The following is a 102,828-nucleotide window of genomic DNA, read 5'->3' as shown; positions in this document are numbered from 1 at the left end:
GTTAAGCACGCCGCCAGCGTTCGTCCTGAGCCAGGATCAAACTCTCCGTGAATGTTTTCCCGTAATCGGGACTACACATCACGAGAGCGGAACCATCGGAGGAATAGTCCGATGGTTCACAGCGTCCTCGCTGTGTTTTTTCAAAGGAACCTCGTCCCAGCTGATGCTGGAGACGGGGTATCAACTAAATCTGGCGTTGATTTTTGGCACGCTGTTGAGTTCTCAAGGAACGGTCGCTTCCTTTGTACTCACCCTCTCGGGCTTTCCTCCGGGCTTCCCTTCGGTGTTTCCGACTCTATCAGATCTTTTCCGATCCGATTTCCTCGGTGCTTTCCAGGTTCTCGCTTTCGCGTTTCCCTTTCCGGCGGTTCCGACTCTATCAGATCCTTTCGGCGTCTGATTCCCAGTCAGAGGGGGTTGTCTTCCCGGCCCGCTGGGCCGTTCCGACGTCTCAAACTCTAGCGGATCATCCCCGGCAGTTCCTAATCGGGCTGCCGGCTCCCTATTCGAATTGAATTCGGACGCGCCGAAACCAATCCCAGGGGGATGGTCGTACTGGTTGTTTGAGGTGCCGCTCCAGGCGGCGAGATGTTGCGGGAGAACCGTTACGGCTCCGTGCAACTCGAAGAACTCTACGGACTTGCCGGGGGCCGGTCAAGCCCCGCTGTCAAGATTTTTTTCGGCGGCCCGTCAGTCCAGGTCGGACAGCCGGCCCTCGGCGTCGGGCTGGGCGTGCTCCACGCGGCGCAGGAGCCGGGTGAGGACCTCTCCCAGTACGGAGCGCTCCCCGGAGGTGAGGTCCTGGAGGAGGTCCTCCTCGAAGACCGTCGCCATGCGCATCGCCTCGAGCCACTTCTCGCGGCCCTCGGTAGTCAGCTCCACGATGACACGGACGCGGTTGGACTCGTCGCGCTCGCGGGTGACCAGGCCCTCGGTGACCATCCGGTCGATCCGGTGGGTCATGGCGGCCGGGGTGAGCCCGAGCCGCTTGGCCAGCTCGCCGGGGCCCAGCCGGTACGGGGCGCCGGAGAGGACCAGGGCCTTCAGTACTTCCCACTCCGCGTTGCTGATGCCCAGCTCGGAGGTCTGGCGGCCGTACGCCACGTTCATCCGGCGGTTCAGCCGGGACAGTGCCGACACGATCGCCTCGACCTGGGGGTCGAGGTCCTGGAACTCGCGCTGGTAGGCGGCGATCTGTTCTTCGAGTGTCGGCTCCGGGACGCCGGCGGTGTCGGCCATGGCAAGGAGTATGGCACGGGGACTCTTTGCTTTGAAGTCCTTCGGCATGTACTCTTTAGCTTCGAACTTTAGCTTTGAAGTCTTCACTCCTAACTTGTGGAAGAGGTGAACGTGACCAGGGCGATGGGGGCGGCGATGCCCCGCATCCACGTGGGCAACGCGCTCAGCGCGTTCGGACTCGGCTTCACGGTCCCGTATCTGTACGTCTACGTGGCGCAGGTGCGAGGGCTGGGGGCCATGACGGCGGGACTCGTGCTCGCCGTCTTCGCCGTGGCGGCTCTGATCGCGCTGCCGTTCGCCGGGAGGGCGATCGTGCGGCGCGGTCCGCTGCCCGTCCTGCTCGCCGCTCTGGTCCTGTCCGCGCTCGGTGCCCTGGGACTGGGGCTGGCGGGCAGTGCGGCGTCCGTGCTGCTGACCGCCGCCGCGCTCGGCGCCGGGCAGGCCGTGATGCAGCCGGCGCTGGCCACGATGATCGTGGACTGCTCGACCACCGCCACCCGGTCGCGGGCGTTCGCCATGCAGTTCTTCCTGCAGAACCTCGGCCTCGGCGTGGGCGGTCTCATCGGCGGCCACCTGGTCGACGCGAGCCGGGCCTCCTCCTTCACGGTGCTGTTCACCATCGAGGCCACGATCTTCCTGCTCCTCGCCGTGCTGATGGCGACGGTGCGGATGCCTCGGTCCCCGCGCATCACCGACCTGCCCTCCGGCTCGGCCAAGGGCGGCTGGCGGCAGATGCTGGACAACCGGGCGATGGTGCAGTTGTGCCTGCTGGGCTTCGTGCTGTTCTTCGCCTGCTACGGCCAGTTCGAGTCGGGCCTGAGCGCGTACGGCGTGGAGGCGGCCGGGATATCCACGTCCACGCTGGGCACCGCGCTCGCCGCCAACACGATGATGATCGTCGTGGCGCAGTTCGCCGTGCTGAAGCTGGTGGAGCGGCGCCGCCGTTCGCGGGTGATCGCGGTGGTCGGCCTGATCTGGACCGTGGCCTGGCTGGCGGCGGGGTACGCCGGTCTCGGGCACGGCAGCCAGGAGATGGCGACGGCCGCGTTCGTCTCCACGTACGCGCTGTTCGGGCTGGGCGAGGCGATGCTGTCGCCGACCGTGGCCCCGCTGGTCGCCGATCTGGCTCCGGAGGGCATGGCCGGGCAGTACAACTCCGCTTTCGCGCTGGTCAAGCAGCTGGCGCTGGCGGTCGGTCCGGCGGTCGGCGGGCCGCTCGGAGCCTCGCTGCACGGTCCGTACATCGTGACGTTCGTGCTGTTCTCGGTGGCGATCAGCGTGCTGGCGCTACGGCTGGGCCGGCGGCTGACGCCCGCCCAGGACCACCCGTGGGCGGCCGCGGCGAAAAGCCGGGTCGTGGCGCGGGGCGGTACCCCGGCGGAGTCGGTCAGCGCGTAGGCGTGAAGCCTTGTACAAGGAGAAGGGCCGGGAGCACCTGATGTGCTCCCGGCCCTTCTTCATGTGCGGGGCCCGTTCCTCATGTACGGGGCCGGCTCTTCGGGAGCAGGAACTCGCACCAGACCGCCTTGCCGCCACCCGGTTTGCGGCGGGAGCCCCATGAGGAGGCGATGGTGGCGACGATGTCGATGCCGCGGCCGGACTCGTCGGCCGGGTCGGCGCGGCGGCGGCGCGGGAGGTGGTCGTCGCCGTCGGTGACCTCGATGATCAGGCGGCGGTCGGTGCGGCGCAGCCGCAGCCGCATGGGCGGGGTGCCGTGCTGGAGGGAGTTGGCGACCAGCTCGCTGGCGGCCAGGACGCCGAGGTCGTGCAGTTCGGTGGGGAAGCGCCAGCTCGTCAGGACGCCGGAGGCGAAGGCACGGGCGCGCGGGGCGGCCTCGACCCCGCCGAGGAGGTCCAGCGCGGCGTTGCGGAAGAGCTCGGCCGCGGGGCCGGTGCGGGCGGGGTGCTGGAGGACGAGGACGGCCACGTCGTCGTCGTGGTCGGCGGTGACGCCGGCCGAGCGGACCAGGCGGTCGCAGACGACCTGGGGGGTGCCGGTGGCTCCGGCGAGGGCGCGTTCCAGGGCGGCGATGCCCTCGTCGAGGTCCTGGTCGCGGCGTTCGACCAGACCGTCCGTATAGAGGACGGCCGTGGAGCCGGGGCCGAGGGGGACGGAGCCGGAGGAGTGGACCCAGCCGCCGGTGCCCAGCGGGGGGCCGGTGGGTTCGTCGGCGCGCAGCACCTCGCCGGTCTCGTCGCGGACGAGGATCGGCAGGTGTCCGGCGGAGGCGTAGAGCAGGCGGCCCTCGTTGGGGTCGTGGACGGCGTAGACGCAGGTGGCGATCTGGTTGGCGTCGATCTCCACGGCGAGGCCGTCGAGGAGCTGGAGGACCTCGTGCGGGGGGAGGTCGAGGCGGGCGTAGGCGCGGACGGCGGTGCGGAGCTGGCCCATGACGGCGGCGGCGCGCACGCCCCGGCCCATGACGTCGCCGATGACGAGGGCGGTGCGGCCGCCGCCGAGGGTGATGACGTCGTACCAGTCGCCGCCGACCGCGGCTTCGGTGCCGCCGGGCTGGTAGGTGGCGGCCACGCGCAGGTCGTCGGGCTCCTCCAGGTCCTGGGGGAGCAGGGAGCGCTGGAGGGTGACGGCGGTCTCCCGCTGGCTGCGCTCGCTGGCGCGCAGGCGTTCGGCGGCCTCGGCGTGGTCGGTGACGTCGGTGGCGAAGACGAGTACGCCCGCGTCGCGGTCGCCGTGTCCGGTGACCGGGGTGCAGGTGAACGTGTAGGAGCGGCCGTCGACGGCCTTGCGGGACTTCAGGGTGCGGGGTCTGCCGCTGCGCAGCACCTGGTCGAGGAGGGGGAGGAGGCCCAGCTCGGCGAGTTCCGGGAGGGTGTCGCGGGCCGGGCCGCCGGGCGGGCGGGGGCCGAAGGCGGCGGCGTAGGCGTCGTTGACGTGGGCGAGGCGGTGCTCGGGGCCGTGGACCAGGGCGACGAGGGCCGGCACGTGGTCGAGGACCTCGCGGGCGGGCAGTTCGTCGACCGCCGCGGCGGGGTTCCCGGCGCGGGCGGCGGGCACCGGGCTGTCGCCGCGCCGGTCCGTGGGGACCGTCTGCTCGGTCCGCGCTGCGGCGCGGCGCTGCGTTCCGGGGAGCCGGGCGCTCCAGCGCGTGAAGTTCACAGTGGGGAAAGCCTCGTGTGTGCTGAGGGCGGGCTGTTGCCCGTCCGAGGATGTGGAGCAGTCTGGCAGGTGCCCGTCCGCGGCGACATCCGTCAGACGGCCTGGCCGGCCGGGGAGTTCCCGGCTCCGGTCAGGACGACCCCTTCGGGGGGTCCTGGTGGGGCCGCGGGGGTTCTCCACCGGCCGCGAGTTCGAACTCGGCCCGTGGGTGTTCGAGTGAGCCGAGGGAGACGATCTCCCGTTTGAAGAGTCCGGCGAGGGTCCATTCGGCGAGCACGCGGGCCTTGCGGTTGAAGGTGGGCACGCGGCTGAGGTGGTAGGCGCGGTGCAGGAGCCAGGCGGGGCGGCCCTTGAGCCCGCGCCCGTACACCTGGGCGACGCCCTTGTGCAGGCCGAGGGAGGCGACGGAGCCGGGCGGCCGGTGGGCGTAGGTGCGCAGGGGTTCGCCGCGCAGGGTGCGCACGATGTTGTCGCCGAGGACCCTGGCCTGGTGCAGCGCGTGCTGGGCGTTGGGCGCGGTGGTGGCGCCGGGGCCGGTGGCGGTGGCGTCGGGTACGGCGGCGGCGTCGCCCGCGGCCCAGGCGTGCTCGGTGCCCTCGACAGCGAGCTGGGCGGTGCAGCGCAGCCTGCCGCGCGCGTCGAGGGGGAGATCGGTGGCGGCGAGCATCGGGTGGGGTTTGACCCCGGCGGTCCACACGACGGTGCGGGTGGGGAAGCGGCGGCCGTCGCTGAGGACGGCGACGCGGTCGGCGCAGGATTCGAGGCGGGTGTTCAGCAGCACCTGGATGTTGCGGCGGCGGAGCTGGGTGACGGTGTGGCGGCCCAGTTCGGGGCCGACCTCGGGCAGGACGCGGCCGGTGGCCTCCACCAGGACCCACTTCATGTCCTCGGGGCGGAGGTTGGGGTAGTAGCGGGCGGCGTAGCGGGCCATGTCCTCCAGCTCGCCGAGGGCCTCGACGCCGGCGTAGCCGCCGCCGACGAAGACGAAGGTGAGGGCGGCGTCGCGCAGGGCGGGGTCGCGGGTGGAGGAGGCGATGTCCATCTGTTCGATGACGTGGTTGCGCAGCCCGATGGCCTCCTCGACGGTCTTGAAGCCGATGCCGTGCTCGGCGAGGCCGGGCACGGGCAGGGTGCGGGAGACGGAGCCGGGGGCGAGGACGAGCTGGTCGTAGCCGATGAGTTCGGCGGCGCGGCCCTGCTGCTCGGTGGCGAGGGTGGTCACGGCGGCGGTGCGCACCGCGTGGTCGACCGCGGTGACCTCGCCGATGACGACGCGGCAGTCGGGCAGGACCCGGCGCAGGGGGACGACGACGTGGCGCGGGGAGATCGAGCCGGCGGCCGCCTCGGGGAGGAACGGCTGGTAGGTCATGTACGGGTCGGGGCTGACCAGGGTGATCTCGATGTCACCGCGTCTGATCCGCCGCCTCAGTTTCCGCTGGAGACGCAGGGCGGTGTACATGCCGACGTGGCCCCCGCCGACGACCAGAATGCGCGCGCGTTCCTTCACCCTCCCATGACGCACCCGGCGCTGGTGTTTGTCCACAGCCTCGGCGATTTGTGTGACCGGTGGCCGCCTGCGCGAGAGCGCGGAATCCGGACATAAATGGCTCGTACTCCGATCGAGGGGCGCACTGTGCGGAACCTACCCCTTCTGAATTGACTCCCGCTCAACTATGTTCGTGTGTCGACGGGGTGCGGGAGGGTCGTCGAGGGGGTCGCCGGGTGCGGTCCGCTCAGGGACCGGCGCCAGTTTTCCGCGCGCTTCGCAATCAGTGGCGGGGAGAGTCTCCGGGGGGAGACGTCATTACCGGGGGAACACATGCATGTTCAGGACACGCACTGGTCGGCGGCGGCTCTCGCGTCGGGCGGCGGACGGCCGGGCGGCTCCCGCTCGGCACCGCTGCGGGTGGACGCGCAGCGCAATCTGGAGCACGTGCTGAGGGCCGCGCGTGAGGTGTTCGGCGAGCTGGGGTACGGCGCGCCGATGGAGGACGTGGCGCGGCGGGCGCGGGTCGGGGTCGGCACGGTGTACCGGCGTTTCCCCAGCAAGGACGTGCTGGTGCGGCGGATCGCCGAGGAGGAGACCGCGCGGCTGACCGAGCAGGCGCGGGCCGCGCTCGGGCAGGAGGACGAGCCGTGGTCGGCGCTGTCCCGCTTCCTGCGCACCTCGGTGGCGTCCGGCGCGGGCCGGCTGCTGCCGCCGCAGGTGCTGCGGGTGGGGGTGGCGGAGGAGGGCTCCGGCGCCGAGGAGGCGCGGGTGCCGCAGCAGCGGTCCCAGGCCGCCCCCGGGGAGCTGCGGCTGGTGGAGGGGGACCGCGCGGGCGGCGATCCGGGTACGGCGGCGCTGCTGGAGGTGGTCGGGCAGCTCGTGGAGCGGGCCCGCGCCGCCGGTGAGCTGCGGGCCGACGTGTCCGTCTCCGACGTCCTGCTGGTGATCGCGACGGCGGCGCCCTCGCTGCCGGACGCGGCGCAGCAGGCGGCCGCCTCCGCCCGGCTGCTGGACATCCTGCTGGAGGGGCTGCGGTCCCGGCCCGCGTAGCGCGGGCGCGGTTCCCGGCACGCTGAACGCCGTTACGGGGCCCGCTTGTTCGGATCTGTCGTGGGTGGACGGTGAAACTTCCGCCCGGATGAGTGACGGGTCCGGAGAGCGGGCCGGCGGCGAAACCGGCTATGGCACGCTGAGCCCGTAAAGGATTGGGCTGTGCCGGTGTCGGGGGCTTCACGCGATGGGCGTTGACGGGTGGGACGGCGCGCGCGCCGACGGTGGTGACGCGGAGGCCGGCGGACTGACCTCACCGCAGGTGCCCAGCCAGGGCGGCCGGGCCGTCTCCGGCGGCGGGGACCGGGCGCAGGCGAGCCTGCCGGCCCAGCGTGAGGGCAGTGTGCTGCCGCCGCCGCGCGACGCGCCCCCGGCCGACGGCGAGATGATCGAACGGATGCGCGCCGGGGACGACTCGGCGTACGAGGAGCTGTACCGGCGGCACGCGGACGCGGTGCGGCGCTACGCGCGTACCTGCTGCCGGGACGGCCACACCGCCGACGATCTCACCGCCGAGGTGTTCGCCCGCGTGCTCCAGGCGGTGCGCGGCGGTTCGGGCCCCGAGTACGCGGTGCGCGCCTATCTGCTGACCTCGGTGCGCCGGGTCGCCGCGCACTGGACGCAGTCCGCGAAGCGCGAGCAACTCGTGGACGATTTCGCGGTGTTCGCCCAGCAGGCGGCCAGGGCGGCCGAGGTGGCCGACGACACCGGGCCGCTGGGTGCCTTCGGCGCCGACATGGGGGCCGACGTGCGTGCGATGCACGAGGCCGAACAGACCCTGGCCATGCGGGCGTTCCGTTCGCTGCCCGAGCGCTGGCAGGCGGTGCTGTGGCACACCGAGGTGGAGGACGAGTCACCGAGCGAGGTGGCCGTGCTGTTCGGGCTGGACGCCAACGGCACCCGGGTGCTGGCCAGTCGGGCCCGTGAGGGGCTGAAGCAGGCGTACCTCCAGGCGCATGTCAGCGCGACCCTGGTGAACGACGAGGAGTGCGCGCGCTACGCCGACCAGCTCGGTGGCTACGCGCGTCGCAAGCTGCGCGTCCGGGCGGAGCGCGGGCTGCGCAAGCACCTGGAGGAGTGCGCCAAGTGCCGGCTGGCGGCCGCGCAGATCGAGGAGGTGGCCGGCGGGATTCCGGCCGTCGTCCCGATCGCGGTCATCGGCTGGTTCGGCGCCGCCGGGTACGCCAAGGCGCTCGGGGTCGTCGCCGGTGGCGCGGGCGTGGGCGCGGCGGGTGCGGCCGCCGCCGCGACCGGGTCCGGGGGTGGCGCGGCGGGCGGCGGCGCGGCCTCGGAGGGGCTGGGCGCGCCGGTGAAGGCGGGGATCGCCACGGGGGTGGTGGCGGTGGCCGCGGCCGTCGTGGCGCTCGCGCTGGTGAACGACAGCCGGCCGGCGAAGGAGATCGCCGAGCCGTCGCCGTCCGCGCCGGTGGTGCGGCAGACGCCGCCCGCGCCCCCGCCGCCCGAGAAGAAGGAGCCCGCGCCGAAGCCCCCCGCGCCTCCCGCCCCCGCGCACAGCGTCCCGCCCGCCGAGAAGCCGGCACCGGAGCCGAAGCCCACGCCCGAGCCCACCCCGCCGCCGAAGCCGAAGCCCGAGCCGACGCCGAGCCCGACGCCCCCCAAGCCCAGGCCGACCCCCACCCCCACTCCGACGCCGACTCCCACCCCCACGCCTCCGCCGCCCCCGCCGAAGGCGTACGAGCTGAGCGAGCTGAGCTACGACCTCACCGGCGACGGCTCCGAGCCCGAGGTGCGGCTCGGCGGCAGCAGCTGGGTGTGGCAGCGGTACGGCATGTCGATCGGCGGGGAGCGCTATTCCCCCGGGGTCACGGTGCGCGGCGACTCCTCGGTGACCGTCGACCTCAACCGCGCGTGCGCCGCCTATGACGCGGTGGTCGGGGTGGACGACATGACGCTGGGCCTCGGCAGGGTCGCCTTCGCGGTGTACGCGGACGGCGTCCGCCTGTGGCGGTCCGGCACGGTCTCCGGCGGCGACCCGGCGGTACCGGTCCATGTGGACCTGACCGGGCGGAAGACGGTACGGCTGGTGGTGGAGCCCCAGGACACGGTCTTCGGCCAGGCCACCCTGGCGGACTGGGCCAGGTCCCGCTTCAGCTGCGGCTAGCTCGGCCGGGCTCCCGCGCGCAGCGCGCTCCGCTGGGGGGCGATGCCGGCCGGGACGGCGCGGGCGCGGGCCGGGGTGCCGGTCCAGCAGGTGCCGCGACGGGCCAGGAGACGGCCGAGCCAGAGTTCCAGGGAGACGAGGTCGGCCAGGCCGTCCAGCGGGAGGGGTTCGCCGGCGGCGGCCTCACGGACCGCCTTGCGCACCACGCGGGCCTCGACCAGACCGGCGTCCGCGAGCAGCGGGGTGTCGAAGAGGTCCACCAGGGAGTCGGCGGCCAGGCGCAGGCCGGTCCGGGCCGCGGCGGCCGAGGAGGCGTGGGACGGGGTGCCCCAGCCGGGCGGGAGGTCGGTGACCCCGGCGCCCTCCAGCACCCGGCGCAGTACGGCGGAGCGGGCTCCGGGTTTGACGCGCAGCGCCTCGGGGAGGTCGCGGCAGGCGCGCACGACCTGGTTGTCGAGGAACGGGGCGTGCAGCCGCTGGGAGCGGACCTCGGCGGCCTGTTCGAGGACGCGGAGATCGGCGGCGTGCCGGGCGAGGACGGTACGGGCGCGGAACTCGCCGGGTCTCTGTCCGGGGCCGCCGGCCGCGCGGTCGGCGCCGGTCTGAAGGAGAACCGATACTTCGGCCAGTGCTTCCCCGGTGAGCCACCTAGCGGCCGGACCGGGTCTCGCCCAGGTCAGTGCGGCGAGCGAGGCGCCCACCGGGCCACCGGGTTCGTCGAAGCGGCGCCGCATCAGCCGCTCGGCCAGCGCCTCCAGGCCGGTGCGGTACGGGGTGCGGGACAGCTTCCGGGCGGCGCCGTACACCCGCGCGGGGACCAGGACCGAGCCGTCGGCGCGGGTCAGGGCGGCGACCGGGCGCACCAGGTGGCGGCGCTGACGGTCCAGCAGCAGGTCGGCCAGGCGGGCGGGGTGGGCGTCCAGCACCTGGCGGGCGCCGTGGCCGGTGAAATGGTCCGCGCTGCCCGCCGCGAGCCGGGCCCGGTGCCGGGCGGCGGTGACCAGGGAGGGGCCGGGCTCGTCGGTGAGGGGCCCGTCGAGGTCGGCGTACGGGAGGGTGTCCTCGGCGCCGGTGACCACCACGTGGTGCAGGCGCGGGTTGGCCGCGAGGGCGCCCGCGCGCTCCACCTCGGCCTCGCGGCCGCTGACGGCCAGGTCGTTGAAGGTGACGGCGAGCAGCCGCTCGCCCGCGCCGGTGCCGTGCCCGAGGAGGGTGCCGGGTCTGCCCGGCAGCCCGGCGGCGAGCAGCGCCAGGGTGCCGGAGGCGGGCCCGCCGGAGAGGTCGGCGCCGATGCCGGGCACCGGCATGCCGCGCGCCGCGCGCCGTTCGGCCGGGCCCATCCCGGGCACCGGGCCGGGGTCCAGTCCGGGGACGTGCCGGGGGGCGGCGAGCCGGACCCGTACCGCTTCCACCAGGGCGTCCCGTACGGCGTCCACCGCGCGGTCGGGGTCGGCGGGGGGCGCGGCGACGGCGAGGGAGGCGACCGGTTCGTACCCGGCGATCTCGCGCGCCCCGGCGCGCAGCACCAGCGCGTGTCCCGGCGCGACGCGGCGTACGCCCTCGTACGGGGTGGTGTCGCGCAGGGCGGCCGGCACCTCGGGGGCGGCGAGGAGGGCGGCGAGGTGGCCGAAGTCGAGGTTGGCCTCGGTGAGGTCGGCGAGCGGCAGGGCGGCGGTGGCGTAGGCGGTGCCGCCCTCCCAGGGGGCGTGGAAGACCGGGCGGGCTCCGGCGAGGTCGCCGCAGACGGTGATGCGGCGCCCGGCCTGGACGACGGCGGTGTAGCTGCCCGGCCACGCGGTCAGATGGCGCAGGGCGCCGCCGCGGGCGGTGAACAGGCCGCGCCGCAGCTCCTCGTCGGAGGCGCCGCAGATGCCGAGGACGGCGATGCGGTTCTGCGGGTCGGCGTGCACCACACGGACCTCGTCGGGGCGCCAGTCCCCCACCGCCCACAGCGGATCGGGGTCGCCCCACAGGAGCTGGGAGCCGACGGGCCGCAGGGTCTCGCCCTCGTACCCGGTGGCACCCGCGGTGCCGTCGCCCAGGGCGCGCGCGGCGGTGCTGCTCCAACCCACCAACCACCGCATCGACGCCTCCACAGGCTGTGGACCACCAGAGCACCGCACGAACCGGACCCATGCTGCCATGAAGAACGCGCCGGGGAAGGGTGGTGACGCCGCCTTCGATCGAGGGAAAGCCGGCGGACGGCCGCCGGAAATCAGCGGGAAACACGGCGGGCCCCGGATGGCGCGGTGCGCGGCGGGCGGAAGTGAACCGCGCTCACGGCCGCGGGAGATGGGGGACGCGAGCGGCGCGAATGCGCCCCGGTTCACTCCCCCGGAACCTCTTTCGCGCCCTCAAGTGCCGTGGTGGGAACGGGAATGACGGCTGTGGAACGGCAGCTGTTTTCGGCCAAATCGGCGACAGGGCAAGGGATTTGAGTACGCTCCGTACAGGCCCTGCGGAGCGCACGGCGGTCCGGCGAGCGCGCGCGGCCCGGGAGGCGGGCGTCGCCTCCCGGACCGGTCCGCCGCCCGCGGGGATGTAGGCGGCGGCGTCCCCCAGCCCACTGGACTCAAGTACAGCGGGCCGACCCACGCAGCCATGGAACCGCTCCCCCGGTGGCCGGAGTAGAGCGCACGGACAGGCGCACGGCCACACGCGCGGGGGCACGCCGCGACAGTCCGTGCACGGTGCGTACAGGGCCGTACTCCCGTACGGACCGCAATCACGCCATCCGGAACAATGCCCCTTAACGCTTGGGATGCGGCGAACTACGCTGTGTTTACGAATGCCGCGCGGTTATGCCAGCGGGGCAGCCGTCTGTGTCGAGGGGTGGCTCATGTCCAGGGAGCAACGCGGGCCGAACGAGAAACTCGGCGCCGTTCTCGCCCTCGCGGGAATCAGCAACGCGGGCCTGGCGCGCCGCGTCAACGACCTGGGCGCGCAGCGGGGTCTGACACTCCGGTACGACAAGACCTCGGTCGCGCGCTGGGTGTCGAAGGGGATGGTGCCGCAGGGTGCGGCCCCGCATCTGATCGCGGCGGCGATCGGGCAGAAGCTCGGCCGGCCGGTGCCGCTGCACGAGATCGGCCTCGCCGACGCCGACCCCGCTCCCGAGGTGGGGCTCGCCTTCCCCCGGGACGTGGGGCAGGCGGTGCGCTCGGCGACCGACCTGTACCGCCTCGACCTGGCCGGACGCCGTGCCGGGTCCGGCGGCATCTGGCAGTCGCTGGCGGGGTCGTTCGCCGTGAGCGCCTACGCGACGCCCGCTTCCCGGTGGCTGATAACCCCCGCCGACAGCTCGGTCGAGCGGGAGGCGCCCTCCGACGCGGGCGCCGCCGCACCGATCAGAGTCGGCCACAGCGATGTGCAGAAGCTCCGGGAGGCCGCCGAGGACGCCCGGCGCTGGGACTCCAAGTACGGCGGCGGCGACTGGCGTTCGTCCATGGTGCCGGAGTGCCTGCGGGTGGAGGCGGCCCCGCTGCTGCTCGGCTCCTACTCCGACGAGGTGGGCCGCGCCCTGTTCGGCGCGGGCGCGGAACTGACCCGGCTCGCGGGCTGGATGGCCTTCGACACCGGCCAGCAGGAGGCGGCCCAGCGGTACTACATCCAGGCGCTCCGGCTGGCCCGAGCGGCGGCCGACGTACCGCTCGGCGGCTATGTGCTCGCCTCCATGTCCCTCCAGGCGACCTACCGGGGCTTCGGTGACGAGGGCGTCGACCTCGCCCAGGCCGCCCTGGAGCGCAACCGCGGACTGGCCACCGCGCGCACCATGAGCTTCTTCCGGCTGGTCGAGGCGAGAGCCCACGCGCGGGCGGGCGACGCGCACGCGGCCGGTGCCGCCCTGAAGTCCTCCGAGGGCTGGCTGGAGCGGTCCCGCGAGGGCGACAGCGACCCGTCCTGGCTGGGCTTCTACGGCTACGACCGCTTCGCCGCCGACGCCGCCGAGTGCTACCGCGACCTGAAGGCGCCCCGCCAGGTGCGCCGCTTCACCGAGCAGGCGCTGTCCCAGCCGACGGAGGAGTTCGTGCGCTCGCACGGTCTGCGGCTGGTGGTCTCGGCGGTGGCCGAGCTGGAGTCGGGCAACCTGGACGCGGCCTGCGAGCAGGGCGTACGGGCGGTGGAGGTGGCCGGCCGCATCTCCTCCGCGCGCACCACCGAGTACGTCAAGGACCTCCTGCACCGGCTGGAGCCGTACGGGGACGAGCCCCGGGTGGTGGAGCTGCGCGAGCGGGCCCGCCCGCTGCTGATGGCACCGGCCTAGGCAGGCCCGGGCACGGCCCGCAGCGCACAAAGGCCGCCGTGGCGCGGTTTGAAGGCGTTGTCAGTGGCGCAGTGCACTATCGAGGCCGGGAGGTGGTGCAGGTGCGGGCGGACGCGTACGACTGCGACGTGCTGGTGGTCGGTGGCGGCATCGTCGGGCTGTCGACGGCCTACGCCCTCACGCGCGCGGCCCCGGGCACGCGGGTCACCGTGCTGGAGAAGGAGCCCGGCCCGGCCCGCCACCAGACCGGCCGCAACAGCGGGGTGGTGCACAGCGGGATCTACTACCGCCCGGGCTCGCTCAAGGCGCGGTACGCGGTGCGCGGCGCCGCCGAGATGATCAAGTTCTGCGCGGAGTACGGCATCGACCACTCCGTCACCGGCAAGCTGATCGTCGCCACCGACCGGGCCGAGCTGCCCCGGCTGCACGCCCTGGTCCAGCGCGGCCGGGAGAACGGCATCCCGGTCCGCGAGCTCGGCGCCGCCCAGATCGCCGAGTACGAGCCGGAGGTGCGCGGCCTGGCCGCGATCCACGTCGGCACGACCGGCGTCTGCGACTTCACGGCCGTCGCCCGGCAGCTGGCCCGCGCCTCGGGCGCCGAGATCCGGTACGGCTCGCGGGTCGTCCGGGTGGACCGGCGCCCGGAGCGGGGCGTGGCGGTGCTGACCTCCGCCGGGCAGGTGCTCCGCGCCCGCGTGCTGGTGAACTGCGCGGGCCTGTACTGCGACGAGCTGGCCCGCCTCACGGGGGACGAGCCGGGCGTGCGGATCGTGCCGTTCCGGGGTGAGTACTACGAGCTGGCGCGGCCGGAGCTGGTGCGCGGCCTGGTGTATCCGGTGCCCGATCCGGCGTTCCCGTTCCTCGGCGTCCATCTGACCAAGGGGCTCGACGGAGGCGTGCACGTGGGCCCCAACGCGGTGCCGGCGCTGGCCCGTGAGGGGTACGGCTGGGGCGTGGTCCGGCCCCGCGAGGTTGCGGGCACCGCCGGCTGGCCCGGCACCTGGGCGCTGGCCCGGCGCCACTGGAAGTACGGCGCGGGCGAGCTGTACCGGTCGGTGTCCAAGGGCGCCTTCCTGGACGCGGTGCGCCGGCTGGTGCCCGGTGTGGAGGAGCGGGACCTGGTGCGGGCGCCCGCCGGGGTGCGCGCGCAGGCGGTGACGCGGGACGGCACGCTGGTCGACGACTTCCTCATCCGCGAGGGCCCCCGCGCGGTGCACGTGCTGAACGCCCCGTCCCCGGCGGCCACCGCGTCCCTGCCCGTCGGCCGGGAGGTGAGCCGCCGCACACTTCGGCTGCTGAGGGCGCTGTGAGGGCCGCGCACCCGGCGGGGGCGGCAGCGGTGGCCCTAAAATCGGACCCACTGTGTCTGACTCCGTGAACACCCCCGAAGCCATCCGGCCCGCCGACGCCGGTCCGCGCAGCGCGCGGCCCGCGGAGCCCGGACCGTCCGCCCGGACCTCCCGGAGCAAGGGCGAGCCCCGGTTCCCCGACGGCCCGCAGCCCGACCCCGCCGGTTCGCACTTCGAGCGGCGCATCCGCAGCTTCCAGCCCCGGCGCAGCCGCGTCACCACCGGCCAGGCCGAGGCGCTGGCCCGGCTGTGGCCGCGGTGGGGGCTGGACATCGACGGGCAGCGGCGCATCGACCTCACGGAGCTGTTCGGCAACGCGAACCCGGTCGTGCTGGAGATCGGCTTCGGCATGGGCGAGGCCACCGCGCAGATGGCCGCGGCCGCCCCGGACACCAACATCCTCGCCGTCGACGTGCACACCCCCGGCCAGGGCAATCTGCTGAACCTCGCCGAACAGGGCGGCCTCACCAACGTCCGGGTCGGCAACGGCGACGCGATCATCCTGCTGCGGGAGATGCTCACCCCCGACTCGCTCGACGGGCTCCGCGTCTACTTCCCCGACCCCTGGCCGAAGAAGCGGCACCACAAGCGGCGGCTGATCCAGCCCGAGTTCCTCACCCTGGCCGCGACCCGGCTGGCGCCCGGCGCGACCGTGCACTGCGCGACGGACTGGGAGCCGTACGCCGAGCAGATGCTGGAGGTGCTCGACGCGCACCCCGGCTTCGAGAACACGTGCGCCGGGGGCGGCTACGCCCCGCGCCCCGCGTTCCGGCCGCTGACCCGCTTCGAGGGCCAGGGCCTCGACAAGGGCCACGTGGTGAACGACCTGCTCTTCCGCCGCGTACCGCACGAGAACCCGTAGACCGGCGGGCCGGGAAGCCCGAGGCCGTCCGGCCCCGTCACCGTTAGGGTCGATGCTGTGGCCATCAGTTCTCCGTCGTACCCGCCCCACCCCGACGGCCGCCGTCCGGCCTGGTGGCGGCGGGAGTGGGTACGGCACGGGGCGCTCACCGCGCTGCTGGCGCTGTCCGGGCTGGTGATCCTGGCGCTGGTGCGCCGGCAGACCGGCACGGAGGGCTTCCTCGTCGGGCTGGGGCTGGCCGTGGTGCCCGTGCCCTGGCTGATCGCCGCGTTCCGCTGGCTGGACCGGGTGCGGCCCGGGCCCTGGCGGAACACCGTGTTCGCGTTCGCGTGGGGTGCCTGCGCGGCGGCGCTGATCGCCATCGTCGCCAACAGCTTCGCCACCCACTGGATCGCCACCGCGACCGCGGACCCGTCCGGCGCGGACACGCTCGGCGCGACGGTGATAGCGCCGGTGGTGGAGGAGTCCGCTAAGGCGGCCGCCGTCCTGCTGGTCTTCGTCTTCCGGCGGCGGGACTTCACCGGGCTGGTCGGCGGCGCGGCGATAGCCGGGGTGACCGCGACCGGCTTCGCGTTCACCGAGAACATCCTCTATCTGGGCAACGCCTTCGGCACCGACCGGTCCATCGGCACCTCGGGCCTGGTCTCCGTGACCGCCGCGACCTTCTTCGTGCGCGCGGTGATGTCGCCGTTCGCCCACCCGTTGTTCACCGTGCTCACCGGCATCGGCTTCGGGCTCGCCGCGCTCCCCGTCCGGCGCCGGCCACTGGTGCGGGTGCTGTTCCCGGTGGGCGGCCTGCTGCTCGCCATGAGCCTGCACGCCCTGTGGAACGGCTCGGCCGCCTTCGGCCAGTTCGGCTTCCTCGCCGTCTACGGCGGCTTCATGGCCCCCGCGTTCGCGCTGCTGACCTGGCTGCTGATCCGGTCGCGGCAGCGCGAGCTGCGCATCACCCGCGAGGAACTGCCCGTGTACGTGTGGGCCGGCTGGCTCGGCCCCGCCGAACCCTTCGCCCTCGGCTCGGTGCGCGCCCGTCGGCTGGCCCGCGACCACGCCCGCCGCTTCCTCGGCGGCCGCCCGGCCGCCCGCGCGGTGGTCCGCTACGAGAGCGACGCCACCGAACTGGCCCTGCTGCGCCACCGCGCCCGCGCCGGGCGCGTCGGCACCGAGTTCGCCGCCCGGGAGCGGGAACTGCTGGCCGCGCTCTGGCAGCGCCGTGCCTGCTCGCGTCCCGCCCTGGAGTACGCGGCCCGCGTGACGGCGCCGCCGCCCGCCCCGGTCCCGTACTGGCAGCGGTACGGGCACCCGGCACCCCCGTACGCCGGGTACAACCCGTACCGCTCATAGGGACGGCGTCAGGCGGAGGCCTCCGTCAGGCGGTCCAGCTCGGCCGCGGTGAGCGTCAGCCCGGCGACGTCGGTCAGGGCGGGCAGCTGCTCGACCGTGCGGGCCGAGGCGATGGGGGCGGCGACGGTGGACTGAGCGCCGAGCCAGGCGAGGGCGACCGTGGCCACGGCGGTGTCGTGGGCGGCGGCGACCTCGTCCAGGGCCGTCAGCACCTTCCGGCCGCGCTCGGTGCCGAGGTGCCCCGCGGCCGACCCGGCGCGGGCGCTGTCGACGGTCGTGCCGGGCCGGTACTTGCCGGTGAGGAAGCCTGAGGCGAGGGCGAAGTACGGCACGGCCGACAGACCCTCGCGGGCGGCGACGTCCTGCAGCGGGCCCTCGTAGGTGTCGCGGGAGACCAGGTTGTAGTGGGGCTGGAGGGCGACGTACCGGGCCAGACCCGCGCGGTCGGAGAAGTCCAGGGACTCCTGGAGCCGTTCGGCGCTGATGTTGGAGGCGCCGATGTAGCGGACCTTGCCCGCCCGCACCAGCTCGTCCAGCGCGCCGATGATCTCCTCGACCGGCACGTCGGGCTGGTCGAAGTGGGTGTAGTAGAGGTCGATGTGGTCGGTGCCGAGGCGGCGCAGGGAGGCGTCGGCGGCGGCCTTGATGTTGGCGGCGCTCAGGCCCTTGTAGTCGGGGTGCTCGCTGACCTTGGTGGCGATGACGACCTGGTCGCGGTTGCCCCGCGCCCGCACCCACTCACCGATGATCGTCTCCGACTCGCCGCCCTTGTTGCCCTCGGCCCAGGCCGAGTAGTAGTCGGCGGTGTCGACGAAGTTGCCGCCCGCGGCGACGTAGGCGTCCAGGACGGCGAAGGACGTGTCCCGGTCGGCCGTCCAGCCGAAGACGTTGCCGCCGAGGGCGAGGGGGGAGACCTCGAGGGAGGAGGAGCCGAGCTTGCGCAGAGAAGCAGTCATGTCTCTTCTCAACGATCACTCGGGCCCCGTCCATTCCGCATCGGGGTCATCCGCTCAGGGAGTGAGCCCCTTGCCGCGCAGCCAGGCGCCGGGGTCGATGCCGGTGGGCTGGCCGCCGGGGTGGATCTCCAGGTGGAGGTGGGGCCCGGTCACGTTGCCGGTGGCGCCGACGCGGCCGATGACCTCGCCGGTGGACACCTTCTGCCCGGCGCTGACGCTGATCGAGGACTGGTGGCAGAACCAGACCTCGGTGCCGTCGTCGAGGGTGAGGATCGTGCGGTAGCCGTACGCCCCGGCCCAGCCGGCCTCGGTGATCGTGCCGCTGTGGACGGCCTTGATCAGCGTGCCGGTGGGAGCGGCGAAGTCCAGCCCGGTGTGGTAGCCGGAGGACCACATCGATCCGGCCTGCCCGAAGGTGGAGGTGATCGTGTACGAGGAGGTCGGCAGCGCGTACTGCTTGGCCAGCGTGGCCAGGCGGGCCGCCTCGGCCTTCTTCTCGGCGTCGGCCTCCGCCTTCTCCTTGGCCTCGGCGGCCTTCTCGGCGGCGTCCGCCGCGGCCTTGGCGGCGGCGTCGGCGGCCTGCTGGTCGGCCTTGGCGACGGCTGCGGCGGTGGCCCGGCTGTCGGCCTTGCTCTGCTGTCGCTCGGCCTGGGCCATGATCCGGCTGCGCAGCGCCTCGCCCGCGTCGGAGGAGTCGTCACTCGCGGCGGGGGCCGTGGCCGTGGCGACGCCGGCCAGGGAGGCGGCGGGCGCGTCCGTGTGATGGCCGTCGATCAGGGAGCCGACGGAGGGCAGGTCGGGCATCGCGATGGACACGGGAGGCTTGCCGGTGTTGGCGCTGGCCATGCCGCCCGCGCCGACGGCGGCTATGACGCCGACGCCGAGGACGGTGGAACTGCGGGCGAGGCCGCCGCCTCCGCGCTGCTTGGCCACCCGGTGGCGGCCACGAACGGGAGGCAGGGACTCCTCGGTGGGATTCCACTCCTCCCACGTGCCGTCCTGCGCGCGGGGGGCGCCGTAGGCAAAGGGCTCACTCGCGTCCGGCGCGAACGGGGCTTGTGGGGCAGGCCGGTTGGACGCCACGCGGGCGCACTCCTTTCCCTCCTCCGCCTACCGGGTTAGCTGACGGGTTCGGAGAAGGAAGGTCTCCTACGCGCGTAAACCCGGCGTGCTCCTGAGGCGGTGCACTGCGGATCGGGCGCGATTCACCCCAAAGTGGTGGGTCCCCGGTTCCCTCGCGGGATTCGGCGTGTGCGCACGGCGCCGTCTCTGCTGACGGCTGTAACGACCGCGCTGCGTTATCGAACGTTAATAGACTCGCACACCGGATTCCAAGCCCGTTCAGCTTGATCCTTTGACGTTCTGACGAGGTGCATACCGGTCAGGAAAGGAGCGAACAGGGCGAGTTGACCGCGCTTCAGGAGTCACAGGAGTTTTGCTGGTGACCTGGAACAACACGGGTCCCGGAAAACACTCAGGGCCGGAGTTCGATTTCTCGAATTCCGGCCCTGAGCCTTCAGTAGCGGGGACAGGATTTGAACCTGCGACCTCTGGGTTATGAGCCCAGCGAGCTACCGAGCTGCTCCACCCCGCGTCGTTGTGTCTCAAGCATACGTCATCCGCGGGGTCCCGCGCACACACGCCGCCGTGACGTGGGCCTCAGTGCGGAAGGTGACCGTTCGGCCGCTGTGCGAGAGGGGCGTACTCCGGCAGCGTCACCACCTCCACGCCCCCGTCCGCGAGCACCCCGGCGCCGTTCGCCGCGCGGACGAAGGTGTCCGGCTCCCGCCAGGCCGTGACCACCCGCCGCACCCCGGCCCGCAGGATCAGCCCGGCGCAGGGCGTGGGGCGGGAGGCGCGGTGCGCGCAGGGCTCCAGGCTGCTGTAGACGGTGGCGCCGGGCAGGCGCGGGTCGGCGGGGTCCAGCTTGGCGAGGGCCGCCTCCTCGGCGTGGACGACCGGGTCGCCGCCCTCGCGGGAGTGGCCGCGCGCCAGCTCGGTGCCGTCCGCCGCGACGACGACCGCGCCGACGCTGAAGGCGGTGTCCGAGGGCGGGCAGAGCGCGGCCAGCTCACACGCGGTGCGCAGCCAGTGCCGGTCGGCGGCCACGGGCAGCGGGCCGGCACCGGGGGCGGTGGGCTCGTAACGCATCAGGACGACGTCCTCGATCCGCCGGCTCCCGGTCAGCCGCAGCCGGCCGCCCTGGTACGCGCCGGGCCCGAACAGCCGGGGGGCCGCCGGGTCGCCGACGAAGAGCGGGGCGAGGACCAGCTGGAGTTCGTCGGCCAGCCCCTGCTGGAGAAGCTGGGTGTGCACGGTGCCGCCGCCCTCGACCATCAGCCGCCGCACCCCGCGCACGTCGTGCAGATGCGTCAGCAGCGCCCGCCAGTCGAGACCGGTGCCGAGCGGGACCACGTCGGCGGTGTCCCCGAGCAGGGCCGAGGCCCGCTTCGCCCCCTCGTCCGTCGTGTAGAGCACCTTCTCCCCGCCGGTGTGCCAGAAGTTGGCGGCCGGATCGAGGTCACCGGAGCCGCTGACGGTCACCTTCAGCGGATACTCCGCCTTCCCCTCCGCCACGCGCGCCGCCCGCCGCGCGGCCGAGTTGACCAGGAGCCGGGGGTTGTCGGCCCGGATCGTCCCGGCGCCCACCAGGATCGCGTCCACCGACGCCCGCACCTCGTCGACCCGGTCGAAGTCGGCGGGGCTGGACAGCAGCAGCCGCTCGGGGCCGGTGTCGTCCAGGTAGCCGTCGAGGGAGACGGCGGCGGACAGCAGGACGTGGGGGTGGGGCATCGGCGGGCTCTCTCCGGGCTCTGGGCTCTGCGGGCGTGCACCCCTTTGTACTCCGTGGCGGTGCGCACACCGCCCAGCCGGGGATGAGTAGCCGTACTCATCCCCGGCGCGCGCCCCCGGCCCACTGTGGAGGCCGACACGACCGCACCGATCCTGGGGAAGCCCGATGCAGCTCACCGTCCGTCCTCGCCGCCTCATATCGCTCGCCACCGGCAACCGGGTCGCACGGGCCTATCTCGCCGTGTTCGCCGCCTCCGTCGCGGTCATGCTCGCCTTCCCCGGGAGCGGTCTCGCCATGGGCCCCATGGTGCTCACGGCGCCCTTCTCCCTCTTCACCGTCGCCCTGCCGTTCGGCCCGGGCACCGAGGGCGGCTGGGCCGAGGTGGCGGCCACCGGCTTCTGGATCGCCTGGCTCCTGCTGTGCGCCCTGGTGAACGCCGCCGTGCTCGGCGCGCTCGCCACGAGACCGGCGGCGCGGGAGGGGGAGGTGACGCACCCGGACCGGGGGCGGGCCCTGCTGGCGCCCGCGGTGGACAACTGGCTCTCGCGCGGTTACCTCGCCGTGGCCGCCGCGGCGGTGGGGTCCTTCCTGTACGCGGTGTACCTGTCGCCGGACCCCGGCTTCGCCGCGATCTGGCCGCTCATCACCACGGCACCGCTCAGCGTCGTGGCCCTCGCGGCGGCCGGCCCCCTGGAGAACGTCTCCCCCGACTGGCTCAGCTCGGCGGTCTTCACCCTCGGCACCACCCTGGCCGCCCTCTTCAACGCCGTGCTGCTCGGCCGGCTCGCGCGGGGCCTGAAGAGGTGAACTCCCTGGCCAGGGCGCGCTGAAGTAGCCGCGACACGCGGACGCCCCCAGCTCAATACCTCTCTGAGCCGGGGGCGTTCTCGTAGGCCCTGTGGGACTCGAACCCACAACCAATGGATTAAAAGTCCACTGCTCTGCCAATTGAGCTAAGGGCCCTGGCGGTGTTGCCTGTCCGAGCATAGCTGGAGGTGGCCGTGTCTCCGATCGGGTATCGGGGACACGGCCGCGTCGGTCAGTCGCGGAGGAACCAGTGGCGGGCGGAGGCGAGCCACCAGGTGGCGGCGAAGCCGAGGACGACGAGGACGGCGACCGGGGCGTAGTTGAAGGTCTCCCAGGTGACCGGGGCGACCTGGGGGAGCATGAAGAGGACCGTGATCAGGGCGACCCAGCCGACCGAGACCACGCCGACCGGGAGCGACCAGCGGCCCAGGTGCCACGGCCCCCGCTCGAAGGCGGCGCCCTTGCGGACGCGCAGCAGGGTCGGGATGACGTAGGCGATGTAGAGGCCGATCACCGCGATGGACGTGACGGCCGCGTACGCCGTGGTGTTGATGAGGTACGGCAGGCCAAGGGCGAGCGCGCCGAGGGCGGCCAGCCAGACCGCCGCGACCGGGGTCCGGGTGCGCGGGCTGACCGTGTGCCAGACGCGAGAGAACGGGAGCGCGCCGTCGCGCGAGAAGGCGTAGATCATGCGGCTGTTGGCCGTCACGGAGGCCATGCCGCAGAAGAGCTGGGCGCCGATCACCACCAGCAGGAGCAGCTTGCCGGTCGTGGCGCCGAGCGCGTCCAGGAGGATCTGCGCCGGGGGCGCCCCGGTGGGCGAGTTCAGCGCGCCGTCGTAGGACTGGATGGCGAAGGTGAAGCCGAGCAGCAGGACGAAGCCGGCGATCCAGGAGGTCCAGATGGAGCGGACGATCCCCTTCGGACCGGCCGTCGAGGCGTCGTGGGTCTCCTCGGTCATGTGGGCGGAGGCGTCGTAGCCGGTGAAGGTGTACTGCGCCATCAGCAGGCCGAGCAGGACGACGTAGAAGCCGCTGCCCCAGCCGGTCTCGTTGACGAAGTGGGTGAACACGAAGGACGCCGACCGGTGGTGGTCGGGCAGGAGGGCGAGCGCGCCAACGATGACCGCGACACCGCCCACGTGCCACCACACGCTCACGCTGTTCAGCAGGCCGACGATGCGCACGCCGAAGGTGTTCAGCAGGCCGTGCAGCAGCAGGATCGCCGCGAAGAGCAGGACCGTGCGGCCCGGCGTCACCACGAAGCCGAACTGGAGGTTCAGCCAGGCCCCGAGGAAGGAGGCGGCACCGAAGTCGATGCCCGCCGTCACCGCCACCTGGCCGAGCACGTTGAACCACCCCGTGAACCACGCCCAGGCAGCGGCCGAGCGCGGGGGCGCGAGCCGGTGGGCCCAGAAGTACAGGCCGGCCGAGGTCGGGTAGGCGGAACAGATCTCGGCCATCGACAGGCCGACGAACAGCGTCATCAGGCCGACGGCCACCCAGCCCCAGGTGATCACGGCGGGGCCGCCGGTGACCATGCCGAAGAGGTACAGCGTGAGGCAGCCGGACAGCACCGAGATGATCGTGAAGGAGACGGCGTAGTTGGAGAACGCCGACATCCGGCGGGCCAGGACCTGGGTGTAGCCGAGCTGGGCGAGCCGCTCCTCGTCGGACAGGGCCGACTCGGTGCTCGCTTTCGTGTCGTCTGTCATGCCCCCAGCAATTCCCTGGGCGCAGAGGTGACATGCGCCACCCGGCGGCCGGAAACCGCCGGGAAACGCGAAGGGCCCGTACGGACGGTTCCGTACGGGCCCTTCGGCGGCTCACTGTGCGTCAGCCGTCATGCTGTCAGCCGTTGCGCTTCCAGCGGGGCTTGTCCTCGCGGCGGCCGAAGGAGGAGCCGCCGGTGCCGCGGTGGTCGTCACGGCGGCCCTGGGGACGCTCGTGGCCGCCGGAGCGGAAGCCCGGACGGTCGTCGCGGCGCTCGCGGTTGAACGGACGGTCACTGCCCCGGTGGCCACCGCGCTCGTCGCGGCGGAAGCCGCCACGGTCGTCACGGCGCTCGAAGCCACGGCCACCGCGGTCGTCACGGCGCTCGAAGCCCCGCTCGCCGCGGTCACGGTCGAAAGAACGGCCGCCACGGTCGTCACGGCGCTCGAAGGAGCGGCCACCACGGTCGTCACGACGCTCGAAGCCACGACCGCCACGGTCGTCACGACGCTCGCCACGGTCACGGTCGAAGCCACGGCCACCACGGTCGTCGCGACGCTCGAAGCCACGGCCACCACGGTCGTCACGACGCTCGCCACGGTCACGGTCGAAGCCACGGCCACCACGGTCGTCACGGCGCTCGAAGCCACGACCGCCACGGTCGTCACGACGCTCGCCACGGTCACGGTCGAAGCCACGGCCGCCACGGCCACCACGGTCGTCGCGCTCGGTCTCGCGCGCCGCCGGACGCGCCGCCTCGGCGGTCGCCTCGGCAACGGCCTGCTCGGCGGAGGCCTGGGCCTCGGCCACGGCGGCCTCGGGGTCCTCGCCGCGGTCGCGGGCGACCCGGGCCACGAGGCGGTCGGCCTCGTCGCGCAGCTCGGAGGCGCGGCGCTGGGCACGCTCCAGCTCCTTGGTGAGCTGGGCGACCTCGCGCTCGGCCTGCTGCGCGGCGTTGCCCGCGGACTCGGCCTGGACCTCGGTCATCGAGCGGGCGCCGGTGATCTCGGCGACCTCGGCGTCGAAGGCGTCGCCGCCCTGGATGATGTGACGCCCGGCGTCGACACCGGCGTCCTCCATCAGGCGGAAGATCTGGCGGCGCTGGTGCGGCAGCGACAGGGAGACGACCGTGCCGGTGCGGCCCGCGCGGGCGGTACGGCCGGCGCGGTGCAGGTAGTCCTTGTGGTCGCCGGCCGGGTCCACGTTCAGGACCAGGTCGATGCCGTCGACGTGGATGCCGCGCGCGGCGACGTCGGTGGCGACCAGGACGTTGACGTAACCGTCCTTGAAGTCGGCCAGGGTGCGGGTACGGGCGCCCTGGGTCATGCCGCCGTGCAGGGCGTCGGCCTTCACACCGGACTCGCGGAGCTGCTCGGCGACGCGGTCGGCGCCGAGCTGGGTGCGCACGAAGATGATCGTGCGGCCCTTGCGGGAGGCGATCGCGGCGGTGACCGGCGCCTTGTCCTTGGGCTTCACGATGAGGATGTGGTGCGACATCGTCGTGACGTTGCCCTGGGCGCTGTCGACCTCGTGCGTGACCGGGTCGTTCAGGTAGCGCTTGACCAGCGTGGAGATCTCGTTCTCCATGGTGGCGGAGAACAGCATGCGCTGGCCGCCGGCCGGGACCTGGTCGAGCAGCTCGGTGACCTCGGGCAGGAAGCCCAGGTCGGACATCTGGTCGGCCTCGTCGAGGACGGCGATCTCGACGTCCTCCAGCGAGCAGGCGCCGCGGTTGATGATGTCGCGCAGACGGCCCGGGGTGGCGACGAGGACGTCGACGCCGCGCTCCAGGGCGTAGATCTGGTTGCCCATCGAGGTGCCGCCGCAGACGACCTTCATCTTCAGGCCGAGGACGTCGCCGTAGGGCTGGAGGGCGTCGGCGACCTGCATCGCCAGCTCGCGGGTCGGCGTCAGGATGACGGCGCGCGGACGCTTCTTCTCGGTGCGGCCGCCGGCCAGCGTGGCCAGGGTGGGCAGACCGAAGGAGAGGGTCTTGCCGGAGCCGGTGCGGCCGCGGCCGAGGATGTCCTTGCGGGCCAGGGCGTCCGGGATGGTCGCGGCCTGGATCGGGAAGGGGGTGGTGACACCGTTCTGGGCCAGCTTGCGCACGATGCCCTCGGGGAGACCGAGGTCAGCGAAGGTGATCTCGGGGGTGGTGTCGGTGGTGTCGTCGGCCTCGACGACAGCGGTGACCTCGTTCGCCTCGTCCACGAGGACGGTCATGTCCTCGGGGTTCTCGGGCGCGACGAACTGGTCAGGACTGGAAACGGACATGCGAATGCGAAACCTTCCGGAGTCTCTCGGCACGCGCCCGTCAACTCCGTGATTCGCACAACACAACCGCCTCAATGCGGTCCGTCACGGCAAAGGAGAGTACGCGCCACACGGCGCGCTCTGCGATGGCGCCGGGCAAATGGGATCAAACGATCTACCACCATACGCACCCCCCACCCCCCAAGGCAAACCCGCTCGTCAGCCCCGGTGCGCTGCCTCTCGGGACTCACACCGCCACCCCGACCTGAGGCACCGGCACACGCGTGGCGAGCTGCGGACCGGGCTCCTCGTGGGCCGACGACGACGGCTCGGCCGACGGCGGCTCGCTGACCGGCGGGGGCGGGGTGGAGGCGGGCGGCTCGGGCGGCGCGGAGGACACCGGAGGCGGCGTCGGCTCCCCGGTCGGCGGCGGTTCGCCGGGGCGCACGGTCCGCCCCGGCTTCGACGGCGCCGCCGAACCCTCGCGCGTCGCGCGGTCGTCCGCCGAGGCGGAGGCCGGTTCCCCGTGCCGCTTCTTCTTCCCGCCGTGCCCGTGCTTGCCGTCCCCCTCCTCCTCGCCGCCCGCCTCGGCCACGCCGCCGCCGGACACCGGCCCGCCCCCGGGCGCCCCGCCCTCGCGCCGGTCCGCGGAGTGCGGGGTGCGTGCGGGACCCGCGTCGTCGCCGACGTGCACACAGCCGGAGACGGCGGCCGCGGCCAGCACCGCGACGGCCAGACGGACGGGTACGTACAAGCGGCGCACGACGGCCACCTCCGGCAGCGGGGAACGTAACGCACTGCCCAACTCCCGCCGCCCGCAAGAGGACACGCCGCTGTTCAAGTACGCCGAAGCACACCGGACCGCGCGTACACCCCCCACGCCGGGCCCGGGTCCCCGACAATGACCGTGTGCTGCAGATGACACGCGACAGGTTCGAAGAGCTGGTGAGCGAGGCCCTGGACCGGATCCCGCCGGAGCTGACGCGGGTCATGGACAACGTGGCCGTCTTCGTGGAGGACGAGCCCTCCGCCGACGACCCCGAACTGCTGGGCCTGTACGAGGGCACCCCGCTCACCGAGCGCGGCGAGTGGTACGCCGGGGTCCTCCCCGACCGCATCAGCATCTACATGGGCCCCACCCTGCGCTACTGCGAGAGCGCCGAGGACGTCGTCCACGAGGTGGCCGTCACGGTCGTCCACGAGGTGGCCCACCACTTCGGCATCGAGGACGACCGACTGCACGAACTGGGCTGGGGCTGAGCCGGCGCCCCGCATGTTCCGGCGATCGCACGGGCATACGGCCCCAATGCCAGAAGTCCCCGCCGCTCCCGTCCCGGACCCGCCCCGCGACCGGAAGCGGTGGTGGCCGCCGCGCGGGACGTGGGGCGGGCGCGCGCTGAGGGCGGCCGGGCTGACGGGGGTCGTGCTGGTCGGGGCGTGGCTGGGTCTGCTGATCGTCGGCGACGTCCGGACACCGGTCGGGCCGATGGACACCACGATGGCCCTGCGGCCCTCCCTCAGCGGCGGCACCAAGGTCGACGTCTCCCCGCTCGGCGCGCTGACGCTGGACAGCCATGTCGCGCCCGTCCGGCTGGACGTCGACGTGGACCGGCTCGACCCGGCGCGCGCCCAGGCGCTGGTCGACCACCCCGAGCGGCTGTCCGGGCTCCAGGACGAGATCGCCCGGGACGTCGAGCGCGGCACGCTCGACCTCGCGATGCGCTCCTGCGTCGCCGTCGTCACCGGCGCGACCGCGCTCGGCCTCGTCGTCTACCGCCGCCCGCGCCGCGCCCTGGCGGCCGGCGGCCTCGCGCTCGCGCTGCTCGCGGCCTCCGGGGTGTCGGCCTACGTCACCTGGAACCCGAAGTCGGTGCTGGAGCCGAGGTTCTCCGGGCTGCTCTCCTCGGCACCGTCCGTCGTGGGCAACGCCCGCAGCATCGTCACGGACTTCGACGTCTACCAGCAGGAGCTGGCCCGCCTGGTCACCAACGTGACCAAGCTGTACGACGTGGCCTCCACGCTCCCCGCCTACCAGCCCGACCCGTCCACGATCCGGGTCCTGCACGTGTCGGACATCCACCTCAACCCGGCCGCCTGGAAGATCATCGGCTCGCTCGTGGAGCAGTACAAGGTCGATGTCATCGTCGACTCCGGCGACACCATGGACCACGGGACGTCCGCCGAGAACGGCTTCCTCGATCCGGTGGGGGACCTGGGCGTGCCCTACGTGTGGGTCCGGGGCAACCACGACTCGCGTGCCACCCAGCGCTACCTGGAGGGCATCAGGAACGCGCACGTGCTGGACGAGGGACGGGCCGAGACGATCGCCGGGGTGCGCTTCGCGGGCATCGGCGACCCCCAGTTCACCCCCGACCGTTCCCAGGCGACCGGCGGCGACGCGGCGGAGCGGCTCGCCGGCGCCCGGCTCGCCTCGGCGCTGCGGGACCAGAAGGCGAAGGGCACCCCGGTGGACATCGCGGTGGCGCACGAGCCGGTGGCCGCCACCGGGACCGACGGCACGGTGCCGCTCGCGCTGTGCGGGCATCTGCACACCCAGGGGACCAAGCTCCTTCCGCTGGGCACCCGGCTGCGCCGCGAGGGCTCGACCGGCGGCAGCGGACTGCGCGCGGTGGAGGGCCGGTACCCGGCGCCGATCGAGGCGTCGGTGCTGTACCTGGACCGGGACACCCGGCATCTGCAGGCGTGGGACGAGATCCGGCTGGGCGGCCTCGGCCGGACCACCGCGGAGGTCAGCCGGCATCTGGTGGAGCGCTGAGACCCGCGCGCCCGGGGGGCGCCCCGGCGGCGAAGGGTTTTGCCCATACCGCTCACGATCCCCTATGCTTCACTCGTCCCCGACGCGCTGCGAAGCGCCCAGGCGGGCCGATAGCCCTCATCGTCTAGCGGCCTAGGACGCCGCCCTTTCAAGGCGGTAGCACGGGTTCGAATCCCGTTGGGGGCACCACAACAGACTTGTCACGAAGGCCCGCCCTGGATCAGGGCGGGCCTTCGTGTTTTCCCGCGTTCTCCCGCCGAAAGCGCGGTACGGAGCACCGTCCCTGCTCTGATACGCTTCTCGAGCGACGTCAGCCCAACAGATGCGCACCTCAGCACCGGTGAGAATCACGTTGGGACGACCCGCAACCTTGTGCGACACTGTCGTACAGCGCCTGGTCCTGTGGAGCAGTTTGGAGTGCTCGCCACCCTGTCAAGGTGGAGGCCGCGGGTTCAAATCCCGTCAGGACCGCTGAGGTTTCACGCGAAACCTCGTGGCTGGGTAGCTCAGTTGGTACGAGCGATCGCCTGAAAAGCGATAGGTCGCCGGTTCGACCCCGGCCCCAGCCACAAAAGCCCGATCCGGGCCGAACCCCCTCCAGTCTCTGGAGGGGGTTCTCGCGTTGGGTGGTCCGGGGAGCGCGGTTGCAGGCGATCCGCGTGGCACTAGAGTGAAAAGCATCCATTTCGTGGGGAAATCACCCAAGGGGGCGTTTCATGCCCGCCACGAACAGAAAGCGGACGGCTGCCCTGTGTTCGGTCTTCATGGCCGCCGGCATCGTCGTCGCTCCGATCGGATTCCAGCAGGCCGCCTCGGCGGCTCCCGCCACGGCTCACGTCAGCAAGACGACCACGGCACCCGCCTCCCCGAGGGACTACCAGAAGGGGTTCAAGGACGGGTTCAGGTCCGGTTACCGCGACGGCCGTCACTGCCATCACCGCGACAACGACCGTGACCACCACTCCGGGAAGACCGCTTCGCTGAAGGACCCGAAGCGCGACTACCAGCAGGGATTCAAGAACGGCTACAAGTCGGGCTTCCGGCTCGGCCGGAACTCCTGCTGACGCCCGGAGTCCCGCGCGTCAATTCGTTCGCGCACCGTTTCCCCGAGGTGAGATCCTGGATCGCGTATGTCTACGCATCCCGCCCCCGCTTTGGGGTCTCTCGCCTCCCGTCTGACCGAGCTGTCGCTGCGTGACGCGCACCGGCTCGGGCGCAGGCTCGAAGGCGCACGCAAGATCCGCAAGCCGGAGGCGCGTGCCGCCGTGCTGTCCGAGCTGGAGGGCGAGGTCGACAAGGCCGCCGTCCGCATGACCGAGCGCCGGTCGAGGGTGCCTTCGGTCACCTACCCCGAGCAGCTTCCGGTCAGCCAGAAGAAGGACGAGATCGCGGCCGCCATCCGCGATCATCAGGTCGTCATCGTGGCCGGTGAGACAGGCTCCGGCAAGACCACCCAGATCCCCAAGATCTGTGTGGAGCTGGGCCGGGGCCTGCGCGGGATGATCGGGCACACCCAGCCCCGCCGGATCGCCGCCCGGACCGTCGCGGAGCGCGTCGCCGACGAGCTGAAGACCCCGCTCGGCGAGACCGTCGGCTGGAAGGTCCGCTTCACCGACCAGGTGAACCCGGACGCCACCTTCATCAAGCTGATGACCGACGGCATCCTGCTCGCGGAGATCCAGAACGACCGCGAGCTGCGTGCCTACGACACGATCATCATCGACGAGGCCCACGAGCGGTCCCTCAACATCGACTTCCTGCTCGGCTACCTCGCCCAGCTGCTGCCGAAGCGGCCGGACCTGAAGGTCGTCATCACCTCGGCGACCATCGACCCGGAGCGCTTCTCCCGGCACTTCGGCGACGCCCCGATCATCGAGGTCAGCGGGCGCACCTACCCGGTGGAGGTGCGCTACCGGCCGCTGCTGGAGGAGGAGTCCTCCGACGCCGACCGGGACCAGATCACCGCGATCACCGACGCCGTCGACGAACTGATGGCCGAGGGCCCCGGCGACATTCTCGTCTTCCTCTCCGGCGAGCGGGAGATCAGGGACACCGCGGACGCGCTGGAGAAGCGGAAGTACCGCTCGACCGAGGTGCTGCCGCTGTACGCGCGCCTCTCCCACGCCGAGCAGCACCGGGTCTTCCAGCAGCACACCGGGCGCCGGATCGTGCTGGCGACCAACGTCGCCGAGACCTCGCTGACCGTGCCCGGCATCAAGTACGTCATCGACCCCGGCTTCGCCCGGATCAGCCGCTACAGCCACCGCACCAAGGTCCAGCGGCTGCCCATCGAGCCGGTCTCGCAGGCCAGCGCCAACCAGCGCAAGGGCCGCTGCGGCCGTACCTCCGACGGCATCTGCGTCCGGCTGTACAGCGAGGACGACTTCCTGGCCCGGCCGGAGTTCACCGACGCCGAGATCCTGCGCACCAACCTCGCCTCCGTCATCCTCCAGATGACCGCGGCCGGCCTGGGCGACATCGAGAAGTTCCCCTTCATCGACCCGCCGGACCACCGCAACATCCGCGACGGCGTCCAGCTCCTCCAGGAGCTGCACGCGTTCGACCCCGCGCAGAAGGACCCCAGGAAGCGGATCACCGACACCGGCCGCAAGCTCGCCCAGCTCCCGGTCGACCCGCGCCTGGCGCGGATGGTGCTGGAGGCCGCGAAGAACGGCTGCGTCCGCGAGGTCATGGTCATCGCCGCCGCCCTGTCCATCCAGGACCCGCGCGAGCGCCCCGCCGACAAGCAGGCGCAGGCCGACCAGCAGCACGCCCGGTTCAAGGACGAGACCAGCGACTTCCTCGCCTACCTCAATCTCTGGCGCTACCTGCGCGAGCAGCAGAAGGAGCGCGGCTCCTCCTCGTTCCGCCGGATGTGCAAGCAGGAGTACCTGAACTTCCTGCGGGTGCGCGAGTGGCAGGACATCTACCTCCAGCTGCGCACGGTCGCCAAGCAGATGGACATCCACCTCAACGAGGAGGACGCCCCCGGCGACCGTGTCCATGTCTCCCTCCTCGCCGGCCTGCTCTCCCACGTCGGCATGAAGGACGTGAAGGACGGCAGCAAGAACGAGTACCTGGGCGCCCGCAACGCCAAGTTCGCGGTGTTCCCCGGCTCCTCGCTGTTCCGGAAGCAGCCGAAGTTCCTGATGTCCGCCGAGCTGGTGGAGACCTCCCGGCTCTGGGCCCGCGTCAACGCCAGGATCGAGCCCGAGTGGGTCGAACCGCTCGCGGGGCATTTGCTGAAGCGCACATACAGCGAGCCGCACTGGGAGAAGGACCAGGCGGCCGTGATGGCGTACGAGAAGGTGACGCTGTACGGCGTCCCGATCGTCGCCCAGCGCAAGGTGAACTACGGGCGCATCGACCCCGAGGTCTCCCGCGAGCTGTTCATCCGCAACGCCCTGGTCGAGGGCGACTGGCGCACCCACCACAAGTTCTTCGCCGACAACCGCAGACTCCTCAGCGAGGTCGAGGAGCTGGAGCACCGGGCGCGGCGCCGGGACATCGTCGTGGACGACGAGACGCTGTTCGACTTCTACGACCAGCGCGTGCCCGAACACGTCGTCTCCGGCGCCCACTTCGACTCCTGGTGGAAGCACAAGCGGCACGAGCAGCCCGACCACCTCGACTTCGAGCGGGAGATGCTCGTCCGGGAGTCCGCCCAGGCGGTCTCCAAGGCCGACTACCCCGACACCTGGCGCCAGGGCGAGCTGAAGTTCCGGGTGACCTACCAGTTCGAGCCCGGCTCGGACGCCGACGGCGTGACCGTGCACATCCCGCTGCAGGTGCTCAACCAGGTGACCGACGAGGGCTTCGACTGGCAGATCCCCGGCCTGCGCCAGGACGTCGTCACCGAGCTGATCCGCTCCCTGCCCAAGCCGGTCCGCCGCAACTACGTCCCGGCGCCGAACTACGCCGGGAAGTTCCTGGAGCGGGCCGTCCCCCTGCAGGAGCCGCTGACGACCACCATGGCGCGCGAGCTGAAGCGCATGGTGGGCGTGCCCTTCGACGCCGCGGACTTCGACTGGTCCAAGGTCCCGGACCATCTGAAGGTCACCTTCCGGATCGTGGACGAGCGGCGCCGCAAGCTGGCCGAGGACAAGGACCTGGAGGCACTCAAGCTCCAGCTGCGCCCGAAGGCCCGCAAGGCCATCTCGCAGGCCGCCGCGGCCACCGCCTCCCGTGAGGGCGGGCCCTCGCTGGAGCGCTCGGGCCTGACCGACTGGACGATCGGCACCCTCAGCCGGGTCTTCGAGACCCGGCGGGCCGGGCAGCCGGTGAAGGCGTACCCGGCGCTGGTGGACGACGGCGACACCGTCTCGGTGCGCCTCTTCGACACCGAGGAGGAGCAGGCCGAGGCGATGTGGAAGGGCGTACGCCGGCTGATTCTGCGCAACATCCCGGTGAACCCGGCGAAGTTCGCCTCCGACAAGCTCACCAACGCCCAGAAGCTCGCCCTCTCCGCCAACCCGCACGGTTCGGTGCAGGCGCTGTTCGACGACTGCGCGATGGCGGCGGCCGACAAGCTGATCGCGGACTTCGGCGGCCCGGTGTGGGACGAGACGTCGTACCGGAAGCTCTACGACAAGGTGCGGGCCGAGATCGTGGACACCACCGTGCGCGCGGTGGGCCAGGTGCAGCAGGTGCTGGCCGCCTGGCAGGCGTGCGAGCGGCGGCTGAAGTCGACCGGCAGCCCGACCCTGCTGGCCAACCTGGCGGACGTACGGCAGCAGTTGGACGCGCTGGTGAAGCCCGGCTTCGTGACCTCGGCGGGCCTCGCGCGGCTGCCGCATCTGATGCGCTATCTGGTGGCGGCGGACCGGCGCCTGCAGCAGATGCCGACGAACGTCCAGCGGGACACCACCCGCATGCAGAAGGTGCACGAGATGCGGGACGAGTACGCCTGGCTGCTGGAGCAGCTCCCGCAGGGGCGCCCGGTGCCCCGCGCGGTGCTGGACATCCGCTGGATGATCGAGGAGCTGCGGGTCAGCTATTTCGCCCACGCCCTGGGCACCGCGTACCCGGTCTCCGACAAGCGGATCGTGAAGGCCATCGACGCGGCCGTACCGTAGCGGACCGGCTGCGCTGGGTGAGTTCGACCTGCACCCCCGGACTCCTGTACAGTCCTTCTCGCAGCGCAACGCGGAAGCGGAGCGCGGCACCAGATGGTCCTGTGGAGCAGTTTGGAGTGCTCGCCACCCTGTCAAGGTGGAGGCCGCGGGTTCAAATCCCGTCAGGACCGCAGTGAAGGAAGGGCCCCCGGAATCCGGGGGCCCTTCCTTCGTTCCCGGGCCGCCCGCCGGCGCCCTTGACGGGGTCACGCCCCGCCGGTACCCAGAAGACAGGCCCCGCTCCCCCTGTGCGGCCTGCGGAGGTGGCGTATGGCGGCATCGGTCCGGCACGAGACACGGGCGCTCCTGAGGGCGCACCTGGCGGCCGCTTCGTCCTACCGCCACCGCACCCGCCACTGCGCCGTCTGCCACCGCCTGCTGCTCCTGGCCATGGACGCCGGCCCAACACCCGTTCGTACGGCGGACGATGGGACGAGCGAGCGCCAATAGCCCACCCGTGGGCGGGACGACAAGCACTCGGTCGTGTGACGGGAGTCACGGCATGAGTTTTTGAAACCCGGGTTCTTACCCCTGACCTACAACAGGTCAATTTAATATGTGCAATTGCACTCGCCCCCAAGCCGCTCCACGGGGCTCGTCAGCGGCGCGCGGGACCGGTGGGCGAGGCGGCGCGCGGGGCTTGCCGCGACCCTCCCCAGACTCCGACAAGGCCGCCCACAGAGGGGCTCCCGGACGCGCGCGAGCGCACAAAAAAGATCGCGCTGGACCCGGCGGAGTCCAGCGCGATCGATGACGCACCCGGTGCCACGTGATTCGGACCGCGTCCGGCGTGGGCATGGGGCCTGTTGGGGCAGGCCCGGCGTCGTGTGGAGCTAGGGTTCGGGCGTTCCGGCCGGTTGGGGGGCCGGTCGTTCTGCCCGGTTATGCGGTTGTTCAGGCCTCGCTGCGCTGCTGCGGGATGCCCGCCAGCAGTGCGCGGACCTCCGCCTCGCGGTAGCGGCGATGCCCGCCGAGCGTGCGGATCGACGTGAGCTTGCCGGCCTTCGCCCACCGCGTGACCGTCTTGGGGTCGACACGGAACATGGTGGCGACCTCAGCCGGGGTCAGCAGCGGCTCGGCATCAGGGGTGCGAGCGGTCATGAGCGGCCTCCTCGGGAGAACCGAACCTTCTCGGTTCTTTCCTCTAAATTCTGCACCTTGACCCGCGTTGCCCGAAATGGCGGACGCGAGTCGAGTCGGTTATAGGACGAACGGCTTGTCCTCGGCACTACAACTACACCATCTGTCCAGCCGCGTCGGCCAAACCGATGGAATTGCCCTCCCAGGTGTTCATCCACGACGGAAGCCGATGGACCATGCCATAGCGGACAGTCACGCCGACGTGACGATCAGTCACATGGCGATCGGGAGTCGCAAGTCCTCCCAAGACGTGCAATGCGGAGAATCCGCCCATAGTTGAGCACAGATGGGCAGACGGAGTCCTCCCCGGACTCCTTGTCCTATTTTGGCATGAGGAGCGGCAAGAGACGCAAGGGCCGCGTACGTGCCTTCCATCACCCAATGAGGCAAAGGCCCGGTTCGAGGCCAACGCCCCGCCAAACGGTCCAAGTTCCGTAGACCGTACGCTGTTCGAAGTCATTTCGACCGTGACGTGCGTCACTTCGGCCGGGCTCAGTTCGCCGAGCGCAGGTCCCGTACGGACCGCCAGCGGGCCGCCAGCCGCGCGTAGGCCCTGCTCGCGGCGCTCTCGTCACCCCGGCGCAGCGCGTCGACGCCCTCGGCCACGTCCGCCGCCGAGCGGTCCTCCTCCAGCGTCCCGGCCGGCACCGCGTGCACCAGGCCGCCGTAGTCCAGCTCGACCACCGAACGCGGGTGGAACTCCTCCAGCCAGCGGCCGAGGTCCATCAGGCCGTCGATCATCGGGCTCTCCCCTACGGCGTCCCTCAGGGTGCGCAGCGACCGCGCCACCCGGCGCCTGGCCTGCACCATCGGCGTCCGGTAGCGCAGCATCGGCGGGATCTCCCCGCTGCGCGGCTCGAACCGGCGCTCCTCGTCGGCGACCAGCACGAACCAGGCCAGCGGGACCTGCCAGGTGGCGCCGCGGATCCAGGGTCGGGCCTCGGGATTGCCCGCGAGCCAGCGCTCGTAGTCCTGCGCGGCCTGGTCGCGCACCAGGGGCGGCAGCGCCGCGTCCAGCACCGGCGGGGGCAGGTCCTCGCCCAGTCCGGCCAGCGCCTGCCAGCCGCGCAGCCGGGTCCGCCAGGGGCAGACGCAGACCACGCCGTCCCGCTCCAGCACGAACGCGTCGGCGCTCTCGTGGACCGGCACCGGCACCGGCGGGGTGGGCAGCAGGTCGGCCAGCGAACGGCGCAGCTCGTCCTGGTAGGTGGGGCGGTCCGGGCGGCGGGCGTAGCGCGTCCAGTGGTCGCGCTCGGGCTCCGGGAAGGCGGCCAGCGGCTCGTACACGCGCAGGTAGGCGGCATAGGGGACGACCACGGAGGACACCTTGGGCACGCCTGCTCCCTCCCCATCCCGATCGCCTCGAAACCACGGCAAATCGTGCCACGGCCGCTACCGGACCTCGCACCTGCGGGTGATCCTCGGCGGGTGCCGGTCACGGGCCCTGCGCAGGCTCTACTCTCAGCCGTGCGGCCCAACCGCCGCGTGGCGGCACACCGCCGCCGTCCCCGCCGCCAAAAGTGTGGGGGAACCCCAGGGGCTCCGGCCCCGCCCGCCGCTTCTTACACAGGAGTCACCACAGTGACCGAGGTAACCGGCGTCACCGCAGATGTCCTGCACACCCTGTTCCGCTCGGACCAGGGCGGCCACGAGCAGGTCGTGCTCTGCCAGGACCGCGCCACCGGCCTGAAGGCCGTCATCGCCATCCACTCCACCGCGCTGGGCCCCGCGCTCGGCGGCACGCGCTTCCACCCGTACGCGAGCGAGGCCGCGGCCGTGGCCGACGCCCTCCAGCTCGCGCGCGGCATGTCGTACAAGAACGCCATGGCCGGGCTGGACCACGGCGGCGGCAAGGCCGTGATCATCGGCGACCCGGCGCGGGACCGCACCGAGGAGCTGCTGCTCGCCTACGGGCGCATGGTCGCCTCGCTGGGCGGCCGCTACGTCACCGCGTGCGACGTGGGCACCTACGTGGCCGACATGGACGTGGTGGCCCGCGAGTGCCGCTGGACCACCGGCCGCTCGCCCGAGCAGGGGGGCGCGGGCGACTCCTCCGTGCTCACCGCGTTCGGCGTCTACCAGGGCATGCGCGCCTCGGCCCAGCATCTGTGGGGCGACCCCTCGCTGCGCGACCGCGTGATCGGCATCGCGGGCGTCGGCAAGGTCGGCCGGCACCTGGTCGGGCACCTCCTGGCCGAGGGGGCCGAGGTCGTGGTGACCGACGTCCGCCCTCAGGCCGTGGACGCGATCACCGAGGCCCACCCGGGCGTGCGCCGGGTCGCCGACACCGACACCCTCGTCCGGCTGGAGGGGCTCGACATCTACGCCCCCTGCGCGCTGGGCGGGGCGCTGGACGATCACACGGTGCCGGTCCTCACCGCCTCGGTGGTGTGCGGCGCGGCCAACAACCAGCTCGCCCACCCCGGTGTCGAGAAGGACCTCCAGGACCGGGGCATCCTCTACGCGCCGGACTACGTGGTGAACGCGGGCGGGGTGATCCAGGTCGCCGACGAGCTGCACGGCTTCGACTTCGAGCGGTGCCGGGCCAAGGCGGCGAAGATCTTCGACACCACGTTGGCGATCTTCGCACGTGCGAAGGCCGACGGGGTTCCGCCCGCCGCGGCGGCCGACCGGATCGCCGAGCAGCGGATGGCCGAGGCCCGCGCGGCACGATGACCGACACGCCGGGCACGACACCGACCCGGCGATCTTGCCCGCCCCGCGTCCGGGTGGGCGCCCGAGGCCCCCGGCGGTACCCGCCGGGGGCAACTTGGAGAGAACTGTCACTTCCGTCGGCGGGTCGTACCCCGATAAGTGGTTAAAATCGCCATTGACCAGCGAGGACAGGGCTCCTCGTGGGTCCTGTGCACACGCGCGTGCTGCGGGCGACGTACCGTATGGGCGCGGGCTCAGGTACCGTGGAAGCCCTACGGACCGGCCTCTCTGCGGGGAGTCCGTTTCGGATCATGAACGCGTGTCAGACTCTGGGGCCGTTGAGCCCCGTCACCGAGGGGGTCGAGCCATGGGGCGCGGCCGGGCCAAGGCCAAGCAGACGAAGGTCGCCCGCCAGCTGAAGTACAACAGCGGTGGGACTGATCTGTCGCGTCTGGCCAGTGAACTGGGCGCATCGACTTCGAGCCAGCCGCCGAACAGCGAGCCGTTCGAGGACGATGAGGACGACGAGGAAGACCTCTACTCCCGTTACGCCGACCTCTATGAGGACGACGACGAGGACGAGGACGACGGTCCCTCACAGCACCGTCGCGGCGCTTGACCTTGCACTGAGCACCTTGCACTGAGCAATGGAAGACCGGTCGGTGGCACTGCCACCGACCGGCTTCTGTGCTGTCCGGATCCGGGCCGGCGGCTGCCGCCGGCCGGACCCCTCAGGCCGCGTAGTCGCCGACGAGCCCGGCGGCGCTCTCCTGCTCGCCGCGCTCGGCGACCGTGCCCGCCACCCAGGACTCGACGCCCCGGTCGGCCAGCGTGGTCAGCGCCGCCTCGGCGGACTCCGCCGGGACGACGGCCATCATGCCGACGCCCATGTTCAGCGTCTTCTCCAGCTCCAGCCGCGCCACGTCGCCGCTCCGGCCGACCAGGTCGAAGATCGCACCCGGCGTCCAGGTGGAGCGGTCCACGGTGGCGTACAGCCCGTCCGGGATCACCCGGGCCAGGTTGGCCGCCAGGCCGCCGCCCGTGATGTGCGAGAAGGCGTGCACCTCGGTGGTGCGGGTCAGCGCCAGGCAGTCCAGCGAGTAGATCTTGGTGGGCTCCAGCAGCTCCTCGCCGAGCGTACGGCCCAGCTCCGCGACCTCGCTCTCCAGCGCCAGCCCGGCCCGCTCCAGCAGGACGTGGCGGACCAGGGAGTACCCGTTGGAGTGAAGCCCGGAGGACGCCATGGCGATCACCACGTCACCGGAGCGGATGCGGTCGGGGCCGAGCAGCCGGTCGGCCTCCACCACGCCGGTGCCGGCGCCGGCCACGTCGAAGTCGTCCGGGCCGAGCAGGCCCGGGTGCTCGGCGGTCTCGCCGCCCACCAGGGCGCACCCGGCGAGCACGCAGCCCTCCGCGATGCCCTTGACGATCGCGGCGACCCGCTCGGGGTGGACCTTGCCGACACAGATGTAGTCGGTCATGAACAGCGGCTCGGCGCCGCACACCACGATGTCGTCCATGACCATGGCGACCAGGTCGTGCCCGATGGTGTCGTACACGCCGAGGCGGCGGGCGATGTCGACCTTGGTGCCGACGCCGTCCGTGGCGGAGGCGAGCAGCGGGCGCTCGTAGCGCTTGAGGGCCGAGGCGTCGAACAGGCCGGCGAAGCCGCCGATGCCGCCGAGCACCTCGGGGCGCCGGGTCTTCCTCACCCACTCCTTCATCAGCTCGACCGCGCGGTCGCCCGCCTCGATGTCGACGCCCGCGCTCGCGTAGCTGGCACCCGTGGTCTCAGAGGACATGAGTTAAGAGAACTTTCCTGTCGTACGGCTCGGACGGCGCAGCTCAGGGACGCCGGATGGCGTCGGCCGCGGCGGTGGCGGCGGTCCCGGCCGCCAGCTCGGTCTCCAGCAGCTGCTTGCCGAGCAGTTCGGGGTCGGGCAGGTCCATCGGGTACTCACCGTCGAAGCAGGCGCGGCACAGGTCCGGCTTGGCGATGGTGGTCGCCTCGATCATGCCGTCGATGGAGATGTACGCGAGCGAGTCCGCGCCCAGGCTGGTGCCGATCTCCTCGATCGACATGCCGTTGGCGATCAGCTCGGCCCGGGTGGCGAAGTCGATGCCGAAGAAGCAGGGCCACTTCACCGGGGGCGAGGAGATCCGGATGTGGACCTCGGCGGCGCCCGCCTCGCGCAGCATGCGGACCAGGGCCCGCTGGGTGTTGCCGCGCACGATGGAGTCGTCCACGACGACCAGCCGCTTGCCCTTGATGACTTCCTTGAGCGGATTCAGCTTCAGCCGGATGCCGAGCTGGCGGATCGTCTGCGAGGGCTGGATGAAGGTCCGGCCGACGTAGGCGTTCTTCACCAGGCCGTTGCCGAAGGGGATGCCGGACGCCTCGGCGTAACCGATCGCGGCCGGGGTCCCGGACTCCGGGGTCGCTATGACCAGATCGGCCTCGGCGGGCGCCTCCTTGGCGAGGCGGCGGCCCATCTCGACGCGCGACAGGTACACGTTCCGGCCGGCGATGTCGGTGTCCGGGCGGGCCAGGTACACGTACTCGAAGACACAGCCCTTGGGCTTCGCTTCCGCGAACCGGGAACTGCGCAGGCCGTTCTCGTCGATGGCGACGAACTCGCCCGGCTCGATCTCGCGGACGTAGGAGGCGCCGCAGATGTCGAGGGCGGCGGACTCGGAGGCCACCACCCAGCCGCGCTCCAGCCGGCCGAGCACCAGCGGGCGGATGCCCTGCGGGTCACGGGCGGCGTAGAGGGTGTGTTCGTCCATGAAGACGAGGCTGAAGGCGCCCTTGACCTCGGGGAGCACCGCGTGGGCGGCCTCCTCGATGGTCAGCGGCTTGCCGTCCTCGTCGACCTGCGCGGCGAGCAGTGCCGTCAGCAGGTCGGTGTCGTTGGTGGCCGCGACCCGGGTGGAGCGGCCGTTGGTGTCCTTGGGCAGTTCGGCGACCATCTCCGCGAGCTGCGCGGTGTTGACCAGGTTGCCGTTGTGGCCGAGCGCGATCGAACCGTGCGCGGTGGCGCGGAACGTCGGCTGGGCGTTCTCCCACACGGAGGCGCCGGTGGTCGAGTAGCGGGCGTGTCCGACCGCGATGTGACCCTGGAGCGAACCGAGCGAGGTTTCGTCGAAGACCTGGGAGACCAGGCCCATGTCCTTGAAGACGAGGATCTGGGAGCCGTTGCTGACCGCGATTCCCGCGGATTCCTGACCCCGGTGCTGGAGGGCGTAGAGCCCGAAGTACGTGAGCTTTGCGACCTCTTCGCCGGGCGCCCAGACACCGAAGACGCCGCAAGCGTCCTGGGGGCCTTTTTCGCCGGGAAGCAGATCGTGATTGAGTCGACCGTCACCACGTGGCACGCCTCCGAGTGTAGGCGAGGCGGACCGCTGGACCGAATTGGGGATATGTGGCCCTCACCGAACCCCGGCTCGCGATCACCTTGGTTGATTCTGCGTTTACGCAGGTCAGCGAGGTGCGTGTGGAGAGGGTCGAGGCCGGGGCGGCTCAGGCGAGGGCTGGTGGGGCCTGTGGGGCCCGGTCCTGAGTGAGGTGTCGCACATCATCCGGACGCGCCCGGCGCGAGCTGGACCCGTCCTCCCTCACCCGTGGTGAGGGTGAGCGCCCCGTCGTCGGCACGCGCCGTGAGCGCGCCGGAGCGCAGGGCGCGGGTGAGGGCGCGCTCGAAGGTCATCCGGGGTTCGTCGCACGCCATCCGGGTCGTGCGCAGGGTGCCGAAGTCGATCCGGTCGCCGTCGATGGTGGTGGGCGCGGAGAAGGTGTTGCAGCCGAGGTTGCCGGTGGCGCGGCCCTCGTCGTCGATGCGGATGCGGGCGGCCGCGGGGGCACGGTGCGTGGTGGTGCCCTCGGTGACGCTGTCCACCCGCCAGTCGGTGCCGGTCAGGCGCGGGGGCGGGGCGACCGAGGCGCTGCCGGGGTCGGAGGTGTCGTTTCCGCAGGCCACCGCGAGCGGTACGAGCGCGGCGGCCACCATCAGTGTCATGCGCTGCGTGTGCCGGTCCATGCCGGTTCGACGGGCGGGGCACGGCCGGGGTTCCGTGCTATCCGCGCAGCGGCAGCAGCCCGGAGAGGTCGGCGCGCTCGCCGCTGGCGCTCACCTCGGCCCGAGCGACGGCGTCTTCCCAGGTCAGGCGGCCGGTGGCGAGGCGGACCCAGGTGAGCGGGCCGGTCTCGACGACGTTCGGGGGTGTCCCCCGGGTGTGCTTGAGCCCCTCGACGCACTGCACCACCGCGTACGGCGGCACCCGCACCTCGGTGGAGCCGCCGGGCGCCTTGAGGGCGAGGGCGTCGGCGAGCAGCCGGGTCGCCGCGGCCAGCGCGTGCCGGTCCAGCGGCACCTTCAGTCCGGGCACCGCGCCGGACAGGTCGTCGGCGGCGAGGACCAGCTCGACGGCGAGGGTGACCAGGTACTCGTTCAGCGGCAGCACCCCGGCGCCGGTGTCCACCAGCGGACTGCCGGCGTGGTCGCCCAGCAGGGCGCGCAGATCCGCCTCGGCGGCGGCGAGGTCGAGCGGTACGGGCGTGAAGGCGGCCGCCTTGCGCAGCGGCCACTCCGCGAGCGGCAGCGTCTGCTGGAACTGCGCCGGCCGCTCCGCCGCCTGCCGTACGGCGACGACGGCCGCGGCGACCCGCTCGGCCAGCTCCCGCATGGTCATCCCTTCCCGCCGCGTGGGCAGGGCGAGCTGACCGGGGTCGAGCCCCTCCACCGCCTCCCGCACCGCGCCGAGCTGCGTGAGCACGGCACCACGGGTGCGCAGGGGGTCGTACTTGCGGGCGCGCTTCTTGGCCGGGGGCATGGGGCGACCCTATGCCGGAACGGCCCCCGCCCGGGTGGGGCGGGAGCCGTTCGCGGTCGTCAGGCCAGCAGCGCCGGGATGGTGTTCTCGTGCGCCTCGCGCAGCTCGGCCAGGGGGAGCCCGAACTCGCCCTGGATCTCGACGGAGTCACCGTCCACGACACCGATGCGGGTGGCCGGCAGGCCCCGCGCGCCGCACATGTCGGTGAAGCGCAGTTCCTCCGAGCGCGGCACGGCGACGAGCGCGCGGCCCGCCGACTCCGAGAGCAGGAAGGTGAACGCGTCCAGACCGTCCGGGACGATCAGCCGCGCGCCCTTCTCCCCCAGCAGCGCCGACTCGACCACGGCCTGGATCAGGCCGCCGTCGGACAGGTCGTGCGCGGAGTCGACCATGCCGTCGCGGGAGGCGGAGATCAGGATGTCGGCGAGCAGCCGCTCCCGCTCCAGGTCGACCTTCGGGGGCAGCCCGCCGAGGTGGTCGTGGACGACCTGGGACCAGGCCGAACCGCCGAACTCCTCAGAGGTGTCGCCGAGCAGGTAGAGGAGCTGGCCCTCCTCCTGGAAGGCGACCGGGGTACGCCGGGCCACGTCGTCGATGACGCCGAGCACCGCGACGACCGGGGTCGGGTGGATGGCGGCCTCGCCGGTCTGGTTGTACAGGGAGACGTTGCCGCCGGTCACCGGGGTGCCGAGCTGGAGGCAGCCGTCCGCGAGACCGCGCACGGCCTCCGCGAACTGCCACATCACGGCCGGGTCCTCGGGCGAACCGAAGTTCAGGCAGTCGGAGACCGCAAGGGGCTTGGCGCCGGTCGTCGCCACGTTCCGGTACGCCTCGGCCAGCGCGAGCTGGGCGCCGGTGTACGGGTCGAGCTTGGCGTAGCGGCCGTTGCCGTCGGTGGCGATGGCGACGCCGAGGCCGGTCTCCTCGTCCACGCGGATCATGCCGGAGTCCTCCGGCTGGGCGAGGACGGTGTTGCCCTGCACGAAGTGGTCGTACTGCGAGGTGATCCACTTCTTCGACGCCTGGTTGGGCGACGCGACCAGCTTCAGGACCTGCTCACGCAGTTCCTCGGGCGTGGCCGGGCGGGGCAGCTTGTTCGCGTCGTCGGCCTGGAGGGCGTCCTGCCAGTCGGGGCGGGCGTAGGGGCGCTCGTAGACCGGGCCGTCGTGGGCGACGGTGCGCGGGTCGACGTCGACGATCTTCTCTCCGTGCCAGAAGATCTCCAGCCGGTCGCCGTCGGTGACCTCACCGATGACGGTGGCGATGACGTCCCACTTCTCGCAGATCTCCAGGAAGCGGTCGACCTTCTCGGGCTCGACCACCGCGCACATGCGTTCCTGCGACTCGCTCATGAGGATCTCCTCGGGCGAGAGCGTGGAGTCGCGCAGCGGAACGTCGTCCAGGGTGACGCGCATGCCGCCGGAGCCGTTGGAGGCCAGCTCGCTGGTCGCGCAGGAGAGCCCGGCGGCGCCGAGGTCCTGGATGCCGACGACGAGCTTCTCCTGGAACGCCTCCAGGGTGCACTCGATGAGGAGCTTCTCCTGGAAGGGGTCGCCGACCTGGACGGCAGGGCGCTTCGACGGCTTGGCGTCGTCGAAGGTCTCCGAGGCGAGGATCGAGGCGCCGCCGATGCCGTCGCCGCCGGTCCGGGCCCCGTAGAGGATGACCTTGTTGCCGGCGCCGGACGCCTTGGCGAGGTGGATGTCCTCGTGCTTCATGACGCCGATGGCACCGGCGTTGACCAGCGGGTTGCCCTGGTAGCAGGCGTCGAAGACGACCTCGCCGCCGATGTTGGGCAGGCCCAGGCAGTTGCCGTAGCCGCCGATGCCGGCGACGACGCCGGGCAGGACGCGCTTGGTGTCGGGGTGGTCGGCCGCGCCGAAGCGCAGCGGGTCCACGACCGCGACCGGGCGGGCGCCCATGGCGATGATGTCGCGGACGATGCCGCCGACGCCCGTGGCCGCGCCCTGGTAGGGCTCGACGTAGGAGGGGTGGTTGTGCGACTCGACCTTGAAGGTGACCGCGTAGCCCTGGCCGACGTCCACCACACCGGCGTTCTCGCCGATGCCGACGAGCATGGCGTCCGACTGGGGCGCCTTCTCGCCGAACTGGCGCAGGTGGACCTTGGAGGACTTGTACGAGCAGTGCTCGGACCACATGACCGAGTACATGGCGAGCTCGGCGCCGGTCGGGCGGCGGCCGAGGATCTCGACCACGCGCTCGTACTCGTCCTTCTTCAGACCGAGTTCGGCCCAGGGCAGCTCGACGTCAGGGGTGGCGGCCGCGTTGTCGACCGTGTCCAGAGGCGTCCGGCTCATGCGTTGACCAGCTTCTTGAGGATCGAGGTGAAGAACGGGAGGCCGTCGGTGCGGCCCGTGCCGATCAGCGGCTCGACGGCGTGCTCGGGGTGCGGCATGAGGCCGACGACGTTCCCGGCCTCGTTGGTGATGCCGGCGATGTCGTTGAGCGAGCCGTTGGGGTTCATGTCCAGGTAGCGGAAGACGACCCGGCCCTCCGCCTCCAGCTTGTCGAGCGTGTACGCGTCGGCGACGTACCGGCCGTCCATGTTCTTGAGCGGGATGTGGATCTCCTGGCCCTGGCGGTAGTCGCCGGTCCAGGCCGTCCCCGCGTTCTCCACCCGCAGCTTCTGGTCGCGGCAGATGAAGTGGAGGTGGTCGTTGCCGAGCATGCCGCCGGGCAGCAGGTGCGCCTCGGTGAGGACCTGGAAGCCGTTGCAGATACCGAGGACCGGAAGGCCGGCCTTCGCCTGCTCGATGACGGTCTCCATCACCGGCGAGAAGCGGGAGATCGCTCCGGCGCGCAGATAGTCGCCGTAGGAGAAACCGCCGGGCAGCACAACGGCGTCGACCTGCTTCAGGTCCTTGTCCTTGTGCCACAGGGCGACGGGTTCGGCGCCGGCGAGGGTGATGGCGCGCCGGGTGTCACGGTCGTCCAGGCTTCCCGGAAAGGTGACGACGCCAATACGAGCGGTCACTCGGCGGCCCCCGCTACTTCCTCCGCCTTCACGGTGAAGTCCTCGATCACCGTGTTGGCGAGGAAGGATTCCGCCAGATCACGGATGCGGGCGAGCGCGGCCTCGTCGACCGGTCCCTCTACTTCCAGCTCGAATCGCTTTCCCTGGCGGACGTCCGAGATCCCCGTGAAACCCAGGCGCGGCAGCGCACGCTGGACCGCCTGGCCCTGGGGGTCGAGGATCTCCGGCTTGAGCATGACGTCGACTACGACGCGTGCCACTGGCACTCCCGGTGTGTGGTGCTGAGCAGGTTCCTTCAGACTACCCGTACAAAATTTCTACGCGGGTAGAGTTGGAGGTTTCTACGTGACCCGCATCACGATCGGGTGTCGAACACCGGCCCCGGTGAAAATTTCTGGGAAAGTTCTGCGGGCCGCTGGTGATGCCTATTGAACCCGGACACGCGGAGGTATTCAGTAGGGCTTCCCAATTCATTGGCGCGCACTGTACAAATGAATTGGCAATAGCCGATACTCGGCACGTCATTGCCGGTCGAGACCGGTGGGCCGACGTGCCGCACGAAGGGACCGATATCCGTGGCGCAAAAGGTCGTGGTCACGCTCTTCGACGACATCGACGGCTCGGAAGCGGCGGAAACGATCGCCTTCGGACTCGACGGCAAGTCGTACGAGATCGACCTCAACGAAACCAACGCCAAGAAACTGCGCAAGGCGCTCGCGCCCTACGTGGAGGCCGGCCGCAAGCGCGCCCGGTCCGGCAAGGCGTACAAGCAGACCGAGGTCGCCCCCGACCCGGCCGCGATCCGTGCCTGGGCCCAGGCGAACAAGATGGACGTGCCCGCGCGCGGCCGCATCCCCAAGAAGGTCTACGAGGCGTTCAGCGCCGCCCGCTGAGCCCGCGGAGGACGACCCTCAGGGCCCCGGACGCCGGGCCCTGAGACTCGTTCACCCGGCCTCGGGGGGAACCGACTTGCGCGACCCCCCTGTTGATCGGCTAATGTCTGGGACACGCCGAGGGGCGAGGCCGAAAGGCCGAAACCCACGGACCGTGCGGGTGTAGTTCAGTAGTAGAACACCCCCCTTCCAGGGGGGAGGCGCAGTGTGCGATTCCTGTCACCCGCTCTGGCACCGGTCATGACCATCCTTTTGGATCAGGTAGGCTGGTGCTCGCACCGATCGGTGGGAGCCGGTCGGGAGCAGTGCGGACGTAGCTCAGTTGGTAGAGCGCAACCTTGCCAAGGTTGAGGTCGCGAGTTCGAGCCTCGTCGTCCGCTCAGAGAAAAGGCCCCCGGTCTTCGGACCGGGGCCTTTTTCGTGCCCGGCTCCCGCTGACATTTGTCATGCGAGGTGATGACACCGCGCACTGCCCACGCGCCCCGACCGCCGGGACGCTGGAGCCATGGACAGCACACCGCACACCCCTGTGATCGAGGTCACCGATCTGCGGCGGGTCTACGGCGACGGGTTCGAGGCCGTGCGCGGCATCACCTTCTCCGTGGCCCGCGCCGAGATCTTCGCCCTGCTCGGCACCAACGGCGCCGGCAAGACCTCCACCGTCGAACTCCTGGAGGGTCTCGCGGCGCCCGCCGGGGGCCGGGTGAGGGTCCTCGGCCACGATCCCCACGCCGAGCGGGCCGCCGTGCGTCCGCGCACCGGCGTGATGCTCCAGGAGGGCGGCTTCCCCTCCGGTCTCACCGTCGCCGAGACCGTCCGGATGTGGGCGGGCTGCACCAGCGGCGCCCGGTCCGGGGCGGAGGCGCTGGAGCGCGTCGGGCTCGCCGGGCGGAGCGGCGTACGGATCAAGCAGCTGTCCGGCGGCGAGCGGCGGCGCCTCGACCTCGCGCTCGCCCTGCTCGGCGACCCCGAGGTGCTGTTTCTGGACGAGCCGACCACCGGACTGGACGCCGAAGGCCGCCGGGACACCTGGGAGTTGGTGCGCGCGCTGCGCGACGCCGGGACCACGGTGCTGCTCACCACGCACTATCTGGAGGAGGCCGAGGACCTGGCCGACCGGCTGGCGATCCTGCACGAGGGCCGCATCGCCGCCTCCGGCACCCCGGCCGAGGTGACCGCGGACCGTCCGGCGAGCATCTCCTTCCGGCTGCCCGAGGGGTACTTCCCCGGCGACCTGCCTCCGCTGGCCGAACTCGGCGTATCCGCACACGAGTTCAGCGGACACAAGGTCCGGCTCAGCACTCACGGGCTCCAGCGGGCGGCCACCGGGGTGCTGGCGTGGGCGGAGCGGGCCGGGATCGAACTGCACGGTCTGGACATGCGGTCGGCGTCCCTGGAGGAGGCGTTCCTCAAAATCGCCGGAGAGCGGAAGGTGGCGGCATGAGCGCGGGAACTCATCCGGCGGGCACGGGAAGCGGAGCGGCGCGGCGGCTGCGGGCGCTGGCCCGCGCCGAACTCACCCTGCTCCAGCGGAACAAGGCGGTGGTGTTCACGGCGCTGCTCGTGCCGCTCACGCTGCCCTTCAGCGCACGGCAGGCCGTCGACCGAATGGAGCTGGAGAAACTCGGCCTGAGCGTGGGCACGGTCATGCTCCCGGCGGCCGTCGGCTTCACCTTCCTCTTCGCCGTCTACGCCTCCCTGGTCAACGCCTACGTCGCCCGCCGCGAGGAACTCGTCCTCAAGCGGCTGCGCACCGGCGAGCTGTCCGACCCGGAGATCCTCACCGGCACCGCGCTGCCCGCCCTGGGGCTCGGCCTCGCCCAGGCGCTGCTGCTCTGCGCGGCCTGCACGGCCCTGCTGGACCTCGGTGCGCCGAGGGCACCGCACCTGGCGCTGCTCGGGCTGCTCGCCGGGCTGGTCACCAGCGCCGCCCTGGCCGCGCTCACCGCGTCCTTCACCCGCAGCGCCGAGAGCGCCCAGGTGACCGCGCTGCCGCTGGTCTTCGCCTCCATGCTCGGCTCGGGCATCATGTTCCCGACCGAGGCCATGCCCGACCGGCTCGCCTCGGTCGTCGAACTGCTCCCGCTGTCCCCGGCCGTACGCCTGGTCCGCGGCGGCTGGACCGGACACCTGAGCGCGTACGAGGCGCTGGGCGCCACGGCGACCGCGCTGGCCTGGGTGGTCGTGGCGGTGTTCGCCGCGGGGCGCTGGTTCCGCTGGGAACCGCGCCGCTGAGATGGGGGGAGCCGGAGTGCTGGGGCGGATGCGGGAGCTGCGGGAGCGGCACTGGGGGGAGCGGAGCAAGGCGGAGCGGGTCGAGCTGACGACCGTCGCCATGTGGCACCTGATGCCGTGGACCCTGTCGTCGAGCTGGCTGCTGCTGCCCCTGGTCACAGGGCTGCGGCACCGGCCGGCGCCGCTCGCGCTCGGCGCGCTGCTGATCCTGGTCAACGTGCTGCAGTGCGCGGCGGCCAACCGGCTCGTCCGTCCCGTCCTCGACCGCTACCTCGGCCGGGCTCCTCTGTCCGGCCGGGCGTCGTGGGGGCCCTGGGCCCTGCTCGTCCTCGCCCTGGCGCTCGTCGTGGCGCTGGCCTCGGTGGACGGCGCGGAGGGCGTGACGCTGCGGCTCGCCGTCGGAGCGGTGCTGATGCCGTTCGGGCTGACGTACGCACTGCTGGTGCCGGTCCGGGTCTATCTGCGCCGGACCGGCGCGCTCACCGTCGCCCTGCTGACGACGCTGGCGCTGACCGGGCTCGACGAGCTCGTGTCCCTGCCGGGCACCGCTTTCACGATCACGTTCGGCGTGCTGCTCGCCCTGGGCGGCGGGCGCAGCGCCGCCTGGACCCTGTCCGTGCTCTGGGAGGCCGAGCGGGCGCGGGAGGCGGAGGCGCGGCTCGCCGTCGCGGAGGAACGCCTGCGGTTCGGGCGGGACCTGCACGACGTACTGGGCCGGAACCTGTCGGTGATCTCCCTGAAGAGCGAGCTGGCCGTCCAGCTCGCCCGGCGCGGCCGGCCGGAGGCGGTGGAGCAGATGGTCGAGGTGCAGCGCATCGCCCAGGAGTCGCAGCGCGAGGTGCGCGAGGTCGTGCGCGGCTACCGCGAGGCCGACCTCGCCGCCGAACTCGCCGGCGCCAAGGGCGTGCTGGGGGCGGCCGGGATCGTGTGCGAGGTGACCGCGGAGGACCCGGTGCTGCCGCTGCCGGTGCGGTCCGTGCTGGCATGGGTGGTGCGCGAGGCGGCCACCAACGTGCTGCGGCACGGGGACGCGCGGCGGTGCGCGGTGGAACTGGTGACACGGAAGGGGCATGTGGTGCTGACGGTGGAGAACGACGGCGCGGGCCGTCCGGACGGGAGCGGCGGCTCCGGTCTCGCCGGGCTGCGGGAGCGGCTGGCCGCCGTCGAGGGCACGCTGACTGCGGGCCCGGCCGGCGAGGAGCGCTTCCGGCTCCAGGCACGGGTGCCGATGGAAGGGGTGCCGGCGTGAACGGGCCGATCCGGCTGCTGCTCGCCGACGACGAGCATCTGATCCGGGGCGCGCTGGCCGCGCTGCTCTCGCTGGAGGACGACCTGCTGGTCGTCGCGGAGGCGGCGACCGGACCCGAGGCGCTGGCGATGGCGCGGGCCCACACGCCCGACGTCGCGGTGCTGGATCTCCAGATGCCGGGCGCCGACGGTGTGAGCGTGGCCACATCGCTGCGGAGCGAACTGCCCGGCTGCCGGGTGCTGATCGTGACCGGGCACGGGCGGCCCGGGCATCTGAAGCGGGCACTGGCCGCGGGGGTGCGCGGCTTCGTCCCGAAGACGGTCAGCGCCGAGCGGCTGGCCCGGATCATCCGGACCGTGCACGCCGGAAACCGCTACGTCGACCCCGAGTTGGCGGCCGACGCGATCTCCGCCGGTGACTCCCCGCTGACCGCACGGGAGGCCGAGGTGCTGGAACTGGCGGCCGACGGGGCGCCGGTCGCGGAGATCGCCGAGCGGGCCGCGCTGTCGCCGGGGACGGTGCGGAACTACCTCTCCTCGGCCGTCACCAAGCTGGGCGCGGAGAACCGGCACACCGCGGTGCGTCTCGCGCGCGACCGGGGTTGGGTATAGTTGGCTCCGCGCCACGGCGCACTGCGGACGTAGCTCAGTTGGTAGAGCGCAACCTTGCCAAGGTTGAGGTCGCGAGTTCGAGCCTCGTCGTCCGCTCCATGAAGAAGCCCCCCGGTTCTCACCGGGGGGCTTTTCTCGTCCTAGCTCCAGCGGGTGCCGGTCAGGCGCTCGTACGCCTCGATGTACTTGGCGCGGGTCGCCTCCACCACCTGCCCGGGCAGCGCGGGCGGGGGCTGCTCGCTCTTGCGGTCCCAGCCGGACTCGGGGCCGGTCAGCCAGTCCCGCACGAACTGCTTGTCGTACGACGGCTGGGCGTGGCCCGGCTCCCAGGTCTCGGCCGGCCAGAAGCGGGACGAGTCCGGGGTGAGCACCTCGTCGGCGAGGACCAGGGTGCCGCCGTCGAAGCCGAACTCGAACTTGGTGTCCGCCAGCACGATCCCCCGGTCGCGGGCGATGTCACGGGCGCGGGCGTACACCGCGAGGGTGGCCTGGCGGAGCTGGGCGGCGGTCTCGGCGCCGACCTGGCGGGCCACCTCCTCGTAGGACACGTTCTCGTCGTGCTCGCCGACCTCGGCCTTGGTGGCCGGGGTGAAGATCGGGCCGGGCAGCTCCGAGCCGTCGACCAGGCCCTCGGGGAGGGCGAGCCCGCAGACCGTGCGGGACTCCCGGTACTCGGCGAGACCCGAGCCGGTCAGATAGCCGCGGGCCACGCACTCCACCGGAACCATGTCCAGCGACTTGCAGACCAGGGTGCGGCCCGCCCAGTCGGCCGGGGCGCCCTCGGGCACCTCGGTGCTGATCACGTGGTTCGGCGCCAGGTCGCGGAGCCGGTCGAACCACCACAGGGACAGCTGGGTGAGCACCCGGCCCTTGTCGGGGATCTCGGTGGGCAGCACCCAGTCGTACGCGGAGATGCGGTCGCTGGCGACCATCACGAGGTCGCCCGCCTCGTCGCGGTACAGCTCGCGCACCTTGCCGGTGTGCAGGTGCACCAGACCCGGAACCTGGATCGGCTCGGGCTTTTCTACGAATCCGGACACGGTTCCTCCCCGTGGTTCTGTCCAACTGCCTCGATTCTCCCGTATGCCGGGGACGGGGCTGGTGGCAGGGTCAGTCCCGCTTGCAGATACGGTCCAGCAGATTGGCGGTGGCGCGCTGGACACGGGCGTCCAGGTGACCGGGCCGGTCCAGCGCGGGTGACCAGGCGAAGGTGCCCGAGGCGAAGACCCAGGCGCCGGACGGGGCGCGGTACAGGGACGTCTCCTGGTGGCGCCGGACGCCGTCGCCGTCGGTGTACGGGGAGTGCGCGAGCAGCACCCGCTCCTCGTGCTCGGGCAGGGCGGTGCGCGGGAAGTACCGGTCGGCCTCGCCGGCTACCAGGCCCTCGATCTCGTCGCCCTCGCGGGCACCGGTGGCGTCCCAGAGCCAGTGCCCGGCGTTGCGGACGATCAGCGGATGCGGCTCGGGCACCCGGCCCGCGTACTGGATGCCGATCAGCTGCTGCTCGGGGCGGTCGATCTCCCGCCACAGCACCGGCTTCCCGGGGCCCTTGCGCTTGCGGCAGGTCAGCAGCCGGTCCGGGACCCCGGACGCGGAGGGCGACAACTCCACCTGCCAATACATGGTGTTGGCCGACAGGAAGACCAGCGAGGTGCCCCGGTCGCGGGCCCCCTCCACCGCCCGGCGCATCGGCACCGACCAGTACTCGTCGTGGCCGGGGAAGACCAGGCCCCGGTACCGGGTGGGATCGACGCGGCCCGCGTGCAGGTCGCGGGCGTCGGCGTAGGCGAGGTCGTAGCCGTAGCGCTCGGCCCAGCGGATGAAGTCGTAGGCGTGGCCGACGTGCAGGGGCAGGCCCGCGCCGGCGTACGGGCGGTCGAAGGAGACGGTGGTGGCGGCGTCGGCCTCGCCGAGGAGGGAGCCCTTCTCGTCCCAGGCGTGGTAGAGGCTGGCGCCCGTACGGCCGTCCTCCGGGTACAGGTTGTACGCCTGCCAGGTGATGTCGGGGAGCAGCAGGAGGAGGTCCGCGGGCTCGTCGTCGCGGACCGTGAACGGCACGTGGGAGCGGTAGCCGTCGGCGGTGGTGAGCACGGCGACGTACGCGCCGACCCGCCACTCGGCGGGCACCTGCAGGCGCCAGGACAGCCACCAGTGGTGGCAGGAGACCGTACGGTCCGCGGCCAGCGGCGCGGACTGGACGATGCCGGAGAGCCGGGGGCTGGTGGTGATCTTGGCGGCGCCGTGACCGGCGTAGTGGCCGATCCGGTAGATGTCGACGCTGAACTCCTGCGGCGGGTCGACCGTGATGTGGAAGTCGATCGCCTCGCCGGGCGCGACCGCGCCGGTGGACGCGAACCCCTTGATCTGCCGGCCCACGTCGTCGGCCGAGCGCGGGCCGGGACCGGCCGAGCGCGGGGCCGGGACGCGCGGTGCGCCGGGCCGGCCGGGCCGGGCGGTGGCCGGCTGCGTGGTGTCGACGTACCAGGGGACCACCTGGCCGGTGTCGTCGAAGTACGTCTCACTGCCGCGCAGCCAGGGCACCGGGCCCTGGCCGAAGGGATCGGTGACGGCGTGCGCGAGCGCTCCCGACTCCCAGCGACGGATGTGATCCGAGGTCATGGACGCCCCCTCCCTCGTGCCCCCGTTGTTCTTGTTGCGTTGTCTGTGGTGCCAGGACCGGACCCGGTGCCGTCGCGTGCCTCGGGTGTGCTCGGTGCGCCGGATCGCTCGGCCGTGCGGGCGTGTGTCGTATGCCCGTGCCATGTGCGTGTCGGTCCCAGCACATCACATAACGCACGACTCCGGTCACTGTTCGTTGCGAATTGGCCTGAAGTGGAAGACCCTGCTCCGTAACGCCGGGGCACCGGTGGGACGCCTGGTGTCCGGTGCCCTCAGTGGGGTCTCTCCTCAGACCAGCCGGACCGGCTTCTCGGGCCGTATCCCGGCCTCGGCCAGCCAGACGCGCAACGGGCCCGGATCGCCCTCCTCGATCAGGCTGAGCACCCTCGGCGCGAGGTCGACGGCGCGCTCGCCGTCCAGCAGCAGGGTGGGGCCGTCCAGCCAGTCCAGGCCGGGGGCGGCGCCGGCGGTGTCGACGGCGGCACAGCAGATCATCGCCGTGACGTGCGCGGCGAGCAGTTCCCGTCCCGTGCGCGGCGGCTGGAGCGGGAACAGCGGCAGGTCGCCGTCCTCCCACAGCGCGCTGTCCGGGCCCTGCGCCCGCGCGCCCTGCGGGGCGGCGTTCTCCTCACGGGCCAGGGCGGCGCCGAGCCCGGCGGCGAGCAGCGCGCTGCGCTCGGTCGCGGGATCGTCGGGGTCCGCCTCGGTGCCGTCCTCCACGCCGTCCAGCGGTACGGCGGGTGCCGGGACCGTTAGGGCACCGCCGCCGGAGGGCTCGGTCAGGTGGTCCAGGACGCGGGCCAGGGTGGGCCCGCCCGGGTCGGGGGTGGCGGGGTCCAGGCTGGGGCTGACGCCCAGGGAGTCCAGGACCCGGTGCAGCCGGGCCGCCTCCGCCCGCCAGGTGCGGTCCACGACCTCCTCGGGGTACGCCTGCCAGTCCACCGGCGCCCAGCCGGGTCCGGGCTCGGCGGGGCCGCCGTGGAAGAGGCGGGCGGTGAGCAGGGACACCGCCTCGTCCACCGCGCCGGGCTCCTCCAGCAGGTCGCACGCGGGGCGCTCGCCGAGGCGCGCGGCGAAGCCGTCCGCCAGCCGGTCGCGCCGGGACAGTTCGGTCAGCGCGGCCGCCACGCCCACGTCCAGCCGGGAGGGCCAGCGGCCCATCCGCCAGGCGGGCAGGGCCACCTTGGTCAGCAGCCGGTCCCAGCCGGCGTACGCCAGCCCCACCTGCTCCTGGGCCGCGATCCGGGGGCCGTAGTCCACCGACTGGGCGCGCTCGGCGGCGGCCGTGGCGACCCCGCGCTCCATCAGCGCGGCGTGCTCGCGGCAGCCGCGCAGCAGCAGCCGGGCCACCCTGCCGAGCACCGCGTACACGCCCCGGGTCAGCGGGCCGCGGCCCGGCGCGTCGGCGACGGCCACCGCGGCGTCGAGACCGCGCACGAAGCGGCGGGCGGCGGCTATGTCCGGCTCCGCCGACGGGCCGGTGCCGGCGACGACCGGGGCGAGCACCGCGCGCAGCTCGGCGACCCGCATCCACCACAGGAACGGCGACCCGATGACCAGGACCGGCGCCGGGACGGCGATCCGCCTCTCGGGGCGGGCGCCGGGCACCACCGGTCCGTCGTGGGAGCGCGTGACGGGCGGGGCGTGCGCCGGGTGGGTGCGGTCCTCCAGCCAGCTGTCGCAGTCCGGGGTGAGCGCTATCGCCGAGGGCGCGGGTACGTCGAGCCGGTCGGCCAGGTCGCGCACCATCCGGTACAGATCGGGGGCGGACCGCTCGGACACCGGGACCGTGGGGCTCGCGGCGGGGCGCGCGCGGGCCACGACCAAGGCGATGCCGGCCGCCGCCAGCAGGACCAGCACGGCGAGGGCGCCCACCGCCCAGCGGGCCGCGTCCCACCCCGGGCCGGTGAACTGGCCGGTGGCACCCCCGGTCAGCAGGATCACCTCGGCGGCCGCGGGCAGCAGCGCCACGGCCAGCGCCCGGCTGCGCACGCGCAGCACCGCCAGCGCGCGCGACCGCGCGGCCCTGACGCCCAGCTCTCCACCGGTTCCGGTCATGCGCGACGCTCACCCCCACCCTGCCGATCGCGTGCTGTCCTGGCGGTGCCCACTCCCCCACTGTGGCACCCGTCACTGACATCGCAATGCCGGTGGGCCAAGTGCCGGACCGCTTGCGCCGCACCATAGTTGGGGCCCCGGCCCCCGTCAGCCGGATAGCGCATCGCTCACTCGATGGAATGGCCTTGGTCAGAGGTGGGTGACAGACGGCAAAGGCCAGGCCCCGGATTTCGGGGTCCGGGGCCTGGGGTGGATCAGGGGTGGATCAGCGGTGTCCGGCAGCGTCCCGCGGCCGGACCGGAAGGGTCACACGGCGCCGGCCGTGGCCCCCTCGGCCGCCTTCGCGGCGATGTCCGTGCGGTGGTGGGAGCCGTCGAGCCCGATGCGGGCCACCGCGCGGTACGCACGCTCGCGGGCCTCGGCCAGGTCCTCACCGGTGGCCGTGACGGACAGCACGCGGCCGCCCGCGCTGACGACCGCCTCGCCGTCCCGGCGGGTCCCGGCGTGCAGGACGTAGGCGTGCGGGGCGTCCTGCCCGGCCACCTCGTCCAGGCCGGTGATCGCGTCGCCGGTGCGGGGCGTGCCGGGGTAGTTGTGCGAGGCGACGACCACGGTGACGGCCGCGTCCTCGCTCCAGCGCAGCGGCTCCAGGTCGGCGAGGGTGCCGTTGGCGGAGGCGAGCAGCAGCGAGGCCAGCGGCGTCTTCAGCCGGGCCAGCACGACCTGGGTCTCGGGGTCGCCGAAGCGGGCGTTGAACTCGATGACCCGCACACCGCGCGAGGTCATGGCGAGCCCGGCGTACAGCAGGCCGGAGAAGGGGGTGCCGCGCCTGCGCAGCTCGTCCACGGTCGGCTGGAGCACGGTGCGCAGCACGTCGTCGACCAGCTCGGGGTCGGCCCAGGGCAGCGGGGAGTAGGCGCCCATGCCGCCGGTGTTGGGGCCCTCGTCGCCGTCCAGCGCGCGCTTGAAGTCCTGGGCGGGCTGGAGGGGGACGACGGTCTCGCCGTCGGTGACGGCGAAGAGGGAGACCTCGGGGCCGTCGAGGAACTCCTCGATCACGACCCGCTCGCACGCGGCCGCGTGCGCCTTGGCCTCCGCCTCGTCGGAGGTGACGACGACACCCTTGCCGGCGGCGAGACCGTCGTCCTTGACGACGTACGGCGCCCCGAACGCGGCGAGGGCCTCGGCGACCTCCTCGGCGGTGGTGCAGACGTACGAGCGCGCGGTGGGCACCCCGGCCGCGGCCATGACGTCCTTGGCGAACGCCTTGGACCCCTCCAGCACGGCGGCCTCGCGGGACGGGCCGAACACCGGGAAGCCCGCCTCCCGCACGGCATCGGCCACACCGGCGACCAGCGGGGCCTCCGGGCCGATGACCACGAGGTCGGCCTCCAGCTCCCCGGCGAGCGCGGCGACCGCCTTGCCGTCGAGGGCGTCGACCTGGTGCGGCCGGGCCACCTCCGCGATGCCCGCGTTGCCGGGGGCGCAGTGCAGAGCGGTGACGTCGGGGTCGAGGGACAGGGAGCGGCACAGGGCGTGTTCGCGGGCGCCGCCGCCGATGACGAGGACCTTCACGGGAGCCAGCCTATCGGCTGGGTCACCGAAGACCGGGGGGTGGGGAAGTTGGAGGTTCCTACGAGGGGCGGCTTCGCGCTCCGGTGGCCCTGTGTGCCCCTGTGGCCTCAGCGGTCGTGGGAGAACTCCTCCACCACCGTGGCGCCCAGCTCGCGGACGATCAGGTCGCGGCCGGAGAGGGCGGACTCGTCGAGATCGGGGTCGTCGTCCGCGGGGATGTCGTCCTCGGGGGAGACGGGGGGCGGCTCGGGGGCCGGAGGTCTGGGCGCGGGGGCCGCCTGGGCCTGGGACTGCGCGCCGCCCTGGGCAGGGGCGCTCGGCCGGGCGGCCGCGGGGGACGGGGCGGGGGCGGCCGGGGCGCCGTAGCCCCCGGTGCCCGCCTGGGCGCCGCCGCCTCCGAAGCCCGGGGTGCCGCCGGAGGGCGGGGGCGCGGAGCCGCCCGAGGGGTCGATGACCGCCTCGATCCTCCACTGCACGTTGAACTGCTCCGCCAGTGCCTGGCGCAGCACGTCCTCGCTGCCGCTGGCGGAGAAGTTGTCACGGGCGCCCGCGCTGGCGAAGCCCAGCTGGAGGGTGGTGCCGTCGAAGCCGGTCACCTGGGCGTTCTGGCTGAGCAGAATCCAGGTGAAGCGGCGGCGGTTCTTGACGGCCTCCAGGATGTTCGGCCAGAGCATGCGGGGGTCGAGCCCGCCGGAGGGGGCGGGCGCGGAGGGCGCCGCCGGTGCGGGGGCGGAGGACTGGGCCTGGCCGGGGCCGCCGTGAGTCTGGGCCTGCTGGGGCTGCGGGGTCTGCGGGCTCTGCTGCTGCGGCTGGCCCTGGCCGGCCGGGGTGGCGGTGGGCCACGCGCCGGAGCGGCGGCCGCCACCGGCGGAAGCGGCGGTGGGCCACGCGCCGGGGGCGGAGGCGGGGGCGGCTTCGGGAGCCGGGGCGGGGGCGGGGGGCTGCGCGGCGGGCGCGGGGGCCTGCGCGGCGGGCGCGGGGGCCTGCGCGGCCGGAGCCGGCGGCTGAGCAACCGGGGCGGGGGCCGGGGCCGGGCTCGGCGCGGCGGGACCTGCGGGACCTGCGGGAGCACCGCCCCCCCGCACGGCCGCGCGGGCGGCGGCGGGACCGCCGCCGGGAGGCACGGCGGACCCGTCCCCCATGGTGGGCGCGGGTGCGGCGGCGGGGGCCGCGCCGGGGTGGGCCTCGGGGCCGGGCACGTACTGCATGGCCGGAGCGGCGGCACCCGCGGAGAAGTTCACGCCGCGCTCGATGCGGTCGAGGCGGGCCATGACGGAGCGCTCGTCGCCGTACGCGGCGGGCAGCATCACGCGCGCGCAGATGAGTTCGAGCTGGAGGCGGGGCGAGTTGGCGCCGCGCATCTCGGTGAGGCCCTGGTTGACGAGGTCGGCGGCGCGGCTCAGCTCGGCGGCGCCGAAGATCTCGGCCTGGGCCTGCATGCGCTCGATGACGTCGGCGGGGGCGTCGATGAGCCCCTTCTCGGCGGCGTCGGGCACGGCGGCGAGGATGACCAGGTCACGCAGCCGCTCCAGCAGGTCGGCGACGAAGCGGCGGGGGTCGTTGCCGCCCTCGATGACATGGTCGACGACCTCGAAGGCGGCGGCGCCGTCACCGGTGGCGAAGGCCTCGACCACGGAGTCGAGGAGGGAGCCGTCGGTGTAGCCGAGGAGGGAGGTGGCCATGGGGTAGGTCACACCGTCGGTGCCGGCGCCGGCGAGGAGCTGGTCCATGACGGACATGGAGTCACGCACGGAGCCCTGGCCCGCGCGGACGACCAGCGGCAGGACGCCCTCGGCGACCGGGATGGCCTCCTTCTGGCACACCTCGCCCAGGTACTCCCGCAGGGTGCCGGGCGGCACGAGCCGGAAGGGGTAGTGGTGCGTGCGCGACCGGATGGTCCCGATGACCTTCTCGGGCTCGGTGGTGGCGAAGATGAACTTGAGGTGCTCCGGCGGCTCCTCGACGACCTTCAGCAGCGCGTTGAAGCCGGCCGACGTGACCATGTGGGCCTCGTCGATGATGTAGATCTTGTACCGGCTGGAGGCAGGCCCGAAGAACGCCTTCTCGCGCAGCTCACGGGCGTCGTCCACGCCACCGTGGGAGGCGGCGTCGATCTCGATGACGTCGATCGAGCCCGGCCCGTTGCGCGCGAGGTCGCGGCAGGACTGGCACTCGCCGCAGGGGGTCGGCGTGGGGCCCTGCTCGCAGTTGAGACAGCGGGCCAGGATGCGGGCACTGGTCGTCTTGCCACAGCCGCGCGGACCGCTGAACAGGTACGCGTGATTGACCCGGTTGTTCCGCAGCGCCTGCTGCAGCGGGTCGGTTACGTGCTCCTGCCCGATGACCTCGGCAAAGGTCTCCGGGCGATAGCGGCGGTACAAGGCGAGAGACGACACGCATACGAGGTTATAGGCGCCCACGGACAACACGTCGCGGCGCTCGCTCCGGCCCAGGTCAGAGGGTTGTGCGACTTTCCGGTGCCCGTACGCCCGACCGGGTCACCCGCACCGGCCGCGATCCGCCCGCTCCCGGGAACGCAAGGGCCCCCCACGCACCCGCCAGAGCCGACCTACCCTTGCTGCCTTCCGGCCCTGGGGGAGTTCAGTCAGATAGCGCCGCGTGAGGGGCTGCGCAAAGAGTACCTGATCCGGGGGCGGACGGACGAGTTCGCGAGCACTCCTTCCGGTCATGTAATGTCTCCCTCGGAGGATTCGCCTAGAGGCCTAGGGCGCACGCTTGGAAAGCGTGTTGGGGGCAACCCCTCACGAGTTCGAATCTCGTATCCTCCGCCAGTGCCTCACCGGGCACGATGTCGAAGGGCCCCGCTGCAAGCAGCGGGGCCCTTCGACATGCGTGGTCTCAGTTTTGGTCTCAGTTGGTGCGAGTGCCCGTAGCGGCAGCGCTTACGCCGGGCCACTCACATCTGAAAGGCGGCGCGCAGCTCGTCGTCCCGCAGGAGGTCCAGGACACTCGGCTCCTCGGCCACGAAGACCCGGGGCGCTTCCTCGGACACAGCCTTGTGCAGCGCCGCGTAACAGACGTCGGCAAACGGCTGGGTGCGCATGCGGTAGATCTTGCGGCGCATGTTCCTGACATCGCCAAGAGCCCGGGCCTGGGCCCAGCCCCGCAGATCGTCGGCCAGGTTCAGCCAGGCTTCGGCACGGACCCGTGGACGCTTCCCCTCGTTCAGGCCGCAGACCTTGATGGTCCACTCGCCCTTCGGCGAGCCCTCGACCGGCCGGTAGACGCCGCTGGCGAGCCCAAGGTCCAGGTGTTCGAAGGGGTTCTCACGGGTCGGGTCAATGAGGAGGGAGCCGACGAGGCCGTCACCCCGGTGCTTGTTGCCCTTGAAGCGTGTGTTGCAGGTGGAGCAGGCCAGCAGGAGGTTCGGCCAGTAGAAGGTCCGCAGGGCGCATCGAGATTTGGGAACGAAGTGGTCCACCGTGTCGGCCAGGTGATTGCCGCAGTACATGCAGCAGTCCACACCGGGCGCCATGTCTTCCAACGCCTCGCGCATCGGCCGGTACACATCCCGTCGCACGGTCTTGCGCTCCCACATCCGCTCGGCGTGCTCACCACGCTCGGGCACTGGGGTGCCAGCCATCTCCTGGGTCAGGGCCAGCAGGGAAGCTTCCAGTCCGATAGGGAGCCGCGGTCGTACGATCCTGATCACGAGCCGCCGGTCTCCCGCCTCCTGGCTCGCAGGCTGGAGTCCTCGACGTAGGTCGCCTGGGAGCTGGCCAGGGTCCGGCGCAAAGTGCGGAACCGTCGCACCGTCTCCGGATCGGCGTCGCCCGACGCGACCTCATACTCCAGGTCGGCGAGCTCTTCGCGCAGTTCCTCGGCGCGACGGGAGAACGGGGACTGGAGACCGAAGAAATCCGAGAGCACCGCGTCGTCGCCAGTCCCGTAGACAATCGTGCCGTACTCCTTCTCGTCCACGACCTCTGGCGGGGCCTGCTCGTCGGGGCCCGGCAGTCGGACGAGGCCACCAGGGTCCGCTGCCTGGCAGATGTAGGGGCTGTGAGTGGTCACGATGAACTGGACTGCGGGGAAGTGGGCCTTGAACCACTCGCCGATGCGCTGCTGCCAGGAGACGTGGAGGTGCGCGTCCACCTCGTCGATGAGGACGACGCCCGGGTACGGCAGGTAGGGTCGACCGCCGTCGTCCCGGCGCAGTGCCAGCCCTCCGTAGGCGGCGTGCATCTGCCGTACGACGTCGAGGACCAGCGCCGTGACGGTGCGCAGGCCGTCGCTCATCCGCCACTGGGCGATGAGTGGCCCCACACCGTCGGTCCGCCGCAGCCACAGGCCGCGCGAGGTGACCTCCTCGACGCGGAAGTCGCCCGGCAGCAGATCGTCGTTGAGGAGCGCAAGCACCGATTCCAGCAGCTCCTCGGCGCCAGCTTCGCCTTCCAGTCGGCGCGTGTGGACGGAGACCAGCCAGACCACCGACTCGGTGAGGGCCGACTGCTCCTCGAAGAGGGTGCGCAGGGCCTCGGCACGGTCCGGATTCTGCCGGTCGCGCTCGAAGAGGCCGGTGCCGCTGAGGCGGCGGAAGGGACCGTAGGCGGCGTGGAACCAGCCCGGTGGCGGGGAGAAGTCCCACAAATGGTTGGCCATCTTGGCGCCTGGGTCGGCGAGGAACCGGACTCGGGTCGGGGGTGCATCCTTCGCGCTGAGCGGCTCACGGCCCGGCTCCCACACCATCGTGACCGTACGCGGATCGGGCGGAGAGGGGGCCCCAAGGTCGACATCCCGGTCCGCGCGTAGGGACAGCTCCAGCCTTCCCAGAAACCGCCCATAGGTGAGGTAGTCCTCGACCTCGCCGTCCAGCCTGCTGGCCCGCTCCGGGCCAGCCAGGGCGAGGGCGATCGACCTCAGCAAGGTCGTCTTTCCCGAGCCGTTGCGCCCGGCGAGGACGGTCCAGCCGGCATAGCTTCCGTCCGGACGCGTGAAATCGAGGTCGCAGGCCCGAGCGCCATGGAAACCACGCACGCTGTCGAGCCGGAGCCTCGTCACATACACCCGAGCGTCCTTCCTGGTCTTCGCTGGCCCTTCCTCGACGGGCCGGGCCTACTTGGCCCGACGCAACTTACCGCCCAATGTACGGACGCGCACTGAGAGTGACTCGCCGGAGCCCATGGCCAGTTCCGAACGGTCATCATCCGCGCGCGGGCAAAAGCCCCGGACGGGCGTACGTCAACTGGTGTAATGGGTTGGGCTGGCGGGCTGTTTCGGGGCGCGGGGCAGGCACAGAGCACGTGAGAGCCGCGAGGGTACTGGGAGGGACCGTGAGCGCTTCTGGCGCGCAGGGAAATAGCGACAATGTCGAGCAGGCTCTGCGCGATGCCGGATGGAGGGTGTGCGCCCCGCACGAGCGCGACCTGACCTCTGATCCGACGGCAGTCCGGACGGCACACCCGGAGCTCGAAGGTCTGCGGGTCTACCTCCTGCATGTCGACCGGGACCTCAGCGGCCTCGTCGTGGCGGGGATCAACGCGGACGACCCCCACGAAATGCTCGCGGAGGCCGACCGGCTCGCCGCCCCGATCGCCGCGCAGCACCAGCGGCGCACCTGGCAGGAGCGCCCCCTCCCATTCCGCTACGGAACCAACGGCCACGCCTGGTCCTTCCTCAACGCCCTCGACGCCGAACACCTCGACGGCACGCCCGCCGCCGACGCTCCCCAGGGCGGGGCCCGCAGCCGCTACGTCTTCGCACCGGCCCAGCCAGCCACCCTCGCCCGCTGGAAGCGCAATGCCGTGCACCACCCTGAGACGCCCTCCCTGCGGGCCCGGCTGCGCAGGCTGCCCGGCGTCCACCTGGATCCGCAGCGGCAGCTGTACGACGCTCAGCGCCGGGCCATCGAGGGCCTGGAGAATTCCCTCGCCGCCGACCGTCCGCGGGCCCTCATCCAGATGGCGACCGGGGCCGGCAAGACGTACACCGTCGTCCAGGCGAGCCATCGGCTACTCAAGCACGCGGGCGCGCATCGCGTGCTGTTCCTCGTGGATCGCTACAACCTGGGTGAGCAGGCGTTCCTGGAGTACCGCAGCTTCCAGCCAGCGGCATCGAAGAAGCCGCTGCACGAGGACTTCCCCCTCAAACACCTGTCGGGCGGAACATCGGGCCTGGCGGACTCCGACAAGATCGTGATCACTACGGTCCAGCGGCTGTGGTGCATGCTGACCGGACAGACGCCACCCGCACCCGACAGCGAGGAGGCGCGAAGCTTCGAGGGTGCTGGGACGGCTGGGCTCGGCAAGCGACCACCCAAAGTTCGCTACTCAGCTGCGCTTCCACCCGACTACTTCGACTTCATCGTCATCGACGAGTGCCACCGCTCGATCTACGGCTCCTGGCGGCCCGTGCTTGAGTACTTCGACGCGCACATCGTGGGCCTGACCGCGACCCCGATCGGACCGACGTTCGCCTTCTTCGAGAACAACCTGGTCAGCCAGTACACGTACGAGGAAGCGGTCGCCGACGAGGTCAACGTCGACTACGACGTCTACCGGATCTCAACCCGGGTCACGCGGGACGGCTCGAAGATCCCAGCCATGACCGAGGCCCAGGCACCAGATGGCACCATCGAGAAGATCAACACCGTCCTGGCTCATGTGGACCGCGTCACGCGTGAGCAGCACTGGTACCAGCAGGACGAGGACGACGAATACACAGCGGCCGAACTCAACGACCGAGTCGAGTCCACCGGCCAGATCCGGGCTGTCGTCGAGACCTTCAGGGACCGACTGTTCACAGAGATCTTCCCGCCCGACATCGATACCGAGACCGGTGAGATCGTGCACCAGCGGAGCGTTGTCCCGAAGACCCTGATCTTCGCGGCGACGAATCGCCACGCGGACGCCATTGTCGCGGAGGTCCGCAAGGCGTGGAACGCGGGCGACAAGTTCTGCCTGAAGATCAACAGTGAGACCACGCAGCCCGTCAAGGTGATCAAAGAATTCCGAAATGCTCCAGAGACCCGGATCGCCGTCACCGTCGACATGATCGCCACTGGCACCGACATCCCCGCCCTGGAGTGCCTGGTCTTCATGCGAGACGTGCGGACCTGGTCGTACTTCGAGCAGATGAAGGGCCGGGGCGCCCGGATCATCAAGCCGGAGGACCTGCGCAGAGTCACCGAGGACGCCCTGTGCAAGGACCGGTTCGTGATCGTCGACACCGTGGGCGTGACCGAGCACGCCATGGTCGACGCACGACCACTCGTACAGGATGACCTGCAGGAGCTGCCCAGCCTGGAGCGCCTGCTCCAGGCGTGTGCGCAAGGGGTTCCGCTGACCATCGGCGATGCCTCCACCCTGGCCGGCCGCCTGAGTCGGCTCGGGCAGCGGCTCGACGAGCAGCAGCTGGCCCGGATAGAGGGCTGTGCGGGCGGCCACAGGCTGACCGAGCTGGTGACAGACCTGGTCCATGCCAGCGATCCGGACCGTCTGGCAAAGGAGCGGGCCAGGGCTGCTGGCGAGAAGGAGATGGTGGAGAACGAGGCGCCGTCAGTGGAAGGGAACGCCCCCACGGCCGCCGACGAGGCGGTCGTCAACGCTGCGCTGGCCGCGGCTCTACGACCGTTCGTCGAACATGAGGCGCTGCGTGAGGCGCTCATCGAAGCGGCACGACGCCGCTGGATCAAGATCGACCACCTCAGTCAGGACGGCGGCGTGATCGCCGAAGGTGTGACGGACGTCATGCGAGCCGAACGGACCGTGAAGGACTGGCGCCAGTACATGGCAGACCAGCAGGACCGGTTCGCCGCCCTGCGCATCGCCTTCAAGGAACGGCGGTCGCTGAGCGAGGTCGAGGCGCGGATCGACGGGCTTCTCAGCAGGGTCAGTCCGCCGCACCAGCGATGGACCGGACAGCAGCTTTGGAAGGCGTACGTCGACCTCGGCATCGCACGGGGGAAACGGCGGCGGAACGCCGGGCTGCCCGAGCTGCTCTCGTTGCTCCGGTATGAGCTGGGACTCGACGGGAACGACTTCCGGCCATACCGGGATACCGTGGACCTTCGCTTCCAGGAGTGGCTCGCGCGTCAGGAGACGGCGGGAGTGGCATTCACGGAAGAGCAGCGCGGCTGGCTGAAGCGCATCGCGAACGTGGTCGCCACCTCTGCAACTGTCTCCGTGGACGCGCTGGAGCAACATGCGCTGTGCCGGGCTGCAGGCGGCTGGAGCAGGTTCAGAGCGGTGTTCGCGGAAGCAACGCGGACACCGGACGAGCTGATCAATGAACTGGATCGGGAACTGGGTGCGTGAGTGTGGAGAGCGGTGAGGGGGGCGCGGGGGCGCCGAACAACACGGAGGAGGAGAAGCTCCCGGAAGGGTGGGCCTGGGCGGCCGTCAGCGAGGTTCTAGTCGGTTCAGACACAGGGAAATCGTTCAAGTGCGACCCCCGACCTGCCGCTCCAGAAGAGTGGGGCATCATCAAGGTCAGCGCCATGACCTGGGGCGAATTCCGGTCCGCCGAGAACAAAGCTCTACTCGACAACACCCTGGTCAACCGGAACTACGAGATCCAGTCGGGCGACATCTTGGTGAGCCGCGCGAACACCGTTGAGCATGTTGGCGCTCCGGTACTCGTCGGGGACGTACGGCCCCGTCTGCTCCTCAGCGATAAAAGCCTCCGGTTCACGCCCGGGTCGCCAGTCGACCGGAACTGGTTCGTGTACTGGCTCAGATCTCCAGCCGTACGCAAAGCGATCGCCGCGAAGGCATCCGGGACCTCGGACTCCATGAGGAATATCTCCCAATCGGACCTCAAGGCGATCGTTCTCCCTATTCCTCCCGCTGCCGAACAGCGTCGCATCGCCGACGCCCTGGACGAGCGACTCGCACGGCTGGACGAGATGGCCCAGCTCATCGCCCGCGCCCGAGCCCACGCCACTACTCTCCGCAAGCAGATCCTTCTCAACGTCATCCCGGAACCAGCTAATTGGCCTGAGGACTGGCGGGCCACGACAGCAGACCAAGCTGGCGCAATCGACCTCGGAAGAGCGCGCCACCCCGACTGGCATGACGGTCCCAAGATGCGCCCTTACCTGCGTGTAGCCAACGTCTTCGAGGACCGCATCGACACCACGACCCTCATGGAGATGGACTTCTCAGAAGGATTCGGTAAGTACCGACTCCTACCAGGAGATATCCTCCTCAACGAAGGACAGAGCCCTCACCTCGTCGGGCGTCCGGCGATGTACAAGGGCATCCCCGAGGGCGTGGCATTCACGAACAGCCTGCTCCGCTTCCGCGCCGATGACAACGTGCTTCCCGGCTGGGCGCTCCTCGTCTTCCGCCGTCATCTGCATGCCGGCCGATTCATGCGGGAGGTGCGCATCACGACCAACATCGCGCATCTGAGTACGTCACGGCTGAAGGCTGTGGAATTCCCGGTGCCCACGCTCGACGAGCAGCGGAGGCTCGTCGCTGAGACCAAAAATCGGTTGGCCCGTGTCGACGCACTGGACCTGCTCCTAGACAGGGCGGAAGCCCACACCGCCGCCCTCCGCCGCGCCCTTCTTGTCGAAGCCTTCGCGGGCCGCCTCGTCCCCCAAGACCCCGATGACGAGCCGGCCGAGGACCTCCTCAAGCGCATTCGGGTCGAGCGCGAGGCCGCAGAGGCAGAGCGGAAGGCGGCCCATCGGGCCGCCGCGCAAGCCAAGCGGAAGAGCCGGAGCTCAGCCAAACAGCCCGCGTCCACGGTTGCACCGCCACCGGCCCCCACCTCCAAGCCCCCCCTCCCCGAGGGCGAACAGTCCACCCTCCCAATGGAGTTCACCGAGTGAAGCCGGAAGCACGTCGTCTCGTCGATCGTCTCTGGAACTACTGCAATGTTCTGCGCGACGACGGCGTATCGAGCCTCGAATACCTGGAGCAGCTCAGCTTCCTGGTGTTCCTCAAGATGGCCGCCGAGAAGGAGGAGGCCAACAAGGACCTCCCCGCATCGCAGCGTCGCCACGTGCTCCCCGACACCGACGAGTGGGAAGGACGTGGCTGGACGCATCTGCTCGATCTCTCCGGCGAGGAACTGGAAGAGACGTACACCCAGCTCCTCACAGACCTCGGCAAGCAGGACGAGGGGGGGAATAGCGCTCTTGGCCTGATCTTCCACCGCGCCCGTAACCGAATCCAGAACGCGACTAACCTCCGCCGCCTCATCGTCGACCTGATCGACAAGGAGCCCTGGCTGGGGTCCAGCAAGGACATCAAGGGCGACGCTTACGAGGCGTTGATCGCCCGTAGTGCGGAAGACACGAAAGCCGGCGCGGGGCAGTACTTCACCCCACGGGTGCTCATCGAGTCCATCGTGCGGTGCATGCGGCCAAACCCGGAGGACACCATCACCGACCCGGCCTGCGGAACCGGTGGCTTCCTGCTTGCCGCGCACGACTACATCGTGAACATGTACGGCGACGAGATGTCCGTCGATGAGTCCGCCCGATTCGACGAGGGCGCGATCTGGGGCACCGAGCTAGTGCCGGCGACCGCACGCCTTGCCGCGATGAACCTGCTCCTTCACGGCATCGGCAGGCCCGATGGCAAGCCCTTGATCCATGTGGAGGACGCGCTGGCCAAACCACCAGCCAAGAAGGCTTCGAAGGTGCTGGCCAATCCGCCCTTCGGCAAGAAGTCCTCGATCGTGATCACCAACGTCGACGGCACGGTGAGCCGCGAGGACATGTCGTACCACCGTCAGGACTTCTGGGAGACCACGACCAACAAGCAGTTCAACTTCGTCCAGCACATCGCGAGCCTGCTCACCGACAACGGCACCGCTGCGGTGATCCTCCCCGACAACGTCCTCTTCGAGGGCGGCCGAGGCGCGACTATCCGCCGTGAGCTACTCAAGCGGTTCAACCTGCACACCATGCTGCGTCTGCCCGCCGGCATTTTCTACGCGGGCAGCGTCAAGGCCAACGTCCTCTTCTTCGACGCCGCCCCGCCCCGTCGCAGTGATGACGAGCCCCCGCACACACAGCAGCTGTGGGTGTACGACCTCAGGACGGGCAACCGCTTCACGCTGAAGCAGAACCCGCTGCTCCCCAAACATCTGGAGGACTTCGAAAAGCGGGTCTTCGGAGTCGGCGAATGCGAGGAGGCCGCCGAGGCGATCGCCCGCCGGAAGCCCGCGGGCCGCCTGCAGGTCTTCGGCGGTGCCGAGCTCGCCGCCACGAAGGACGTCAATCTCGACATCGGCCTGATCGAACCAGACGATAGGGACGCGGCGGAGGCGAAGTCCCTTGCGGAGCTTACCCTCGCACTGTCCGCTGACCTACGCGGTGCGTTGCTCGAACTTGAGCAGCTCGCGGCAGACTTGGACGTAGATCTGTCGCCGCCGGCGTGACGGCCGCGGAGACGAGCCCTGTCCAAGACGATCAGGGCTGGTCTGCTCGCTTTCTCGCTACCACTCGTCGGTGTCGCCGTACTTCCCCGGGTTACGAGCACGGTCCACAGCTTGTGCGCAAGCCTCGGCGAAGGCCACCTCGACGGCCGTCTTGTCCATGCCACGTACCTGAGCCTCGACCTCCTGTCCCGTGCCGGGTCGTCGAGCCGTGCGCCAGGCCGAGGCGCGGTCGGTGTAGCGGTCGGTCTCGAAGTCCCAGGCCGGCATCGACCATTGCTCGGGAAGTCCGGTCGCAATGCGTTCGCCGCCGGGGAGGAACAGAGCGCGAGCGTGGAAGACCACGGCCCGCTCCGGCATGCGGTCGTAAAGGGCGCTCGCGCCGCCAGGGGCCTGGTGTTCCCAGCGCCAGCGGTCCCATGCCTCGACCTCGGCGGGGTGGTCGGGCCAGTCGTCGCTCCACCGTGCGACGACCTCTTCGGCGTGCTCGCAGTGCAGGAAGGGCACGCGCCGCTCTCCGAGGCGGGCCACGTGGACCACCAGCTCGGCGGGGACGGGGCTCTGGCCGACCTCCGGCGCAGCGCTTCCCGCAGCCTGCTCCGTGCCCCACAGAAGGCCGCCAACCTTGGCCGCGGTGTCCTTGAGGACGCGGCTGGTCAGGTGCTGGTAGCGGCGGCGCATCCGGGCGGACTTACCGGGTTCCCAGCCCATGATGGAGTCGACGACCGCATCGGAGACGCCCAGGATCAACAGGACCGTCGCCGCGGTGTGGCGAGCGTCGTGAAGGCGGGCGTCGCGGACGCCGGCGGCCTTCAGCAGCTCCTTCCACTTGTGGTAGTCCGTGTTCGGGTTCAGGGGCTCGCCAATCGGTGAGGTAAACACGTACCCCTTCTCCGTCCACAGGTCGCGGGCCCGAACTCGCTCGCGGGCCTGCACCTCGCGGTGCTGCCGGAGGAGCTGTAGCAGCTCGTCCGGGACACCGATGGGGCGCTGGCCGGCGCGGGACTTGGCGTTCTTCGTCTCGCGGCGGGTGTTGATCTTCTGGGGGCAGAAGCCAGGCTTGCGTCCGCAGCGGTCTCCGCAGCCGTGCTTGTAGCGGGGCCGCAGACGACCACGGCGTACGCGGATGACACCGAGCTCGAAGTCGACGTCGTCCCACTGCATGCCGAGAACCTCCCCCTGCCGCAGGCCCAGGGCGAGCGCGATGACCCAACGAGCGGTGTTGCGGTGCTTAGCGGCCTCGGCGAGCAGGTGCTGGACCTCCTCGACCGTGTACGGCTCGACCTCCTCCTCTTCGACCTTGGGGGCCTTGGCGATGGAGGCCGGGTTCGAGGTGAGGTGCTGGCGGCGCACGGCCTCGTTCAGGGCCGTGCGGATCGTGCGGTGGGCCTGGTGGGCGGTGCCGGCGGCGCTGCCGTTGTCCTGCATCTTCTTGTAGAAGCCCTCCAGGTGCTCAGGGTCGAGCTTCTCCAGACGGTGGGCGCCGAGGCCGGGGATGAGGTGGTGGTAGACCGCCACCCGGTAGCCGTCGATCGTGTTCTCCGTGACGTGCACAGCGGCGATGTTCTCGACCCAGTGGGTGAGCCATGTCTTCACGGTCCATGACTGGCCGACCTTGCGAACGGCGCCCTTGTCGCGCTGCTGTTCCAGCTCGCGCACGACCTTGGTGACCTCGGCGCGAGTCTTGCGGCTGACGTGGCGCCGATCCGGAGTGCCGTCGTCCTTGACGCCGACGGTGACGCGGCCGTGCCAGCGGCCGTCCTTGCCGAGGTAGATGGACGAGGCACCGTTGGGCTGGCGGGACTTCGGTACGGAGGCTCGAGTCACGCGGCGGCCTCGAAGTCGGTCGCCGACAGACGGCGGGCCAGGAAATCGTTCACGGCCTCTGCCGGGATGCGGCGCAAGCTGCCGATCTTGACGGAAGTGATTTCGCCGGAGGAGACGTACTCGTACAGCTTGGTACGGCCGATGCCGATCCGGCGGGCAGCCTCGGTGACGGTCAGGGCGACCAGGGTCGTGTCGCCGGTAAGGCGGCGCTCGGCCATCAGGCTGCGCAGGGCGTCTTCGGGGATGTCCAGAAGCTGGGCTATCTGGGAAATGGGCAGGCTGGGCTGCGGCATGGGAGTACTCCTCCCACCGGCATCGCGGCGTCGCGGGAGCGGCAACTCCCGTCGGCCTGGCCGGTGGCGTCGTTCAGGGATGGATGGGTTGGTGGGCGGTGGAGGCCGCCGTGCGTGAGGTTTCTCGGCGTTCGTAGCGCCGTGGACGAGGCAGCAGCTGGCTATTCGCCAGCGGGGGGCTGCCCCTGGTTTCGCAGGTGCGCCCGGGACGGGTGCAGGTTTCTCTGCAGGGCACGTTCTTCGAGCCGGAGGAGCTCGTCGACCTGCCCTCTCTGCTCGGGCCCCTTGTCCCCGTAGGCGTCGAGTTCCCTCTGGAGCTCGCCCAGTTGCATCTGGTTCTGGTCGATCGCAGCTCGCAGTTGGCGGTACTCCCGCGTCATCTGGACGTACTCGCGGGCGAGCTGGCGGATACGGGGTGTGGCCAGCTCACCTGGCGGTCCGGTCAGGTCCTGCATGGTGATGTCGAAGACCTTGCAGAAGCCGAGCGCCTCGTCGAGGTTGACCCTGCGACGGGGTTTGCCGCTCTCGATGCGCCAGATCGCTGACTGGTTGATCGGATGGCCGGCAGCGGCCATCTCTTCGGCCAGCTTCACGGTGCTCCAACCGCGGACCTCGCGCTCCAGCTTGATGCGTGCGGCGACGTGGTCCTCCGGCACCGGCCGACCAGGGCCGGAGCGCTCCGCGCCTTCCTCACCGCTCATGCGCACCTCCCTTCACACGACAACCGGGTCCATTGGGGCCAGCGTCCACAACTAAACCTCGTTGCGGAATGAAATGCAAGGCGTTGCGTTGCCGAAATTCTCGGCTATGGTCGTAGTCCGCCGTACAGCGGTGGACGGATCCGCACACGAGCGGCCCCGGTGCTACGAACACCGGGGCCGAAGTAGAGGCTCCACCGCACAACCATCCATCCCTGAACGATCGAAACCGGAGGCCGGGGTTGCCGCCCCGTAATGGCCTGCCGCGTGAGGAACTCTATGCCTCAGGGTACGACCCTGCCGACCCAGACGCCATCCCGCTTCGACGATGACCCCACGTCGATGGAGCCGCCCTACAGCGTGGAAGCCGAGTGCGCGGTGCTCGGCGCCTGCATGCTCTACAGCGACGTAATCGACACCGTCCGACCGGTCCTGGGCGATGACGCCTTCTACCGGCCTGCGCACGAAACGATCTGGCGTGCGCTGCTCGCTCTGCACCGAGAGGGCAGGCCGACCGACCCGATCGTCCTGACCGAACTGCTCACGGGCCAGGGGGACCTGAAACGTGTCGGCGGCGCCGTCTACCTGCACGAGCTCGCTCGCATGCTCTACGACGCCGGCAGCGCGGAATACCACGCAGAGATCGTCCGCAAGAAGGCCGACCTACGCCGTCTGCTCGCCTCCGCCGTACGCGCCGTACAACGGGCCCAGGAGCCGGGCGCCGACCCCGAGGCGATACGCAGCGAGATCGAAGCGGAAGTACGCGCCGAACGCGAGCGCGCGCTCGCCTCGGGACAGGGGCGGTTGTCCCGCTTCGCCACTGACGGGTGGTCGTTCGTCAAAGAGAGCGGCGCAGACGCCGAGCCCCTGTGGGGCACCCGCGAGAAGACGGTCTGGGCCCCCGGCGAGAGCCTGATGATCGTCGGCGCCCCTGGTGTCGGCAAGACCACCCTGGCCCACCAGGTGATCTTCGCCCGCCTCGGCTTGCAGGAGACCGTCCTGGAGATGCCCGTCGCCCCCAGCAGGCGCGTGCTCTACCTGGCGATGGACCGTCCCAAGCAGATCGCCAAGGCCATGGCCCGCCGCGTCTTCCCCACCGACGAAAAGATCCTGCGCGAGCGGCTCGTGGTCTGGGAAGGTCCGCTGCCTGCCACGCTCGACAAGGAACCCGACCTCCTGGCCGACCTCGCCGCCGCCCACCAGGCCGACACCATCGTGATCGACAGCCTCAAGGACGCGGTCAGCACGATGGTCGACGACAGCCTCGCGGTCGCCTTCCACAACGCCCGCATGCGCGCCCTGCGCAACGGTGTGGAGATCCTGGAGCTGCACCACCAGCGCAAGGCCACCGCCGACGCGCCGCGCGGGCAGCGCCCCAGCCTGGACCAGGTCTACGGCTCCACCTGGATCACCGCCGGCGCGGGCAGCGTCCTGTTCGTCACCGGCCGGGCAGGCGACCCCGCGGTCACCCTGCACCACCTCAAGACCCCCACCGGTGAAGTCGGCCCTCTGGACGTCACACACGACCATGTGCGCGGCACCACGACCGTCGACCCCACCAAGGACCCCGCTGTCCTGCTGCACAACGCCCCCAACGGGCTGACCGCACGCGACCTGGCGACCGTCCTCATCGGCGGGGGCGACCCCGAACGTGCCGACATCGAGAAGGCGCGACGCCACCTCGGCCGCCTCGTCGACAGCGGTCTGGCCACCAAGGCCGACGGCATCGCAGGAGGGGCCGGAGGCGGCCAGCAGGCCCGCTACTACGCCTCCGCCCGCTACCTCACCGCCGTCGGCTGAACCCTCCACCAGCCCCCCGGCGAAGCGTTCACGCGACCGTACACGCGGACCCTGCGCCCGCACACAGCCATGAACCGCTCACAGCGCACACGCTCACCGCAAAACCGCAGGTAGAGCGATCACACGAGCGTCCACGCCGTACACGCACCCAAGCGATCACGCGCGGGCCCCCTTTTAGAAGGGGGCCCGCGTGTACGCCCCCTCCGTGAACGCCGTGATCGCCTCTCCATCCTCCCTCGGAGTAGCCCCATACATGCCGCCCGCGATAACCGGCACGCTCGCCACCGCTTGGCTCCCCTCCCTCAACAGTCCGCTCCTGCCCGTGGCCGTCTTGGCCATCGCCGCCGGCGGGCTGCTTGCGGGCCTGATCACCCGACGTAGGCAACACCGCCCCCACGATCGAAAGCCCCTCATCTCGGCCGCAGTCGTCACCGCTGCCGTGGCAGCGCTCGTGTGCACCGCCTACAGCGCGGACACCAGCTGGCGGTTCGCCGCCCACTACCTCGACATGCGCAACACCGCCGAACGCACCGCGATGTTCGCCGCCGCCGAACTCGCCCTGTTCTCGATGGCGCTGATGGCCCGCCAAAACCTGCACGGGCCGAAGCAAGAGGCCGGCCTGCCCGGAGTCCTGGTCTGGGTGCTCACCGCCATGCAGACCATCCCCGCCTACGCCGAGTCCGGCCCGGTCGGCGGCACCATGCGGGCCTTCACCGGCCCGGTGATGGCGGCCGTGCTGTGGCATCTGGCCATGGGCATCGAACTGCGCCAGCGCGCCCCCGAAGCCGCATCCCGCGGACTCGCCGCCGTCCTCACACGGCAAGCCCGCGAACGGCTGCTCGCCCGTCTGGGAATCGTCGAGCAGGACCGGGAAGCCGCCCAGATCATCCACGACCGGGCCATGCACCGGGCCGTCGCCCTGGCCGCCCGCCTTGCCGAGATGACACCCGAGCAGCGCACCGGGCGGGCAGGCAGGCGCACTGTGCGCCGCCTGTCCAAAGCCCTCGCTCGCTCGGGCATCGACGCCGACCCGCGCCGCAACGAGCAGCTGCTACGTCAGCTCGCCACCCGCCGCCAAGCAGCCGCCCTGGCCACCGTCGACATGCCCGGGCGCTGGACGACGCCCGCCGAGCAGCCCACCAGCCCGCCCGCAGCACCGTGCGATCACTCCCGGGCGAACGCCGACGGGCGGGCGGAAGGCGACGGGCGGGAGGAAGACCGACCCCGCCCGCACCCATCGGATCCGGGCGACGAGGAACCCCACCCGGGCGCCCGCCCCCGCCCGGAAACAACAGCCAGCCCGCAGGAGGCAGCTCCGCCGTCCTCGGGCAGCGGCTCACCTACCCCACCGGCCAAAAGCTCTACGCCGAATCCGAAGCGCTCGGGCCGCAAGCCCCGCGCCTCCGACGAGATCCTTCGCGACTACGCCCACCGTCTCCATGACGAGCACGGCCGCCTGTCCCGTGACTTCCTGGAACAGGTCGTACGCGAGAACGGATACAGCGTCGCCAGCGACCACGCCGGCGAGATCGTCCGCGCGGTCAAGGCCGAACTGAGCGCCGTCCGCGAAGGCTGACGACCGCCTCGCCCACCCTCCTGCCCCTCACGGAGACCTCGATCGTGACGCACGACCCCCACCGCACCGATCACAACCCCGACGTACTGCTGACTCAGGCCAAGACGCCTAAGCTGCTGGGACGTCTGCGGCGTGCGCTCGGATGGGCGGCCCCTGGCGGAGCCAGTAGTACCCCGAGTCCGACTCAAGGCCGGTCTTCGGGGATCTCCGCCCCAGGGGTGGCGGAGACGGCCCAGCGCCAGGGGGCGCCGGACCAGGAGGCCGGGACCGAGGGCGGCCCCGACTCGGACGAGCTTCACGCCGTCCAGCAGCAGATCCTCCACCCCGCACATGCCGCCGAGCCGACGGCCAGCGAGCGAGCGGTGCAGAGCATCCAGCCAACGATCCGCCGTTTCACCGGCACCAAGCGGACCGTACGCGTCGGCCCGCTGCGCTTCACCGGCGACGAGCACGCCGACCTCCAAGAGACTGCCGCCGAGCACGGCTACAAGGGGGAATCCGGCTTCGCCGCGGACATCGTCCTCGCCTTCGTATCCGGTCGGTTCACCGCGAACCTGCCGCTGTCCGAGGACCGTCGCCGCACCCACATGTTCCGTGCCCAGGTGCTGCGTGAGCTCAACCGCATCGGCGTCAACGTCAACCAGATCGCCCGCGCCCTCAACAACGATGTCACCCCGCCCGGCATCCGCCACCGCCTCGACGAGCTGCACCGCCTGCTGGAGCTGATCGCCGAGGCCCTGCGCGAACCGGCAGACTTCAGGAAGGACCAGGCCGCGTGATCGCCGCCATCAAACAGGCCGGGTCCAACACCCGCGGTCTGCTCGCCTACCTCTACGGCCCCGGCCAGCACGACGAGCACAACGACCCGCACATCGTCGCCGCCTTCGCCATGCTCGGCATGCCCGACCCAGGCCGCGACCAAGACGCCACCCTCACCCAGCTCGCCAACCACCTCGACGAACCCGTTCATCTCCGAAACAGCGAGTTCGGAAGGAAGATCACCGACCACGTCTGGCACTGCCCCGTCCGCACCGCACCCGAGGACCGTCACCTCTCCGACGCCGAATGGGCCGACATCGCCCAACGCATCGTCGAAGCCGCCGGTATCGCCCCGCCCGGAGACGACCTGGCCTGCCGCTGGATCGCCGTACGCCACGCAGACGACCACATCCACATCCTCGCCACCACCGTCCGCGAAGACGGCCGCCGCCCCAAGCTCCACGACAGCGGCATCCGCGTCGGCGACGCCTGCCGCCAGATCGAGAAGGACTACGGCCTGCGCCAGCTGAAGAAGGGCGACCGCACCGCCGAACGCAGGCCCACCCAGGCCGAGATGCACAAGGCCGAACGCCTCGGCTGGGAGCAGACCAGCCGCGCATGGCTCCAGGACCGCATACGCGCAGCCATCCCCCACGCCAGCAGCGCCGAAGAACTCCTCGCCTACCTCCAGGCCGACGGCATCGCGGTCAAACCCCGTCGCGGACCGTCCGGCGACCTCCTCGGCTACGCCGTCGGCCGCCCCGGCGACCTCAACAAGGACGGCGAACAGATCTTCCACCCCGGCGGAAAGATCGCGCCCGACCTCACCCTCCCCAAACTCAAGGCCCGCCTCGAAACCACCGCGCCAGAGGAACACCCCACCGCCCGCCGCAACCGCCCCACCACCCCCTGGCACCAGGCCACCGACGCCCTCGACACCCTTCCCGCCGGCATGGCCGACGACACCCACGTCCAGGCCCGCATCACCGCACTCGGTGAACTCATCGAAGCCACCGCCCAGAAAGCCCCGGCCTACCTCCAGGCAGAACTACGAGCGGCCTCAAAGGCATTCGCCCGCGCCCAGCGCTCCCAGATCCGCGCCGAGAACCAGGCCGCCCACACCCTGCGCAAAGCCGCCCGCGACGTCGCCCACACCGCCACCGGCCCCGACGGCAGCGCCCTGGCTGCCCTGCTCTCCGCCTTCGTCTGGGCCACCACCGTCGCCGCCCGCTGGCACGAGGCGAAGGGCCACGCCCACCAGGTCGAAGCCGCCCGCCAGACCCTCCACCACCTGAAGACCGCAGCCGATGACGCCCTCGCGCCCGTCGTCGACAGCCTCGCCGCCCGTCAGCCGAGCGACCAGGCGCGCCGGACCGTCGCCCACGACGTCCGTACCGCCATCCCCGACCACGCCGACCGCATCCTGACCGACCCCGCCTGGCCGACCCTCGCCACCGTCCTGGCTGATGCCGAGGCCGGCGGTCACAAACCCCACCAGCTGCTCAAAGAGGCCGCCGCCCAGCGCGAACTGACCACCGCCCACCAACCCGCCCGTGTACTGATCACCCGTATTCAGCACACCAGCCGCAATCCTGCTCCCAACCCCCGAGCCGAAGCCGCCCGGCTACGCACCACCACTCGGGCACATGCAGCTGGCCTCGGGACGCACGCGACACAGCCAGCCGCGCCTCCTGTAACGGCGAATCCGATCAACCGTCCACGGATGTAAGGAGACTGGCCCCCTCGCCGAGTCAGCGAGGGGGAGCTGGGGCCACACGCTCAACGGCGGCCGTCGGTGCCTCTGCCGCTCGTGGGCGTTTGTGAAGATCGAGGCCGTTGCCTCCCGCTTGCCTTAATCTCCCGCCGTCACGTCGCTGGAAGTATGGGCTGGTGAGCGATGACGTGTTGGGATACTGGGTGCCGGATCGTCCCGAGGAACTGGCCACGATCTTCGCCAAGGCGGACTTCCCTTGGTGGGTCGCCGGTGGATACGCGATCGAGCTGGCGGTAGGTCGTGAACTACGCCCGCACGGTGATCTCGATGTCATGGTCCTCCGGCGCGACCAGGCCCGCGTACGTGATCTCCTGGCCGACTGGGACCTGTACGTGGCAGACCCGCCCGGCCAGGGGAAGCTGCGACCGTGGATTCCTGGAGAGGCCCTTCAACCGCCGCTCCACGACATCTGGTGCCGCCGGACGCCGGAAACCCCCTGGTCGGTGCAGCTCATGCTGGACGAGGTAGAAGGCACCCAGTGGGTCTCGCGGCGCGCCCCGGAGGTCCGACGCCCGATCGACATGCTCGGGCGGACGAACGAGACGGGTGTCCCGTATCTCGCGCCCGAGGTACAGCTCTTCTACAAGGCGAAGGCGACCAGGGACAAAGACGAGACCGACTTCGAGGCGGCGCTGCCGATCCTGGAAGAGGCGCAGCGCGTCTGGCTGGCGAACGCCATCAAGGCGATCGCGCCGGACCACCCCTGGCTCCGGCGACTCCGGCCGGTCAGCCGAACGTGAGCAGCGGGACGTCATAGAGGTCGGGGTTCCGGGGGCGGGTCATGGTGGGCGACGTGACCTCCACGATCAGGAGTTCGCTGAGGAGCTGGACCTTGGCGCTGAGGAGGTGGCTCGTCGTGCCGTCGGCCGACTGGGCCTTCAGGCCAGCGGAGACGTGGATATGCGGGAGTATCTCGCCGTTGGCCGGGTCGTGGGCGAGGGTTCCGGCGCCGAACGCCTCGACGTTGGTGACGGACGTCTTCGCCCAGACCGGTGCGTCCAGGTCCGCGAGCTTCTCACAGGCGCCCACGATCTCGTCCTCTACGAAGGCGCCGATGAACAAGGGGACGTAGCCCTGGCATACGCCGTTGTCCCGGCAGAAGATGGCCAGCGCCTCGAAGAAGTCCTCCCCGTGGTCGAAAGTGACCCCGAAGGTACGACCGACGTCAGCTCGTGAGCACGCATGTTGGGGTGTGTCCTGACGAGAGGGCCATGAGTGCGCGTCCTCCATTCACCACGGTGGCGGCGACAGTGAGCCGCTGGTCGCTCTCCCCCATCGGCGTACCTCCTCCTCGATGGCATACGCGACCTGCGGCCATGGAGCTCGTAAGTCATCGACGAGTGACCAGTAGCCGTGTGCCGCACGAACCAACGCGCTGACCCCGAGGCGTACCGCCTCAGGGTCAATCATTCCTATGACCCTCCGGGTAACACTCCCGGCCCCGCGCGGTGCGGGGGTGATCCCGCTGCCCAGGAGGAGCGTGGCCGTGCGGATGGAGTCCAGCGTGGTGGGCGGTGCCGCACCGGCGAAGTCTCCGTAGACCAGATCGCGCCAGCGCTGCTGGGTGCGTGCCCAGGCGAGACGTTCCAGTCCGGTTCCCAGATCGACGGCCATGTGGGTCGGGTCATTGGCATTCCACAGCAGGACGATGTCGCCGAGATCGAGCCCGAGGTGGCGGAAGTGCAGTGTGATGCCCGCGACCTCGCGCCGGCGCCAGGGTGTCAAGGTCCCGTGGATGCTCAGGTGGCGGGCGTGGAAGCCGAGTTGGGAGAGGACGGAGAACCAGCCGTCGAGAATCGCGCCGTACTCGTCGAGCCCTCCGACCGGTTGGACGCGGGAGATGTTGACAAAGGAAGTCAGGAAGCCGTCGCAGAGGTCACCGGAGGTATCGCGTTCACCGGTGAAGCGGACGACGGGCTGGGGAAGGAAGCCCCTTCGGTACGTCTGGGGTCTTCCGTCCTTGAGGAGCGGGTCGAGGGCCTGGATCGCCGAGATGGTCAGCTCCGTGTCGCGCCCCCAGCGGAGCGGGAGACAGTCATCGCGTGCAGCGCCGACGTGGGCGAAGGCGGTCTCCACGCTGCGGAGGAACTCCCTCCACGAGGGTGGCCGGCGCGGCGGGCGGTAGGGGGTGTCTCGCCGCTCATGCCGGATGGCGACGTGGGGGCCGTCGATGGTGAACTCCCACTGAGGGTGGGATAACGCCTCACGGAGTACGGAGGGTATCCGCGAGGCCAGCGCGTCTCCGGTCGTACGAGCTGTGCCGGTCAGCACGACCGCGACGCCATCGCCAGGAAGTGCCGGGCGGGGTCGAAGCGGTGTTGGCCGATCTCCTGGACCTGCCGGTGGTCGAGGTTCTCCGCCTGCTCGATGGCGAGTGCGAGCCGCTGGGCCGCGGTCTCGTCGTCCTCGTCCGGGTCGGCCACGGTGATGGCGCCCGTCTGCTCGCAGAGGGCCGCCTCGGCACAGGTGCCCGTACGCCAGGTGAGCGCGGCCATGGGAGTGCCGGCGCGGAGGGCTTCGCCGAAGACGGCGGCGCCGGCTTCCACGTACGTCCGTGCGTACGTGTAGACGAAGACAGACGCCTCGGCGATGGCGGCGGTCTTGGCGGGGCCGCCGAGCTCGCCGGCCCACTTCACGTGGTTGGCGGTGAGGAGGCGCTCGTGGCGACGGACGTACGTCTCGTCGAAGACGGGGCCGACGATCTGGATACGCCGACCGAGGATCTGCGCTGCGCGGGCGGCGATGTGTGGCGCCTTGTCCTCGTCGATCCGGCCGAGCCAGACGAGGTCACGTCCGGCGGCCGCCGGCGGTTCCTCCTCATCGAGGCCGAGGTGTACGGCCAGCTCGGGGATCGGCCGGTGGTCCGCGTACCGCTCGATCATCTCGGGCGAGTAGCAGTACAGCCGGGAGTGTCTGCCGTCGAAGGTGGTGGGGGTGTGCTGGAAGGCCGGGGAGTGCTGGAAGGTGGCGACGTCGCAGTCCAGCGCGTTCCAGGTGCGGGTCCAGGCGGGCAGCGAGGGGTACTCGTGCCCGACGATCAGGAGGTCGTACTTGGTGTCGCGGACGTCGCGCTCGGCGAGCGATCCGGGGGTGATGTCCTCCAGGCGGACCGGCTTGCGGACCCAGTCGTTCTCCAGGTCCGTGAGCCAGCCCGGCCCGAGGAGGTGTACGTCGGCGCCTGCGGCCCGGGCGCCTACGGCGACCGCCCACAGCCATCGTTCGATCCCGCCGTAGCCGGCGGGCGGAAAGGCGTAGCTACCAGGGAAATCGCAGACGCCGACGAGCACGCTATGCCTCCGGTGTTCCGTCCGCCTTGATCCGGCGGAAGCCGAGGTACGGGAAGAGGGATTCGGGCAGGACGAGCGAGCCGTCCTCCTGCTGGCACTGTTCGAGGAGCGCGGCCAGCGTGCGTCCGACGGGCAGGCCGGAGCCGTTGAGGGTGGCGACGAGCTTGGGCTTGCCGTCCTCGCCTCGGGTCCGGATGTTGGCGCGGCGGGCCTGGAAGGTGCCGAAGTTGGAGACCGAGGAGATCTCCCGGTACGTGTTCTGGCTCGGGATCCAGACCTCGATGTCGTACGTGAGCTGGGCGGAGAAGCCGGTGTCACCGGCGGGCAGCTTGATGACCCGGTAGGCGAGGCCGAGTTCCTTCAGGCATGCCTCGGCGTGACCGACCATCGTCTCCAGCTCGGCGTCCGCCGTCTCCGGGTCGACGATCTTGACCATCTCGACCTTGGCGAACTGGTGCTGGCGGATCAGACCGCGGGTGTCCCGGCCGTAGGAGCCGGCCTCGGAGCGGAAGCACGGGGTGTGGGCGGTCATGGCCAGCGGCAGCTCTGCCGGCGGGATGATCTCGTCGGCGTAGAGGTTGGTCAGCGGGACCTCAGCCGTCGGGATCAGGAAGAGCTCGCGGTCGGCGACGCCGGTCTTGAACAGGTCCTCCTCGAACTTCGGGAGCTGGCCGGTACCGGTCATCGTCTTGCGGGTGACCAGGTAGGGGACCGCGTACTCGGTGTACCCATGTCGGCGGGTGTGGATGTCGAGGAAGAGCGTGGCCAGCGCCCGCTCCAGGGCGGCGCCGGCGCCTCGGGAGACCGCGAAGCGTGGCCCCGACAGCTTCGTCGCCCTGCCGAAGTCGAGGATGCCGGTGGCCTCGCCGAGGTCGACGTGGTCCTTCGGCTCGAAGGTGAACGCGGGGGGCGTACCGACGCGCCGTACCTCGATGGCGAACTCCTCGGAGTCGCCGTCCGGGGCGGAGTCGTCCGGCAGGTTCGGGATGCTCAGGAGCAGGTCACGGAGCTGGGCCTCGATCACCTCCTGCCCAGCCTCGATGTCGCGGATCTGGTCCTTCAGCTCGCGGGCGCGCTCCTTCAGCTTGCCGATGTCCCCGCCCTGCTTCGCGGTCTGCTGGACCTCGCTCGCCACCCGCTTGGACTCCGCCCGCAGCTCGTCGGCAGAGCGGATGTTCTGGTTGCGCCGGGACTGAAGGGACTCCAGCTCGGGCAGGTCCAGGGAGTAGCCGCGACGAGCGAGCCGACGAACAGCTTCGGCACCCATTTCGATCAGGGCGCGGGCGTCATGCATGAGGAAGATCCTTTTTATCCAGCGAATGGGATGGGGATACCGAATTGACGGTAGCAACCGCCGCCCCCTCGCTGATCCGGAATATGGCCGTGCCACCGGCGCCGCTGATCTTTTCGCACATGCCCGAATCAAGATCATCCAGGAGGGTGGTGATCAGAACGGGCAGCTCATCGTCGGGAATGGCGATCGGTTCGACGTACGGGGCCTCGGGAAGGAACAGCGGCATGGGCTCGCCCTCGGCGCGCTCGCGGTACCAGAGGAGGACGGAGACCATCAGGCCGTGGCCGACGAGCACCCTGGGACCGGGGTGCTCACAGGCGGAGAGCAACCCGGTGAGCATCCGCCGGATGCCCTCGCGCTGGGACTCGGACGCGTCGGGCGGACGCTCGTCGGCTCCGTGAGCGTCGAGCCAGACGGCATAGTCGAGGAAAGGGCCGCCCTCGAATTGCCCGTAGTCGAGTTCGTTGAGCCGCGCGTCGACGACGAGCCCGGCGGACGGAACGCCCATCAACAGCGAGGTGGTCTGCAGGGCCTGGGGGAATTCACTGGTCAGCCAGGTGGCCACGGAGTGCAGGGGGAGCGTGGTCCAGGCGTGACTCAGGGACTGCCGGCCTTCCTCGGCGAGGTGGATGCCCTTCTCCGGGTCGCCGTTGACGAGGTAGCGCTTGCTGTAGTTCGTCTGGCCGTGGCGAAGGATGTACGTCGTCATCGGTCCCGCCCCGTCCCGAACGTCGCCGTCCCGACTGCCATCAGAGAGGACAACACCGCCGCGATCTTCGGCCTCGTGGGGTCGCCGATCTCCGTGTAGTAGAGAAGCCCGTCGAGCGCGAGCGCCCTGCACCAGGGCGTGATCTCCGGTACGGGGATTCGGGAGATCCGGGCGGCCGTGGCGAGCCGATCGGCCATCCCTTGTTCGAGGTCGTAGTAGACGCTCCAGAAGGCCCAGTCGAAGACCGCGTCACCCTCCACAGGGTGGGGATCGATCAAATGAGGGCGCTGATCCACGTCAAAGATCACGTTCTCCGTGTACAGGTCGGCATGCAGGACCGTCGTCCGGATGGGGACTTCGCGCAGGCCGGCGAGCTCGTGGCATACCTGCCTCGCGATTCCTCCGTGGGAGCCGAGGTCGAGGACGCGCATCCGTCGGTGGACGCGCGGTAGGACGACCTCGTGAAGGAAGTCATCCAGGCTGGGCACGCCCGGTCCGGGCGTACGCCGCCCGAGCGTGTGAAGCCTGTGGATCGCGGCGGCCACCGCCTGCGTCTCGCGTACGGGACGGACATCGCCCCCGGGCTGCCCGCCGACAAGCTCAAGGGCAGCCACCGACAGGTCATCCCCGGCGTGGACAACGTTCGCGGTCGGGCCGTCGGCCCACACCCGCAAGGCGGCCGTCTCGTGGCGGTAGCGGGTGGGCTCCACCCACGCCTTCAGCACCAAGCGGCTCCGATCAGGGGCCACGGCGAGCGCGACCGCCGAAGCGTGTCCCGCGTCGTGGTAGCTCCTCAGCGAAAGGTTCCACCGCCTGGCCGCCTCGGCCAGGCGGCCTGGGGCAGTGTCCAGCCACTCCTCGACCGAAGGGCCGTAGTGCGCGAGCAACCGCTCCCGACACCCCGACGGCACATCTCCGAGCGTGCGCCCGGCCATCAGCTCAGCACGATCCCGTCGGAGACCAACTCGTCCGTGAGGGCGGGGAATCCCTCCAGGGTCTCAGCGACGAGGGCCTGGACCTTGTCGGTCTCGACGTCCGGAGAGGAGAGCCGGATCAGGATGCGCCATGGCTGGTCGAGACGCTTGCCGGTGGTACTGACCAGGTGGACCTCGGCGTGGCCGTCAGTGGCCTCGTGCAGCCGCTGGGCCAGGCGCTGGGCGGCGATGTTGTAGAGCTTGCCGACGTGGTAGACGGGGTTCTTGCCATTGGCGCCCTCCAGGTTCATCGGCCGCAGGGGCGTGATGAGCCCGTTGACGCGGTTGCCGCGACCGACGACGCCCTCGTCTCCGGACTCGATCGAGCTGCCGGTGTACGTGAGGTACAGCTCGTCCTTCTCCGGGACGTCGCGGGCGTTGAGCCGGAAGCGGGCGTCGGCGCCGGGAAGCCTGAGGCCGGCGAGCCGGTAACACTCGGCGAGGACGCTCTCGGCGTTCCGGACGTACTCGGCGCGGCTGCCGACGTGGCACGACTTCTGCGGCACGCACAGGACGACATCGGCCTGGTCACCGTCCCAGTAGCCCATGAGCTTGACGTCCGAGCCGCACCAGGCGTGGGAGAGCGTGAACTCGCTCTCACCGGAGAAGTGGTTCACCAGTTCGCGGACGAACGACTCGAAGGTGTTCTCTGGAGCCCATCCGGTCCCGAGCGAGGTGTCGTTCGACAGCCGGACCCGCCGCTCGCGCAGGTCGTCAATGGAGCGGGGGTTGAACCAGCGGGTGCGGTCCGGGACCTCGTCGCCGGTGAGGACGGCGCCGGGGCTGGAATTGCTGGTGATGTTGAACGTGATGTCGAGATGGTCCGAGACCTCGCGAAGCCTCTCGGCGAAGAATGCGCGGACCTCGGCCTCGACGATCTCCTCGACGGGGATCTTCTCGCCCCCGCACATGGGCGCGGCCCGCCCGTTGACCAGGACGCGGACCGGGGCCGTGATCCGGCCGGCTCCGTATCGGACCTCGCTGGCTCCGCCGAGGAGGGCGAGCTTGTCGAAGTTGTGGTGCAGCACGGCGCCGAAATGCTGGACGGTGTAGTGGCTGTACGCGCGGGACAGCCGCTCGGCGAGGTGATCGGCCAGGGTGTCCGGGTGGCCGAGGCCCTTGCGCTCCACGATGGTCGTCGCGTCCGGCGTGGCCGAGCCGGTGTCGATGACGAGGTGGCTGTGGTTGATGGTCGTGCTCGTACGAGGCATCACGAACTCCCGTTCACCGGGGGACAGGACAGGGACGAGCGCTACTGAGACTTGCGGAGATGGCAACTATCCGGGCCCTACGAGTCCCATTCGAGGGCTCTGACAGGACATCAAAAGGACTTCCAAAGGGCGTTGTTGACTTCTCGTGGATGATTTTGCGCCGCGATGGGGACACCACGTGTCACTCTCAGACGAGAGTTCGTCCCGGAGGAGATTCATGTCCCGTCCCGCAGGCAACACCCGACTCAAGTCCGCTCGCCTGGCTGCCGGATACAACTCGCAACAGGCCCTGGCCGACGCCATCACCAAGGCAGCACCCAAGTTGGGCATCAGGGGGCTCGCTGTCGGCGTCCGCCAGATCCGGCGTTGGGAGTCCGCCACACCGCCCTGGCCACAGCCTGACGTCCACCGAGTCCTGACCCACCTCCTGGGTCAGAGCATGGAGGACTTGGGATTCACCCCGCCCTGGGGAACCGAGAGCCGCCCTGCCGGCTCGACGGTCCGCAGCACCCCTCGTACCCCCCTGACGGGTGCACGGCTAGCCAGCGTCCCCGCGCAGACGGGCATCACAAGGCAGCCGGTCACGGTGGGCAGGGACTTCGAGGCCGTCACCCGTTCCCATCGGCACCTCTACTGGTCCGTGGCCCCGGCCGTACTTCACCCCGCAATTTTGGAGCACGCCCGTCTGGGATGCGCTCTCCTGCCCGAGACGCCGAACCCTGCTCGTCAGACCCTCGCCGGCGCACTCGCCGAGTCCTATCTTCTGGCCGGCCGCATCGAGTTCTTCGACCTACGCCAGTCCGAGCAATCCTCGGAAACCCTCTTGCGTGCCCTGCAGGCGGCGGGTGAAGCGGACGATCCTCTTCTCGGATCGGCCATCCTCGCGCACATGGCCTTCGCCCCCGGCTGGGCCAATGACCGCGAAACGGCGATCGAGCGCATGGTGGCGGCCCGCACCTACGCTCGACGTGGAGACGCCTCCGCGGAGCTCTGGGCATGGCTGGACGCGGTGGAGGCGGAATGCGAGACCCGATGCGGCGACCCTCGTGCGGCGCTCCGCCTGATCCATCACGCCGAGGACGTCCTTTCCTCGGGTTCGGAGCACCCCACTCCTGACTGGCTGGACTGGTTCAGCCGGGTGCGCCTGTCCGCGTTCAAGGGGAACACGCAGCTGAAGGCCGGCCACCTGCCGCAGGCCCGCCAGACCCTTCAGGAGGTTCTCGACGACCTGCCACCCGAGTCGGACAAGCAGCGCACGGTCATCCTCGGTGATCTCGCCGCGGTCGAGGCCGCGGACAACCACCCGGAGGCGGCATGCCAGTACGCCGTCCAAGCCCTCGACCAGCTCGCCATCACCTGGTACGCGACGGGCATGGAGCGGATCCGCGAAGTCCGACGCACGCTCGCCCCATGGCAGAACGAGCAGTGCGTCCGAGACCTCGACGATCGTCTCTACGACTGGGGTACGACCGTCAGCGCTCTCCAGCGTTGAACTTGGCGATCTTCTCAGGCAGCTCCGCGAGCGAGTCGATGCGCATCGTGGTGATCGAGTCCGCATCCGGGTCACGCTGCTGAATCGTGCCCCATGGCCCACGCCGAATCAGAGCTGTCAGAAGCCCCGCACGCACGGCCGGGCGAATGTCGTTGTCGAGCCGGTCGCCGACGTACAGGATCTCGCCCGCCTCGGCAGGCGCCGCCTCGATGACGTGGTCGAAGAACTTCACGTCCGGCTTCGACGCCCCCCAGTCATCACTGGTAGCGATCAGGTCGGACGGAAGGTCCAGCCCGCGCAGTAGGCCACCGGCCCGCACGGTCTGGTTTCCCGCGATGCCCACCCACAGGCCGGCCTCCCGCAGCGTGGCCAGCGTGGGGCGCACGTCGGAGTAGAGGTCATCCTCGCCGAACCACTCCGGCTTCCCGGCCGCCGCGCGCTTCTCGCGCTCCTCGGTCAGATCGAACCCCGGCCGGAACTCCTGAAACGTCTCGCGATAGTCACGCCCCTGCGCGATGACCGCCCCGAACATCGCCGCGAAGGTATGACGCGGCACCCCCAGCCAGTCCGCCCAGGTCCCGTACTCCCGGGTCTCGTCGACAAGACACTCACCCACGTCGAACACCACCGCACGAATCATGCTCCGCAGGTTAAAGGGTGCGGCGTGGGGAGAGGGCAGCCCCTTCAGACCGCGGCTGAATACCCACCCCGTCTCTGACCTGATCATGCGAGACAACTGGTGGCTTCGCCGCCCCTGCGGCAAGCGGAAGCGGGAACCTCACCCCTCCGCTTGTGTGCGGCTTGGCGAGCCCGGTACGACAGTCACCATGCATCGATGGTCGCCGCTCAACGATCGCCAGCTGACCTTGCTCACCCGCATCGGAGAGGGAACGGATCCTGTTACCTCGGCGAGCCCGGAACTTGCCCACACCGCCCGTGCCCTGAAGGGCCGGGGCCTCATCACGATGCCCAGGCGTGGTGGGAAGTGGCAGGCGGAGATCACCGATGACGGTCGCTTCTACCTGGAACACGGCCACCACCCGGACCGGCCTGAACCGACCCCGCGCAAGCAACGTCAGGTAGGCGACGAGCCGAAGCCGGCGGCTGCGAAACCTCCCCGCCGGGGGACGACACACCCACCCGAGGCGAAGCCGCAGCCAGTGCGTCCCACGAAACCGCCACGGCAGTCGCCCGCAGAAATCGGCGCGGCCTTGATCGCGGAGGTGCAGAAGGCCGGTCGGTTCCTTCGGATCCCGGACCCGAGCGCCGAGGAGAGGGGCCGCTATCGCCGGGCGTTCGACGCCGCCCGGCAGTGTGCCCCGGAGGGCTATCACCTGAAGTACAGCGGCCGGGCGAAGGGGGACTTCTTCCTCGGTCTGCTCCGGGTGACGGGCGAAGACGACACTGAGTGGAACCGAATCCGCCTGGCACGCAGCCGAGTGGTCACCGATGTCGAGGACGTGATCGCGGCGGTCACCGCGGACCACAGCGCCTTCGAGATCTCGGACGAGGTACTCCCACGGGTGCTTTCCCTCCTTCGGCTCCTCGCTGAACAGGCCCTCGCGCGGCACGGTGATATCGCGGTGTCGAAGAAACGCAGGCAGCCGAGACCGCTGCTCACAGTCCACGGCAGGACGTACGAGATCAGCTTCAAAGAGCGGCAGAAGCAGGTCCGTTACGTGCCCACGCGGCCGGGACGGCGGACGTACGACTGGCAGCGGGTCACCCCCGCCCACCGGTTCGAGCCGTCCGGCGAACTGGAACTGCAAGTAGCCCAGCAATCGAGCTACCGGTACCGCTGGAACAAGGAGTGGGCCGACACCGCCAAGAAGCCGTTGGAGGACCAGATCGGCACTGTCTTCCGAGCGCTGAAGGCGAACGCGGAGGCTGAGGAACAGGCTCGGCTGGCGCGGGAGGCGGAACAGCAGCGTCAGCGTGAGGAGCGGGAGCGGCAGGAGGAGGAGCGCCGCCAGCGAGAGGCGAACGAGCAGGAAGAGCGCCGCCGGCGGGATGCCGAGGAAAAGGAGCGTACGCAGCGGGAATGGGAAGCGGCGGTCAGCGTCGCGACGATCAAGGCAGTGGACGCCACGCGAGTCGATCGGTTCGCCACTGCCCTGGCGCAGTGGCGAACCGCAGGGGAGATGCGAGCCTTCTGCGTCGCGCTCGATGAGAGCGCCTCCGCCTCGAACGACGCTGACGAAGCCGGGCGGCTGCGCGAGTGGTCAGCGTGGGGGAAGGCGGAGGCCGACCGGCTCGACCCGACCGTGGCGGGCAGGGGCCTGACCGCCCACAGCCTCCACGCGGAGCCCACGGGCGAACAGCTACGGCCCTTCCTCGATGGATGGCATCCGCAGCGGCCGGAGAAGGAGAAGCCGCAGAAGAAGGTAGAACCCAAGGCGGAGGCCGAAACACCAAAGCCGGAGCCGGTGCGGTGGCGCAGCTTCACCGACGAACGTCAGGACCAAGGCTGGAGATATGGACCCCGAGGTCGCGCTCAATGGTGGAGGCGATGACGCCGTGCCCGCGGTCACGTAGGGCCTTCACCGACCTCTCCACAAGTTTCCCGAGCCGGACGACCTCGTCCCGCAGGGCGACCAGCTCGTCGTAGCGCTCGGCCTTGTCCAGGCCGCACCACTCCCGAACGGTCCGTAGGACGGCCGCTTCCTCGTCCAGCTTTCGGTCGTCCCTGCGGCTGTAGGAGTACCAGGAGGACTGGGTGCGCTCCTGATCGATGGCCTGCTGCCTGCGGTCCACCTCCGGAAGGATGTCGTCGGCGAGGCCACCAGCCACGTGCCGCGCGATGCGCTCGGTGACCGGCCACCCGGCCAGACACAGGCCATCGCGGTTCTCGTAGACCATCGGATCGCCTCGCAGCTCTGCGGGCTCCATCCCGACAAGAGGGGAGCTGTCGTCGAGACGGCCCATCTCCAGGATCCCGGCGTCCGCGACGCTGCGCCGCAGACGCAGCTTGTTCTTCGGACGGACGAACCCGAGGACCATTCGCGCAGCCTCGAAGTCGGCGCTACCCCGAACGTGCCGAGATGCCTCGGCCAACGCGTGTTCGCTCGCATCGTCCGCACGGAACGCCTCAACGTCCTCCCACCGCGCCACGAGGCAAGCGGGGTTGACCCACTCCTGCAGCCCGGCGTCGTCGCCTTCGAGGAACCGTACGTGGAACCAACCAGTCCTGCCGCGCCCGCCGACCCGTACGACCTCAATCCGGCGAACCGCGCTGCCCAGCTCCTTCGGCCTGGCTCGGTACGCCCAGTGCTCACCCATCTCCATGCGTCCATTGAGCCAGGTCTGTTGATCCCGTCGCCCGACGATTACGAAAAGACCCTCCGGGGTGCTCCGGAGAAAGGAACGCGGGCGCGCGCTTGCAGCCCTGGCACGGTTCCGGCACAGCACCAGCAGCAGAGCGAATCCGGTGGCACGACGCCCCCGGGCCGGCCGGCGCCAGAGTCCGACAGCCCGGCTGGCGAGGCTGGGCTCACCGTAGCCTCTCAAACCCCACGGACTGCGCGCTGCATGACAGTCCGCTGGCCGGCCCAGGAGATTTCCATAGGACCGGCCAGCAGAACGGATCGATGGATCACTAGTCGCCAACGGCGATCAGCGGCGCCACCTGTCCCAGAGCCACCCGATCGCCGTGACCGTCACGAAGCCGAGCACCTGCTGTGCCTCGTTGCCGACGCCGACGGTGTAGCCCGCCGTGTATCCGACCGCGACCGCGGCCACGAACAACTCGTACCTGGGCGGGCGCTCGCTTCCCGCCAGGAGGACGCGCATACTGGACATGGTTCTTCTCCTCGTCAGATGGGTTGGACCATCCGCCGGACCCCGGAGATCTGTGGAAGGTGACACGGGATCCGGCGGAAGCATGTGGGTCAGGAGTCTTCCGGCGCGGGCAGCTCGTCGTACAACTCGGAGCTGACCAATTCGCCGAGCTCCGCAGCCACTTTTTGACGCTGCTCGTCGGGCAAGCTGCGGTAGGCGCGCCACGCGAGTTCGACCGGAGAGCTGGGCCGGTGGCCCATGGCGATCCAGGCCAGCATGAGTGACCGCTCGTCCCGGGAGAGATCCTTTAGTCGCTCCGCGACCGCCTCCGGATCCTGAGGGTGCCGCACCCGGTACACGGCCGCCTCAGGCTCCGCCGAACGCATGGCCAGCTCTCGAGGTCGCTCATACCGACTGGCCACGCGGCGGCGCACACCCGGTTCCCAGATGCGTTCGCCGGCCTGCACAAACCGGGCCTCGTGCGGCGCCAGGCTTACATCGTCGCGGTTGGTCGCAATCACCCAACCGTAATCCCGCAGCTCCCGCACTCGCCGGTCAACCTGGACGGCTTCCGGGAAAGCCGCCCTCAACTGATCCTTGGTGTAGACGTTCCCTTCACCTACCTCGGACGCGAGCCACAGGGCAGCCCGGACCTTGGTCCCCATCTTCTCGTTAGTCCAGTCGGGCAGCTCAGATTCCGTCATGCAGCCACACCTCCTTCAGCCGCTGCACTGCAAGTAAACCAGATTCGGCGCACTACGGCGAGGTTCGGCGCATTTTCCGGCACAGTTCGGCGCCCGAGCCAGCCGGGCGCCGAACGACGCGAGCTCGACCCGATTCGGTCGGGACCGCGCAGGGCGGATCCGATAAGGAAACTGGGGCACTCGCACCAGCTATCCGCTCGTCGGTATCGCCGGCCGGGGTCCCGACCCCGGTCCACGGCCCGTGCACCTGCCTCGGTTCTCGACGGCTACCGCGCCACCGCCACTACCCCGACGGGTATGGCGGTGGACTCAAACGACTGCCTCATGCAGCTCGATACGCCCTGACAGGGCCGCGCTCCCTGGTCTCAGTCCTGGTCTCATTCGCCCCCGTCCGGGCCCGTCCGGACGGAGCCACCCCGAACTCTCCGTCGCAGGTCAGGACGTGTACGACCCTCACCGGACCCCCATACGAACATTTGGAAAGCGTGTTGGGGGCAACCCCTCACGAGTTCGAATCTCGTATCCTCCGCCAAGTGCCTCACCGGGCACTAAGTCGAAGGGCCCCACTGTTCGCAGTGGGGCCCTTCGACGTTGTCCGTCCCAGTCCGCTGCTTCGTCGGTACCGGACGGCATCCAGAGCGCACCCTCAACCTGAATCCCTGATCGACCATTCGCGTCCTGAGCGCAGCTGGTTGATCAATCCTGGTAAGGGAGCTTGCACCAGGAGTATGGTCGCTTGTATGGCGACGAAAAAAGTCACGGTGACGATCCCCGAAGATCTCCTCGACGAGATCCGCACCGACGCGGCTGAGCGGGGACTTTCGGCGTATGTGGCCGAAGCGCTGCGGTTCAAGCGCGATCGGGACCGGCTGCTGGAGCTGGTCGACTGGCTGCAGGAGGAACACGGGCCGGTCACCGAGGACGAGCACGCGGCAGCCCTCGCGGAACTGGACGATCTCGACGCCGAGCACGAACGCCGTCGCACCGTCGGAGGGCACGATGCCGGAGAGGCAGCGTGAAGAAGCGCGCTGGTGATCACAGGCAGCGGGCACTGCGCGTCTTCGTACTCGATTGCGAAGCCCTGTCCCTGGCCGTGCGCGGCGACCGCAAGATGATCGCCTGGCTCGACATCGCGGCCGGAGGCGAGGCCGAAGTGGTGACGTCTCCCATGACACTGGTCGAGGCGTACGACAGCAGGACCACCGAGCAGCGCTGGGACTGGGTGCTCTCCCGACTCAAGGTCGCCGACATCGGAAAGGACGAGGCCCGCCAAGCCCGACGCCTCCTGGCCGATGCCAAGCTGCATGGTCACAAGTACGCGATCGATGCCGTGCTCGCTGTCATCGCACGTCGGCAGAAAGGGCAGGTCACGGTCTTCACCTCGGACGTGGACGACCTGGCGAAGCTTCTCCCGGACACCATCGTCGTCAAGAAGGTATGACACGGCACCCCGGTCTCATTCACGGCCTGGCCGTCGGGGGATCACCAACGGCCTCCCTCTCTTTCCATCAGCCTCCGCACCCCGGCCAGGAGCCCGTCCACGACCGATTGCGGCGGGACTTCCGGGTCCGTCGGGGCCGGGTGGGTGGTGCGGGCCCGGACCGGGAGTTCCAGTTGGGCTCCGCCGTCGCTGGTGAGGTTGACCGGGTTGTCGGGGTGGAGGCCGCGCAGGGGGTGGGGGATGTCGGAGAGGGTGGTGACGGGGGTGAAGGGGGTGTCGGCGAGGGCGGTGGCCAGGACGCGGGCCGCGGGGCGGTTGCTGCCGCCCACGTAGATCGTGCGGGGGGCCGCCCGGCGGTTGTGGCCGTGGAGGGAGACCGTCAGGGTCGCGTGGGCCAGGAAGGCGGCCAGCGGGGCGCAGGGGGACATGCGGGTGGACGGGATGTGGGCCGGGGGGCCGTCCGGCTGGGTGAAGGTGAGCAGGGTGGCTCCGGTCCGGGCCGCCACCTCAGCCGCCAGTTCCGCCGTGCCGCCCTCCACGCCCCCGTGCAGGGCCAGGAGGCCGACGGGGCCGCCCGGGGACAGCGTGGTCAAGAACTCCACGCCCTCGATCGTCACTCGCTCCGTGCGCATCACGGCTCAGCGTGCCACCCGTACCGTGCGGGAGACGCTCACCTGGTCCAGGTCGGACACCCGTACCGTCACCTTCATCGTCCACGCGCCGGGGATCGGCAGGTCGAAGGAGTTCGCGGCCCAGTAGCCGCCGCGGTCGGTGAGCCCGGTGTCCAGGGGGCCCAGACGCTGGGCCGGGAGCGTCATGGTGATGCGGAGTTCGGGGACGGCCGCCAGGGCGCCGTTCGCGCCGTAGACCACCGCCTGCACGGAGTTCGGGCCCACCCGGCCGGGGTCGAAGGTGATCTGCACCTTGCCCTGGCCGCCCTCACCGACCGCGAACGGGACCGTGGTGACCGAGGCCGCCGGGATGCCCGTCTCTGCCGTCGCCGCCTCCTCGGCCGACCTGCCGGGCAGGGTGCTGGTGAGCAGGGTCGTCAGGACCAGGACCATCGCACCCACGGCCGCTTCCGCCAGGACCGAGCGGCGCAGCCGGTGGTGGGGGAGGGAGGGGGCTGCCGGGGCGGGGTCGGGGAGCGCCGGGGCGCCCGCGGGCTGAAGCACCCTCGCCGCCGGGACCGCGAGACGGGCCGTCCACCGACGGGACCACACGGCCACCGCCAGCAGCACCGCGACCAGCGCCAGCTTGGCCAGCAGCACGCGGCCGTACGTCGTCCCGGTGAGCGCCTGCCAGGTGCCCAGGCCGCGCCAGGACTGGTAGACGCCGGTCACGACCAGGACGGTCACCGAGGCGAGGGCGAGGCGGGAGAAGCGGGTGACCACCTGCGGCGCGAGAGCGGGCGTGGCCCGCAGGGTCAGCAGGAGGGCCGCGAGGCCGCCCAGCCAGGCCGCCGTCGCCAGCAGGTGGAGGGTGGTGGAGGCGATGGCCAGCGGGACCTGGATGCCGGCCGAGGCGTGTTCGGCGGCCGACCAGGTCAGGGTGAGGGCGACCGCCAGGATCGCGCCGACGGTCAGGGCGGCCGGGCGCGGCACCGCGGCCCGCCAGCGGCGCAGGCCCACCGCGCAGACCACCGCCACCAGCAGCAACGCCATCCGGGCGAGCAGGAGTTCACCGGGCCGGGTGGTCAGGGTGCGGCCCAGCGAGCCGAGGGCCGGGGCGGTGCCCTCCTCGTAGGGGCCGCGCAGCAGGAGCAGGGCGAGCGTCGAGCCGAGCAGGGTGGCGCCGCCGGCGAGGACCAGCGGGCGCAGGGGCGCGCGCAGGGGCGGGCGGCAGTACGCGAGGAACGCGGCCGCTCCCAGCAGGACGGTCACGGCGAGGTACGCGAGGTAGCGGGCGATGTTGTAGAGGCTGGTGGTGGTCCGGTTCTCCTTCTGCCCGGGAGCCGTCGCCGCCGTCACCGTGCGCTCGCCGACGGAGAAGGTGAGCGCGCCGGAGACGGGGTGGCTGTCGGCGGACACCACGCGCCACGCCACCACGTAGGTGCCCTTGGCCATCCGCGCCGGGAGCGGGACCCGGACCGTGTCCGCCCTGCCGGGGGCGTGGTCGGCCCGGCCGGTGCGCAGGCGGTGGTTCTGGGGGTCGTAGACGCGGAAGGAGTCGGTGAGCAGGCCCACCGACTCGGTGTAGGTCAGGGTCAGCGTGCGCGGGGCCCGCTGGAGGATCGTTCCGTCCTCCGGGTCGGTCGCGCGCAGGGCCGCGTGCGCGGAGGCCGGGGAGGCGGTTCCGAGGACGAGCAGAACCAGGCTCGCGACCGCCAACAGCACGCGCCTGAGCGCTTTTCCACGGTCGCGCACGCCGCCCCGCCTCCGTCTTCGATCCCGCCCTGTCCCCCGCCTGTACGGATGTTCGCGGCGGCGCGCTCAAACCGTACCGGTGGCCTCCGTGCCGGCCGCCTCGCGGGTGAGGAAGGCGAGACGGGCGCGCTTCTCGGGGAGGTACACGTCCGGCAGGTCGATCTCGGGGAGGACGACCTCGGGGCCGGTGGTGAAGCCCTGGCGTGCGAAGCGGGTGATGGCCTTGGTGTTCCGTACGTCCGGGTCGACCACGACGCGGGTGCGGCCCAGCACGCGCAGCACGTACTCCGCCACCACGGTCAGCAGGGCCGAGGTCCAGCCGGGGCGCCGGGCGCCGGGGGCGGCGGGGGCGAGGAGGAGGTGGACGCCGACGTCTCCGGGGCGGACCTCGTAAACCTCGCTCACGCGGTCGGCGGCGGGATCGTAGGTCTGGAGGAGGGCCGCCGGTTCGCCGTCCTTGGTGACGAGGTGGGCGTGGTGGGTGTCGAGGGTGGCCATGTGGGCGTAGATGTCGGCCACTTGGGACTCGGTGAGGTCCGTCATGCCCCAGAAGGCGGCCCGTTCCTCCGAGACCCAGGCGTGGATCACGGGGGCGTCCGTCGCGGGGTCCAGCGGGCGGACGGCGACGGTGCCGAAGCCGGGGACGTGCTGGGCGTGGAGCGTGTTCTCAGGCATGTGCTTCCTCGGGGAGGTCGGTGTGTTCGAGGGTGAGCAGGGTCCAGTCGGTCACGACCGGAGCCATGTCTCCCGCGAGCCACAGGGGGAGTTGGTCACGGTGGTGGGGTGCGCCGGGTACGCCGTCCGCGCCGAACGGGACGATCCAGCGGCTGTTCCGCCGGTCGTGCAGGTCCCACACGTAGCGGGCGGCGGGGCCCCGGGCTGCGAGGTCGGTGATGCCGGGCACGGCGGTGGTGCAGTTGACGCAGTCGTGGTCACCGGCCAGCCCCGGTTCCGTGTACGGGCCTTCGGGCAGGGCACGCCAGGGGGCCACGCGGTGGCTGTCGGACCAGGGGCCCGCGGGAGGTGCGGCCGCGGTCTCCTCCAGGGCGGCCCGTACGGCCTCGCGGCGGTCGATCCCGTACAACTCCTCCGCTCTCAGCAGGTGTTCGAGGGCGAAGCCGATGCGGGCCGTGAGGGACATCCAGGGGAGGAGGACCTCGGGGTAGGCCGGGGTTTCGGTGAGGGGGGCGAAGGCGGGGTGCGCGGCCAGGCGGCGGACCACCGCCGTGCGGAGGGCCGCGTAGGCCGCGGCGTCCGTGCTGTCGGCGTCCATGTGCCGGTCCCAGGCGAGCAGGCGGTCGCGGAGGCGGGCGGCGTCCGGGGTGAGGGCGGTCAGGGCCGCGAGGTGGTCCAGGAGGGGCGCCGCGGAGGCCAGGTGGGTGTCGGTGTGGACGGCGGGGAGATCGGCGGCGGACCAGGAGGGGCGGCGGCCGAGGAGGGCGCGGATGCGGTCGGCGCGGTGCGGCGGGGCGAACTCGACGCCCAGGGGGGCTGCCGGGCCGCGCTGGTTGGCCATCACGGCCACGCCGTCCTCCAGGCCGGCGTACGGCGGGGTGTGCCAGCCCCGCCATTCGTAACCCTCTTCCCAAGCGGGGACCAGACGAAGGCTGTTGGCGCGGGCGCGCACGGGTACGCGTCCGGCGACCCGGTGCAGGACGGCGCCCGTGGTGTCGGCGGCCTGGACGACGTTGACCGGCTCGGCCCAGGCGTCCAACGCCCGGTCGACGTCGGCGACGGTGCGGGCCCTGAGGAGCGGGAGGAGGGCGCTGAAGCCCAGGTCCTCCGTCACGCGGGGCGGGTGGCGCAGGGCGAGGGCCGTGGCGGGGGTGTTCTCCTCCCCCGGCCGCAGCGCCCCCTCCAGGCCGCCGAGCCCTTCGGGCCCACCGGCGATCACCGGCCCCCGCTCCGTCTCGATGACCTCGACCTCCACGGCCTCCTCCCCCGCGACCGCCACGAGTTCCACTTCGCGGGACGCCCGCCGCCAGACCCCGTCCGGGCCCAGCGCCTGCACGCCCGCGCCCGTGCGCCTGAGGCGCTCGCGGTAGAGGTCCTGGTAGTCGGCCATGGCGTTGGTGATGGCCCAGGCGGCGGAACCGGTGTGGGCGAAGTGGGCGATGCCGGGGACGCCGGGCACCGCGAGGCCGGTGACGTCGAACTCGGGGCAGGAGAGGCGGATCTGCTGGTAGACGCCGGGCTCCTCCAGGAAGCGGTGCGGGTCACCGGCGAGGAGGGGGAGCCCGGTGGTGGTGCGGGCGCCGGACAGCAGCCAGCCGTTGCTGCCCGCGGTGCCGGGGCCGTCGGTGGCGAAGAGGCCGGCCGCCTCCGGGCCGAGGTGCCGTATCGCCTCCTCGCGCCACAGCTTGGCCGGGAATCCGGCGAACAGGATGTGCGTGCCGAGCCAGACGCCGAGCGGGGTCCACGGCTCCCAGCGGCCGGGGGCCAGGCCCGCCCGCGCGAACTCCGGTGTGCGCGCGGCCCCTTCGGACAGGCCCGCGTTGACGCCGTCGACGTAGGCGCGGACCCAGTCAGCCGTCTCCGGGTCCCGTCTCTGGAGTGCGGTGAAGCAGCGTCTCGCGGTGTCGTCCAGGCGGGCGCGGCGGACGAACACGTCCCAGGAGAGGGCGGGGGCGCCGAGGAAGGACGCCGAGGTGCCCCGGGCGCGGTGCCGCTCGACCTCCAGTTGCCAGGCACGGTCGACCGCGGTCACCCGGCCCTGGGCGCGGGCGAGTTCGCGGGCACTGGTGGCGCGCAGGTGGGGGATGCCCCAGGCGTCGCGGTAGGTCTCGGAGGTCACCCTGGAGCACCCTTCCCTTTTAGGTTAGCCTTGCCTAACTTCACGGCCAGGTGGAGGAATCGTACGCGAGGGGTGGAGACACGATGGGGCAGGGTCGGGGCTGGGAGGGCGCGGTGCTCAAGCTGCTGCGGGCGAAGGACTTCACCTTCACGGTGACCGGGACCGAGGACGTCACCCCGCACTACCGCCGGCTGCGGATGACCGACGGCGGGCTGCTCGCGGCGACCGGGACGCACCCCACGATGTGGGTCCGCCTGTGGTTCTCCGACGGCGGCCGTCCCCACCAACGGGCCTACACGCTCGTCGACCCCGACCCCGAGACCGGCACCTTCTCCCTGGAGTTCGCCCTGCACGAGGGGTGCGCCTCGGACTGGGCCCGCGCGGCGAAGGAGGGCGACACCGTCGAGGCGACCGTCCAGGGCACCGGCTTCCAGCGCCCCGAGCCCGGCCCCTCGCACGTCCTCGTGGTCGGGGACACCGCCTCGCTGCCCGCGATCAACTCCCTGCTGGCGGAGCTGGGTCCGGCCCCGGCGACCGTCTGGTTCGAGGGCGCCCTCGACGGACTCCCCTCGGGGGCCGACCCGGAGCGGCACGAGATCCGCGAGGTGCCGCGCGAGGACGCGGGCCGGCACCTCGTCGAGCGGGTCCGCGCCGAGCTGCCCGCGATCCTGTCCGGCACCGAGCACCCGTACGTGTGGATCGCCTGCGACACCGCGACGACGCGCGCCCTCGGCGCCTTCGTCCGCAAGGAGCTGAACGTGCCGAAGCAGCGGGTGCACGCGCTGGGGTACTGGCGGGCGGACTGAACCGCCACGCGGGATCATGGACGCATGGACGTCACCCTGCACCTCGCCCAGGACGCCGACGCCGACGCGCTGCTCGGCCGCAGCCCGCTCGCCGCGCTCACCGGGATGCTGCTGGACCAGCAGATCCCGATGGAGTGGGCGTTCAAGGGCCCGGAGACCATCGCGCGCCGCATGGGCGCCGACGATCTGGACGCGCACGACATCGCCGCCCGCGACCCGGAGGAGTTCGCGGCCCTGCTCTCCGAGAAGCCGGCCGTGCACCGCTATCCGGGGTCGATGGCCAAGCGGGTGCAGGCCCTGTGCCAGTACCTGGTCGAGCACTACGACGGTGACGCCGAGGCGGTGTGGCGGGACGCGGGCAGCGGCGCCGAACTGCTGAAGCGGCTGGAGGCGCTGCCGGGGTTCGGCAAGCAGAAGGCGCAGATCTTCCTCGCCCTGCTCGGCAAGCAGCTCGGGGTGACGCCCAAGGGATGGCGGGAGGCGGCGGGGGCCTACGGCGAGGCGAGGTCGTACCGCTCCGTCGCCGACATCACCGGGCCCGAGTCGCTGGCCAAGGTGCGGGCGCACAAGCAGGAGATGAAGGCGGCGGCGAAGGCCGCGAAGGCGGCCCGTCCGGCGGGGTGACAGCGCTCGCGGGACGCCCTCGAGTGGCGGAATGTCCGCTTTCGGTCCAAGCATGGAACATGACCGAGCCACCCACCGGCGGCCCCGCGCAGGGCCACCCGTACGACCCGAACGCCGGCGCGGCCAAGGCCCAGCCCGGCACCTCCGAGGCAGGCCGGGGCGGCCCCGAGCCGCTCCGCACGGACAAAGCGGACAAGGACCGCGAGCGGCCCGGGCCGGAGAACCACGAGCCCGACGCCGCGCTCGAAGGCCCCCTGCACGCGCTGTCCAAGGCGGCCTGGCAGGTCGTCCTGCTCACCGGCATCGCCTCGCTCATCCTCGGCATCCTGGTGCTGATCTGGCCCGGAGCCACGCTGGTCGCGGTAGGGGTGCTGTTCGGCCTCTACCTCCTGATCAGCGGTGTCTTCCAGCTGGTCTCCGCCTTCGGCACGCACCAGAAGACCTCGCTGCGGGTGCTGGCCTTCCTCAGCGGCGGTCTGTCGATCCTTCTGGGCCTGCTCTGCTTCCGCGGGCCGTACCAGTCGATCCTGCTGCTCGCCCTGTGGATCGGCATCGGCTGGCTGATCCGGGGCGTCACCCAGACGATGGCCGCCATCTCCGACAAGGGCATGCCCGCCCGCGGCTGGCACATCTTCCTCGGCGTCGTCACCTTCATCGCCGGCATCGTCCTGATCGACTCCCCCTTCGAGTCGGTGGCCGTGCTGACGCTGGTCGGCGGCTGGTGGCTGATCGTCGTCGGCATCGTCGAGATCATCACCGCCATCCGGATCAAGGGCCGGGCCAAGGAGATCCCGCAGACGGTCTGACTCCCCGCCCGCCGCCCGCGCCGCCTCCTGTCGTCAACCTCCCGCCGCCGCCGTACGCCGAGCGAGCGGATCTGGAGGGCAGGAGGCGGAGCGGGGGGTTCCGGTGGGGACATTCCCCTGTGTGAGCACCGCACGTCCTCGCGTCTCGCGCGTCCGCCTCCTGTTCCGGACGCTCGTGCTGCTGCTCGCCCTGTCGGTGCCCGCCGGCCATGTGACCGCGGCCCAGGCGGAACCGGTGCCGGGCGCGGTCCAGGAGTACGAACAGGACGTGTCCGCCACACCGGCCCTCCCCGGCGCGCGTGCCCGGCACCGGGCCGACGTCCCCGACCGCGCCGCTCCCCTGCCCGGCCCCGCGCCCGCCCCACCCGGCGCGGACCCGGTCACCGGACGGACGCGGCCCCCCTGCACCGCACCCCTGCTGCGCACGGTGGTCCTGCGCTGCTGACGGAGCCGAGCAGTCGGCACAGCTCTGTCAGCTTCGAGCAGGAGGACCTGCCATGCCCACCGACCCTTACGCGGTCCTGCGCGCGCTGCTGCGCGCGGAGGCCAGGCGCAACGCGCCGCACCGGCCGGACAGTGAAGCGGCCCAGCGCCGGCGGCCGCCGCAGGAGAAGCGCCGCTGACGCCGCGGCGGAGGCGGGCGGGACCGGGTCCGCGGCCCCTACCGCCTCCGCCGGGCCGTGCCGAAGAGGGAACGGGTGATCTCGCGGCCGAGCTGGCTGCCGATCGAGCGGGCCAGCGACCTGAACATGCCGCTGCCGACGACCTGTTCCACCAGCGAGGGGTCCTCGGCGGGGGCCTTCTCCCGCTTCCGGGCGGGCTCGGCGGCGGACCCGGCGGGCTCGGCGGCGGGCTTCGGTGCCGCGGCCAGCTTCTCGTACGCCGACTCCCGGTCCACAGCCTGTGCATAACGCGGGTGGAGCGGCGAGTCCCGGACCGCCCGGTCCAGCTCGCCCGCGTCCACCGGCCCCATCAGGGACTCGGGCGCGCGCAGACGGGTGGCGGCGACCGGGGTCGGGGCGCCGTTCTCGCTGAGCACGGTGATCACCGCCTCGCCGGTGCCGAGGCCGGTCAGCAGCTCCTCCAGGTCGTACGGGGAGTCCGGGAAGGTCTTCACGGTCGCCTTCAGCGCCTTCTGGTCGTCCGGGGTGAACGCGCGCAGGGCGTGCTGGACACGGTTGCCGAGCTGGCCGAGAACGTCGGAGGGCACGTCCTTCGGGGTCTGGGTGACGAAGAAGACGCCGACCCCCTTGGACCGGATCAGCCGCACGGTCTGGGTGATGGCGTCCAGGAAGGCCTCGGAGGCGTCGTGGAAGAGCAGATGCGCCTCGTCGAAGAAGAACACCAGCTTCGGCCTGTCCACGTCGCCCACCTCGGGGAGGTCGTGGAAGAGGTCGGCCAGCAGCCACATCAGGAACGTGGAGAACAGCCGCGGCTTGTCCTGCACGGCGGGCAGCTCCAGCACCGACACCACACCCCGGCCGTCGGGCGCGAGGCGCAGCAGGTCGGCGGTGTCGAACTCGGGCTCGCCGAAGAAGTCGGCCATGCCCTGCGCCTCGAACGCGGTCAGCGAGCGCAGGATCACCCCGGCCGTGGCGGTGGACAGCCCGCCGATGCCCTTCAGTTCGGGCTTGCCCTCGTCGGAGGTGAGGAAGGCGACGACCGCGCGGAGGTCCTTGAGATCGACCAGCTCCAGACCCTTGGTGTCGGCGTAGTGGAAGACCAGTCCGAGGGACTGCTCCTGAGTGCGGTTCAGGCCCAGCACCTTGGACAGCAGCACCGGCCCGAAGCTGGTGACCGTGGCCCGCACCGGGATGCCGTGGCCGATGCCGCCGAGCGCGAGGAACTCGGCCGGGAAGCCCTCCGCCGACCAGCTCTGTCCGGTCTCGGCGGCCCGCGCGCTCACCCGCTCCCCGCCCTGGCCGGGCCGCGCGACGCCGGACAGGTCGCCCTTGACGTCCGCGAGGAACACCGGGACGCCCTGCGCGGAGAGTTGTTCGGCGATCAGCTGGAGCGTCTTGGTCTTCCCGGTGCCGGTGGCGCCCGCGACCAGGCCGTGCCGGTTGAGCATCGGCAGCGGCACCCGCACCTGGGCGCCCGGGAGGCACGCCCCGTCCCACAGCAGCGCGCCCAGGTCGAGCGCGGGCCCGGTGAAGGCGTACCCGGCGGCGATCTCGCGGGCCGGCGCGGGCAGTTGCGGCGGGCCCGAGCCGTCGGCGGGGGGCGTGGTCGCGCTGTCGGTCATCTCAAGGCCCCTGTCCCGGCGACCGCCGCTGCCGGTAGTCGCCGTAATGCCCGCTTTGCCGTGTCTTTTTCAGCCTCGCACTCCACCGCCATGGCTGCGCCCGGAACGTCTGGGCCGGTAGGCTTTCCGTGTGATCTTCAAGCGCATCGGAAACGGCCGGCCGTACCCCGACCACGGCCGGGAGAGCACCCGGCAGTGGGCGGACGTCGCGCCGCGCCCGGTCCGCCTCGATCAGCTCGTGACCACCAAGCAGCAGCTCGACCTGGAGACGCTGCTCGCCGAGGACTCGACGTTCTACGGCGACCTCTTCGCCCACGTCGTGAAGTGGCAGGGCGACCTCTATCTGGAGGACGGTCTGCACCGCGCGGTGCGCGCCGCGCTCCAGCAGCGCCAGGTGCTGCACGCCCGCGTCCTCGAACTGGGCTGAGCGCTCCCCCGCACCAGCCACCCCGCGCGGCCCGCCGGTTACCTCTTTCGGGTTCCGCTAGGCCGGATGGACTGATCATCTAATAGGCATCGCGGCCCCGGCGCACTACGCTGCGTTCATGAGCATGCTGACTCCCCCCGGCATGGGCGGTAAATACCGGATCACAGGGGACACCTACCCTCGGATGCGCCCGCCCCGGCGACGCGGCAGGCTCGTCGCCGCCGTCGTGGCCTCCGTGGCCGCGCTGGGCGTCGCCGGCTGGGGCACGCTGCAGCTCATCGACGTCTTCACCGGCGGCGACGGCTCGGTGTCCGGCCACGCGGCGGACTGCCGCACCAAGACCAAGGCCGCCTCGGCCGCGCCGGTACGGGCCCTGCCCAAGCCCGGCACCATCACCGTGAACGTCTACAACGCCACCACGCGCTCCGGGCTCGCCAAGCAGACGGCGGACGAGCTGAAGAAGCGCGGCTTCAAGATCGGCGACGTGGGCAACGCGGACAAGCAGTTCGACAAGAAGGTCAAGGGCACCGGGCTGCTCATCGGGCCCGCCGCCGCCCTCGACACGACGCTGCCGGTACTGAGCACCCAGCTCACCGGCGCCGAGCGCCGCACCGACGCAGCCCGCAAGAACGCCACCCTGGACCTGGTCATCGGGGACGGGTTCAAGACCCTCACCCAGCGGCCCGCGGCCGACAGCGCGGTCACCAGGCTGACCGCGCCGCAGCAGGTCACGGCGGTCACGACCGCCGAGAAGAAGACCTGCTGATCCGGGGCCGCCCGGCCGGGCGGCCCCGTCGGCGTCACTACTCGGCGGCGCCGTACAGACGGTCGCCCGCGTCGCCCAGGCCGGGGACGATGTAGCCCTGCTCGTTCAGGCGCTCGTCCACCGCGGCCGTGACCACGGTGACCGGGGTGCCCGCGAGGTCGCGCTCCAGGATCTCCACACCCTCGGGCGAGGCCAGCAGGACCACGGCGGTCACGTCGTCGGCACCGCGGGCGATCAGCTCGCGGATGGCCGCGACCAGGGTGCCGCCCGTGGCCAGCATCGGGTCCAGGACGTACACCTGGCGGCCGGAGAGGTCGTCCGGCATGCGCGAGGCGTAGGTCTCCGCCTGGAGCGTCTCCTCGTTGCGGATCATGCCCAGGAAGCCCACCTCGGCGGTCGGCAGCAGCCGGACCATGCCGTCGAGCATGCCGAGGCCGGCGCGCAGGATCGGCACCACCAGCGGGCGCGGGCGGGCGAGCTTGACGCCGGTGGTCCGGGCGACCGGCGTCTGGATGTCGACGGCCTCGGTGCGCACGTCCCGCGTGGCCTCGTAGGCGAGCAGGGTGACCAGCTCGTCGGCGAGACGGCGGAAGGTCGCGGAGTCGGTGCGCTGGTCGCGCAGCGTGGTGAGCTTGTGAGCGACCAGAGGGTGGTCGACGACGTGGAGACGCATGCCTTCAACAGTAACCGTGCCCGCCCCGTGCCTCGTGTCGGCATCAAACCGCCCGTCCGGGGGAATGCGATGGAGACCGACCGGGGTGGTGAGACCGTGCCTGACCTGCCAGACCTGCCGAACAACGGCCCGGCGTCGACCGGACCGCTCGCGCCCTTCCGGCCCCCGAGGCCCGAGACGGAAGCCGAACGCAGGCGCAGGCGCGCCCAGTTCCTCCGCGACCTCGCCGAGGCCCGGCAGC

Annotated in this window: 87 protein-coding genes, 10 tRNA genes, 1 other RNA gene and 1 riboswitch (1 of these 99 running past the window's edge); of the genes, 49 read left to right on the top strand and 49 right to left on the bottom strand. The window is 71.3% G+C overall.

Annotated elements, in window-relative coordinates:
- A partial coding sequence (locus ABZ898_RS13780) for a hypothetical protein (RefSeq protein ID WP_361657035.1) occupies nucleotides 1-400 on the top strand: 400 nt, incomplete at its 5' end.
- Nucleotides 401-690: 290 nt separating this feature from the next.
- Here ABZ898_RS13780 and ABZ898_RS13775 read toward each other — a convergent pair.
- Complete coding sequence (locus ABZ898_RS13775) at nucleotides 691-1,239, bottom strand: MarR family transcriptional regulator (RefSeq protein WP_161190075.1); 549 nt, start codon at nucleotides 1,237-1,239, stop codon at nucleotides 691-693.
- A 135-nt stretch (nucleotides 1,240-1,374) separates the two neighbouring features.
- Here ABZ898_RS13775 and ABZ898_RS13770 point away from each other — a divergent pair, with 135 nt between their 5' ends.
- Nucleotides 1,375-2,637, top strand: a complete 1,263-nt coding sequence (locus ABZ898_RS13770) for an MFS transporter (RefSeq protein ID WP_361657081.1) — start codon at nucleotides 1,375-1,377, stop codon at nucleotides 2,635-2,637.
- Nucleotides 2,638-2,716: 79 nt separating this feature from the next.
- Here the strand turns inward: ABZ898_RS13770 and ABZ898_RS13765 are convergent, their stop codons facing one another.
- Together ABZ898_RS13765 and ABZ898_RS13760 are read right to left on the bottom strand one after the other, a co-directional pair.
- Nucleotides 2,717-4,357, bottom strand: a complete 1,641-nt coding sequence (locus ABZ898_RS13765) for a SpoIIE family protein phosphatase (RefSeq protein WP_361657031.1) — start codon at nucleotides 4,355-4,357, stop codon at nucleotides 2,717-2,719.
- Nucleotides 4,358-4,487: 130 nt separating this feature from the next.
- Complete coding sequence (locus ABZ898_RS13760) at nucleotides 4,488-5,864, bottom strand: FAD-dependent oxidoreductase (RefSeq protein ID WP_361657028.1); 1,377 nt, start codon at nucleotides 5,862-5,864, stop codon at nucleotides 4,488-4,490.
- 312 nt (nucleotides 5,865-6,176) lie between these two features.
- On the opposite strand from ABZ898_RS13760, the gene ABZ898_RS13755 reads away from it, so the two are divergent.
- Together ABZ898_RS13755 and ABZ898_RS13750 are read left to right on the top strand one after the other, a co-directional pair.
- Nucleotides 6,177-6,896, top strand: coding sequence for a helix-turn-helix domain-containing protein (locus tag ABZ898_RS13755; protein WP_361657025.1), 720 nt, complete (start codon nucleotides 6,177-6,179; stop codon nucleotides 6,894-6,896).
- 187 nt (nucleotides 6,897-7,083) lie between these two features.
- The gene (locus ABZ898_RS13750) at nucleotides 7,084-9,018 is read left to right on the top strand and encodes a sigma-70 family RNA polymerase sigma factor (protein ID WP_361657022.1); all 1,935 of its coding nucleotides are present in this window, start codon (nucleotides 7,084-7,086) and stop codon (nucleotides 9,016-9,018) included.
- Here the strand turns inward: ABZ898_RS13750 and ABZ898_RS13745 are convergent.
- Nucleotides 9,015-11,102, bottom strand: coding sequence for an asparagine synthase-related protein (locus ABZ898_RS13745; RefSeq protein ID WP_361657019.1), 2,088 nt, complete (start codon nucleotides 11,100-11,102; stop codon nucleotides 9,015-9,017). The genes ABZ898_RS13750 and ABZ898_RS13745 overlap by 4 nt on opposite strands.
- A 755-nt stretch (nucleotides 11,103-11,857) precedes the next feature.
- On the opposite strand from ABZ898_RS13745, the gene ABZ898_RS13740 reads away from it, so the two are divergent.
- The 4 genes from ABZ898_RS13740 to ABZ898_RS13725 all read left to right on the top strand — a co-directional run bounded on the left by ABZ898_RS13740 (nucleotide 11,858) and on the right by ABZ898_RS13725 (nucleotide 16,837).
- Complete coding sequence (locus ABZ898_RS13740) at nucleotides 11,858-13,282, top strand: MFS transporter (RefSeq protein ID WP_361657016.1); 1,425 nt, start codon at nucleotides 11,858-11,860, stop codon at nucleotides 13,280-13,282.
- Between the two features lie 92 nt (nucleotides 13,283-13,374).
- The gene (gene lhgO, locus ABZ898_RS13735; protein WP_361657078.1) at nucleotides 13,375-14,592 is read left to right on the top strand and encodes an L-2-hydroxyglutarate oxidase; all 1,218 of its coding nucleotides are present in this window, start codon (nucleotides 13,375-13,377) and stop codon (nucleotides 14,590-14,592) included.
- Between the two features lie 52 nt (nucleotides 14,593-14,644).
- Nucleotides 14,645-15,493, top strand: coding sequence for a tRNA (guanosine(46)-N7)-methyltransferase TrmB (gene trmB, locus ABZ898_RS13730; protein ID WP_361657014.1), 849 nt, complete (start codon nucleotides 14,645-14,647; stop codon nucleotides 15,491-15,493).
- A 57-nt stretch (nucleotides 15,494-15,550) separates the two neighbouring features.
- Nucleotides 15,551-16,837 (top strand): PrsW family intramembrane metalloprotease, encoded by a 1,287-nt coding sequence (locus ABZ898_RS13725; protein ID WP_361657011.1) that lies wholly within the window; start codon nucleotides 15,551-15,553, stop codon nucleotides 16,835-16,837.
- A gap of 8 nt (nucleotides 16,838-16,845) precedes the next feature.
- Here ABZ898_RS13725 and ABZ898_RS13720 read toward each other — a convergent pair whose 3' ends face one another.
- The 4 genes from ABZ898_RS13720 to ABZ898_RS13705 form a co-directional block, all read right to left on the bottom strand.
- The gene (locus ABZ898_RS13720) at nucleotides 16,846-17,793 is read right to left on the bottom strand and encodes an aldo/keto reductase (protein ID WP_361657008.1); all 948 of its coding nucleotides are present in this window, start codon (nucleotides 17,791-17,793) and stop codon (nucleotides 16,846-16,848) included.
- A 54-nt stretch (nucleotides 17,794-17,847) separates the two neighbouring features.
- Nucleotides 17,848-18,876: a M23 family metallopeptidase gene (locus tag ABZ898_RS13715; RefSeq protein WP_361657005.1), complete on the bottom strand. Its 1,029-nt coding sequence runs from the start codon at nucleotides 18,874-18,876 to the stop codon at nucleotides 17,848-17,850.
- Nucleotides 18,877-18,885: 9 nt separating this feature from the next.
- Nucleotides 18,886-19,053: riboswitch (cyclic di-AMP (ydaO/yuaA leader) on the bottom strand.
- A 260-nt stretch (nucleotides 19,054-19,313) separates the two neighbouring features.
- Nucleotides 19,314-19,387 (bottom strand) — tRNA-Met (locus ABZ898_RS13710).
- Between the two features lie 65 nt (nucleotides 19,388-19,452).
- Complete coding sequence (locus tag ABZ898_RS13705) at nucleotides 19,453-20,586, bottom strand: dihydrofolate reductase family protein (RefSeq protein ID WP_361657002.1); 1,134 nt, start codon at nucleotides 20,584-20,586, stop codon at nucleotides 19,453-19,455.
- Between the two features lie 166 nt (nucleotides 20,587-20,752).
- Here ABZ898_RS13705 and ABZ898_RS13700 point away from each other — a divergent pair, with 166 nt between their 5' ends.
- Entirely contained in the window at nucleotides 20,753-21,394 is a 642-nt protein-coding gene (locus ABZ898_RS13700) for a hypothetical protein (protein WP_361657000.1), read from the top strand.
- An 83-nt stretch (nucleotides 21,395-21,477) separates the two neighbouring features.
- On the opposite strand, the gene ABZ898_RS13695 is transcribed toward ABZ898_RS13700, so the two are convergent.
- The 4 genes from ABZ898_RS13695 to ABZ898_RS13680 form a co-directional block, all read right to left on the bottom strand.
- Nucleotides 21,478-21,550: transfer RNA gene (locus ABZ898_RS13695), tRNA-Lys, on the bottom strand.
- Nucleotides 21,551-21,626: 76 nt separating this feature from the next.
- Complete coding sequence (locus ABZ898_RS13690) at nucleotides 21,627-23,108, bottom strand: amino acid permease (protein WP_361656998.1); 1,482 nt, start codon at nucleotides 23,106-23,108, stop codon at nucleotides 21,627-21,629.
- A 136-nt stretch (nucleotides 23,109-23,244) separates the two neighbouring features.
- Nucleotides 23,245-25,380, bottom strand: a complete 2,136-nt coding sequence (locus ABZ898_RS13685) for a DEAD/DEAH box helicase (protein ID WP_361656995.1) — start codon at nucleotides 25,378-25,380, stop codon at nucleotides 23,245-23,247.
- 226 nt (nucleotides 25,381-25,606) lie between these two features.
- A complete protein-coding gene (locus ABZ898_RS13680; protein ID WP_361656992.1) occupies nucleotides 25,607-26,122 on the bottom strand; it encodes a hypothetical protein in 516 nt (171 codons plus the stop codon).
- Between the two features lie 146 nt (nucleotides 26,123-26,268).
- Between ABZ898_RS13680 and ABZ898_RS13675 the strand changes: the two genes are divergently transcribed.
- The 9 genes from ABZ898_RS13675 (at nucleotide 26,269) to ABZ898_RS13635 (ending at nucleotide 33,699) form a co-directional block, all read left to right on the top strand.
- Nucleotides 26,269-26,619: a metallopeptidase family protein gene (locus tag ABZ898_RS13675; protein ID WP_361656989.1), complete on the top strand. Its 351-nt coding sequence runs from the start codon at nucleotides 26,269-26,271 to the stop codon at nucleotides 26,617-26,619.
- Between the two features lie 46 nt (nucleotides 26,620-26,665).
- Complete coding sequence (locus ABZ898_RS13670) at nucleotides 26,666-28,135, top strand: metallophosphoesterase (RefSeq protein ID WP_361656986.1); 1,470 nt, start codon at nucleotides 26,666-26,668, stop codon at nucleotides 28,133-28,135.
- 113 nt (nucleotides 28,136-28,248) lie between these two features.
- Nucleotides 28,249-28,324 (top strand) — tRNA-Glu (locus ABZ898_RS13665).
- Nucleotides 28,325-28,531: 207 nt separating this feature from the next.
- Nucleotides 28,532-28,606 (top strand) — tRNA-Asp (locus ABZ898_RS13660).
- Between the two features lie 24 nt (nucleotides 28,607-28,630).
- Nucleotides 28,631-28,704, top strand: a tRNA-Phe gene (locus tag ABZ898_RS13655).
- A 147-nt stretch (nucleotides 28,705-28,851) separates the two neighbouring features.
- Nucleotides 28,852-29,199: a hypothetical protein gene (locus ABZ898_RS13650; RefSeq protein ID WP_361656983.1), complete on the top strand. Its 348-nt coding sequence runs from the start codon at nucleotides 28,852-28,854 to the stop codon at nucleotides 29,197-29,199.
- Nucleotides 29,200-29,265: 66 nt separating this feature from the next.
- Nucleotides 29,266-33,210 (top strand): ATP-dependent RNA helicase HrpA, encoded by a 3,945-nt coding sequence (hrpA, locus tag ABZ898_RS13645; RefSeq protein WP_361656981.1) that lies wholly within the window; start codon nucleotides 29,266-29,268, stop codon nucleotides 33,208-33,210.
- A 95-nt stretch (nucleotides 33,211-33,305) separates the two neighbouring features.
- Nucleotides 33,306-33,380: transfer RNA gene (locus tag ABZ898_RS13640), tRNA-Asp, on the top strand.
- Nucleotides 33,381-33,519: 139 nt separating this feature from the next.
- A complete protein-coding gene (locus ABZ898_RS13635) occupies nucleotides 33,520-33,699 on the top strand; it encodes a DUF6274 family protein (protein ID WP_361656978.1) in 180 nt (59 codons plus the stop codon).
- 444 nt (nucleotides 33,700-34,143) lie between these two features.
- On the opposite strand, the gene bldC is transcribed toward ABZ898_RS13635, so the two are convergent.
- Together bldC and ABZ898_RS13625 are read right to left on the bottom strand one after the other, a co-directional pair.
- Complete coding sequence (gene bldC, locus ABZ898_RS13630) at nucleotides 34,144-34,350, bottom strand: developmental transcriptional regulator BldC (protein ID WP_003949541.1); 207 nt, start codon at nucleotides 34,348-34,350, stop codon at nucleotides 34,144-34,146.
- A gap of 531 nt (nucleotides 34,351-34,881) precedes the next feature.
- Nucleotides 34,882-35,724 carry a hypothetical protein gene (locus ABZ898_RS13625; RefSeq protein ID WP_361656976.1) on the bottom strand — a complete coding sequence of 281 codons (843 nt, stop codon included), beginning with the start codon at nucleotides 35,722-35,724 and terminating at the stop codon, nucleotides 34,882-34,884.
- A 246-nt stretch (nucleotides 35,725-35,970) separates the two neighbouring features.
- On the opposite strand from ABZ898_RS13625, the gene ABZ898_RS13620 reads away from it, so the two are divergent.
- Together ABZ898_RS13620 and ABZ898_RS13615 are read left to right on the top strand one after the other, a co-directional pair.
- A complete protein-coding gene (locus ABZ898_RS13620; protein ID WP_361656973.1) occupies nucleotides 35,971-37,065 on the top strand; it encodes a Glu/Leu/Phe/Val dehydrogenase dimerization domain-containing protein in 1,095 nt (364 codons plus the stop codon).
- A 346-nt stretch (nucleotides 37,066-37,411) separates the two neighbouring features.
- Complete coding sequence (locus ABZ898_RS13615) at nucleotides 37,412-37,663, top strand: DUF3073 domain-containing protein (protein WP_361656971.1); 252 nt, start codon at nucleotides 37,412-37,414, stop codon at nucleotides 37,661-37,663.
- A 112-nt stretch (nucleotides 37,664-37,775) separates the two neighbouring features.
- Here ABZ898_RS13615 and purM read toward each other — a convergent pair whose 3' ends face one another.
- The 7 genes from purM to purS all read right to left on the bottom strand — a co-directional run bounded on the left by purM (nucleotide 37,776) and on the right by purS (nucleotide 45,129).
- Nucleotides 37,776-38,846 (bottom strand): phosphoribosylformylglycinamidine cyclo-ligase, encoded by a 1,071-nt coding sequence (purM, locus tag ABZ898_RS13610; RefSeq protein ID WP_361656968.1) that lies wholly within the window; start codon nucleotides 38,844-38,846, stop codon nucleotides 37,776-37,778.
- A gap of 43 nt (nucleotides 38,847-38,889) precedes the next feature.
- Nucleotides 38,890-40,419 carry an amidophosphoribosyltransferase gene (gene purF / locus ABZ898_RS13605; protein ID WP_361656965.1) on the bottom strand — a complete coding sequence of 510 codons (1,530 nt, stop codon included), beginning with the start codon at nucleotides 40,417-40,419 and terminating at the stop codon, nucleotides 38,890-38,892.
- Nucleotides 40,420-40,619: 200 nt separating this feature from the next.
- A complete protein-coding gene (locus ABZ898_RS13600; RefSeq protein ID WP_361656962.1) occupies nucleotides 40,620-41,060 on the bottom strand; it encodes an META domain-containing protein in 441 nt (146 codons plus the stop codon).
- 58 nt (nucleotides 41,061-41,118) lie between these two features.
- Nucleotides 41,119-41,874 carry a sterol carrier family protein gene (locus ABZ898_RS13595; RefSeq protein WP_361656959.1) on the bottom strand — a complete coding sequence of 252 codons (756 nt, stop codon included), beginning with the start codon at nucleotides 41,872-41,874 and terminating at the stop codon, nucleotides 41,119-41,121.
- Between the two features lie 59 nt (nucleotides 41,875-41,933).
- On the bottom strand, nucleotides 41,934-44,192 hold the full coding sequence (purL, locus tag ABZ898_RS13590; RefSeq protein WP_361656956.1) for a phosphoribosylformylglycinamidine synthase subunit PurL: 2,259 nt from the start codon (nucleotides 44,190-44,192) through the stop codon (nucleotides 41,934-41,936).
- Nucleotides 44,189-44,869 (bottom strand): phosphoribosylformylglycinamidine synthase subunit PurQ, encoded by a 681-nt coding sequence (purQ, locus tag ABZ898_RS13585; RefSeq protein ID WP_361656953.1) that lies wholly within the window; start codon nucleotides 44,867-44,869, stop codon nucleotides 44,189-44,191. Before purQ ends, purL begins: the two co-directional genes overlap by 4 nt.
- Entirely contained in the window at nucleotides 44,866-45,129 is a 264-nt protein-coding gene (gene purS / locus ABZ898_RS13580; protein ID WP_361656950.1) for a phosphoribosylformylglycinamidine synthase subunit PurS, read from the bottom strand. The genes purQ and purS overlap by 4 nt, the downstream gene beginning before the upstream one ends.
- Before the next feature lie 315 nt (nucleotides 45,130-45,444).
- Here purS and ABZ898_RS13575 point away from each other — a divergent pair, with 315 nt between their 5' ends.
- The 8 genes from ABZ898_RS13575 to ABZ898_RS13540 all read left to right on the top strand — a co-directional run bounded on the left by ABZ898_RS13575 (nucleotide 45,445) and on the right by ABZ898_RS13540 (nucleotide 49,956).
- Entirely contained in the window at nucleotides 45,445-45,762 is a 318-nt protein-coding gene (locus ABZ898_RS13575) for an Lsr2 family protein (RefSeq protein WP_361656947.1), read from the top strand.
- 156 nt (nucleotides 45,763-45,918) lie between these two features.
- Nucleotides 45,919-45,990: transfer RNA gene (locus tag ABZ898_RS13570), tRNA-Gly, on the top strand.
- Between the two features lie 79 nt (nucleotides 45,991-46,069).
- Nucleotides 46,070-46,142: transfer RNA gene (locus ABZ898_RS13565), tRNA-Gly, on the top strand.
- A gap of 125 nt (nucleotides 46,143-46,267) precedes the next feature.
- On the top strand, nucleotides 46,268-47,206 hold the full coding sequence (locus tag ABZ898_RS13560; protein ID WP_361656944.1) for an ABC transporter ATP-binding protein: 939 nt from the start codon (nucleotides 46,268-46,270) through the stop codon (nucleotides 47,204-47,206).
- The gene (locus ABZ898_RS13555) at nucleotides 47,203-47,997 is read left to right on the top strand and encodes an ABC transporter permease (RefSeq protein WP_361656941.1); all 795 of its coding nucleotides are present in this window, start codon (nucleotides 47,203-47,205) and stop codon (nucleotides 47,995-47,997) included. Before ABZ898_RS13560 ends, ABZ898_RS13555 begins: the two co-directional genes overlap by 4 nt.
- Before the next feature lies 1 nt (nucleotide 47,998).
- Nucleotides 47,999-49,246, top strand: coding sequence for a histidine kinase (locus ABZ898_RS13550; protein ID WP_361656938.1), 1,248 nt, complete (start codon nucleotides 47,999-48,001; stop codon nucleotides 49,244-49,246).
- Nucleotides 49,243-49,857 (top strand): response regulator transcription factor, encoded by a 615-nt coding sequence (locus ABZ898_RS13545; protein WP_361656935.1) that lies wholly within the window; start codon nucleotides 49,243-49,245, stop codon nucleotides 49,855-49,857. Before ABZ898_RS13550 ends, ABZ898_RS13545 begins: the two co-directional genes overlap by 4 nt.
- A 23-nt stretch (nucleotides 49,858-49,880) precedes the next feature.
- A tRNA-Gly gene (locus tag ABZ898_RS13540) sits at nucleotides 49,881-49,956 on the top strand.
- A gap of 41 nt (nucleotides 49,957-49,997) precedes the next feature.
- Here the strand turns inward: ABZ898_RS13540 and ABZ898_RS13535 are convergent.
- From ABZ898_RS13535 to ffs, 6 genes are all read right to left on the bottom strand, one after another.
- Entirely contained in the window at nucleotides 49,998-50,897 is a 900-nt protein-coding gene (locus tag ABZ898_RS13535; RefSeq protein ID WP_361656932.1) for a phosphoribosylaminoimidazolesuccinocarboxamide synthase, read from the bottom strand.
- Nucleotides 50,898-50,967: 70 nt separating this feature from the next.
- On the bottom strand, nucleotides 50,968-52,476 hold the full coding sequence (locus tag ABZ898_RS13530) for a N,N-dimethylformamidase beta subunit family domain-containing protein (protein WP_361656929.1): 1,509 nt from the start codon (nucleotides 52,474-52,476) through the stop codon (nucleotides 50,968-50,970).
- Nucleotides 52,477-52,764: 288 nt separating this feature from the next.
- Nucleotides 52,765-54,534, bottom strand: a complete 1,770-nt coding sequence (locus ABZ898_RS13525; protein ID WP_361656926.1) for a hypothetical protein — start codon at nucleotides 54,532-54,534, stop codon at nucleotides 52,765-52,767.
- Between the two features lie 306 nt (nucleotides 54,535-54,840).
- On the bottom strand, nucleotides 54,841-56,109 hold the full coding sequence (purD, locus tag ABZ898_RS13520; RefSeq protein WP_361656923.1) for a phosphoribosylamine--glycine ligase: 1,269 nt from the start codon (nucleotides 56,107-56,109) through the stop codon (nucleotides 54,841-54,843).
- 107 nt (nucleotides 56,110-56,216) lie between these two features.
- Nucleotides 56,217-58,505, bottom strand: coding sequence for a DNA polymerase III subunit gamma and tau (locus ABZ898_RS13515; RefSeq protein WP_361656921.1), 2,289 nt, complete (start codon nucleotides 58,503-58,505; stop codon nucleotides 56,217-56,219).
- A gap of 139 nt (nucleotides 58,506-58,644) precedes the next feature.
- An RNA gene (ffs, locus tag ABZ898_RS13510) (signal recognition particle sRNA small type) lies at nucleotides 58,645-58,741 on the bottom strand.
- A gap of 72 nt (nucleotides 58,742-58,813) precedes the next feature.
- Between ffs and ABZ898_RS13505 the strand changes: the two genes are divergently transcribed.
- A tRNA-Ser gene (locus ABZ898_RS13505) sits at nucleotides 58,814-58,901 on the top strand.
- Nucleotides 58,902-59,026: 125 nt separating this feature from the next.
- Here ABZ898_RS13505 and ABZ898_RS13500 read toward each other — a convergent pair.
- Together ABZ898_RS13500 and ABZ898_RS13495 are read right to left on the bottom strand one after the other, a co-directional pair.
- Nucleotides 59,027-59,782 (bottom strand): HNH endonuclease, encoded by a 756-nt coding sequence (locus tag ABZ898_RS13500; protein ID WP_361656918.1) that lies wholly within the window; start codon nucleotides 59,780-59,782, stop codon nucleotides 59,027-59,029.
- Complete coding sequence (locus ABZ898_RS13495) at nucleotides 59,779-61,131, bottom strand: AAA family ATPase (RefSeq protein ID WP_361656914.1); 1,353 nt, start codon at nucleotides 61,129-61,131, stop codon at nucleotides 59,779-59,781. The genes ABZ898_RS13500 and ABZ898_RS13495 overlap by 4 nt, the downstream gene beginning before the upstream one ends.
- Before the next feature lie 272 nt (nucleotides 61,132-61,403).
- On the opposite strand from ABZ898_RS13495, the gene ABZ898_RS13490 reads away from it, so the two are divergent.
- The 3 genes from ABZ898_RS13490 to ABZ898_RS13480 are packed head-to-tail and all read left to right on the top strand — an operon-like array spanning nucleotide 61,404 to nucleotide 67,467.
- A complete protein-coding gene (locus ABZ898_RS13490) occupies nucleotides 61,404-64,385 on the top strand; it encodes a DEAD/DEAH box helicase family protein (RefSeq protein WP_361656912.1) in 2,982 nt (993 codons plus the stop codon).
- A complete protein-coding gene (locus ABZ898_RS13485) occupies nucleotides 64,382-65,908 on the top strand; it encodes a restriction endonuclease subunit S (RefSeq protein ID WP_361656909.1) in 1,527 nt (508 codons plus the stop codon). Before ABZ898_RS13490 ends, ABZ898_RS13485 begins: the two co-directional genes overlap by 4 nt.
- Entirely contained in the window at nucleotides 65,905-67,467 is a 1,563-nt protein-coding gene (locus tag ABZ898_RS13480) for a class I SAM-dependent DNA methyltransferase (RefSeq protein ID WP_361656906.1), read from the top strand. The genes ABZ898_RS13485 and ABZ898_RS13480 overlap by 4 nt, the downstream gene beginning before the upstream one ends.
- Nucleotides 67,468-67,524: 57 nt before the next feature.
- Here ABZ898_RS13480 and ABZ898_RS13475 read toward each other — a convergent pair whose 3' ends face one another.
- The 3 genes from ABZ898_RS13475 to ABZ898_RS13465 form a co-directional block, all read right to left on the bottom strand.
- Entirely contained in the window at nucleotides 67,525-69,291 is a 1,767-nt protein-coding gene (locus ABZ898_RS13475) for a tyrosine-type recombinase/integrase (RefSeq protein ID WP_361656903.1), read from the bottom strand.
- Nucleotides 69,288-69,584, bottom strand: coding sequence for a helix-turn-helix domain-containing protein (locus ABZ898_RS13470; protein ID WP_361656900.1), 297 nt, complete (start codon nucleotides 69,582-69,584; stop codon nucleotides 69,288-69,290). Before ABZ898_RS13470 ends, ABZ898_RS13475 begins: the two co-directional genes overlap by 4 nt.
- A 161-nt stretch (nucleotides 69,585-69,745) precedes the next feature.
- Nucleotides 69,746-70,285, bottom strand: a complete 540-nt coding sequence (locus ABZ898_RS13465; RefSeq protein WP_361656897.1) for a helix-turn-helix transcriptional regulator — start codon at nucleotides 70,283-70,285, stop codon at nucleotides 69,746-69,748.
- A 276-nt stretch (nucleotides 70,286-70,561) separates the two neighbouring features.
- Between ABZ898_RS13465 and ABZ898_RS13460 the strand changes: the two genes are divergently transcribed.
- From ABZ898_RS13460 to ABZ898_RS13440, 5 genes are all read left to right on the top strand, one after another.
- Nucleotides 70,562-72,082 carry a DnaB-like helicase N-terminal domain-containing protein gene (locus ABZ898_RS13460; RefSeq protein ID WP_361656895.1) on the top strand — a complete coding sequence of 507 codons (1,521 nt, stop codon included), beginning with the start codon at nucleotides 70,562-70,564 and terminating at the stop codon, nucleotides 72,080-72,082.
- 439 nt (nucleotides 72,083-72,521) lie between these two features.
- Nucleotides 72,522-73,658, top strand: a complete 1,137-nt coding sequence (locus tag ABZ898_RS13455; RefSeq protein ID WP_361656893.1) for a hypothetical protein — start codon at nucleotides 72,522-72,524, stop codon at nucleotides 73,656-73,658.
- A gap of 218 nt (nucleotides 73,659-73,876) precedes the next feature.
- Nucleotides 73,877-74,437: a plasmid mobilization relaxosome protein MobC gene (gene mobC, locus ABZ898_RS13450; RefSeq protein ID WP_361656891.1), complete on the top strand. Its 561-nt coding sequence runs from the start codon at nucleotides 73,877-73,879 to the stop codon at nucleotides 74,435-74,437.
- Nucleotides 74,434-76,146, top strand: coding sequence for a relaxase/mobilization nuclease domain-containing protein (locus ABZ898_RS13445; protein ID WP_361656888.1), 1,713 nt, complete (start codon nucleotides 74,434-74,436; stop codon nucleotides 76,144-76,146). The genes mobC and ABZ898_RS13445 overlap by 4 nt, the downstream gene beginning before the upstream one ends.
- A 161-nt stretch (nucleotides 76,147-76,307) precedes the next feature.
- A complete protein-coding gene (locus ABZ898_RS13440) occupies nucleotides 76,308-76,931 on the top strand; it encodes an amino acid transporter (protein ID WP_361656886.1) in 624 nt (207 codons plus the stop codon).
- On the opposite strand, the gene ABZ898_RS13435 is transcribed toward ABZ898_RS13440, so the two are convergent.
- The 7 genes from ABZ898_RS13435 to ABZ898_RS13405 all read right to left on the bottom strand — a co-directional run bounded on the left by ABZ898_RS13435 (nucleotide 76,918) and on the right by ABZ898_RS13405 (nucleotide 83,666).
- The gene (locus ABZ898_RS13435; protein ID WP_361656883.1) at nucleotides 76,918-77,421 is read right to left on the bottom strand and encodes a DUF296 domain-containing protein; all 504 of its coding nucleotides are present in this window, start codon (nucleotides 77,419-77,421) and stop codon (nucleotides 76,918-76,920) included. The genes ABZ898_RS13440 and ABZ898_RS13435 overlap by 14 nt on opposite strands.
- Nucleotides 77,422-78,267, bottom strand: a complete 846-nt coding sequence (locus ABZ898_RS13430; protein WP_361656880.1) for a hypothetical protein — start codon at nucleotides 78,265-78,267, stop codon at nucleotides 77,422-77,424.
- A 188-nt stretch (nucleotides 78,268-78,455) separates the two neighbouring features.
- A complete protein-coding gene (locus ABZ898_RS13425) occupies nucleotides 78,456-79,478 on the bottom strand; it encodes a glycosyltransferase (protein WP_361656877.1) in 1,023 nt (340 codons plus the stop codon).
- A gap of 1 nt (nucleotide 79,479) precedes the next feature.
- A complete protein-coding gene (gene serS, locus ABZ898_RS13420; protein ID WP_361656875.1) occupies nucleotides 79,480-80,772 on the bottom strand; it encodes a serine--tRNA ligase in 1,293 nt (430 codons plus the stop codon).
- Complete coding sequence (locus ABZ898_RS13415) at nucleotides 80,765-81,481, bottom strand: histidine phosphatase family protein (RefSeq protein ID WP_361656872.1); 717 nt, start codon at nucleotides 81,479-81,481, stop codon at nucleotides 80,765-80,767. Before ABZ898_RS13415 ends, serS begins: the two co-directional genes overlap by 8 nt.
- Nucleotides 81,478-82,416 (bottom strand): aminoglycoside phosphotransferase family protein, encoded by a 939-nt coding sequence (locus ABZ898_RS13410; protein ID WP_361656869.1) that lies wholly within the window; start codon nucleotides 82,414-82,416, stop codon nucleotides 81,478-81,480. Before ABZ898_RS13410 ends, ABZ898_RS13415 begins: the two co-directional genes overlap by 4 nt.
- Nucleotides 82,416-83,666, bottom strand: coding sequence for a methionine adenosyltransferase (locus ABZ898_RS13405; RefSeq protein ID WP_361656866.1), 1,251 nt, complete (start codon nucleotides 83,664-83,666; stop codon nucleotides 82,416-82,418). Before ABZ898_RS13405 ends, ABZ898_RS13410 begins: the two co-directional genes overlap by 1 nt.
- A 217-nt stretch (nucleotides 83,667-83,883) precedes the next feature.
- On the opposite strand from ABZ898_RS13405, the gene ABZ898_RS13400 reads away from it, so the two are divergent.
- Nucleotides 83,884-85,158 (top strand): transcriptional regulator, encoded by a 1,275-nt coding sequence (locus tag ABZ898_RS13400; protein WP_361656863.1) that lies wholly within the window; start codon nucleotides 83,884-83,886, stop codon nucleotides 85,156-85,158.
- Here ABZ898_RS13400 and ABZ898_RS13395 read toward each other — a convergent pair.
- Nucleotides 85,139-85,798 carry an HAD family hydrolase gene (locus ABZ898_RS13395; protein ID WP_130337633.1) on the bottom strand — a complete coding sequence of 220 codons (660 nt, stop codon included), beginning with the start codon at nucleotides 85,796-85,798 and terminating at the stop codon, nucleotides 85,139-85,141. The two genes, ABZ898_RS13400 and ABZ898_RS13395, sit on opposite strands and share 20 nt — an antisense overlap.
- 187 nt (nucleotides 85,799-85,985) lie before the next feature.
- Here ABZ898_RS13395 and ABZ898_RS13390 point away from each other — a divergent pair, with 187 nt between their 5' ends.
- Complete coding sequence (locus ABZ898_RS13390; RefSeq protein WP_361656860.1) at nucleotides 85,986-87,671, top strand: PE-PGRS family protein; 1,686 nt, start codon at nucleotides 85,986-85,988, stop codon at nucleotides 87,669-87,671.
- On the opposite strand, the gene ABZ898_RS13385 is transcribed toward ABZ898_RS13390, so the two are convergent.
- From ABZ898_RS13385 to ABZ898_RS13375, 3 genes are all read right to left on the bottom strand, one after another.
- Nucleotides 87,601-88,443, bottom strand: coding sequence for a PE-PGRS family protein (locus ABZ898_RS13385; protein ID WP_361656858.1), 843 nt, complete (start codon nucleotides 88,441-88,443; stop codon nucleotides 87,601-87,603). The two genes, ABZ898_RS13390 and ABZ898_RS13385, sit on opposite strands and share 71 nt — an antisense overlap.
- 327 nt (nucleotides 88,444-88,770) lie before the next feature.
- Complete coding sequence (locus ABZ898_RS13380) at nucleotides 88,771-88,956, bottom strand: hypothetical protein (protein ID WP_361656855.1); 186 nt, start codon at nucleotides 88,954-88,956, stop codon at nucleotides 88,771-88,773.
- An 89-nt stretch (nucleotides 88,957-89,045) separates the two neighbouring features.
- Nucleotides 89,046-89,639 (bottom strand): hypothetical protein, encoded by a 594-nt coding sequence (locus tag ABZ898_RS13375; protein WP_361656853.1) that lies wholly within the window; start codon nucleotides 89,637-89,639, stop codon nucleotides 89,046-89,048.
- Nucleotides 89,640-90,379: 740 nt separating this feature from the next.
- Between ABZ898_RS13375 and ABZ898_RS13370 the strand changes: the two genes are divergently transcribed.
- Nucleotides 90,380-90,658 carry a CopG family transcriptional regulator gene (locus ABZ898_RS13370; protein WP_361656850.1) on the top strand — a complete coding sequence of 93 codons (279 nt, stop codon included), beginning with the start codon at nucleotides 90,380-90,382 and terminating at the stop codon, nucleotides 90,656-90,658.
- Nucleotides 90,655-91,080 carry a PIN domain-containing protein gene (locus ABZ898_RS13365; protein ID WP_361656847.1) on the top strand — a complete coding sequence of 142 codons (426 nt, stop codon included), beginning with the start codon at nucleotides 90,655-90,657 and terminating at the stop codon, nucleotides 91,078-91,080. The genes ABZ898_RS13370 and ABZ898_RS13365 overlap by 4 nt, the downstream gene beginning before the upstream one ends.
- Before the next feature lie 41 nt (nucleotides 91,081-91,121).
- Here ABZ898_RS13365 and ABZ898_RS13360 read toward each other — a convergent pair whose 3' ends face one another.
- From ABZ898_RS13360 to ABZ898_RS13345, 4 genes are all read right to left on the bottom strand, one after another.
- Nucleotides 91,122-91,712 (bottom strand): poly-gamma-glutamate hydrolase family protein, encoded by a 591-nt coding sequence (locus ABZ898_RS13360; RefSeq protein WP_361656844.1) that lies wholly within the window; start codon nucleotides 91,710-91,712, stop codon nucleotides 91,122-91,124.
- 6 nt (nucleotides 91,713-91,718) lie between these two features.
- On the bottom strand, nucleotides 91,719-93,413 hold the full coding sequence (locus tag ABZ898_RS13355) for a copper resistance protein CopC (RefSeq protein ID WP_361657076.1): 1,695 nt from the start codon (nucleotides 93,411-93,413) through the stop codon (nucleotides 91,719-91,721).
- 99 nt (nucleotides 93,414-93,512) lie between these two features.
- Nucleotides 93,513-94,121, bottom strand: coding sequence for a GNAT family N-acetyltransferase (locus ABZ898_RS13350; protein WP_361656841.1), 609 nt, complete (start codon nucleotides 94,119-94,121; stop codon nucleotides 93,513-93,515).
- Nucleotides 94,114-96,240: a penicillin acylase family protein gene (locus tag ABZ898_RS13345; RefSeq protein ID WP_361656839.1), complete on the bottom strand. Its 2,127-nt coding sequence runs from the start codon at nucleotides 96,238-96,240 to the stop codon at nucleotides 94,114-94,116. Before ABZ898_RS13345 ends, ABZ898_RS13350 begins: the two co-directional genes overlap by 8 nt.
- An 83-nt stretch (nucleotides 96,241-96,323) precedes the next feature.
- On the opposite strand from ABZ898_RS13345, the gene ABZ898_RS13340 reads away from it, so the two are divergent.
- The 5 genes from ABZ898_RS13340 to ABZ898_RS13320 all read left to right on the top strand — a co-directional run bounded on the left by ABZ898_RS13340 (nucleotide 96,324) and on the right by ABZ898_RS13320 (nucleotide 99,099).
- The gene (locus tag ABZ898_RS13340) at nucleotides 96,324-97,046 is read left to right on the top strand and encodes a siderophore-interacting protein (protein ID WP_361656836.1); all 723 of its coding nucleotides are present in this window, start codon (nucleotides 96,324-96,326) and stop codon (nucleotides 97,044-97,046) included.
- A gap of 24 nt (nucleotides 97,047-97,070) precedes the next feature.
- Nucleotides 97,071-97,670 (top strand): HhH-GPD-type base excision DNA repair protein, encoded by a 600-nt coding sequence (locus ABZ898_RS13335; protein WP_361656833.1) that lies wholly within the window; start codon nucleotides 97,071-97,073, stop codon nucleotides 97,668-97,670.
- A 59-nt stretch (nucleotides 97,671-97,729) separates the two neighbouring features.
- Nucleotides 97,730-98,476, top strand: coding sequence for an HdeD family acid-resistance protein (locus ABZ898_RS13330; RefSeq protein ID WP_361656830.1), 747 nt, complete (start codon nucleotides 97,730-97,732; stop codon nucleotides 98,474-98,476).
- A gap of 121 nt (nucleotides 98,477-98,597) precedes the next feature.
- Entirely contained in the window at nucleotides 98,598-98,921 is a 324-nt protein-coding gene (locus ABZ898_RS13325; RefSeq protein WP_361656827.1) for a hypothetical protein, read from the top strand.
- A 52-nt stretch (nucleotides 98,922-98,973) separates the two neighbouring features.
- A complete protein-coding gene (locus ABZ898_RS13320) occupies nucleotides 98,974-99,099 on the top strand; it encodes a hypothetical protein (protein ID WP_361656824.1) in 126 nt (41 codons plus the stop codon).
- A gap of 38 nt (nucleotides 99,100-99,137) precedes the next feature.
- Here the strand turns inward: ABZ898_RS13320 and ABZ898_RS13315 are convergent, their stop codons facing one another.
- Complete coding sequence (locus ABZ898_RS13315; RefSeq protein ID WP_361656821.1) at nucleotides 99,138-100,721, bottom strand: helicase HerA-like domain-containing protein; 1,584 nt, start codon at nucleotides 100,719-100,721, stop codon at nucleotides 99,138-99,140.
- 130 nt (nucleotides 100,722-100,851) lie between these two features.
- Here ABZ898_RS13315 and ABZ898_RS13310 point away from each other — a divergent pair, with 130 nt between their 5' ends.
- Both ABZ898_RS13310 and ABZ898_RS13305 read left to right on the top strand, forming a co-directional pair.
- Nucleotides 100,852-101,148, top strand: a complete 297-nt coding sequence (locus tag ABZ898_RS13310) for a type II toxin-antitoxin system VapB family antitoxin (RefSeq protein WP_003986294.1) — start codon at nucleotides 100,852-100,854, stop codon at nucleotides 101,146-101,148.
- A 118-nt stretch (nucleotides 101,149-101,266) separates the two neighbouring features.
- Nucleotides 101,267-101,914 carry a LytR C-terminal domain-containing protein gene (locus ABZ898_RS13305; protein WP_361656818.1) on the top strand — a complete coding sequence of 216 codons (648 nt, stop codon included), beginning with the start codon at nucleotides 101,267-101,269 and terminating at the stop codon, nucleotides 101,912-101,914.
- A gap of 37 nt (nucleotides 101,915-101,951) precedes the next feature.
- Here the strand turns inward: ABZ898_RS13305 and upp are convergent, their stop codons facing one another.
- Nucleotides 101,952-102,587, bottom strand: coding sequence for a uracil phosphoribosyltransferase (gene upp / locus ABZ898_RS13300; protein ID WP_361656816.1), 636 nt, complete (start codon nucleotides 102,585-102,587; stop codon nucleotides 101,952-101,954).
- A 114-nt stretch (nucleotides 102,588-102,701) separates the two neighbouring features.
- Between upp and ABZ898_RS13295 the strand changes: the two genes are divergently transcribed.
- Nucleotides 102,702-102,828, top strand: the 5' portion of a protein-coding gene (locus ABZ898_RS13295; protein WP_361657073.1) for a hypothetical protein. Its footprint extends 80 nt past the window's final position; only the first 127 of its 207 coding nucleotides appear in the window; the start codon lies at nucleotides 102,702-102,704; its stop codon lies beyond the right edge, outside the window.

It is taken from the genome of Streptomyces sp. NPDC046860, assembly GCF_040645115.1.
In the GTDB taxonomy this organism is placed as follows: domain Bacteria; phylum Actinomycetota; class Actinomycetes; order Streptomycetales; family Streptomycetaceae; genus Streptomyces.
The sequence above is the reverse complement of the archived record's forward strand: the minus strand, read 5'-3'. Positions and strand labels throughout refer to the sequence as shown.

Excerpts from the sequence above, each read along its gene's own strand:
- ABZ898_RS13400 (WP_361656863.1), top strand. The coding sequence starts at position 83,884 with ATGTCCCGTCCCGCAGGCAACACCCGACTCAAGTCCGCTCGCCTGGCT.
- ABZ898_RS13350 (WP_361656841.1), bottom strand. The coding sequence starts at position 94,121 with ATGCCTGAGAACACGCTCCACGCCCAGCACGTCCCCGGCTTCGGCACC.
- ABZ898_RS13335 (WP_361656833.1), top strand. The coding sequence starts at position 97,071 with ATGGACGTCACCCTGCACCTCGCCCAGGACGCCGACGCCGACGCGCTG.
- ABZ898_RS13315 (WP_361656821.1), bottom strand. The coding sequence starts at position 100,721 with ATGACCGACAGCGCGACCACGCCCCCCGCCGACGGCTCGGGCCCGCCG.
- ABZ898_RS13415 (WP_361656872.1), bottom strand. The coding sequence starts at position 81,481 with ATGACGACGTACATCCTTCGCCACGGCCAGACGAACTACAGCAAGCGC.
- ABZ898_RS13560 (WP_361656944.1), top strand. The coding sequence starts at position 46,268 with ATGGACAGCACACCGCACACCCCTGTGATCGAGGTCACCGATCTGCGG.
- ABZ898_RS13375 (WP_361656853.1), bottom strand. The coding sequence starts at position 89,639 with ATGACGGAATCTGAGCTGCCCGACTGGACTAACGAGAAGATGGGGACC.
- ABZ898_RS13530 (WP_361656929.1), bottom strand. The coding sequence starts at position 52,476 with ATGACCTCGGATCACATCCGTCGCTGGGAGTCGGGAGCGCTCGCGCAC.
- purL (WP_361656956.1), bottom strand. The coding sequence starts at position 44,192 with ATGAGCCGGACGCCTCTGGACACGGTCGACAACGCGGCCGCCACCCCT.
- ABZ898_RS13685 (WP_361656995.1), bottom strand. The coding sequence starts at position 25,380 with ATGTCCGTTTCCAGTCCTGACCAGTTCGTCGCGCCCGAGAACCCCGAG.
- ABZ898_RS13465 (WP_361656897.1), bottom strand. The coding sequence starts at position 70,285 with ATGAGCGGTGAGGAAGGCGCGGAGCGCTCCGGCCCTGGTCGGCCGGTG.
- ABZ898_RS13740 (WP_361657016.1), top strand. The coding sequence starts at position 11,858 with ATGTCCAGGGAGCAACGCGGGCCGAACGAGAAACTCGGCGCCGTTCTC.
- ABZ898_RS13305 (WP_361656818.1), top strand. The coding sequence starts at position 101,267 with ATGAGCATGCTGACTCCCCCCGGCATGGGCGGTAAATACCGGATCACA.
- ABZ898_RS13330 (WP_361656830.1), top strand. The coding sequence starts at position 97,730 with ATGACCGAGCCACCCACCGGCGGCCCCGCGCAGGGCCACCCGTACGAC.
- ABZ898_RS13600 (WP_361656962.1), bottom strand. The coding sequence starts at position 41,060 with ATGACACTGATGGTGGCCGCCGCGCTCGTACCGCTCGCGGTGGCCTGC.
- ABZ898_RS13770 (WP_361657081.1), top strand. The coding sequence starts at position 1,375 with ATGCCCCGCATCCACGTGGGCAACGCGCTCAGCGCGTTCGGACTCGGC.
- purM (WP_361656968.1), bottom strand. The coding sequence starts at position 38,846 with ATGTCCTCTGAGACCACGGGTGCCAGCTACGCGAGCGCGGGCGTCGAC.
- ABZ898_RS13550 (WP_361656938.1), top strand. The coding sequence starts at position 47,999 with ATGGGGGGAGCCGGAGTGCTGGGGCGGATGCGGGAGCTGCGGGAGCGG.
- ABZ898_RS13405 (WP_361656866.1), bottom strand. The coding sequence starts at position 83,666 with ATGCCTCGTACGAGCACGACCATCAACCACAGCCACCTCGTCATCGAC.
- ABZ898_RS13395 (WP_130337633.1), bottom strand. The coding sequence starts at position 85,798 with ATGATTCGTGCGGTGGTGTTCGACGTGGGTGAGTGTCTTGTCGACGAG.
- ABZ898_RS13320 (WP_361656824.1), top strand. The coding sequence starts at position 98,974 with ATGCCCACCGACCCTTACGCGGTCCTGCGCGCGCTGCTGCGCGCGGAG.
- ABZ898_RS13385 (WP_361656858.1), bottom strand. The coding sequence starts at position 88,443 with ATGGAGATGGGTGAGCACTGGGCGTACCGAGCCAGGCCGAAGGAGCTG.
- serS (WP_361656875.1), bottom strand. The coding sequence starts at position 80,772 with ATGCATGACGCCCGCGCCCTGATCGAAATGGGTGCCGAAGCTGTTCGT.
- ABZ898_RS13750 (WP_361657022.1), top strand. The coding sequence starts at position 7,084 with ATGGGCGTTGACGGGTGGGACGGCGCGCGCGCCGACGGTGGTGACGCG.
- ABZ898_RS13700 (WP_361657000.1), top strand. The coding sequence starts at position 20,753 with ATGCAGCTCACCGTCCGTCCTCGCCGCCTCATATCGCTCGCCACCGGC.
- ABZ898_RS13615 (WP_361656971.1), top strand. The coding sequence starts at position 37,412 with ATGGGGCGCGGCCGGGCCAAGGCCAAGCAGACGAAGGTCGCCCGCCAG.
- ABZ898_RS13390 (WP_361656860.1), top strand. The coding sequence starts at position 85,986 with ATGCATCGATGGTCGCCGCTCAACGATCGCCAGCTGACCTTGCTCACC.
- ABZ898_RS13555 (WP_361656941.1), top strand. The coding sequence starts at position 47,203 with ATGAGCGCGGGAACTCATCCGGCGGGCACGGGAAGCGGAGCGGCGCGG.
- ABZ898_RS13670 (WP_361656986.1), top strand. The coding sequence starts at position 26,666 with ATGCCAGAAGTCCCCGCCGCTCCCGTCCCGGACCCGCCCCGCGACCGG.
- ABZ898_RS13470 (WP_361656900.1), bottom strand. The coding sequence starts at position 69,584 with ATGCCGCAGCCCAGCCTGCCCATTTCCCAGATAGCCCAGCTTCTGGAC.
- ABZ898_RS13380 (WP_361656855.1), bottom strand. The coding sequence starts at position 88,956 with ATGTCCAGTATGCGCGTCCTCCTGGCGGGAAGCGAGCGCCCGCCCAGG.
- hrpA (WP_361656981.1), top strand. The coding sequence starts at position 29,266 with ATGTCTACGCATCCCGCCCCCGCTTTGGGGTCTCTCGCCTCCCGTCTG.
- ABZ898_RS13775 (WP_161190075.1), bottom strand. The coding sequence starts at position 1,239 with ATGGCCGACACCGCCGGCGTCCCGGAGCCGACACTCGAAGAACAGATC.
- ABZ898_RS13410 (WP_361656869.1), bottom strand. The coding sequence starts at position 82,416 with ATGGCCGGGCGCACGCTCGGAGATGTGCCGTCGGGGTGTCGGGAGCGG.
- ABZ898_RS13435 (WP_361656883.1), bottom strand. The coding sequence starts at position 77,421 with ATGGAGGACGCGCACTCATGGCCCTCTCGTCAGGACACACCCCAACAT.
- upp (WP_361656816.1), bottom strand. The coding sequence starts at position 102,587 with ATGCGTCTCCACGTCGTCGACCACCCTCTGGTCGCTCACAAGCTCACC.
- ABZ898_RS13340 (WP_361656836.1), top strand. The coding sequence starts at position 96,324 with ATGGGGCAGGGTCGGGGCTGGGAGGGCGCGGTGCTCAAGCTGCTGCGG.
- ABZ898_RS13755 (WP_361657025.1), top strand. The coding sequence starts at position 6,177 with ATGCATGTTCAGGACACGCACTGGTCGGCGGCGGCTCTCGCGTCGGGC.
- ABZ898_RS13690 (WP_361656998.1), bottom strand. The coding sequence starts at position 23,108 with ATGACAGACGACACGAAAGCGAGCACCGAGTCGGCCCTGTCCGACGAG.
- ABZ898_RS13745 (WP_361657019.1), bottom strand. The coding sequence starts at position 11,102 with ATGCGGTGGTTGGTGGGTTGGAGCAGCACCGCCGCGCGCGCCCTGGGC.
- ABZ898_RS13460 (WP_361656895.1), top strand. The coding sequence starts at position 70,562 with ATGCCTCAGGGTACGACCCTGCCGACCCAGACGCCATCCCGCTTCGAC.
- ABZ898_RS13370 (WP_361656850.1), top strand. The coding sequence starts at position 90,380 with ATGGCGACGAAAAAAGTCACGGTGACGATCCCCGAAGATCTCCTCGAC.
- ABZ898_RS13525 (WP_361656926.1), bottom strand. The coding sequence starts at position 54,534 with ATGACCGGAACCGGTGGAGAGCTGGGCGTCAGGGCCGCGCGGTCGCGC.
- ABZ898_RS13705 (WP_361657002.1), bottom strand. The coding sequence starts at position 20,586 with ATGCCCCACCCCCACGTCCTGCTGTCCGCCGCCGTCTCCCTCGACGGC.
- ABZ898_RS13360 (WP_361656844.1), bottom strand. The coding sequence starts at position 91,712 with ATGCGCACGGAGCGAGTGACGATCGAGGGCGTGGAGTTCTTGACCACG.
- bldC (WP_003949541.1), bottom strand. The coding sequence starts at position 34,350 with ATGACCGCTCGCACCCCTGATGCCGAGCCGCTGCTGACCCCGGCTGAG.
- ABZ898_RS13595 (WP_361656959.1), bottom strand. The coding sequence starts at position 41,874 with ATGCCCCCGGCCAAGAAGCGCGCCCGCAAGTACGACCCCCTGCGCACC.
- ABZ898_RS13720 (WP_361657008.1), bottom strand. The coding sequence starts at position 17,793 with ATGACTGCTTCTCTGCGCAAGCTCGGCTCCTCCTCCCTCGAGGTCTCC.
- ABZ898_RS13635 (WP_361656978.1), top strand. The coding sequence starts at position 33,520 with ATGGCGGCATCGGTCCGGCACGAGACACGGGCGCTCCTGAGGGCGCAC.
- ABZ898_RS13650 (WP_361656983.1), top strand. The coding sequence starts at position 28,852 with ATGCCCGCCACGAACAGAAAGCGGACGGCTGCCCTGTGTTCGGTCTTC.